The organism is Bacillus sp. FSL K6-2865 (genome assembly GCF_040311405.1).
Taxonomy (GTDB): domain Bacteria; phylum Bacillota; class Bacilli; order Bacillales; family Bacillaceae; genus Bacillus; species Bacillus velezensis.
On record NZ_CP152036.1, the window covers coordinates 1638026 to 1753368 of the forward strand.

The 115343-nt window shown below is 45.8% G+C and carries 112 protein-coding genes and 1 pseudogene (2 of these 113 running past the window's edge); 111 read left to right on the top strand and 2 right to left on the bottom strand.

Annotated elements, in window-relative coordinates; genetic code table 11:
* From sucC to NYE42_RS08660, 102 genes and pseudogenes are all read left to right on the top strand, one after another.
* Positions 1-193 carry the 3' end of an ADP-forming succinate--CoA ligase subunit beta gene (gene sucC, locus NYE42_RS08155; protein WP_003154283.1) on the top strand. Its footprint begins 965 nt before the window's first position, so only the last 193 of its 1158 coding nucleotides appear in the window; its start codon lies beyond the left edge, outside the window; it ends in the stop codon at positions 191-193.
* Between the two features lie 28 nt (positions 194-221).
* A complete protein-coding gene (gene sucD / locus NYE42_RS08160; protein ID WP_003154281.1) occupies positions 222-1124 on the top strand; it encodes a succinate--CoA ligase subunit alpha in 903 nt (300 codons plus the stop codon).
* A 65-nt stretch (positions 1125-1189) separates the two neighbouring features.
* Entirely contained in the window at positions 1190-2089 is a 900-nt protein-coding gene (gene dprA / locus NYE42_RS08165; protein WP_352426890.1) for a DNA-processing protein DprA, read from the top strand.
* 181 nt (positions 2090-2270) lie between these two features.
* Positions 2271-4346: a type I DNA topoisomerase gene (topA, locus tag NYE42_RS08170; RefSeq protein WP_007409771.1), complete on the top strand. Its 2076-nt coding sequence runs from the start codon at positions 2271-2273 to the stop codon at positions 4344-4346.
* 64 nt (positions 4347-4410) lie between these two features.
* Positions 4411-5718: an FADH(2)-oxidizing methylenetetrahydrofolate--tRNA-(uracil(54)-C(5))-methyltransferase TrmFO gene (gene trmFO, locus NYE42_RS08175; protein WP_012117550.1), complete on the top strand. Its 1308-nt coding sequence runs from the start codon at positions 4411-4413 to the stop codon at positions 5716-5718.
* Positions 5719-5787: 69 nt separating this feature from the next.
* On the top strand, positions 5788-6705 hold the full coding sequence (gene xerC / locus NYE42_RS08180) for a tyrosine recombinase XerC (RefSeq protein WP_007409774.1): 918 nt from the start codon (positions 5788-5790) through the stop codon (positions 6703-6705).
* A gap of 15 nt (positions 6706-6720) precedes the next feature.
* A complete protein-coding gene (hslV, locus tag NYE42_RS08185; protein WP_003154267.1) occupies positions 6721-7266 on the top strand; it encodes an ATP-dependent protease subunit HslV in 546 nt (181 codons plus the stop codon).
* Positions 7267-7273: 7 nt separating this feature from the next.
* Positions 7274-8686, top strand: coding sequence for an HslU--HslV peptidase ATPase subunit (gene hslU / locus NYE42_RS08190; RefSeq protein WP_257008574.1), 1413 nt, complete (start codon positions 7274-7276; stop codon positions 8684-8686).
* Between the two features lie 37 nt (positions 8687-8723).
* Positions 8724-9503 (top strand): GTP-sensing pleiotropic transcriptional regulator CodY, encoded by a 780-nt coding sequence (codY, locus tag NYE42_RS08195; RefSeq protein WP_003154263.1) that lies wholly within the window; start codon positions 8724-8726, stop codon positions 9501-9503.
* 353 nt (positions 9504-9856) lie between these two features.
* Entirely contained in the window at positions 9857-10246 is a 390-nt protein-coding gene (gene flgB, locus NYE42_RS08200) for a flagellar basal body rod protein FlgB (protein WP_003154260.1), read from the top strand.
* Positions 10246-10698, top strand: coding sequence for a flagellar basal body rod protein FlgC (flgC, locus tag NYE42_RS08205; protein WP_007409776.1), 453 nt, complete (start codon positions 10246-10248; stop codon positions 10696-10698). The genes flgB and flgC overlap by 1 nt, the downstream gene beginning before the upstream one ends.
* A 10-nt stretch (positions 10699-10708) precedes the next feature.
* The gene (gene fliE / locus NYE42_RS08210; protein WP_007409777.1) at positions 10709-11029 is read left to right on the top strand and encodes a flagellar hook-basal body complex protein FliE; all 321 of its coding nucleotides are present in this window, start codon (positions 10709-10711) and stop codon (positions 11027-11029) included.
* A 42-nt stretch (positions 11030-11071) separates the two neighbouring features.
* Positions 11072-12682, top strand: a complete 1611-nt coding sequence (fliF, locus tag NYE42_RS08215; protein ID WP_012117551.1) for a flagellar basal-body MS-ring/collar protein FliF — start codon at positions 11072-11074, stop codon at positions 12680-12682.
* A 12-nt stretch (positions 12683-12694) separates the two neighbouring features.
* Positions 12695-13711, top strand: coding sequence for a flagellar motor switch protein FliG (fliG, locus tag NYE42_RS08220; RefSeq protein ID WP_003154256.1), 1017 nt, complete (start codon positions 12695-12697; stop codon positions 13709-13711).
* Entirely contained in the window at positions 13704-14459 is a 756-nt protein-coding gene (fliH, locus tag NYE42_RS08225; protein ID WP_060675466.1) for a flagellar assembly protein FliH, read from the top strand. Before fliG ends, fliH begins: the two co-directional genes overlap by 8 nt.
* Positions 14456-15772 carry a flagellar protein export ATPase FliI gene (fliI, locus tag NYE42_RS08230; protein ID WP_061890601.1) on the top strand — a complete coding sequence of 439 codons (1317 nt, stop codon included), beginning with the start codon at positions 14456-14458 and terminating at the stop codon, positions 15770-15772. The genes fliH and fliI overlap by 4 nt, the downstream gene beginning before the upstream one ends.
* A gap of 5 nt (positions 15773-15777) precedes the next feature.
* Positions 15778-16221 (top strand): flagellar export protein FliJ, encoded by a 444-nt coding sequence (gene fliJ / locus NYE42_RS08235; RefSeq protein ID WP_003154253.1) that lies wholly within the window; start codon positions 15778-15780, stop codon positions 16219-16221.
* A gap of 11 nt (positions 16222-16232) precedes the next feature.
* Positions 16233-16847 carry a MotE family protein gene (locus NYE42_RS08240; protein ID WP_352426891.1) on the top strand — a complete coding sequence of 205 codons (615 nt, stop codon included), beginning with the start codon at positions 16233-16235 and terminating at the stop codon, positions 16845-16847.
* A gap of 6 nt (positions 16848-16853) precedes the next feature.
* The gene (locus tag NYE42_RS08245) at positions 16854-18197 is read left to right on the top strand and encodes a flagellar hook-length control protein FliK (RefSeq protein ID WP_020955821.1); all 1344 of its coding nucleotides are present in this window, start codon (positions 16854-16856) and stop codon (positions 18195-18197) included.
* Entirely contained in the window at positions 18198-18638 is a 441-nt protein-coding gene (flgD, locus tag NYE42_RS08250) for a flagellar hook assembly protein FlgD (RefSeq protein WP_007409782.1), read from the top strand.
* 24 nt (positions 18639-18662) lie between these two features.
* Positions 18663-19439, top strand: a complete 777-nt coding sequence (gene flgG, locus NYE42_RS08255; RefSeq protein ID WP_007409783.1) for a flagellar basal body rod protein FlgG — start codon at positions 18663-18665, stop codon at positions 19437-19439.
* Positions 19440-19478: 39 nt separating this feature from the next.
* Complete coding sequence (locus NYE42_RS08260; RefSeq protein WP_003154243.1) at positions 19479-19694, top strand: flagellar FlbD family protein; 216 nt, start codon at positions 19479-19481, stop codon at positions 19692-19694.
* On the top strand, positions 19691-20110 hold the full coding sequence (fliL, locus tag NYE42_RS08265; protein ID WP_014417773.1) for a flagellar basal body-associated protein FliL: 420 nt from the start codon (positions 19691-19693) through the stop codon (positions 20108-20110). Before NYE42_RS08260 ends, fliL begins: the two co-directional genes overlap by 4 nt.
* A gap of 33 nt (positions 20111-20143) precedes the next feature.
* On the top strand, positions 20144-21142 hold the full coding sequence (gene fliM, locus NYE42_RS08270; RefSeq protein WP_003154240.1) for a flagellar motor switch protein FliM: 999 nt from the start codon (positions 20144-20146) through the stop codon (positions 21140-21142).
* Positions 21132-22268 (top strand): flagellar motor switch phosphatase FliY, encoded by a 1137-nt coding sequence (gene fliY / locus NYE42_RS08275; RefSeq protein ID WP_025284727.1) that lies wholly within the window; start codon positions 21132-21134, stop codon positions 22266-22268. The genes fliM and fliY overlap by 11 nt, the downstream gene beginning before the upstream one ends.
* A gap of 26 nt (positions 22269-22294) precedes the next feature.
* Entirely contained in the window at positions 22295-22657 is a 363-nt protein-coding gene (cheY, locus tag NYE42_RS08280) for a chemotaxis protein CheY (protein WP_003154238.1), read from the top strand.
* Positions 22658-22671: 14 nt separating this feature from the next.
* On the top strand, positions 22672-23325 hold the full coding sequence (fliZ, locus tag NYE42_RS08285; RefSeq protein WP_020955822.1) for a flagella biosynthesis regulatory protein FliZ: 654 nt from the start codon (positions 22672-22674) through the stop codon (positions 23323-23325).
* Positions 23318-23983 (top strand): flagellar type III secretion system pore protein FliP, encoded by a 666-nt coding sequence (gene fliP / locus NYE42_RS08290; protein WP_352426892.1) that lies wholly within the window; start codon positions 23318-23320, stop codon positions 23981-23983. The genes fliZ and fliP overlap by 8 nt, the downstream gene beginning before the upstream one ends.
* A gap of 14 nt (positions 23984-23997) precedes the next feature.
* Positions 23998-24267, top strand: a complete 270-nt coding sequence (gene fliQ, locus NYE42_RS08295) for a flagellar biosynthesis protein FliQ (protein WP_003154234.1) — start codon at positions 23998-24000, stop codon at positions 24265-24267.
* Between the two features lie 6 nt (positions 24268-24273).
* Positions 24274-25053 (top strand): flagellar biosynthetic protein FliR, encoded by a 780-nt coding sequence (gene fliR, locus NYE42_RS08300; RefSeq protein WP_012117557.1) that lies wholly within the window; start codon positions 24274-24276, stop codon positions 25051-25053.
* Entirely contained in the window at positions 25053-26132 is a 1080-nt protein-coding gene (gene flhB, locus NYE42_RS08305) for a flagellar biosynthesis protein FlhB (protein ID WP_032871486.1), read from the top strand. Before fliR ends, flhB begins: the two co-directional genes overlap by 1 nt.
* A 33-nt stretch (positions 26133-26165) precedes the next feature.
* Complete coding sequence (flhA, locus tag NYE42_RS08310) at positions 26166-28199, top strand: flagellar biosynthesis protein FlhA (protein WP_007409788.1); 2034 nt, start codon at positions 26166-26168, stop codon at positions 28197-28199.
* Positions 28199-29290 carry a flagellar biosynthesis protein FlhF gene (gene flhF, locus NYE42_RS08315; RefSeq protein ID WP_015417475.1) on the top strand — a complete coding sequence of 364 codons (1092 nt, stop codon included), beginning with the start codon at positions 28199-28201 and terminating at the stop codon, positions 29288-29290. Before flhA ends, flhF begins: the two co-directional genes overlap by 1 nt.
* Complete coding sequence (locus NYE42_RS08320; protein WP_060675468.1) at positions 29287-30180, top strand: MinD/ParA family protein; 894 nt, start codon at positions 29287-29289, stop codon at positions 30178-30180. The genes flhF and NYE42_RS08320 overlap by 4 nt, the downstream gene beginning before the upstream one ends.
* A complete protein-coding gene (locus tag NYE42_RS08325; RefSeq protein WP_047935716.1) occupies positions 30177-31244 on the top strand; it encodes a chemotaxis response regulator protein-glutamate methylesterase in 1068 nt (355 codons plus the stop codon). Before NYE42_RS08320 ends, NYE42_RS08325 begins: the two co-directional genes overlap by 4 nt.
* Positions 31245-31249: 5 nt before the next feature.
* A complete protein-coding gene (gene cheA, locus NYE42_RS08330; protein ID WP_007409792.1) occupies positions 31250-33268 on the top strand; it encodes a chemotaxis protein CheA in 2019 nt (672 codons plus the stop codon).
* Between the two features lie 22 nt (positions 33269-33290).
* A complete protein-coding gene (gene cheW / locus NYE42_RS08335; protein ID WP_003154225.1) occupies positions 33291-33764 on the top strand; it encodes a chemotaxis protein CheW in 474 nt (157 codons plus the stop codon).
* A 15-nt stretch (positions 33765-33779) separates the two neighbouring features.
* Positions 33780-34409, top strand: coding sequence for a CheY-P phosphatase CheC (gene cheC, locus NYE42_RS08340; protein ID WP_003154222.1), 630 nt, complete (start codon positions 33780-33782; stop codon positions 34407-34409).
* Positions 34406-34906 (top strand): chemoreceptor glutamine deamidase CheD, encoded by a 501-nt coding sequence (gene cheD / locus NYE42_RS08345; RefSeq protein ID WP_003154219.1) that lies wholly within the window; start codon positions 34406-34408, stop codon positions 34904-34906. Before cheC ends, cheD begins: the two co-directional genes overlap by 4 nt.
* 26 nt (positions 34907-34932) lie before the next feature.
* Positions 34933-35697, top strand: coding sequence for an RNA polymerase sigma-28 factor SigD (sigD, locus tag NYE42_RS08350; RefSeq protein WP_003154217.1), 765 nt, complete (start codon positions 34933-34935; stop codon positions 35695-35697).
* A gap of 27 nt (positions 35698-35724) precedes the next feature.
* Positions 35725-36192 carry a hypothetical protein gene (locus NYE42_RS08355; RefSeq protein WP_040238143.1) on the top strand — a complete coding sequence of 156 codons (468 nt, stop codon included), beginning with the start codon at positions 35725-35727 and terminating at the stop codon, positions 36190-36192.
* A 143-nt stretch (positions 36193-36335) separates the two neighbouring features.
* Positions 36336-37076 (top strand): 30S ribosomal protein S2, encoded by a 741-nt coding sequence (gene rpsB / locus NYE42_RS08360; protein ID WP_003154215.1) that lies wholly within the window; start codon positions 36336-36338, stop codon positions 37074-37076.
* 99 nt (positions 37077-37175) lie between these two features.
* Entirely contained in the window at positions 37176-38057 is an 882-nt protein-coding gene (gene tsf / locus NYE42_RS08365) for a translation elongation factor Ts (protein WP_327954177.1), read from the top strand.
* Positions 38058-38202: 145 nt separating this feature from the next.
* Positions 38203-38925, top strand: coding sequence for a UMP kinase (pyrH, locus tag NYE42_RS08370; RefSeq protein WP_003154213.1), 723 nt, complete (start codon positions 38203-38205; stop codon positions 38923-38925).
* Between the two features lie 2 nt (positions 38926-38927).
* On the top strand, positions 38928-39485 hold the full coding sequence (gene frr / locus NYE42_RS08375) for a ribosome recycling factor (RefSeq protein ID WP_003154212.1): 558 nt from the start codon (positions 38928-38930) through the stop codon (positions 39483-39485).
* 125 nt (positions 39486-39610) lie between these two features.
* The gene (locus NYE42_RS08380) at positions 39611-40393 is read left to right on the top strand and encodes an isoprenyl transferase (RefSeq protein ID WP_007611457.1); all 783 of its coding nucleotides are present in this window, start codon (positions 39611-39613) and stop codon (positions 40391-40393) included.
* 3 nt (positions 40394-40396) lie between these two features.
* On the top strand, positions 40397-41194 hold the full coding sequence (locus NYE42_RS08385; protein WP_007409796.1) for a phosphatidate cytidylyltransferase: 798 nt from the start codon (positions 40397-40399) through the stop codon (positions 41192-41194).
* Positions 41195-41249: 55 nt separating this feature from the next.
* The gene (gene dxr / locus NYE42_RS08390) at positions 41250-42401 is read left to right on the top strand and encodes a 1-deoxy-D-xylulose-5-phosphate reductoisomerase (protein WP_144464355.1); all 1152 of its coding nucleotides are present in this window, start codon (positions 41250-41252) and stop codon (positions 42399-42401) included.
* A gap of 6 nt (positions 42402-42407) precedes the next feature.
* Complete coding sequence (gene rseP, locus NYE42_RS08395) at positions 42408-43676, top strand: RIP metalloprotease RseP (RefSeq protein WP_007611459.1); 1269 nt, start codon at positions 42408-42410, stop codon at positions 43674-43676.
* A 31-nt stretch (positions 43677-43707) separates the two neighbouring features.
* The gene (locus NYE42_RS08400; RefSeq protein WP_144464353.1) at positions 43708-45402 is read left to right on the top strand and encodes a proline--tRNA ligase; all 1695 of its coding nucleotides are present in this window, start codon (positions 43708-43710) and stop codon (positions 45400-45402) included.
* A gap of 111 nt (positions 45403-45513) precedes the next feature.
* Positions 45514-49827, top strand: a complete 4314-nt coding sequence (locus tag NYE42_RS08405) for a PolC-type DNA polymerase III (protein ID WP_144464351.1) — start codon at positions 45514-45516, stop codon at positions 49825-49827.
* Between the two features lie 239 nt (positions 49828-50066).
* Positions 50067-50537 (top strand): ribosome maturation factor RimP, encoded by a 471-nt coding sequence (gene rimP / locus NYE42_RS08410; RefSeq protein ID WP_007409801.1) that lies wholly within the window; start codon positions 50067-50069, stop codon positions 50535-50537.
* Positions 50538-50576: 39 nt separating this feature from the next.
* Positions 50577-51698, top strand: coding sequence for a transcription termination factor NusA (gene nusA, locus NYE42_RS08415; protein ID WP_003154195.1), 1122 nt, complete (start codon positions 50577-50579; stop codon positions 51696-51698).
* A 13-nt stretch (positions 51699-51711) separates the two neighbouring features.
* Positions 51712-51987 carry a glucose-induced regulator RulR gene (gene rulR / locus NYE42_RS08420; protein ID WP_003154193.1) on the top strand — a complete coding sequence of 92 codons (276 nt, stop codon included), beginning with the start codon at positions 51712-51714 and terminating at the stop codon, positions 51985-51987.
* A 1-nt stretch (position 51988) separates the two neighbouring features.
* The gene (locus tag NYE42_RS08425; protein ID WP_003154192.1) at positions 51989-52291 is read left to right on the top strand and encodes a YlxQ family RNA-binding protein; all 303 of its coding nucleotides are present in this window, start codon (positions 51989-51991) and stop codon (positions 52289-52291) included.
* A 19-nt stretch (positions 52292-52310) separates the two neighbouring features.
* Positions 52311-54461, top strand: coding sequence for a translation initiation factor IF-2 (infB, locus tag NYE42_RS08430; RefSeq protein WP_015417484.1), 2151 nt, complete (start codon positions 52311-52313; stop codon positions 54459-54461).
* Entirely contained in the window at positions 54458-54736 is a 279-nt protein-coding gene (locus tag NYE42_RS08435; protein ID WP_003154188.1) for a DUF503 domain-containing protein, read from the top strand. The genes infB and NYE42_RS08435 overlap by 4 nt, the downstream gene beginning before the upstream one ends.
* Before the next feature lie 16 nt (positions 54737-54752).
* Positions 54753-55106 (top strand): 30S ribosome-binding factor RbfA, encoded by a 354-nt coding sequence (rbfA, locus tag NYE42_RS08440; protein WP_003154185.1) that lies wholly within the window; start codon positions 54753-54755, stop codon positions 55104-55106.
* 84 nt (positions 55107-55190) lie between these two features.
* Positions 55191-56120, top strand: coding sequence for a tRNA pseudouridine(55) synthase TruB (gene truB / locus NYE42_RS08445; protein WP_042635200.1), 930 nt, complete (start codon positions 55191-55193; stop codon positions 56118-56120).
* Positions 56121-56139: 19 nt separating this feature from the next.
* On the top strand, positions 56140-57081 hold the full coding sequence (gene ribF, locus NYE42_RS08450) for a bifunctional riboflavin kinase/FAD synthetase (protein ID WP_352426893.1): 942 nt from the start codon (positions 56140-56142) through the stop codon (positions 57079-57081).
* 165 nt (positions 57082-57246) lie between these two features.
* A complete protein-coding gene (gene rpsO, locus NYE42_RS08455) occupies positions 57247-57516 on the top strand; it encodes a 30S ribosomal protein S15 (RefSeq protein ID WP_003154182.1) in 270 nt (89 codons plus the stop codon).
* A 174-nt stretch (positions 57517-57690) separates the two neighbouring features.
* Positions 57691-59814: a polyribonucleotide nucleotidyltransferase gene (pnp, locus tag NYE42_RS08460; RefSeq protein WP_007611468.1), complete on the top strand. Its 2124-nt coding sequence runs from the start codon at positions 57691-57693 to the stop codon at positions 59812-59814.
* Between the two features lie 112 nt (positions 59815-59926).
* Positions 59927-60886 (top strand): polysaccharide deacetylase family protein, encoded by a 960-nt coding sequence (locus tag NYE42_RS08465; RefSeq protein WP_015417486.1) that lies wholly within the window; start codon positions 59927-59929, stop codon positions 60884-60886.
* Between the two features lie 39 nt (positions 60887-60925).
* Positions 60926-62161: a pitrilysin family protein gene (locus tag NYE42_RS08470; RefSeq protein ID WP_095352144.1), complete on the top strand. Its 1236-nt coding sequence runs from the start codon at positions 60926-60928 to the stop codon at positions 62159-62161.
* 78 nt (positions 62162-62239) lie between these two features.
* Entirely contained in the window at positions 62240-62497 is a 258-nt protein-coding gene (locus NYE42_RS08475; RefSeq protein WP_003154176.1) for a YlmC/YmxH family sporulation protein, read from the top strand.
* A gap of 156 nt (positions 62498-62653) precedes the next feature.
* A complete protein-coding gene (gene dpaA / locus NYE42_RS08480; RefSeq protein ID WP_007409808.1) occupies positions 62654-63544 on the top strand; it encodes a dipicolinic acid synthetase subunit A in 891 nt (296 codons plus the stop codon).
* A 2-nt stretch (positions 63545-63546) separates the two neighbouring features.
* On the top strand, positions 63547-64137 hold the full coding sequence (dpaB, locus tag NYE42_RS08485; protein WP_007409809.1) for a dipicolinate synthase subunit B: 591 nt from the start codon (positions 63547-63549) through the stop codon (positions 64135-64137).
* A 134-nt stretch (positions 64138-64271) separates the two neighbouring features.
* Complete coding sequence (gene asd, locus NYE42_RS08490) at positions 64272-65312, top strand: aspartate-semialdehyde dehydrogenase (RefSeq protein ID WP_012117572.1); 1041 nt, start codon at positions 64272-64274, stop codon at positions 65310-65312.
* 88 nt (positions 65313-65400) lie between these two features.
* On the top strand, positions 65401-66615 hold the full coding sequence (gene dapG, locus NYE42_RS08495; RefSeq protein WP_003154168.1) for an aspartate kinase: 1215 nt from the start codon (positions 65401-65403) through the stop codon (positions 66613-66615).
* A 30-nt stretch (positions 66616-66645) separates the two neighbouring features.
* Positions 66646-67515 (top strand): 4-hydroxy-tetrahydrodipicolinate synthase, encoded by an 870-nt coding sequence (dapA, locus tag NYE42_RS08500; protein WP_003154166.1) that lies wholly within the window; start codon positions 66646-66648, stop codon positions 67513-67515.
* Between the two features lie 178 nt (positions 67516-67693).
* On the top strand, positions 67694-69361 hold the full coding sequence (gene rnjB, locus NYE42_RS08505) for a ribonuclease J2 (RefSeq protein ID WP_007409811.1): 1668 nt from the start codon (positions 67694-67696) through the stop codon (positions 69359-69361).
* 115 nt (positions 69362-69476) lie between these two features.
* Entirely contained in the window at positions 69477-70214 is a 738-nt protein-coding gene (locus NYE42_RS08510) for a ClpP family protease (RefSeq protein WP_040238970.1), read from the top strand.
* Positions 70211-70420, top strand: coding sequence for a YlzJ-like family protein (locus tag NYE42_RS08515; RefSeq protein ID WP_003154161.1), 210 nt, complete (start codon positions 70211-70213; stop codon positions 70418-70420). The genes NYE42_RS08510 and NYE42_RS08515 overlap by 4 nt, the downstream gene beginning before the upstream one ends.
* A 134-nt stretch (positions 70421-70554) precedes the next feature.
* Positions 70555-72915 carry a DNA translocase FtsK gene (locus NYE42_RS08520; RefSeq protein ID WP_029973456.1) on the top strand — a complete coding sequence of 787 codons (2361 nt, stop codon included), beginning with the start codon at positions 70555-70557 and terminating at the stop codon, positions 72913-72915.
* A 124-nt stretch (positions 72916-73039) separates the two neighbouring features.
* Positions 73040-73765 (top strand): GntR family transcriptional regulator, encoded by a 726-nt coding sequence (locus NYE42_RS08525; protein ID WP_007409813.1) that lies wholly within the window; start codon positions 73040-73042, stop codon positions 73763-73765.
* Positions 73766-73876: 111 nt separating this feature from the next.
* Positions 73877-75106, top strand: coding sequence for an MFS transporter (locus tag NYE42_RS08530; protein WP_007409814.1), 1230 nt, complete (start codon positions 73877-73879; stop codon positions 75104-75106).
* 106 nt (positions 75107-75212) lie between these two features.
* Positions 75213-75668 carry a MarR family transcriptional regulator gene (locus NYE42_RS08535; protein ID WP_003154157.1) on the top strand — a complete coding sequence of 152 codons (456 nt, stop codon included), beginning with the start codon at positions 75213-75215 and terminating at the stop codon, positions 75666-75668.
* Complete coding sequence (locus tag NYE42_RS08540) at positions 75668-78787, top strand: MMPL family transporter (protein ID WP_352426894.1); 3120 nt, start codon at positions 75668-75670, stop codon at positions 78785-78787. The genes NYE42_RS08535 and NYE42_RS08540 overlap by 1 nt, the downstream gene beginning before the upstream one ends.
* A gap of 151 nt (positions 78788-78938) precedes the next feature.
* Positions 78939-80219: a pitrilysin family protein gene (locus NYE42_RS08545; protein ID WP_015417495.1), complete on the top strand. Its 1281-nt coding sequence runs from the start codon at positions 78939-78941 to the stop codon at positions 80217-80219.
* On the top strand, positions 80216-81502 hold the full coding sequence (locus NYE42_RS08550; RefSeq protein ID WP_144664691.1) for a pitrilysin family protein: 1287 nt from the start codon (positions 80216-80218) through the stop codon (positions 81500-81502). The genes NYE42_RS08545 and NYE42_RS08550 overlap by 4 nt, the downstream gene beginning before the upstream one ends.
* Positions 81503-81561: 59 nt before the next feature.
* Positions 81562-82290 (top strand): SDR family oxidoreductase, encoded by a 729-nt coding sequence (locus tag NYE42_RS08555; protein WP_342497364.1) that lies wholly within the window; start codon positions 81562-81564, stop codon positions 82288-82290.
* Between the two features lie 75 nt (positions 82291-82365).
* Positions 82366-82623 (top strand): DUF3243 domain-containing protein, encoded by a 258-nt coding sequence (locus NYE42_RS08560; protein WP_144664689.1) that lies wholly within the window; start codon positions 82366-82368, stop codon positions 82621-82623.
* 127 nt (positions 82624-82750) lie between these two features.
* A complete protein-coding gene (locus NYE42_RS08565) occupies positions 82751-83542 on the top strand; it encodes a YmfK family protein (protein ID WP_003154149.1) in 792 nt (263 codons plus the stop codon).
* An 18-nt stretch (positions 83543-83560) separates the two neighbouring features.
* Entirely contained in the window at positions 83561-84460 is a 900-nt protein-coding gene (locus tag NYE42_RS08570; protein WP_144664688.1) for a RodZ domain-containing protein, read from the top strand.
* 73 nt (positions 84461-84533) lie between these two features.
* Positions 84534-85115 (top strand): CDP-diacylglycerol--glycerol-3-phosphate 3-phosphatidyltransferase, encoded by a 582-nt coding sequence (gene pgsA / locus NYE42_RS08575; RefSeq protein ID WP_352426895.1) that lies wholly within the window; start codon positions 84534-84536, stop codon positions 85113-85115.
* Between the two features lie 17 nt (positions 85116-85132).
* Positions 85133-86383 carry a competence/damage-inducible protein A gene (locus NYE42_RS08580; RefSeq protein WP_015417497.1) on the top strand — a complete coding sequence of 417 codons (1251 nt, stop codon included), beginning with the start codon at positions 85133-85135 and terminating at the stop codon, positions 86381-86383.
* A 170-nt stretch (positions 86384-86553) separates the two neighbouring features.
* On the top strand, positions 86554-87597 hold the full coding sequence (recA, locus tag NYE42_RS08585) for a recombinase RecA (protein ID WP_060675476.1): 1044 nt from the start codon (positions 86554-86556) through the stop codon (positions 87595-87597).
* A gap of 166 nt (positions 87598-87763) precedes the next feature.
* Entirely contained in the window at positions 87764-88945 is a 1182-nt protein-coding gene (locus tag NYE42_RS08590) for a serine hydrolase domain-containing protein (RefSeq protein WP_352426896.1), read from the top strand.
* A 292-nt stretch (positions 88946-89237) separates the two neighbouring features.
* Positions 89238-90797 (top strand): ribonuclease Y, encoded by a 1560-nt coding sequence (rny, locus tag NYE42_RS08595; RefSeq protein ID WP_003154140.1) that lies wholly within the window; start codon positions 89238-89240, stop codon positions 90795-90797.
* A gap of 60 nt (positions 90798-90857) precedes the next feature.
* Complete coding sequence (locus NYE42_RS08600; RefSeq protein WP_003154137.1) at positions 90858-91652, top strand: TIGR00282 family metallophosphoesterase; 795 nt, start codon at positions 90858-90860, stop codon at positions 91650-91652.
* Between the two features lie 199 nt (positions 91653-91851).
* A complete protein-coding gene (spoVS, locus tag NYE42_RS08605; protein WP_003154135.1) occupies positions 91852-92112 on the top strand; it encodes a stage V sporulation protein SpoVS in 261 nt (86 codons plus the stop codon).
* 257 nt (positions 92113-92369) lie between these two features.
* Positions 92370-93416: an L-threonine 3-dehydrogenase gene (gene tdh / locus NYE42_RS08610; RefSeq protein WP_352426897.1), complete on the top strand. Its 1047-nt coding sequence runs from the start codon at positions 92370-92372 to the stop codon at positions 93414-93416.
* A 12-nt stretch (positions 93417-93428) separates the two neighbouring features.
* Entirely contained in the window at positions 93429-94607 is a 1179-nt protein-coding gene (locus NYE42_RS08615) for a glycine C-acetyltransferase (protein WP_352427009.1), read from the top strand.
* Between the two features lie 142 nt (positions 94608-94749).
* Entirely contained in the window at positions 94750-96279 is a 1530-nt protein-coding gene (gene miaB / locus NYE42_RS08620; RefSeq protein ID WP_012117585.1) for a tRNA (N6-isopentenyl adenosine(37)-C2)-methylthiotransferase MiaB, read from the top strand.
* Positions 96280-96281: 2 nt separating this feature from the next.
* A complete protein-coding gene (locus NYE42_RS08625; protein WP_003154113.1) occupies positions 96282-96713 on the top strand; it encodes a RicAFT regulatory complex protein RicA family protein in 432 nt (143 codons plus the stop codon).
* A 252-nt stretch (positions 96714-96965) separates the two neighbouring features.
* Positions 96966-97511, top strand: a complete 546-nt coding sequence (gene cotE, locus NYE42_RS08630) for an outer spore coat protein CotE (RefSeq protein ID WP_003154111.1) — start codon at positions 96966-96968, stop codon at positions 97509-97511.
* 118 nt (positions 97512-97629) lie between these two features.
* Positions 97630-100215 carry a DNA mismatch repair protein MutS gene (gene mutS / locus NYE42_RS08635; RefSeq protein ID WP_342497480.1) on the top strand — a complete coding sequence of 862 codons (2586 nt, stop codon included), beginning with the start codon at positions 97630-97632 and terminating at the stop codon, positions 100213-100215.
* Between the two features lie 15 nt (positions 100216-100230).
* Positions 100231-102105, top strand: coding sequence for a DNA mismatch repair endonuclease MutL (gene mutL / locus NYE42_RS08640; protein WP_342497367.1), 1875 nt, complete (start codon positions 100231-100233; stop codon positions 102103-102105).
* A gap of 87 nt (positions 102106-102192) precedes the next feature.
* A pseudogene (locus NYE42_RS08645) lies at positions 102193-102462 on the top strand (tyrosine-type recombinase/integrase); the annotation flags it as partial.
* A gap of 460 nt (positions 102463-102922) precedes the next feature.
* The gene (locus tag NYE42_RS08650; RefSeq protein ID WP_352426898.1) at positions 102923-103300 is read left to right on the top strand and encodes a hypothetical protein; all 378 of its coding nucleotides are present in this window, start codon (positions 102923-102925) and stop codon (positions 103298-103300) included.
* A 31-nt stretch (positions 103301-103331) separates the two neighbouring features.
* Complete coding sequence (locus tag NYE42_RS08655; protein WP_352426899.1) at positions 103332-103544, top strand: hypothetical protein; 213 nt, start codon at positions 103332-103334, stop codon at positions 103542-103544.
* 75 nt (positions 103545-103619) lie between these two features.
* On the top strand, positions 103620-103985 hold the full coding sequence (locus NYE42_RS08660) for an HNH endonuclease (protein WP_094032445.1): 366 nt from the start codon (positions 103620-103622) through the stop codon (positions 103983-103985).
* A gap of 217 nt (positions 103986-104202) precedes the next feature.
* On the opposite strand, the gene NYE42_RS08665 is transcribed toward NYE42_RS08660, so the two are convergent.
* Both NYE42_RS08665 and NYE42_RS08670 read right to left on the bottom strand, forming a co-directional pair.
* The gene (locus tag NYE42_RS08665) at positions 104203-105018 is read right to left on the bottom strand and encodes a hypothetical protein (RefSeq protein WP_094032446.1); all 816 of its coding nucleotides are present in this window, start codon (positions 105016-105018) and stop codon (positions 104203-104205) included.
* A 293-nt stretch (positions 105019-105311) separates the two neighbouring features.
* On the bottom strand, positions 105312-105521 hold the full coding sequence (locus NYE42_RS08670) for a hypothetical protein (protein ID WP_352426900.1): 210 nt from the start codon (positions 105519-105521) through the stop codon (positions 105312-105314).
* 740 nt (positions 105522-106261) lie between these two features.
* On the opposite strand from NYE42_RS08670, the gene NYE42_RS08675 reads away from it, so the two are divergent.
* The 9 genes from NYE42_RS08675 to NYE42_RS08715 form a co-directional block, all read left to right on the top strand.
* Positions 106262-106939: an MBL fold metallo-hydrolase gene (locus NYE42_RS08675; RefSeq protein WP_003154103.1), complete on the top strand. Its 678-nt coding sequence runs from the start codon at positions 106262-106264 to the stop codon at positions 106937-106939.
* Between the two features lie 314 nt (positions 106940-107253).
* A complete protein-coding gene (gene fabD / locus NYE42_RS08680) occupies positions 107254-108123 on the top strand; it encodes an ACP S-malonyltransferase (RefSeq protein ID WP_020955843.1) in 870 nt (289 codons plus the stop codon).
* A gap of 136 nt (positions 108124-108259) precedes the next feature.
* Entirely contained in the window at positions 108260-109234 is a 975-nt protein-coding gene (locus tag NYE42_RS08685; RefSeq protein ID WP_352426901.1) for an acyltransferase domain-containing protein, read from the top strand.
* Between the two features lies 1 nt (position 109235).
* On the top strand, positions 109236-111476 hold the full coding sequence (gene fabD / locus NYE42_RS08690; RefSeq protein WP_352426902.1) for an ACP S-malonyltransferase: 2241 nt from the start codon (positions 109236-109238) through the stop codon (positions 111474-111476).
* A 65-nt stretch (positions 111477-111541) separates the two neighbouring features.
* Positions 111542-111790, top strand: a complete 249-nt coding sequence (locus NYE42_RS08695) for an acyl carrier protein (RefSeq protein ID WP_014417817.1) — start codon at positions 111542-111544, stop codon at positions 111788-111790.
* A 51-nt stretch (positions 111791-111841) separates the two neighbouring features.
* Positions 111842-113104 carry a hydroxymethylglutaryl-CoA synthase family protein gene (locus NYE42_RS08700; protein ID WP_014417818.1) on the top strand — a complete coding sequence of 421 codons (1263 nt, stop codon included), beginning with the start codon at positions 111842-111844 and terminating at the stop codon, positions 113102-113104.
* Entirely contained in the window at positions 113101-113874 is a 774-nt protein-coding gene (locus tag NYE42_RS08705; RefSeq protein WP_119001766.1) for an enoyl-CoA hydratase/isomerase, read from the top strand. The genes NYE42_RS08700 and NYE42_RS08705 overlap by 4 nt, the downstream gene beginning before the upstream one ends.
* Before the next feature lie 9 nt (positions 113875-113883).
* Positions 113884-114633, top strand: a complete 750-nt coding sequence (locus tag NYE42_RS08710) for a polyketide synthase (RefSeq protein ID WP_003154094.1) — start codon at positions 113884-113886, stop codon at positions 114631-114633.
* Between the two features lie 39 nt (positions 114634-114672).
* On the top strand, positions 114673-115343 hold the start of the coding sequence (locus tag NYE42_RS08715; protein WP_352426903.1) for an amino acid adenylation domain-containing protein. It continues 14281 nt past the right edge of the window; only the first 671 of its 14952 coding nucleotides appear in the window; its start codon is at positions 114673-114675; the stop codon falls past the right edge of the window.

Here is a 115343-nt window from a genome sequence, read left to right on the forward strand (position 1 = left end):
CATGAAGTGTGATGTCATCGCCGAGGGCGTTGTTGAAGCGACGAGACAAGTCGGATTGACATTGCCGCTGGTCGTGCGCCTTGAAGGGACAAACGTAGATTTAGGAAAGAAAATCCTGAATGAATCAGGCTTAAACATCACATCTGCGGAATCAATGGCAGACGGCGCACAGAAAATCGTATCCTTAGTTTAGGAAAGAATGAAAGGCAGGGGACCAGATAATGAGTGTTTTTATCAATAAAGATACAAGAGTTATTGTACAGGGGATTACAGGTTCTACCGCTTTATTTCATACAAAGCAGATGCTGGAATACGGCACGAATATCGTTGGCGGTGTAACACCTGGAAAAGGCGGAACGGAAGCGGAAGGCGTACCGGTATTCAATACGGTCGCAGAAGCGGTTCATACAACGGGCGCAGATGCGTCAGTTATTTACGTGCCGGCTCCGTTTGCGGCGGACGCAATTATGGAAGCGGTTGACGCGGAAATTGATCTTGTCATTTGTATCACTGAGCACATTCCGGTTTTGGACATGGTGAAAGTGAAGCGTTTTATGGAAGGCAAGAAAACGAGATTAATAGGGCCGAACTGCCCTGGTGTTATTACACCTGAAGAATGCAAGATCGGCATTATGCCGGGATACATTCATAAAAAGGGTCATGTAGGCGTTGTGTCCCGTTCAGGAACATTGACATACGAGGCCGTCCATCAGCTTTCAGAAGCCGGCGTAGGCCAATCTACCGCTGTAGGGATCGGCGGCGATCCGGTCAACGGCACGAACTTTATTGACGTGTTAAAAGCGTTCAATGAAGATCCTGAAACACATGCTGTCATCATGATCGGAGAAATCGGCGGCACAGCTGAAGAAGAAGCGGCTGAGTGGGTGAAAGCGAACATGACGAAGCCTGTTGTCGGCTTTATCGGCGGTAAAACCGCGCCTCCGGGAAAACGCATGGGCCATGCGGGCGCCATCATCTCCGGAGGAAAAGGCACGGCAGAAGAAAAAGTCAAGACGATGAACGCCTGCGGAATTGAAGTCGCGGAAACCCCTTCTGTAATGGGTGAAACGCTGATTAAGGTGTTAAAAGAAAAAGGCTTATTTGAAACGTGCAAAACTCACTGATCGAAGCAGGGGCAGCCGTAACGGCTGTTCCTGTTTTTGCTGAAAAAAAGAGGAGGTTTCCAGATTTGGATCAAGCATCGCGCTGTTTAATGGTCTGCAGTATTAATCAAATCATTTCCCCGTCTCTTCTATTAAAATGGTGGAAAGCTGATCATTCTCTGTCTTTTTTACCGGATCCGCATCCATTAACTGTTTTATCAGAAGGGAAAACAGCCCCGGAAGCAATTTTTCGGGAAATAGAGCGCAAGGATCCGGAACTTGATGAAGTTCTGTCCGATTACCGCCGAGAAGGCATTACTGTCATTCCGATTTCATCAAGCCGCTATCCAACATGGCTTAAAGCGATTTATGATCCGCCGGCTGTCTTGTATGCAAAAGGGAACACGCTGCTTCTTGAAAAAGGCAGAAAAATCGGGATTGTAGGAACGCGGAAACCGACGGAAGACGGAATAAAAGCGGTTGGGCATCTTTCCGCCGAACTCTCAAAAAAAGGCTGGGTCATTGTAAGCGGGCTTGCATCCGGTATAGACGGATTGTCTCATAAGGCGAGCATCAGGGCAAAAGGGCTTACGATCGGCGTGATAGCCGGCGGATTCCATCACATCTATCCCCGGGAAAATCTCCTGTTAGCAGAATACATGGCTGAACACCATCTCCTACTCTCAGAACATCCTCCTGAAACAAAGCCGAAAAAATGGCACTTTCCGATGAGAAACCGCATAATCAGCGGACTAAGTGAAGGAATTGTGGTCGTGCAGGGAAAAGAAAAAAGCGGTTCATTAATCACAGCTTACCAGGCTCTCGATCAAGGCAGAGAGGTATTTGCCGTTCCGGGTTCCATATTTAATCCATATTCCGGAGGACCTATAAAACTCATTCAAGAAGGGGCGAAAGCTGTATTATGCGCAGAGGATATTGACGGAGAGCTGACCGCCCGATGCGTTCAGTATATGGAACCCTTTTGAAATATCGTTTGACAAACGGTATTGTAATATTTAATAATAGTGAGGATTTAAAGTTGCTCATTATTTTCATGTATAAAATGACGTTCATCATAAAGAATGAAATGTTGAAAGCCATAAAAAGGCAGCTCTAAAATGAATTGATACTTGAAAAGAGAGAGAACACCTCTTGAGGGGGATGAAAATGTCTGATTATCTAGTCATCGTGGAATCGCCGGCAAAGGCGAAAACGATTGAACGTTATTTAGGGAAGAAATATAAAGTCAAAGCTTCAATGGGACATGTCCGGGATCTTCCGAAAAGTCAAATGGGAGTTGACATCGAACAGAACTTTGAACCGAAATATATTACGATCCGCGGAAAAGGCCCTGTTTTAAAAGAATTAAAAACAGCGGCAAAGAAAGCAAAAAAAGTCTATCTCGCGGCCGACCCCGACAGAGAAGGGGAAGCGATTGCATGGCATCTCGCACACAGTCTTGATCTGGATCTCAGCTCGGACTGCCGGGTCGTCTTTAATGAAATAACGAAAGACGCCATTAAAGAATCATTTAAACATCCGCGCATGATTAATATGGATCTTGTCGATGCGCAACAGGCGCGCCGCATACTAGACAGACTCGTCGGATACAAAATCAGCCCGATTCTTTGGAAAAAAGTAAAAAAAGGCCTCAGTGCGGGCCGTGTGCAATCCGTTGCGCTCCGGCTGATCATCGACCGGGAAAAGGAAATCAACGACTTTAAACCTGAAGAGTACTGGACGATTACCGGCTCATTTTTAAAAGGAAAAGAGACGTTTGAAGCCGGATTTTTCGGGAAAAACGGCAAAAAGCTTCCTTTAAAAAGCGAAGAAGACGTAAAAGCCATCCTTGCTCAGCTGAAAGGCAATAAGTATACAGTTGACAAGGTTACGAAAAAAGAGCGCAAACGAAATCCCGCTCTGCCGTTTACAACATCCACTCTGCAGCAGGAGGCTGCAAGAAAGCTGAATTTCAGAGCGAAGAAAACGATGATGATCGCGCAGCAATTATATGAAGGAATTGATCTCGGCAAAGAAGGGACAGTCGGGCTCATCACGTATATGAGAACGGACTCAACGCGGATTTCCAATACAGCCGTTGAAGAAGCGTCAGCTTTTATTGATCAGGCGTACGGCAAAGAGTACTTAGCGGGAAAACGGAAACCGGCAAAGAAAAATGAAAACGCACAAGATGCTCACGAAGCGATCCGCCCGACTTCGGTGCTCAGAAAACCTGCCGACTTAAAAGCGGTGCTTGGAAGAGACCAGCTCAGATTATACAAGCTGATTTGGGAGCGCTTTGTTGCAAGCCAGATGGCCCCTGCCGTCCTTGATACGATGAGCGTCGATCTCAGCAATAACGGATTGACATTCCGGGCAAACGGAAGTAAAGTCAAATTCGCCGGCTTCATGAAAGTCTATGTAGAGGGTAAAGACGATCAGCTGGAAGAAAAAGACCGCATGCTTCCGGACCTTAAAGAGGGAGACACGGTTTTATCGAAAGATATTGAGCCTGAGCAGCACTTTACTCAGCCGCCTCCGCGTTATACAGAGGCGCGCCTGGTTAAAACGCTTGAAGAACTGGGGATCGGCCGTCCTTCGACATATGCGCCGACTCTTGACACCATCCAGCGCCGCGGTTACGTGGGATTAGACAATAAACGGTTTGTGCCGACTGAGCTTGGGCAGATCGTGCTGGATCTTATCATGGAGTTTTTCCCGGAAATCATTAACGTTGAATTCACGGCTAAAATGGAAAGAGACCTTGATCATGTTGAAGATGGCCAGACAGAATGGGTTCAAATCATTGACAGCTTCTATACTGATTTCGAAAAACGCGTGAAAAAAGCGGAAGCCGAAATGAAAGAAGTGGAAATTGAACCTGAATACGCCGATGAAGATTGTGAGTTATGCGGCTCCCGGATGGTTTATAAAATGGGCCGATACGGCAAATTTATGGCGTGCTCCAATTTCCCTGACTGCCGGAATACAAAACCGATTGTCAAACAAATCGGCGTAAAATGTCCTAAGTGTCATGAAGGAAACATTGTCGAACGAAAATCAAAAAAGAAACGCATCTTTTACGGCTGTGACCGTTATCCTGAATGCGACTTCGTATCTTGGGACAAACCGATTGAACGAAAATGCCCGAAATGTGAAAATATGCTCGTAGAGAAAAAGCTTAAAAAAGGCATACAAGTCCAATGCGTCGAATGCGATTATAAGGAAGAACCACAGAAGTAGCGGTGAGCAGAGCCTTGCTCACCTTCTTTGTGTGGAAGGGACAAACAACAGGAGATGAAAAGAAATGAACCAGCAAACAGTTAATGTAATCGGAGCAGGCCTTGCCGGAAGTGAAGCGGCATGGCAGCTTGCAAAACGAGGAATTCAAGTGAAACTATATGAAATGCGGCCCGTCAGGCAGACGGCAGCCCATCATACTGATAAATTCGCCGAACTGGTATGTAGCAACTCCCTCCGTTCAAATACACTCGCCAATGCGGTAGGCGTATTAAAAGAAGAAATGCGGGCGCTTGACTCGGCAATCATTCAATCTGCTGATAAATGCTCGGTTCCGGCCGGGGGAGCGCTTGCCGTTGACCGTCATGAATTTGCGCAAAGCGTGACGGATCTCGTGAAAAACCATCCGAACGTAACGGTTCTTACTGAGGAAGTAACAGAGATTCCGGAAGGCCCGACTGTTATCGCGACCGGACCGCTTACGTCAGAATCGCTTTCACAGCAGCTGAAAGAGCTCACGGGAGAAGAGTATCTGTATTTTTATGACGCGGCGGCGCCGATTGTCGAAAAAGACAGCCTCGATATGGAGAAAGTGTACTTAAAATCCCGTTATGACAAGGGAGAAGCGGCATACTTAAACTGCCCGATGACAGAGGAAGAGTTTGACCGTTTCTATGAAGCATTGACGACGGCTGAGACGGTTCCTTTAAAAGAATTCGAGAAAGAAATCTTCTTTGAAGGCTGCATGCCGATTGAAGTCATGGCGAAAAGAGGCAAGAAAACAATGCTGTTCGGACCGATGAAACCGGTCGGACTGGAAGATCCGAAAACAGGCAAGCGCCCTTATGCAGTCGTTCAGCTCAGACAGGATGATGCGGCGGGAACGCTTTATAATATTGTAGGTTTTCAGACACATTTAAAATGGGGAGACCAAAAAGAAGTGCTTAAACTGATCCCCGGCCTTGAAAATGTTGATATCGTCAGATACGGCGTCATGCACAGAAACACATTTATCAACTCGCCGAGCCTTTTGAACCCGACATATCAATTTAAACAGCGGAACGATCTGTTTTTCGCGGGCCAAATGACCGGTGTAGAGGGTTATGTTGAATCTGCCGCTTCAGGTCTTGTAGCGGGAATCAATGCCGCCAAACTTGTGCTCGGTCAGGATCTTGTGACATTCCCGCAGGAGACGGCGATCGGAAGCATGGCTCACTACATTACGACGACAAATCAGAAGAACTTCCAGCCGATGAATGCAAACTTCGGCCTCTTAAAAGAATTACCTGTAAAAATTAAAAACAAAAAAGAACGAAATGAAGAATACGCTAAACGCGCAATTGAGACTATTCAAACTATTTCGAAAACGATATAGCTTTTCATTGCAACTTCGATGCATTATATGATACCATTTAAAAGCCCTTCGGAGAGGGAGGTCTTCATAATGACTGAGAATGTTAACTTTTTTTTAAAGTTATTCGTTGAATATTTACAAATTGAAAAAAATTATTCACAATATACTATTGTGAATTATGTTAATTCGATTGAAGAATTTGGGATGTTTCTGCATGCTCAAAATATAAATGGAATGAAAGAAGCTGCATATCATGATGTGAGAATATTTTTGACGGAGGCTTATGAAAAAGGCCTGTCAAGAAAAACAATCAGCAAGAAAATTTCAGCTTTGAGAAGCTTCTATAAATTTTTAATGAGGGAAAAGCTTGTTGAAGAGAATCCGTTTCAGCTTGTTCATCTGCCGAAACAAGAGAAACGGATTCCGAAGTTTCTTTATGAAAAAGAACTTGAGGAACTATTCGCTGTTTCAGACAGAAGTCAGCCGTCAGGGATGCGCGATCAGGCCCTGCTTGAGCTTCTTTATGCGACCGGAATGAGGGTCAGTGAGTGTTGTACGCTCACTGTCGGCGATCTTGACCTGTTCATGGATACGGTGCTCGTTCACGGGAAAGGCAAGAAGCAGCGCTATATCCCGTTCGGCTCATATGCCCGTGATGCGCTGGAGCTGTATATCAACAGCGGAAGGCAGTGCCTGCTTGAAAAAGCAAAAGAGCCTCATGATGTGCTGTTTGTCAATCAAAGAGGCGGCCCGCTGACCGCCAGAGGAATCCGGTATATTTTAAGCGGGCTTGTAAAAAAAGCATCCGGCACTTTACATATACACCCGCATATGCTTCGGCACACGTTTGCGACTCATCTGCTGAATGAAGGGGCTGATTTAAGAAGCGTCCAGGAGCTTTTGGGCCATTCCAATCTGTCTTCTACGCAGATATACACACATGTATCGAAGGAAATGCTGAGAAACACATATATGTCCCACCACCCGAGAGCTTTTAAAGAAAATTAAAAGGAGGCCCTTCTCATGTCATCTTTTCATGCGACAACGATTTTTGCCGTCCAGCATAACGGGAAAAGCGCTATGTCAGGAGACGGCCAGGTCACATTCGGTCAGGCTGTAGTCATGAAACATACCGCGAGAAAAGTGAGAAAGCTGTTTAACGGAAAGGTTCTGGCCGGATTTGCGGGATCTGTTGCAGACGCTTTCACACTTTTTGAAATGTTTGAGGCGAAGCTTGAAGAATACAACGGCAATTTAAAACGTGCGTCGGTTGAGCTTGCGAAAGAATGGCGCAGCGATAAAGTGCTGCGCAAGCTGGAAGCCATGCTGATTGTCATGAACCAGGATACCTTGCTTCTCGTATCGGGAACAGGTGAAGTGATTGAGCCGGATGACGGCATTTTGGCAATCGGCTCCGGCGGAAACTACGCCCTGTCAGCAGGAAGAGCGCTGAAAACCTATGCCGGAGAGAATCTGTCCGCCAAAGATATTGCAAAAGCCGCTTTGAAAATCGCGGGCGAGATTTGTGTGTACACAAACGATCAGATCATTTTGGAAGAACTTGAATAGAAAGGACTTGAGGCGCATGGAAAACAAACCGTTAACACCGAGACAAATCGTAGATCGGTTGGATCAATACATTGTAGGACAGCAGGATGCGAAAAAAGCTGTCGCCGTGGCATTAAGAAACCGCTATCGCAGAAGTCTTCTTGATGAAAAACTGAGAGACGAGATCGTTCCCAAAAACATCCTGATGATGGGCCCGACCGGGGTGGGGAAAACAGAGATCGCCAGACGGATCGCCAAGCTTACCGGTGCGCCATTTATAAAAATTGAAGCGACAAAATTTACAGAAGTCGGCTATGTAGGCAGAGATGTCGAATCAATGGTCAGAGACCTCGTTGAGACATCCGTGCGGCTCATTAAAGAAGAAAAAATCAGCGAAGTGAAAGAACAGGCTGAAGAAAATGCAAACAAACGTATAGTGCGGCTTCTCGTTCCGGGAAAGAAAAAACAAGCAGGTGTGAAAAATCCGTTTGAAATGCTTTTCGGAGGAAGCCAGCCGGCAAATGATGATGAAGCCGACCAGCAGGAAGAAGCAAGCCTTGAAGAAAAAAGAAAACGCATGGCGCATCAGCTCGCATTGGGAGAGCTCGAAGACCATTACGTCTCCGTAGAGGTGGAAGAGCAGCAGCCGTCGATGTTTGACATGCTGCAAGGCTCCGGGATGGAGCAAATGGGCATGAATATGCAGGATGCGCTGAGCAATCTGGTGCCAAAAAAGAAAAAACGCCGCAAAATGACGGTCAGAGAAGCAAGGAAGGTTCTGACCAATGAAGAGGCAGGCAAATTAATCGATATGGATGAAGTCGGCCAGGAGGCCGTGTTAAGAGCTGAAGAGGGCGGCATTATCTTTATTGACGAAATAGATAAAATCGCAAAAAACGGAGGGGCTTCTTCCTCAGCAGATGTATCGAGAGAAGGCGTTCAAAGAGATATCCTTCCGATTGTCGAAGGATCTACCGTCGTCACGAAATACGGCTCCGTCAAAACAGATCACGTGCTGTTTATCGCAGCCGGGGCATTCCATATGGCCAAACCGTCTGATCTGATTCCGGAGCTGCAGGGCCGCTTTCCGATTCGTGTAGAATTGAGCAAGCTGACGGTAGATGATTTTGTGAAGATTCTCGTCGAACCCGATAACGCGCTGTTAAAACAATATCAGGCTTTATTGCAGACAGAAGGTATATCTCTTGAATTTTCTGACGAAGCTATTCGTAAGATCGCCGAAGTGGCTTATCATGTGAATCAGGATACGGACAACATCGGAGCGAGAAGGCTTCACACGATATTGGAACGTCTCTTGGAAGACCTGTCGTTTGAAGCGCCGGACGTGACGATGGAAAAAGTCGCCATCACGCCGCAATACGTTGAAGAAAAGCTCGGAACGATTGCAAACAACAAAGATCTAAGTCAATTTATATTGTGAAAATTTAATAAGAGGAATTCTAGGAGGATTATTTATCATGGCTTTACTACAAAAAACACGAATTATTAACAGCATGCTGCAGGCTGCGGCAGGCAAACCCGTAAACTTTAAAGAAATGGCTGAAACGCTTCGTGACGTCATTGATTCTAATATTTTCGTCGTCAGCCGCAGAGGAAAGCTTTTGGGCTACTCTATTAATCAGCAGATTGAAAATGACCGAATGAAAAAAATGCTTGAAGACCGCCAGTTCCCGGAAGAGTACACGAGAAATCTGTTCAATGTTCCGGAGACGTCTTCAAACCTTGATATCAACAGCGAATACACGGCGTTTCCTGTGGAAAACAGAGACCTGTTCCAAGCGGGCTTAACAACGATCGTGCCGATCATCGGCGGAGGAGAGAGACTGGGCACGCTGATTCTGTCCCGTCTGCAGGATCAATTTGAAGATGATGATCTCATTCTTGCTGAATACGGAGCAACCGTTGTAGGAATGGAGATTTTAAGAGAAAAAGCGGAAGAAATCGAAGAAGAGGCGCGAAGCAAAGCAGTTGTTCAAATGGCGATCAGTTCTCTGTCTTACAGTGAACTTGAAGCGATTGAGCATATCTTTGAAGAGCTTGACGGAAACGAAGGCTTGCTTGTGGCAAGTAAGATTGCGGACCGTGTCGGCATTACGCGTTCAGTAATCGTTAACGCGCTGAGAAAGCTGGAAAGCGCAGGCGTCATTGAATCCAGATCACTGGGAATGAAGGGGACGTACATTAAAGTTCTGAACAACAAATTCCTTATTGAATTGGAAAACCTTAAATCTCATTAAGACAAAAGCAGGATCCCTGAAAATGGGAGTCCTGCTTTTTTTATGGACAATAGGTGAAAAGTTGCAGTTTAAAGTTGCTTATTGGAATCTGATCTGAGATAATCCATCTTGCTGTGTGAAAAAAGGAGGAAGAAACAGAAATTCTGCTATTTTCAGTCTTATATTAAACAAATCCTTGTAGTACAAATATTCTAGGACTTAATACCTACATGCAAAATAGATATAATTGAGCACTTTTTTTTAGCCTAACTTCATAGACTTTAAGCCTGTTATTTCTTACAATAAGCATATGGTTTTACAATTCTCGACAAGGATTTTTAGGAGAAAAATATCTGAAATGGAGGTAAGTGGATTTGGACTTATTTTCTGGAACTATACAAAATCTTGAGAATGCCTTGGGGAGAGCGGACATTAAGCAAAAAGTCTTAACTAATAATATCGCCAATATAGATACACCGAACTATAAGGCAAAAAAAGTCTCTTTCCGAAATTTGTTAGATCAGGAAACATCCAATCTTGAGGCTGTAAAAACCGACTATCGGCACGTTGACTTTACGGGTTCGGGGGACGATTATTCTATCGTGTCCAGCAGTGATACATCGTACCAGCAAAACGGAAACAATGTCGATATCGACAAAGAAATGACAGATTTAGCCGAAAACCAAATTAATTATCAGGCTTTGGTTGAAAGAATGAGCGGCAAATTCAATTCTCTGAAAACCGTCTTGACAGGAGGAAAATAATGAGTGGCTTTCAAAGCTTAAATATTTCGGGTTCCGCTTTAACTGCACAGCGTGTCCGGATGGACGTCGTATCGTCCAACCTGGCCAATATGGATACAACGAGAGCGAAGCAGGTAAATGGCGAATGGGTGCCTTACAGAAGAAAGCTGGTATCTCTCCAATCCGGAGGCGAATCATTTTCGTCCCTTTTACATTCCAAGATGAACGGAACAGGAAGCGCGGGAAGTGGCGTAAAGGTATCTGGTGTTACGGAAGACCCGTCCGCTTTTAATCTCGTTTATGATCCGGAGAATCCTGATGCGAATAAAGACGGTTATGTACAAAAACCAAATGTAGATCCATTAAAGGAAATGGTGGATCTTGTCAGCAGCTCGAGATCATATGAAGCAAACGTAACTGCATTAAACGCCTCCAAAGGCATGCTTTTGAAGGCGTTAGAAATCGGAAAGTAAGGTGATGTAAGTGGTTAACGCTATTACTCCTTTTCAGCTTCAACAAACCCAAAATACTCAAAACGTAACGAATCAATTAAACCAAACTCAAAAAACTGATTCTTCAAACCAAACAAGCTTTTCGGAGCTTTTAAAAAACTCTATTGATTCGTTAAATGAGTCACAAGTGAAATCTGACCAAATAACGAACGAACTGGCTGCAGGAAAGGATGTAAACCTTGACGAGGTCATGATCGCTGCCCAAAAAGCAAATATTTCTCTGACGGCCGCTACCGAATTCCGCAATAAAGCCGTGGAAGCCTATCAGGAAATCATGAGAATGCAGATGTAGTGGTCAGATTGAAGAGAATGACTGGAATGACCGGGGGTTAACATGAATCGTACTCTAATGCAAATGAAAACCAAAACGGCAGCGTTTTGGAACAACAGATCAAAAACACAGAAGATACTCATGGTAAGCGGCTTGGCCGCATTCATTATTTTACTCATCGTCGTTATTATTTTTACTTCGTCTGAAAAGATGGTGCCTCTTTATAAAGATTTGTCCGCGGAAGAAGCGGGGAAGATTAAAGAAGAGCTCGATACGAAAAAGGTGTCTTCTGAACTTGCTGACGGCGGCACGGTCATTAAGGTTCCTGAGAGCCAAGTGGATTCGCTTAAAGTCCAGCTTGCCGCGGAAGGCCTGCCGAAAACGGGATCAATTGATTATTCGTTTTTCGGACAAAATGCGGGCTTCGGCCTGACGGATAATGAGTTTGACGTTTTAAAGGTTGAGGCGACTCAGACCGAATTGTCAAACCTGATAAATGAAATGGACGGTATTAAAAGCTCGAAGGTCATGATCAATATGCCGAAAGAAGCCGTGTTCGTCGGTGAAGATCAGCCGGCAGCGTCCGCATCAATCGTTTTGCAGATGAAACCGGGCTACTCGCTTGATCAAAACCAGATCAACGGGCTGTACCACCTCGTTTCTAAAAGTGTTCCGAACTTAAAAGAAGATAATATCGTCATAATGGATCAAAATTCTACATATTATGACAAAAGTGACAGCGGTGCAGGGTCCGTTTCTGACAGTTATGCTTCTCAGCAAGGTATTAAGTCGCAGGTCGAAAAGGACATTCAAAAACATGTTCAGTCACTGCTCGGCACAATGATGGGGCAGGATAAGGTCGTTGTTTCCGTGACGGCGGATGTTGACTTCACGAAGGAAAAACGCACTGAAGACACTGTCGAACCTGTCGATAAAGATAACATGGAAGGCATAGCGGTAAGCGCCGAAAAAGTTGCGGAAACGTATAAAGGCGACGGCGCGGCCAACGGCGGCACGGCCGGAACGGGAAGCAATGACACCGCGAACTATGCCGAGACAAACGGCGGTTCCAACAGCGGGGACTACGAAAAAAGCAGCAATAAAATCAACTATGAAGTCAACCGCATTCATAAAGAAATCGCTGAAAGCCCGTATAAAGTGCGTGATTTAGGCATTCAGGTCATGGTGGAGCCGCCTAATCCGAAAAATGCCGCTTCCTTATCAGCACAGAGACAGGCTGATATACAGAAGATTTTAGGAACGGTCGTCAGAACGTCTCTTGATAAAAACGAAACGCAAAATCAAAACCTGACAGACAATGATATCAACAATAAAATCGTTGTATCCGTTCAGCCGTTTGACGGAAAAACAAGCCTGAACACAGATTCGGCACAATCTTCAGGTCTTCCGATCTGGGTATACATTACAGGCGGCGTACTGCTTGCGGCCATTATTCTGCTTATTATTCTCCTCATCAGAAAGAAACGCTCACAAGAGGATGAATACGAAGAATATGAATATGAAACACCGCCCGAGCCGGTTCGATTGCCTGATATCAACGAAGAGAAAATTGAAACGGAAGAAACAGTCAGACGAAAACAGCTTGAAAAAATGGCTAAAGAAAAACCGGAAGACTTTGCTAAATTGCTTCGAAGCTGGCTGGACGAGGATTAGGGGGAATGGAAAATGGCGAAACGTGATCAGAACAAGCTTACAGGAAAACAAAAAGCAGCCATCCTCATGATTTCCTTAGGCCTTGATGTATCAGCTTCTGTGTACAAGCATTTGTCTGAAGAAGAAATTGAAAGATTGACACTCGAGATTTCGGGAGTCAGAAGCGTCGATCATCAAAGAAAAGATGAAATCATTGAAGAATTTCATAATATCGCAATCGCTCAGGACTATATTTCACAAGGCGGTTTAAATTACGCCCGCCAAGTGCTTGAAAAAGCGCTCGGAGAAGACAAAGCGGTAAGCATTTTAAACAGGCTCACCTCTTCTTTGCAGGTAAAGCCGTTTGATTTCGCGAGAAAAGCGGAGCCCGAACAGATTTTAAATTTCATTCAGCAGGAACATCCGCAAACGATGGCGCTGATTTTATCCTACCTTGACCCGGTGCAGGCCGGACAGATTTTGTCTGAGCTGAACCCGGACGTTCAGGCTGAGGTGGCAAGAAGGATTGCGGTTATGGACAGAACGTCTCCTGAAATCATAAATGAAGTGGAGCGGGTCCTTGAACAAAAGCTGTCCTCCTCCTTTACGCAGGATTATACGCAGACCGGCGGCATAGAAGCCGTTGTTGAAGTGTTAAACGGCGTAGACAGAGGAACGGAAAAAACGATCCTTGATTCATTAGAAATCCAAGATCCTGAGTTGGCGGATGAAATCAAAAAACGGATGTTTGTCTTTGAAGATATTGTCACCCTTGATAACCGTGCGATTCAGCGCGTGATCAGAGACGTTGAAAACGACGACCTCCTGCTTTCATTGAAGGTTGCGAGCGAGGAAGTCAAAGAAATCGTCTTCAGCAATATGTCACAGCGTATGGTTGAAACGTTTAAAGAGGAAATGGAAATTATGGGGCCTGTGCGTTTGCGTGATGTGGAAGAGGCGCAATCAAGAATCGTGGGCGTCGTCCGCAAGCTGGAAGAAGCCGGAGAAATTGTAATCGCGCGAGGCGGAGGAGACGATATTATTGTCTAATATCATTAAACAGCAATCATCATTTTCTCCTGAACAAAAACGGCGCAAGCTTTCCTTGCAGGAAGTCAGGAAAACACATTCCCATCCAGACCGGGAGGAACCCGAAAATCCGGAGGCTCTCATGGCTTTTGCCAAAGCAGAAGCCGACAGGGTGTCTGAAGAAGCGAAAAATCAATTAGAGCACACTCTTCTGCAGATTGAAGAAGCGAAAAACCGCTGGGCGGAAGAAAAACAAAGATTGATAGAAGAAGCAAAGGCAGAAGGATATGAAGAAGGCATGGCATTGGGAAAAGCCGAGGCTCAAGCTGAATACGCCAATCTCATCAGCCGGGCCAATGCCGTTATGGAAATGGCGAGACAGTCAGTCGAGGAAAAACTGGAAAGCGCTGAGGAAGAAATCATTGAGCTTTCCGTTGCGCTCGCTAAAAAAGTATGGCGGCAAAAAAGTGATGATAAAGAGGCTTTCCTTCTGCTGGTCAAACAGGTAGTAGCCGAAGTGAAAGATTATGATGACATCTCCATCTATGTGGACCCTGAATATTATGAGACGGTTCATCAGCATATGGACGAAATTCAGCAGCTGTTATACAAAGAATGCAGATTAAGCTTATATGCCGATGAAAAAGCCGCGAAGGGAACGTGCTCGATAGAAACTCCGTTCGGACGTGTTGATGCAGGCATAGACACCCAGCTGATGCAATTAAAGCAAAAGCTTTTAACGGCGCTTGAGGCGGGAGCGGAGCAATGAAGATACAGTATTTAATAGACTCAATTGAAACAGCGGATCCGTACAAACGCTACGGCAAGGTTAAACGGGTCATCGGGCTGATGATTGAATCAAAAGGGCCCGAAAGCTCAATCGGAGATGTTTGTCTCATTTATCCGAAAGGCCATGCGAAAAAAGCGATTAAAGCTGAGGTTGTAGGCTTCCAGGATGAAAACATTCTGCTAATGCCTTATCTGGAAGCGGCCAGCATCGCGCCGGGCAGCATTGTGGAGGCCACTGGCGAGTCGCTCCGCATCAAAGTAGGCGCGGGTTTAATCGGACAAGTTGTCGACGCGTTCGGCGAACCTCTTGACGGCCGGGCGCTTCCGAAAGGTTTGTCCCCCGTTTCGACGGAACAGCCGCCGCCAAACCCGATGAAACGCCCGCCGATACGGGAAAAGATGGGTGTCGGCGTCAGATCGATTGACAGTCTGCTGACGGTAGGAAAAGGGCAGAGAATCGGGATTTTTGCCGGAAGCGGAGTCGGAAAAAGCACCCTGATGGGAATGATCGCGAAGCAGACTGAAGCTGATTTAAACATTATCGCACTCGTCGGTGAACGGGGGCGCGAGGTGCGTGAATTCATCGAGAAGGATTTAGGCGAAGAAGGCCTGAAACGCTCGATAGTCGTAGTCGCGACCTCTGATCAGCCTGCCTTAATGCGTTTGAAAGCGGCGTATACGGCCACCGCCATTGCGGAGTACTTCCGCGATAAAGGCCGGAATGTGATGTTCATGATGGACTCCGTCACGAGGGTCGCGATGGCTCAGCGGGAAATCGGCCTGGCAGCGGGAGAACCGCCGACAACAAAAGGATATACACCTTCTGTGTTCGCTATTTTGCCCCGTTTGCTGGAAAGAACGGGCGCGAATGAACAAGGAACGATAACCGCTTTTTATACGGTTCTCGTTGACGGAGATGACATGAACGAACCGATTGCCGATACGGTGCGCGGAATATTAGACGGCCATATCGTTCTCGATCGGGCGCTTGCCAACAAAGGGCAGTTCCCGGCCGTGAACATCCTGAAAAGCATCAGCAGGGTCATGTCTAATATTTCAGATACAGCGCACAAAGAGGCGGCCAACAAATTCCGCGATCTTCTGTCAACTTATCAAAACTCTGAAGATCTCATTAATATCGGAGCTTACAAAAGAGGATCATCAAGAGAAATTGATGAAGCGATTCAGTTTTATCCGCAGCTTATTCAATTTTTAAAACAAGGAACGGAAGAACCTGCTCAATTGGAAGACAGCATTGCGGCATTGACGAGTCTGACAGGAAAAGAGGAATAAACATCGTGGCATACCAATTCAGATTTCAAAAGCTGCTGGAATTAAAAGAAAATGAAAAAGACCAAACATTGACTGAATACAGACAATCGGTTTCTGAATTTGAGACAGTGGCTGAAAAACTATATGAAAATATGAGCAAAAAAGAATTGCTCGAAAAAGACAAAGAATCAAAGCTGAAATGCGGGATGAGCGTTCAGGAAATGAGACATTATCAGCAATTCGTTTCCAATCTTGAGAACACCATCTATCATTATCAAAAGCTTGTCATCATGAAACGAAATGAAATGAATGAGAAGCAGGAACAGCTCACCGAAAAAAACATTGAAGTAAAGAAATTTGAAAAAATGCGGGAAAAACAATTTAATATGTTCGCACTTGAAGACAAAGCTGCAGAGATGAGGGAAATGGACGACATTTCAATCAAGCAGTTTATGATTCAGGGGCATTAGGAGCGAATGAAATGGCCGATAAAGAAAAGAGATCTGGAAAGTTCGGTTCAATCCTGCTTTTTATCATGATCCCGTTGATTTTTCTGATCATCGTCGCAAGCATCATCCTTTGGGCTGCCGGCGTTGATGTGATGAAGCCGATTCAGGAAACAGCCGCTAAAACGCCTGTTTTAAAAGAATTGGTTCCCGAAACGAAAGAAATGAAAAGCGCGGCGGAAAAGCAGAAGGAAGACAGAACGGCTTCTCTTGAAAAGACCATAAAGGAACAAAAAAGTGAAATTAACATTTTGAATAAAGATTTAGACACAAGCAAGTCCGAAATCGATAATCTGAATCAGAAAATCCGTTCACTGAAACAGGAAGCTGAACAGCAGCAGAAAACGAAGACGGATGAAACGAAAAAAGACGCTGCGGATTCAGCCGGAAAAGATAAAATGATCAACATCTATAAAAGTATGGACGGCGGTAAAGCGGCAAGCATTATCGTAAAGCTGAAAGAAAAAGAAGCCCTCGATATTTTAAACGGATTAAGTAAAAAGCAGCTTGCTGAAATCTTGACGAAAATGACTCCTGAACAAGCGGCTAAATATACAGAAAAACTATCCGCTGACGGAAATAAGGAGTGATGTAAGTTGAAGCTGCTTGAATTAACGGGTAATCGTACGCAGACTGTGCAAAACAGCAATGTGAAGATGAATGTAAACAGCTTAGGTCTATTTCAGAACTGGCTCCTGTCGGAAATCACTTCTCCCCGGCAGCCCGGAGATGAAACCAAAACAAGTGACGCTGAGCTGAATGATGCCCTATCGAAAATCGGTGATTGGCTGAAAGCCGGCCCGGAAGATAAAGAGTTGCAGCTAAAACAGCTGCTTGAGGCGGTAAAAGCTCTTGAAGGAAAGCAGACGGCTGAAACAGCTCTTCCTTTATTGAAACAGCTTGCCGAATCTGTTGAAGACATGTTAGCGGGCAAACAGCATGGGGCGAAGCCTGAAACGGATGAGCCGGATTCTTCCGCAAAAGACGGGGATTCCGTCAAGGATGCGCTTGAGAAGGGCCTGCTTTTCATTCAAGAAGCCGTATCCCAGCTCTTCACATCTCAGCAGGAACTGCCGGACAGCGCGCAGGCAAAGGCGGTTTACCAGGAAGGCGCCCGTTTATTAGAGGCATTGAAAAAACAAGGTGTCCCAGACCGCGTGATTCAAGACCTGCGGCAGACATTTTTTCCGAAAAACGAATCTGCATCTAAACTTTACTCCATGACAGCCGCTGAGCTGAAGAGCTTTCAAAGCGTCGCGGAGCAGCTTGCGGGCCTTTCTCAAAAGGGAACAAAGGAATGGGATATGGCTGAAACTGAGCTGAAAGCTTTTGTGTTATCTCAATCATCTGAATCATCCCAAGAGTCAGCCGGGAAAACAGAACAGCAAAACGGCGGCACGGTTACTCACGCAAAGGCGCCTGACAGCAAATTGTCTGCACATATACTGTTTTCGGGAACGAGAAGCCTTGCCGGCATTCAGCAAACGTCCGCAGGAGCTGAACAGCAGCCGGCAGAAAATAAACCGTTAACGGATCAGGTCATAAGCGGCTGGAAACAGATGAAATACACGCCTTTCGGGAAAACAACCGGAAGCTTTACGATTCGTCTTAATCCCGAGAACCTCGGATTTGTCACAATTAAGGTGACAAACGAAAACGGGATGTTTCAAAGCAAAATAATCGCATCCAGCCAGTCCGCGAAAGAGCTGCTGGAACAGCATCTTCCTCAGCTGAAACAGTCGCTTCCGAATATGGCGGTCCAAGTCGACCGTTTTACAGTCCCCCTTCAAAGCGGGGATCAGCAGCCTGTTTACGGGCAGACGGCCGATCACAATAAACAGCAGCATCAGGGACAGAGAGAGCAGAAGAACCAGCAGCAGTCAGGTGATTTCGGAGATATGCTGGAGGAGCTTTCTCTCAATGAAATGGAGGAAGAATAGTTGACATCAGTAAACTCGGATTATGCCGCGGCGGGCGCTTCAACCACTTCAAGCGCGAAGAGCACCTCCGCAGTAAACAGCAGCACGAATTTAGGGAAAGACGAATTTCTGAAGATCTTAATGACACAGGTTCAAAACCAGGACCCGCTCAATCCGGTTGATGACAAAGAATTCATCAGCCAGATGGCGACATTTTCTTCATTGGAGCAAATGATGAATATGAATACGACGATGACTAAATTTGTAGAAAATCAAGATCCGTTTACGATGTATGTGAACTGGATCGGCAAAAATGTCACATTCAGCGACAGCGACGGGAAGGATCAGACAAGCCCAGTCAATTCAGTCAAGCATTCAAACGGCAATTACGTGCTCGTGCTTGAAAATGGCAAAGAGGTCAGTCCGTGGAATGTCACGGCCGTCAGCGAAACATCTAAATAAAAAGAAACCCAGGGGGAATTTAACATGTTACGTTCATTATATTCCGGTATCAGCGGCATGAAAAACTTTCAGACAAAACTAGATGTAATCGGCAATAACATCGCCAACGTCAACACAGTGGGATTTAAGAAAAGCCGCGTTACATTTAAAGATATGATCAGCCAGACAGTCGCCGGCGGTTCAAACGTGACCAATTCAAAACAAATCGGCTTAGGTGCCGCGACTTCTTCCATTGATGTCGTTCATTCAACCGGCGCCCCGCAGGCTACACAGAATAAAACCGACCTAGCCATTGACGGAGACGGCTACTTTCAGATTAATACAGGTGCGGGAATTGTTTACACACGTGCGGGGAATTTCGGAAAGGACAATCAAGGGAACCTTGTTACGACTGACGGGTACTATCTTGAAAAAATCGGCGGCGGCAAAATCAATATTCCGACTGATGCGAAAGATTACAGCATCGGTGCAGACGGAACCGTTACATACACTGATGCAGGGGATGAGGTTCATGATGCCGGACAAATCGGTCTGGTCACGTTCCCTAACAGCGCCGGTCTGGAAAAAATCGGAGGAAACCTTTACAGAGAATCATTAAGTTCAGGAGCTGCAAGCGCAGTCACCACTCCGGGCGAAAACGGAACGGGTAAGCTTTTGGCAGGCTATCTTGAAATGTCAAACGTAGATCTGACAGATGAATTTACCGAAATGATCGTTGCTCAGCGGGGTTTCCAATCAAACTCAAAAATCATTACGACTTCAGATGAAATCCTTCAGGAGCTGGTTAATCTGAAACGGTAAGGAGGGAGGAGAGGCGGTTAGGCCGCTTCTCCGGATTGCATGATTCAAGTCACCCGTTTAAACGGCCAGCCTTTTACGCTGAACGCGCTGTTTATCGAACAGATTGAGTGCTTCCCCGACACGACGATTACACTGTCCAACGGCAAAAAGTTCGTAGTGAAAGAACCGGAAGAAGCAGTTCTCAAAAAAGTCATATCGTTTTACCATAGCATACAAATATTTTCACTGGATCAGGGAATAGAGGAAGAAGAATGAAGAAAAAATTAGTCATCATTTTGCTGATTATTTTAATTGTCATCGCCGGCCTCGGAACGGCAGCATATTTTGTCGTCAGCGGAAATTCCGGCAAAGATAAAAAGCCGACAATTGACGAAGTCGTTGCAGCCACTGTGTCTGTCGACGATATTACGACAAACTTAAAGTCTGACAGCATCATCCGTATCGGCATCAAGCTTGAAACCGACTCGGCTAAAGCGAAGGAAGAACTTGAAAAACGCGATTTTCAGGTGAAAGACAACATCATTTCCATTTTAGCTGACACAAGCGCCGGAGAGATTGAGGGAGATAAAGGAAGAGAAGCGTTTAAACAATCATTAAAAGAGAAAGTAAACAGCTATCTCCAAGAAGGAAAAGTTCAGAAAGTGTACATTACCTCCTTTAATCTGCAATAAAAACAAATTTGACAGAATACGGAGGTGAAGAAAATGTCAGGAGAAGTTCTCTCCCAAAATGAAATAGACGCACTGCTTTCCGCCATTTCCACGGGTGAGGCGGATGCGGAAGAGCTGAAAAAGGAAGTTAAAGAGAAAAAAGTAAAGGTATATGATTTTAAACGGGCTCTCAGATTCTCGAAAGATCAGATACGCAGTTTAACCCGGATACATGATAACTTTGCGAGGCTTCTCACAACACACTTTTCCGCCAAGCTCAGAACGTATATTCATATATCCGTCAGCTCAGTTGACCAGGTGCCGTATGAAGAATTTATCCGTTCCATACCGAACATGACGATTTTAAATTTATTCGATGTTCATCCGATGGAAGGCAGAATCATGATGGAGGTTAATCCCACCATCGCATACGCAATGCTTGACCGCGTCATGGGAGGCATCGGCATCACTCATAACAAAGCTGACAGCCTTACGGAAATTGAAACGAATATTATTTCTAACTTATTTGAAAATGCACTGGGCAACTACAAAGAAGCGTGGCAATCGATTGCTGATATTGACCCTGAAATGACTGAATTTGAAGTGAATCCTCAGTTTGTGCAGATGGTTTCCCCAAATGAAACAGTCGTTGTCATTTCTCTCAATACGCAGATAGGTGAAATCAGCGGTGTCATTAATCTTTGTATTCCCCATGTCGTACTTGAGCCGATTATCCCTAAGCTTTCCGTACATTATTGGATGCAATCAGACCGGAATGAAGCGAAGCCCGAAGAAACGAAGTTGCTTGAAAAGCGCATCATGACGGCTCAAATTCCCGTTGTGGCTCTCTTGGGCGCTTCTGAACTGACAATAGAAGAATTTTTAAGTTTGGAAGTCGGGGACTGTATAACTCTGGACAAATCAGTGACTGATCCTCTTACTGTATTGGTCGGAAACAAACCGAAGTTTTTAGGGCAGGCCGGCCGGGTGAATCGAAGACAGGCAGTGCAAATTTTAGATCACGACATAAGAGGTGAACAAGATGAACAATAGATTATCTCAAGATGAAATCGATGCTCTTCTTAACGGCACAAGCAGTCAGTCAGAGGATACAGAACAGCCTCAAGGGGCGAACTTGTCTGAACTTGAGCGCGATGCGATCGGAGAAATCGGGAATATTTCGTTCGGCAGCTCGGCTACGGCGCTGTCCACTCTTTTAAATCAAAAAGTGGATATTACGACGCCGAGTGTGACCGTCATTTCAAAAAGCAAAATCAGTGATGAATTTCCTCATCCGTATGTTGCCATTGAAGTGAACTACACAGAAGGCTTTGACGGCAGCAATTTGCTCGTCGTCGAACAAAGCGACGCGGCTATCATCGCGGATTTGATGATCGGCGGAGACGGCCGGGGCGCCGATCCGTCACTCGGTGAAATCCACCTGAGCGCCGTGCAGGAAGCAATGAATCAAATGATGGGCTCGGCTGCTACGTCAATGTCGACCGTGTTCAGTAAAAAGATTGACATTTCTCCGCCAAGGGTTGAACTTCTGGATGTGACGGAAGAAAAAGGGACCGACAGAATACCTGAGGATGACCTGCTCGTAAAAGTGTCATTCCGTCTGAAAGTCGGCGAATTAATCGATTCGAGCATCATGCAGCTTTATCCGATTACGTTTGCGAAAGATCTGATCGCAGACCTGATGACTGCAGACCAGCATGAGTCAGAGGCCGCAGAAACCGTATCAGAACCACAGGAAACATACGAAACGCCGCAGCCGGAACCTGCCATGCAGCCGGAGCCGCAGGCAAAACCCGAGCTTCCGAAGAGACAGGGAACCGCAAAAAAAGCTGCTCCTGTTCAAGTCGCTCCGGTAGAATTCCAGGCATTTGATCATAACGAAGCGGCGCAAGGATCAAGGAATAACCTTGATATGCTGATGGATATTCCGCTTTCCGTTACGGTTGAGCTCGGCAGAACGAAGAGAAGCGTCAAAGAAATCCTTGAACTTTCTGCGGGAAGCATTATTGAGCTTGACAAGCTGGCTGGTGAACCTGTTGACATTCTGGTCAACCAGCGGATCGTGGCAAAGGGCGAGGTCGTTGTCATAGAAGAAAACTTCGGCGTGAGAGTCACTGATATTTTAAGTCAGGCAGACCGCCTTAACAATTTAAAATAAGCGAACATAGAGGAGAGAAACAGATTATGGCACACAGAATTTTAATTGTAGACGATGCAGCATTTATGAGAATGATGATCAAAGATATTTTAGTGAAGAACGGTTTTGACGTTGTAGCTGAAGCTTCAGACGGAGCGCAGGCAGTCGAAAAATTCAAAGAGCATTCCCCCGACCTTGTGACAATGGATATTACAATGCCTGAAATGGACGGGATTACAGCTTTAAAGGAAATTAAACAAATCGATCCGCAGGCGAAAATCATCATGTGTTCGGCTATGGGCCAGCAGTCAATGGTTATTGACGCGATTCAAGCCGGCGCAAAAGACTTTATCGTGAAACCGTTCCAAGCGGACCGCGTGCTTGAAGCTATTAATAAAACATTAAGCTAAAGGGTGTACGACTGTTGAAAAAGAGTCATGGTTTACTAGCTTTGATTTGTTGTTTCGTTTTACTCAATGTACATCCGTTCCCTGCTTTTGCGGCGGAGTCTGACAATTCCACCGTCAACGAATGGTTTGACAAACAATCAACAAACAAAACAGAGAAAAAAAGCGATACATCGAAACAAACGGCTGATCAAGAGATAGGGGATGCTTCTGCATCTTCTGTCTCCGCTTTTGATTTTGTAAAGATGATTGGGGCGTTATTATTCGTCATTCTGCTGATCTATGGATTTGTCAAACTGATGAATAGAAGAAACCGTCTGCTGAAGCCGTTTCAATATGTAGAAAATATCGGCGGAACGTCAGTCGGCCAAAACCGTTCCGTGCAGCTGATTAAAGTGGGAAACAGTGTTCTCGTAGTCGGTGTGGGCGAAACGATACAGCTTTTAAAAGAAATTGAAGATGAAAAAGAGCGCGAGGCGATTCTGAGCCAATACGAAGAGTCGATGTCTTCAAAAGTGGAATGGACCAAGCTCGTAAATCGGCGTAAGGATGGAGAAAAAAAGCCGCAAACGATGCTTCCGTCGTTTTCAAAAGCGCTGAAAGAACAGCTGAACGAGCTGAAACAAAGCCGTTCTGAAGGAAAGAAGAAAGGCCCTTATCATCATGAATGAATTTATTAATCTTTTTAATTCAAGCAGTCCGACCGAAGTCAGCTCCACTGTTAAATTACTGCTGCTTTTGACTGTCTTTTCAGTAGCGCCGGGGATTCTGATTTTGATGACCTGCTTTACGAGAATCGTCATCGTCCTGTCTTTTGTAAGAACCTCACTGGCGACGCAGAACATACCTCCCAACCAGGTTTTAATCGGCCTTGCGCTGTTTTTGACGTTTTTTATTATGGCGCCGACTTTTTCAGAGATTAATAAGGAAGCCTTAACGCCGCTGATGGACAATAAAATCAGTCTCGATGAAGCATATACAAAAGCCGAGAAGCCGATTAAAGAGTATATGAGCAAGCATACAAGGCAGAAGGATCTGGCGCTGTTTATGAACTATGCCAAAATGAAAAAACCTGAATCGATTCAGGATATTCCTTTGACGACGATGGTGCCCGCTTATGCGATATCAGAACTCAAAACCGCTTTTCAAATGGGCTTTATGATTTTTATTCCGTTTTTAATTATCGATATGGTCGTGGCGAGCGTCTTAATGTCAATGGGAATGATGATGCTACCGCCGGTTATGATCTCTCTGCCCTTTAAAATATTGCTTTTCGTTTTGGTCGATGGATGGTATTTAATCGTGAAATCTTTGCTTGACAGCTTTTAGGGTAGGTGCTAATTGTGAGTTCAGAATTTGTAATTTCCATGGCGGAAAAAGCCGTATATGTAACACTAATGATCAGCGGGCCGCTGCTTGCGATCGCGCTGATTGTCGGTTTGCTCGTCAGTATCTTTCAAGCGACAACTCAAATCCAGGAACAGACGCTTGCGTTCATTCCGAAAATCGTGGCGGTGATGCTTGGACTGATCTTTTTCGGTCCTTGGATGCTGTCGACGATTCTTTCGTTCACAACTGATCTGTTTTCTCATCTGAACCGATTTGCAGGGTAGAATCAAATGAATTCCATCATTGATTTATTTCCCGCTTTTTTATTGGTCTTTATCAGAATCTCTGCTTTTTTTGTAACGGTGCCGGTGTTCGGACATCGGAATCTGCCGGCGGTTCACCGAATCGGCTTTGCTTTTTTTCTTTCGGTGATCTGCTTCAGCACGCTGAAACATGCGCCGGAAATAGAAATAGGGGAACAGTATATGCTGCTTGTCATAAAAGAGGCCGTTGTGGGCTTGAGCCTCGGGCTGATCGCTTTCATGATGATGACAGCCATTCAGATAGCAGGTTCCTTTATTGATTTTCAGATGGGCTTTTCCATCGCCAATGTCATTGATCCGCAATCAGGAACGCAAAGCCCGCTGATCGGACAATTCGTTTATACGCTGGCGCTGTTATTTATGCTCAGCATAAACGCCCATTATCTTTTATTGGACGGGATTTATTACAGCTTTCAGTATATCCCGCTTGATCAGGCATTTCCGTCGTTTGGAAATGATCACTTTGGACTTTTTATCGCAAAAAGCTTCAATGCCATGTTTATTATCGCTTTTCAAATGTCTGCGCCGGTTGTGGCCAGTCTGTTTTTAGTTGATTTGGCGCTCGGTATCGTGGCGAGAACGGTGCCGCAGCTGAATGTTTTCGTTGTCGGGCTTCCTCTGAAAATAGCCGTGAGCTTTATTATGCTGATCGTTTGTATGGCGGTGATGTTTGTCGTTGTCCGCAACATCTTCAGCCTTACCGTTGAAACCATGCGGAATCTATTGGCATTGGTCGGTGTGACATGATGAGGCTCAGACTGAATCTGCAATTCTTTGCCGGTGAAAAAACGGAGAAAGCCACGCCGAAAAAACGGAAGGATACAAGAAAGAAAGGACAGGTCGCGAAAAGTACGGATGTGAATACAGCCGTTTCTTTACTGATTATCTTTCTTTCGCTGATCGCGCTCGGTCCTTATATGCGGGACAGGCTGCTGTCCTTTATTAAAACGTTTTATACGAAATCGATATCATTACATCTGTCTGCATCTGCCGTGCATGAACTGTTCGTGGATACGGTGAAAGATATCAGCCTCATCCTCGCGCCGATTATGCTGGTCGCGCTTGTGGCAGGTGTCGTGAGCAATTACATGCAGGTGGGTTTTCTGTTTTCTGCGGAAGTCCTCAAGCCTGACTTGAATAAGCTCAGCCCGCTGAAAGGATTTAAGCGGATTTACAGCATGAGGGCGATTGTTGAACTGGTCAAATCCATTTTGAAGATTACTGTGGTCGGTTTTGCCGCCTTTATGGTGCTCTGGCTGCATTATGGCGATATTCTCCGCCTTCCGCTTTTGACTCCTGCGGAAGTGCTCACTTTCGTTTCCAAGCTCACTCTTTGGATGGGGCTTGCGGGATCAGGGGCTTTAATGGTGCTGGCCGGGCTTGATTACTTATATCAGCGTTTTGATTATGAGAAAAATATCAGAATGTCAAAGCAGGATATAAAAGATGAATACAAAAAATCGGAGGGTGATCCGATAATCAAGTCCAAAATTAAGCAGAAGCAGCGGGAAATGGCGATGAGGCGGATGATGCAGGAAGTGCCGAAAGCGGATGTCATCATTACCAACCCGACCCATTATGCGATAGCTTTAAAATATGATGAAAAGAAAATGGACGCCCCTTACATTGTTGCCAAAGGGGTGGACCATCTCGCATTAAAAATCAGGCAGATCGCCAAAGAACACGATGTCATGACGATTGAAAACAGGCCGCTCGCGCGTGCGTTATATGATCAGGTTGACATTGACCAGGCCGTGCCGGAAGAGTTTTTCAAAGTCATTGCGGAAATTTTGGCTTATGTATATAAAACGAAACAAAAAGTATAGTGAATTTCAGATTCAAAAGGAGAGAAAAACAGCATGTCAACAAGAGATTTATCGGTTTTAATAAGTGTTGTCCTCATTGTGGCAATGCTGGTGATTCCATTCCCTCCATGGTTGTTAAGTATTTTGATCATCATTAATATCTCTCTTGCGTTGATCGTGCTTCTCACCACAATGAATATGCAAGAACCGCTGCAATTCTCGATATTCCCGTCATTGCTGCTGTTATTGACGCTGTTTCGGCTTTCGCTCAATGTGTCGACGACACGTTCGATTCTTTCTCACGGAGAAGGGGGAAAGGTTGTTGAGACATTCGGGAATTTCGTTGTCGGCGGAAATGTGCTGGTAGGGCTTGTTGTCTTCATTATCTTGATTATTATTCAGTTTATCGTCATTACAAAAGGCGCCGAGCGGGTATCGGAAGTGGCGGCGAGATTTACGCTCGATGCGATGCCCGGAAAGCAAATGAGTATTGACGCGGATTTAAATGCCGGCATGATTACGGAGCAGGATGCAAAGCACAGACGTGAAAAAGTCGCCCGGGAAGCGGATTTTTACGGCGCCATGGACGGTGCGAGCAAATTCGTCAAAGGGGATGCCATCGCGGGTATCATCATCGTGATGATCAATATTATTTTCGGAATCGTAATCGGCATGCTGCAGCAGGGGATGAGCATACAAGAAGCTGCGTCTCACTTTACAATGCTGACGGTCGGTGACGGTATCGTTTCTCAAATGCCGGCCTTACTCATTTCAACGGCTACGGGGATTGTCGTAACGAGAGCGGCATCTGAAGGAAACCTCGGTCATGATATTACAGGCCAGCTGTTTGCTTATCCGAAGCTCTTGTATGTAGCCGCGGGAACTGTACTCTTGCTCGGTCTTCTTACACCGATCGGCATTCTGCTGACGGGGCCGATCGCCGGTCTGCTTGCATTCGGCGCTTACATGCTGTCCAAAGCGGATAAGCCGAGCGAAGAAGAGGAAGAAATTCTTGAAGAAGAGGCTCAGGCGGATGAACTGAAAAGCCCGGAAAGCGTTGTGCAGCTTTTACATATTGATCCGATTGAATTTGAGTTCGGATACGGACTCGTGCCGCTTGCAGACGCGGGGCAGGGCGGTGATCTTCTTGACCGCATCGTCATGATCAGACGTCAGCTTGCGCTTGAATTGGGACTTGTTATTCCGGTTGTGCGCATCAGGGATAACATCGCGCTCCAGCCGAATGAATACAGATTGAAAATTAAAGGCAATGAAGTCGCTAAAGGAGAGCTCCTGCTGGATCATTACTTAGCGATGTCACCGACGCCTGAAGATGACGTCATTGAAGGAATTGAAACGATAGAGCCGTCGTTCGGACTTCCCGCAAAATGGATCAGCGAAGCTGCAAAAGATGAAGCGGACATGCTGGGGTATACAGTTGTTGATCCGGCGTCAGTCGTATCTACGCATATTACAGAAAAAATTAAGCAGCATGCCCATGAACTGGTCGGCAGACAGGAAACCAAGCAGCTGATCGATCATCTGAAGGAAAATTATCCTGTGCTTGTTGAGGAAGTCACGCCAAACCCTCTTTCTGTCGGCGATATTCAAAAGGTGCTTGCCAAATTGCTGAGAGAAAAAGTTTCAATCAGGAACTTGGTGACCATTTTTGAAACTCTTGCCGATTACGGAAGATTAACGACAGATTCAGATCTTTTGACAGAATACGCGAGACAGTCGCTTGCCAAACAAATCACGGCACAATATGCGAGAGAGCATGAAACGCTGAAGGTCATCACATGCTCAGGCCGGGTGGAAAAAGCGATTGCAGACGGGGTACAGCAGACTGAACAGGGCAATTACCTGTCACTCGACCCTGAGGTTTCAGACAGCATCATCCGTTCTGTCGCTAAAGAGGCCGAGCAGCTTTCCATCCGCCAGGAGTCGGCGATTCTTCTTTGCTCGCCTGCTGTCAGAATGTATGTAAAACAGCTGTTAGAACGGTATTTCCCTGATCTTCCGGTTCTTTCTTATAATGAGCTGGAAGCAAATGTTGAAGTACAGAGCATTGGAGTGGTGGATATTTAATGAAAATAAAAAAATTTACAGCCGCTTCAATGCAGGATGCCGCGAAGCAAATCAAAAAGGAACTCGGCAATGATGCCGTTATTTTACATTCCAAACAAGTAAAGAAACGAAAATGGCTGGGGCTGCGGTCGCAGCAGGCCGTCGAAGTGATAGCGGTTTTAGATCGTGACGTCAGGGAAGCGAGAAAAACGCCGCCGGCTGCCGCTGAAGAAATGAAAAAGACCAAAACGGCGGAGAAAGCTGAGCCTGTTCAGCCGCCGCGTCTTCCGGATCAAAGTATTTCCGGCGAACTGGCGCATTTTAAAGAAGTGCTCCCTGAACCATTAAAAAAAGCCGAGAGACTATTGAAGCAAGCCGGGCTTCCTGATCATACGCAAAACGCCGTACTCAGTGAATTGCTCCGTTCTTCAATTGTTTCCGGAGATTTAACTGAAGATAATGTCAGCTCAAAACTGCAGGATTTGTTAGTGAAAAAGCTCCCTTCGGCAGACAGGTGGCAGGAAGGGATTCAATCAAAATACGTCGTGCTTTTCGGTTCAACCGGGGCCGGCAAAACGACTACACTTGCGAAACTCGCGGCCTCATCAATGCTGACAGAGCATAAAAAAATTGCCTTTATGACGACGGATACTTACCGGATTGCCGCGGTCGAGCAGCTGAAGACATATGCGGAGCTGCTTCAGGCTCCTCTTGAAGTATGCTATTCAAAGGAAGAATGTCTGAAGGCACTGGAAAAATTCGCTGAATATGACCATGTTTTCATTGATACAGCCGGTAGAAACTTTAAAGAAGAGCAGTATATTACGGAATTACAAGAGATGATTCCGTTTGAATCAGGCTTACAATCCTTTCTCGTATTATCCGCATCTGCAAAATATGAAGATATGAAACAGGTGCTGAAACAGTTTTCAGGTGTGCCGGTCAATCAATTCATTTTCACGAAAACGGATGAAACCGCCTCACTCGGCTCCGTGTTTCAAGTGCTGTCGGAATCAAGAATCGGCGCCGCCTATTTGACAAATGGACAGGATGTGCCTGAAGACATCCTATCGGCTTCACCAAAAGAGTTTGTAAGGATGCTTTTGACATGAAACCCGATCAGGCAGAGTCATTAAGAAGGAAAATGAGAGAGCGGCAAATGATCAAGCCGGAGCTTTATGAGAAAAAAGCGAAGACATTAGCCGTCATCAGCGGTAAAGGCGGCGTCGGAAAATCTAATTTAACATTAAACATGGCAGTTGCCCTGCAGGAAAAAGGAAAAAAAGCACTCATCATTGATCTTGACATCGGAATGGGCAACATTGATGTGCTGATCGGCGCTGCTTCTTCCCGCACCATTATTGATGTGATGGAGAATCGGCACGCGTTGGCGCAATCACTGTCCTCCGGTCCGAAAGGCCTTCGCTACATATCCGGAGGAACGGGGCTTGAGGCGATCTATCAAGCAGACGGAGAGAAGTGGGAGGCTTTTATGAATGGTCTTTCCGCTGTATTAAGCGATTTTGATTACGTTCTGTTTGATATGGGAGCGGGACTTTCAAAAGAACAGCTGCCGTTTATTTTATCGGCGGAAGACATTCTCGCCGTGACAACGCCTGAGCCGACGGCCATTATGGATGCCTACAGCGCGATCAAACATCTCTTGCTCGCGGATGAACGGCTGACCGTAAACATTGCCGTCAATCGCGCCCGCGCCCAAAAACAGGCGCTGGACACGTACAACCGCCTTTCTCATGCGATTCACACGTTTTTAGGCGCGGAGGTGCGTTTCGCCGGCTCCATACCCGATGACCCGTTAGTAAGTCAAGCCGTCATTGACCAGGTGCCTTTTTTAATAAAAAGTCCTCAAGCAAAAGCCAGCAGGTCCGTCCGTCTTCTGACGGATGTCTTGTTTCAAACGGAAGAAAACAAACCAAGAGAAGAGAAACCGGCATTTATTGAGAGATTATCTTCTTTTTTATTGAGGAGGACTTTACAGTGATTCGTGTGCTTGTCGTTGATGACTCAGCTTTTATGAGAAAGATGATTACCGATTTTCTGGCTGCGGAAGTGCAGATAGAAGTCATCGGGACAGCCAGAAACGGGGAAGAGGCGCTGAAGAAAATAGAGCTTCTCAAACCGGATGTTGTCACGCTTGATATTGAAATGCCGGTCATGAACGGAACGGATACATTGCGGAAGATCATCAGCATATATAAACTTCCCGTAATCATGGTATCGAGCCAGACACAGCAAGGGAAGGACCGAACGATCAACTGCCTGGAAATGGGCGCTTTTGATTTTATCACCAAGCCTTCCGGAGCAATTTCACTTGATCTTTATAAAATTAAAGAGCAGCTGATTGAGAGGGTGATTGCAGCCGGGCTGTCCCGCGCACAAAAACCTGAGGCGGCAGTGAAAGAGTCTTCTATCCCGGAACGTCCGGCTTTGGCGGGATTTGAAAGACCGAAAGTAAGATCCGCCAAGCAGGCCGTATTCATCGCGACCTCTACAGGCGGACCGCGGGCTCTGCAAAAGGTGATTCCGAAACTGCCGAAGGATTTAAAGGCGCCTGTATTTGTCGTTCAGCACATGCCTGAAGGCTTCACCGCTTCACTTGCAGACAGACTCAACCATTTGTCAGATATTCAGGTCAAAGAAGCGGAAAACGGTGAAGAAGCGAAGGACGGATGGGTGTACATCGCGCCCGGCGGAAAAAATATGACGGTTGCGGAGGAAGGCGGAAGGCTCCGCATCATTCTTGACGTTCATGATACGGAAAGCCGGCATAAACCGTCAGCCGATTATTTGTTTCGGTCGGCAAGCCGCTTATCCGATTACGAAAAGGTAGCCGTCATTATGACAGGCATGGGCAGCGACGGAACCGAGGGCGTAAAAGAAATGCTTAGAACAGGCAGCGTTAAAACGATTGCGGAATCGGACGAATCCTGTGTTGTGTTCGGAATGCCGAAGTCAGCGATAAAGGCGGGCCTCATTCATGAGATTAAACATGTGGAAGATATCGCGGCATCCATCACCGGATGTGTGAAAAAAGAGAGGGTGTGAATCAATTGGATATGAATCAATATTTAGATGTCTTTATTGATGAAAGTAAAGAGCACTTACAGACATGTAACGAAAAGCTGCTGCTGTTGGAAAAAGATCCGGCAGACCTTCAGCTTGTGCATGACATCTTCAGAGCTGCCCATACGCTGAAAGGCATGAGCGCAACGATGGGATATACAGATCTGGCGCATTTAACCCACCTGATGGAAAATGTGCTGGACGCCATCCGCAACGGAGAAATGCCCGTTACATCAGATTGGCTGGATGTGCTGTTTGAAGCGCTTGATCATCTTGAAGAGATGGTGCAGTCCATTATTGACGGAGGAGACGGCAAACGTGATATTTCTGAAGTGAGTGCGAAGCTCGACGTAAATGCGGTGCATGAGACTGCGGCTTCAGCCGAAACAGCAGAACCGCCGGCTTCAAAACAACAGGCTTCAACTGAATGGAATTATGACGAGTTCGAACGGACTGTTATTGAAGAGGCGGAAGAGCAAGGATTCAGCCGCTATGAAATAACGGTTTCCCTGAATGAAAGCTGCATGCTCAAAGCCGTGCGCGTGTACATGATATTTGAAAAGCTGAATGAAGCCGGGGAAGTCGCAAAAACAATACCCGCCGCGGAAGTGCTAGAGACGGAAGATTTCGGAACGGATTTTCAGGTGTGTTTCTTAACAAAGCAGCCTGCTGAAGAAATTAAAGAACTCATCAGCGGCATTTCAGAAGTGGAGAATGTCGAAATTTCTGCCGGTGCGCCGTTAAAAACGGCCGAAAAACCGCAAGCGGCTGAACCGGTGAAGGAAGCTCCGGTTAAAAAGGCTGAGAAACAGCCTAAGCCGCAAGCGAAAACGGAAGAACAGCCGAAGCATCACAGCGGCTCGAAAACGATTCGCGTCAACATTGAAAGACTGGATTCTTCAATGAACCTTTTTGAAGAACTTGTCATTGACCGCGGACGTCTTGAGCAGATCGCCAAAGAGCTTGACCACAATGAGCTGACTGAAACCGTTGAACGCCTGACCAGAATCTCGGGCGACCTTCAGTCTATTATTCTTAATATGCGGATGGTGCCGGTAGAAACCGTCTTTAACCGTTTCCCGAGAATGATCCGCCAGCTTCAAAAGGAATTAAACAAGAAAATCGAATTGTCCATCATCGGAGCTGAAACGGAGCTGGACCGCACGGTGATTGATGAAATCGGCGATCCGCTTGTTCATTTAATCAGAAACAGCATCGATCACGGCATTGAATCGCCTGAAGTGCGGGTGAATAAAGGAAAACCGGAATCAGGTCATGTCGTGCTTAAGGCATATCACAGCGGCAACCACGTCTTTATTGAGGTTGAAGATGACGGGGCCGGCCTGAACAGAAAGAAAATTCTTGAAAAAGCGCTCGAGCGGAGTGTAATCACCGAACGTGATGCTGAAACGCTTGAAGATAATGAGATTTACGAGCTTATTTTTGCTCCGGGCTTCTCGACTGCCGATCAAATTTCTGACATTTCAGGGCGGGGCGTCGGCCTGGATGTCGTAAAAAATAAACTCGAATCACTCGGCGGCTCTGTCAGTGTCAAATCCGCGGAAGGTCAAGGTTCTCTTTTCAGTATCCAGCTTCCGCTGACACTTTCAATTATATCCGTTCTTCTCATTAAACTGGAAGAAGAGACGTTTGCGATACCGATTTCTTCTATTATAGAGACGGCTGTTATTGATAAGAAAGATATCCTGCAGACGCATGACAGAGAAGTGATTGATTTCAGAGGCCAAATCGTTCCGATCGTCTATCTGAAAAAAGAATTCGGCATTACGGATTCAAAACAGGATGCCGATCAGTTCCATGTAATCGTCGTGAAAAAGGGCGATAAATCCACTGCTTTTGTCGTGGATTCTTTTATCGGACAGCAGGAAGTCGTACTGAAATCACTCGGCGACTATTTGACGAACGTCTTTGCGATTTCCGGCGCTACGATTCTCGGAAACGGAGAAGTGGCGCTGATTATTGATTGCAATGCGCTGATCTACTAAAACGACACGAGGAGGTGCCCGAATGACTGCTGAAATCAAAACAGGTGAAAAAATGATTGTGTTTATGATAAACGGGAAAGAATACGCTATCTCAGTTTCCCAGGTGAAATCAATTGAAAAGTGGCAAAAACCGACGAGGGTCCCGGGTGTGGAATCTTATATCCGCGGCGTTATCAATCTGCGCGGAGTGATTACCCCGGTTCTTGATTTAAGAAAACGTCTGAATCAGCCTGAACAGGACATCACAGAAGAGACTCGGATTATCATCATTTCTTATCGTGACGCCGATGTCGGATGGGTCGTGGATGAGGCCAATGACGTCATCACCGTGCATGAAAATGAAATCGAATCCGCGCCTGAAAGCCAGACAAAGGAAACGGATGTGTGGATTAAACAGATCGTCAAGCAAGATAACAGGCTCCTCAATATTATCGATGCGCATGCGGTACTGGATAAAGGTGCTTCGGCATCTGCGTCCGGAGAGCCTAATGCTTAAAGGGGAAAAGACAACATGAGTAAGTTTGAAGCGATCAAAGAAGAGCAGATGGATATTTTGCGGGAAGTCGGAAATATCGGGGCGGGTCACTCGGCTTCTGCAATGGCTCAGCTGCTGAACAGAAAGATAGACATGGAAGTGCCGTTTGCGACTTTATTGACATTTGATGAGCTCGCTGATTTTTTCGGCGGGGCTGAAACGCCGGTCGCCAGTATCTTTTTAAGAATGGAAGGCGACATGACCGGCTCTATCTTTCTCATCATGCCTTTCCATCAGGCGGAACAGTTTATCAGAGAGCTGATCGGAAATCCGGATTTTGATATTGACCAGTTGGGTGAAGATCATTTGAGTTCTTCTGCTTTACATGAGTTCGGCAATATTTTAGCAGGTTCCTATTTAACGGCATTGGCTGATTTGACAAAGCTTGAGATTTACCCGAGCGTGCCGGAAATCTCACTTGATATGTTCGGCGCGGTTATCAGTGAAGGGCTGATGGAACTCAGCCAAGTCGGAGAGCATGCCATTGTCGTGGATACTTCTATTTTTGACCAGGGCAGCCGGCAGGAGCTCAAAGCCCACATGTTTATGCTCCCGGACTATGATTCTTTTGAAAAGCTCTTCGTCTCATTGGGTGCGGCTTTATGAGCCGTGCGGAAGCCGCAGTCGTTAAAGTGGGGATTGCGGATGTTCAAGTCGCGCGTTACCCGGATAAAATCCGGACCTCGGGACTCGGTTCATGCGTAGGGCTGGTTTTATACGATAAAGACAAACAAACGGCAGGACTCGTTCACGTCATGCTGCCGGACTCCGGTTTATCAAAAACGGCGGAGCTCAACCGTGCAAAATACGCGGACACCGCCGTTAAGATGACGATTGATATGCTTTTGAAAGCCGGCTGCCGCAAGTTTGCCCTGAAGGCAAAACTCGCCGGGGGAGCGGAGATGTTTAAGTTTAAAATGACAAACGACCTGATGAAAATCGGTCCGAGGAATGTAGCGGCCATCAAAGAGCAGCTTTCATTGTATAACATTCCGGTCATCAGTGAAGATACGGGCGGCTCAAGCGGCCGGACGATTGAATTTGAGCCAAAGTCCTGCATGCTGCACATTCGAACTGTTAAACAAGGTGAAACAACGATTTAATAAAGGTATGAGGTAGGGGGATAACAATGCAATCCTTGAATTATGAAGATCAGGTGCTTTGGTCGCGCTGGAAAGAGTGGAAAGATCCTAAAGCCGGTGATGATTTAATGCGCCGTTACATGCCGCTGGTCACATATCATGTCGGCAGAATTTCCGTCGGACTGCCGAAATCGGTGCATAAAGACGATCTAATGAGCCTTGGTATGCTTGGTTTATATGATGCCCTGGAAAAATTTGACCCCGGCCGGGATTTAAAATTTGATACCTATGCCTCGTTTAGAATTCGCGGTGCAATCATCGACGGGCTGCGTAAAGAAGATTGGCTGCCCAGAACTTCACGGGAGAAGACAAAAAAAGTCGAAGCGGCGATCGAAAAACTTGAACAGCGCTACCTTCGGAATGTGACTCCTTCAGAGATCGCAGAAGAGCTGGGGATGACGGAGCAGGACGTAGTATCAACGATGAATGAAGGGTTTTTTGCCAATCTCTTATCAATTGATGAAAAGCTTCACGACCAGGATGACGGTGAGAATATTCAAGTGATGATCAGAGATGACAAAAATGTGCCGCCGGAAGAAAAAATCATGAAGGACGAGCTGATCGCTCAGCTTGCGGGCAAAATTCACGAGCTCTCTGAAAAAGAGCAGCTTGTCGTCAGTTTATTCTATAAAGAAGAACTGACTTTGACCGAGATCGGACAAGTCCTGAACCTTTCGACGTCGCGGATTTCACAGATTCATTCAAAGGCGCTGTTTAAATTAAAGCATCTGCTTGAAAAAGTAATTCAATAATGAACTCATGGTTAGCGAGTGAAAAACATGTCAACACTATTATGGCTTTTAAGCTTTGTGCTTCACGGCGTACTGCTTTATGCCGTCATTATTCTGTACACGAGGTTTTCAGCCCTCAAGGAGACGGAGCGCCAGCAGAAGAAGATTCTTGAAGAGACGGAAAACACCCTTGCAGCGTTTCTGCTTGAGCTGAAAGAAGAAAATGAAAGACTCGAAGACGCAAAAAGCCGTCAAGCGCCGGACGCAGAAGATGCCGAACCCCGGCCGGAACCGAAAGAAGAGCCTGATATTCCGGACCACATGGAAAAGCTCATCAGTGCAACGGAACGGGCTGAAAGTGATGAAAACAACGGTGCGCATTCGTTTGAAAAACGTGTTTCAGAATTATATGAACAAGGGCTCACCCCCGCGGAAATCGCCAAACGGATGCAGAGCGGAAAGACAGAAATCGAGCTGTTTTTAAAATTTCGCGGCAAAGCTGTAAAGGATTCTTGATTGTCGCATAAAGCTGTGTTATATTATGTCTTGGTGTTAAATACACACGCTTAACGATTTATGCAGAGGGTGCTGCAAACGGCAGTTCTGCACAAAAATGACCTAAGCGGAGGAAAAAAACCATTTTATTAGGAGGAAATCACATGTCAGTTATTTCTATGAAACAATTGCTTGAAGCTGGTGTTCACTTCGGCCACCAAACACGCCGCTGGAACCCAAAAATGAAGCGTTACATTTTCACGGAGCGTAACGGAATCTACATCATTGACCTTCAAAAAACAGTGAAAAAAGTAGAGGAAGCTTACAACTTCACGAAAAACCTTGCTGCTGAAGGCGGAAAAATCCTTTTCGTCGGCACAAAAAAACAAGCTCAGGATTCTGTTAAAGAAGAAGCTGTACGCTCTGGCATGTACTATGTCAACCAACGCTGGTTGGGCGGTACACTGACAAACTTCGAAACAATCCAAAAACGCATTAAGCGTCTGAAAGACATCGAGAAAATGCAAGAAAACGGTACATTTGAAGTACTTCCGAAAAAAGAAGTTGTTCAATTGAAAAAAGAATTAGAGCGTCTTGAAAAATTCCTCGGCGGAATTAAAGACATGAAGGATCTTCCTGATGCATTATTCATCATCGATCCTCGCAAAGAGCGCATCGCTGTTGCGGAAGCTCGCAAATTGAACATTCCTATCATCGGAATCGTAGATACAAACTGTGATCCTGATGAAATTGATGTCGTAATCCCTGCAAACGATGACGCAATCCGCGCTGTCAAACTTCTTACTTCTAAAATGGCAGATGCTATCTTAGAAGCGAAGCAAGGCGAAGAAGAAGCGGAAGCTGCTGAAGAGACTGCACCTGAAACAGAAACGACAACTGCGTAACCTAATCAAAAGGTGATAAGAGGGACTGCCTTTTATCACCTTTTTTCAAGAAAAATGTATCTATACATATCTTGTTTACACATATAAGGAGGAATTCAAATGGCTATTACTGCACAGCAGGTAAAAGAACTGCGTCAAAAAACAGGCGCTGGTATGATGGACTGTAAAAAAGCATTGACTGAAACTGACGGAGATATGGACAAAGCAATCGACCTTCTGAGAGAAAAAGGAATTGCGAAAGCGGCTAAAAAAGCTGACCGTATCGCTGCTGAAGGTTCTACTCTTATTAAAACTGACGGCAACAAAGGCGTTATCTTAGAAGTAAACTCTGAAACTGATTTCGTTGCGAAAAACGAAGGCTTCAAAGAGCTTCTGAACACGCTTGCTGACCACCTTCTTGCAAACGCTCCTGCTGATCTTGAAGAAGCAATGGGTCAAAAGATGGAAAACGGTTCTACTGTTGAAGAATACATCACAAGCAACGTTGCTAAAATCGGAGAGAAAATCACTCTTCGCCGTTTTGCTGTTATTTCAAAAGAAGACAGCGAAGCGTTCGGTGCTTACCTTCACATGGGAGGCCGCATCGGCGTATTATCCGTTCTTAGCGGAACAACTGACGAAGATCTTGCAAAAGACATCGCGATGCATGTTGCAGCGGTAAATCCTCGTTACATTTCCCGCGAACAAGTGTCTGAAGAAGAAGCAAACCATGAGCGTCAGATTCTGACTCAGCAAGCTCTTCAAGAAGGCAAACCGGAAAACATCGTAGCTAAAATGGTTGAAGGCCGTCTGAACAAATTCTTCGAAGAAATTTGCTTATTAGACCAAGCTTTCGTTAAAAACCCAGACGAAAAAGTGAAACAAGTTGTGGCTGCGAAAAACGCATCTGTTAAAACTTACGTCCGCTACGAAGTTGGAGAAGGTATTGAAAAACGCCAAGAAAACTTTGCTGAAGAAGTTATGAACCAAGTGAAAAAATAATGGCGGAAAGCCTTGGCGAATCTTTCGCGGCTTTTCAGGCAGTATAGGGGACACTACTTGTGTTCCCTATTTTTAAAACTATATTTACAAACCTTTTTTTCTCTTGCATAATAGGAAACGGCAATGTTTACACTTGGAGGTTATTATGGAAAAACCAAAATACAATCGTATCGTTTTAAAGCTTAGCGGAGAAGCATTGGCAGGAGAGCAGGGAAACGGCATTAATCCGACTGTCATCCAATCCATCGCTAAACAGGTAAAAGAAATCGCTGAGCTTGACGTCGAAGTGGCCGTAGTCGTAGGCGGCGGCAACTTATGGCGCGGAAAAACGGGCAGTGACTTAGGAATGGACCGTGCGACGGCCGATTATATGGGCATGCTTGCTACTGTCATGAACTCACTTGCCCTGCAGGACAGCCTGGAAACGCTCGGAATTCAGTCCAGAGTGCAGACATCAATTGAAATGCGTCAGGTCGCTGAGCCTTACATCAGAAGAAAAGCCATCCGCCACCTGGAGAAAAAACGCGTTGTTATTTTTGCCGCGGGAACAGGAAACCCTTATTTCTCTACGGACACAACCGCAGCGCTGCGTGCCGCTGAAATCGAAGCGGACGTGATCTTAATGGCGAAAAATAATGTCGACGGTGTGTATAATGCTGATCCGAGAAAAGATGAGTCAGCCGTTAAATACGAAAAATTATCTTATCTCGATGTGTTAAAAGACGGGCTGGAAGTCATGGATTCTACGGCTTCTTCACTATGTATGGATAATGATATTCCGCTGATCGTCTTTTCTATTATGGAAGAAGGAAATATTAAGCGTGCCGTAATCGGCGAATCAATCGGAACGATCGTAAGGGGGAAATAACGTTGTCAAACGAAGTATTAACACAAACAAAAGAACGCATGGAAAAAGCGGTTGCCGCTTATTCACGTGAATTGGCGTCAGTCCGCGCAGGACGTGCCAACCCATCTCTATTGGATAAAGTGACAGTAGAATACTACGGTGCCCAAACACCTTTAAACCAGCTGTCTTCCATCAATGTGCCTGAAGCGCGTATGCTTGTTGTCACACCGTATGACAAAACGGCAATCGGTGATATTGAAAAAGCGATTCTGAAAGCTGATCTTGGCGTAACGCCGACAAGTGACGGCACAATTATCCGCATCGCGATCCCGGCTCTGACGGAAGAAAGACGTAAAGAACTTGTCAAAGTCGTGAAAAAATACGCGGAAGAAGCGAAAGTAGCAGTCCGTAATGTCCGCCGTGACAGCAACGATGACCTCAAAAAACTTGAGAAAAACGGAGACATCACAGAAGACGAGCTTCGTGCTTCCAGTGAAGACGTTCAAAAGCTGACAGATGAATATGTGTCAAAAATTGACAGCGTCACGAAGGACAAAGAAAAAGAAATCATGGAAGTTTAATGAAAAACTATGTACAATAGATAATGTGAAAAGACCCTCTCATGTTTACAGGGGGTTTTTTTGTTAATACTGTTGATTACATTGATCATCAGCAACGCAACCTTTTTGGGTGACGGAGGAATCTCATGCTCAACATACTCAAAAATTGGAAGAATCAGCAGAATGCGGCTTCCAACTTAGAACGGTATACAAAAGAAGACATACTGAAGGGTGAAATTCCCGCACACATTGCCATTATTATGGACGGAAACGGACGCTGGGCGAAGAAGCGTTCACTCCCTCGGATTGCAGGACATCATGAAGGAATGAAAGTGGTAAAAAGGGTGACAAAGCTCGCAAGTCAGCTCGGCGTTAAAGTTCTGACTCTTTATGCGTTTTCAACGGAGAACTGGAAGCGCCCGAAGATGGAAGTCGACTTTTTGATGAAGCTTCCGGAAGAGTTCCTGAATACGTATCTTCCTGAATTAATAGAGGAAAATGTACAGGTGAAAATTATCGGAGATGAATCCGCGCTCCCTTCTCATACGTACAGGGCGATTGAGAAGGCCGTAAAAGATACAGAACAAAATGACGGGCTGATTCTCAATTTCGCTTTGAACTACGGCGGACGCACGGAAATCGTCAATGCGGCAAAAGCACTGGCTGAACAGGTGAAAAGCGGCACGCTGAATATCGAAGACATTGATGAAGCGCTCTTTTCCGGGCATTTAATGACAGAATCAATCCAGGACCCGGAGCTGCTCATCAGAACGAGCGGAGAAATCAGATTGAGCAACTTTATGCTTTGGCAGGTGGCTTACAGTGAATTTGTTTTTACAGATGTCCTGTGGCCCGATTTTAAAGAAGATCACTTTCTGCAGGCAGTGGGAGAATTTCAGCAGCGGGGCCGGAGGTTTGGCGGAATTTAGAGGATGGTGGAAATGAAACAAAGATTGTTAACAGGTGTTCTGGCAGCGGCATTATTTTTATTTTTGGTTATTTTCGGAGGATTGCCGTTCACCGTATTTGTTTACGTGATGGGAAGTATAGCGCTTTTTGAGCTTTTGCGGATGAAAAAGCTCAGATTTTTTTCTTTTCCGGGTCTGATCAGCCTCTTGTTGTTATGGCTGTATATGATGCCGGACAAGTATCATTTTTTCGATGCGAAAATGGAAGTAACGATTTTCGCTGTATTGATTCTGCTCAGCTATACGGTGCTCGTGAAAAACACCTTTACGTTTGACGAAGTCGGGTTTATCGTTCTCGCGACGGTATATATCGGACTGTGTTTTCATTATTTTATTGAAATCAGAAACATTGAAACAAACGGGCTTTTGTATATCTTTTATGCCTGCGTTGTCATATGGTCAACGGACTCAGGCGCATATTTCGTCGGAAAGTCGCTCGGGAAGCGGAAGCTGTGGCCCGAAATCAGCCCCAACAAAACAGTGGAAGGGTTTCTCGGCGGTATTGTCATCGCCCTTATTTTTACGGCTGTTTTTCAGCTGTTTGCGCACCTTCCGATTTCATACCCGGTTCTTTTGGTCATCACGCTTGTTCTGTCTGTATTCGGACAGATCGGGGATTTGGTTGAATCAGCGCTTAAGCGGCACTATGATGTGAAGGATTCGGGAAAAATCCTTCCCGGGCACGGCGGCATTTTAGATCGATTTGACAGCTTTTTGTTTGTCATGCCGTTCTTATACTTTCTGCTTGCGCTTTTTTCATGAGAAAGGCTAATATGAAAATAAGACCGATCTGGACGCATAGAATGGGAGTGGCATTTTGAAGAATATTTGTCTTTTAGGAGCAACAGGATCAATAGGGGAGCAGACGTTAGACGTATTGCGCATGCATCAAGATCAGTTCCGTCTCGTCTCGATGACTTTCGGTAAAAACGCCGAGAAAGCGATCCCGTTGATCAGAACGTTTCAGCCGAAATATGTAGCAGTCGGCGACATGGATACATACCAAAAAGTGAAAGAAGCGACTTTTTCTCATGAATGTCAAATCGGCATCGGAGAAGAAGGCCTGATTGAAGCGGCAGTCATGGACGAAGTCGATATCGTGGTCAATGCGCTGCTTGGAAGCGTCGGTTTAATCCCGACTTTGAAAGCGATTGAACAGAAAAAAACAATTGCGCTTGCAAATAAGGAAACTCTCGTCACTGCCGGGCATATAGTGAAAGGACACGCAAAACGATACGGTGTTCCTCTTCTTCCGGTCGACAGCGAACATTCCGCTATTTTTCAGGCGCTGCAGGGCGAACAGAGCAAAAATATCGAGCGCCTGGTCATTACGGCATCCGGCGGCAGTTTCAGAGATAAAACGCGGCAGGAGCTTGAGTCTGTAACGATTGCCGACGCCCTTAACCACCCGAACTGGTCGATGGGCGCAAAAATTACGATTGACTCGGCTACAATGATGAATAAAGGACTTGAAGTCATTGAGGCGCATTGGCTGTTTGACATTCCGTATGAACAGATTGACGTTGTATTACATAAGGAGAGCATCATTCATTCGATGGTTGAATTTCACGACAGAAGCGTCATCGCCCAGCTCGGAAATCCGGACATGAGGGTGCCGATTCAATATGCGCTGACATATCCGGACCGTCTGCCTCTGCCTGAAACAAAAAGGCTTGAATTATGGGAGATCGGAAGCCTCCATTTTGCGAAAGCTGACTTTGAAAGGTTCCGCTGCTTACAATTTGCCTTTGAATCAGGTAAAATAGGGGGAACGATGCCGACGGTTTTAAATGCGGCCAACGAAGAAGCCGTTGCCGCTTTTCTTGCCGGACGGATTTCATTCTTATCGATTGAGAACCTGATTGAACAAGCATTGGACCGCCACAGCGTAATTCAGGATCCGAGTCTTGCGGATATCCAAGAAGTGGACAAAGACACCCGGGGATACGTTAATTCAATACTCACATAAGGTGGTATGTTCGTGAATACAGTTATCGCGTTTATTATTATTTTCGGAACGCTCGTTTTTTTCCATGAGCTCGGGCATTTATTGCTCGCCCAAAGAGCGGGAATCCTTTGCCGTGAATTTGCGATCGGCTTCGGCCCTAAAATCTTTTCATTTAAAAAGAATGAAACCGTGTATACGATCAGACTCCTTCCGGTCGGCGGGTTCGTCCGCATGGCCGGTGAAGACCCGGAGATGATTGAAGTCAAACCCGGTTATACCGTCGGGCTTCTTTTTAATAAAGATGACGAAGTGGAAAAAGTCATCATTAATCAAAAGGAAAAATATCCCGACGCTTTAATTATCGAGGTGGAGACGGCTGATCTTGAGCACGAAATGAAGATTACCGGGTACGAGCAGGGGAAAGAAGATGAACTGGCGGGCTTTACTGTCAGTCAGACCTCTTTTTTTATCGTAGACGGAGAAGAAGTGCAGATTGCGCCTTACAATCGACAATTCGGGTCTAAACCCGTATGGAAGCGGATTAAGGCGATTGCTGCCGGTCCGATAATGAACTTCATCTTAGCGTATGTCATTCTCGTCATGCTTGGATTCATTCAAGGCGTGCCTTCGAATCAGCCTGAGCTCGGGAAGCTGACAGACAATGGACGCGCAGCGGCTGCCGGTTTAAAAGAAGGCGACTATATCCAGAGCATTAACGGTGAAAAAATGAGGTCATGGACCGACATCGTGACAGCGGTAAAAGAAAATCCCGGAAAAAAAATCGATGTCGCCGTCAAACGGGACGGCAAATCGTTTCATATCTCGGTTACACCTGAAGCTGTAAAAGATGAAAATAAAAAAACAATCGGCCGCTTCGGCTCTTATGCGCCGACTGAAAAAGGCGCGCTTGCAGCGATTGCCTACGGCGCGACATCTACCGTTGATGTCACAAAAGCGATCCTGACCAATCTGAGCAAACTTGTGACAGGCCAGTTTAAGCTTGATATGCTTTCGGGTCCTGTCGGCATTTATGATATGACGGATCAAGTTGCAAAAACCGGTATTATCAACCTATTCCAGTTTGCGGCGTTTTTAAGCATCAACCTGGGAATTGTCAACCTGCTGCCGATACCGGCGCTTGACGGCGGGCGGCTGCTGTTTTTATTCATTGAAGCAATCCGCGGCAAGCCGATAAACCGTGACAAGGAAGCATTTGTCGTATTTATCGGCGTAGCTTTCTTAATGCTTCTTATGCTGGTTGTCACATGGAACGATATCCAGCGTTTATTCTTATAATTGACTAGTAAAAAATCAGAGGTGCGAAGACATGAGACAAAGTTTGACGCTTATTCCGACCCTGAGAGAAGTGCCGGCTGATGCTGAAGCAAAAAGCCATAAGCTTCTGCTGAGAGCGGGATTTATCAGACAAAATACGAGCGGGGTTTACAGCTACATGCCCCTGGCTTACAGGGTCATTCAAAACATTCAGAAGATCGTGCGTGAAGAAATGGAAAAAATCAACGCGGTGGAAATGCTGATGCCGGCCCTTCAGCAGGCTGAAACATGGCAGGAATCAGGCAGGTGGTATACGTACGGGCCTGAATTAATGCGTCTGAAAGACCGCCACGGCCGTGAATTTGCTTTAGGCGCGACACATGAAGAAGTCATTACTTCTCTCGTGCGCGATGAGGTGAAATCTTATAAGCGTCTGCCACTCACTCTTTACCAGATCCAGTCTAAATTCAGAGATGAAAAACGCCCGCGTTTCGGGTTATTGCGCGGACGCGAATTCATCATGAAAGATGCGTATTCTTTCCATGCTTCTGAAGCAAGTCTTGAGGAAACATACCAAAACATGTACGGCGCATACAGCAGCATTTTCGCACGCTGTGAATTAAACGTCCGTCCCGTTATTGCCGACTCGGGCGCGATGGGCGGAAAAGACACGCATGAATTTATGGCTCTTTCTGAAATAGGGGAAGATACCATCGCTTATTCCGATGGATCCTCTTACGCAGCCAATACGGAAATGGCGGAAGTTGTCATGAACAGCGAGCCGTCAGATGAAACACCCGAGGCATTGGAGAAAATTGATACGCCGAATGTCAAAAGCATTGAAGAGCTCGCTTCGTTCTTGCAGATCGAGCCGAGCGCCTGCATCAAATCCATGCTGTTTAAAGCTGATGACCGATTTGTTCTCGTGTTAGTAAGAGGCGATCATGAGGTCAATGACGTGAAAGTGAAAAACCTTCTGAACACGGAAGTGGTTGAGCTTGCGTCTCATGAAGAAGTAGCAGAGAAACTTGGCACGGAGCCGGGATTTGCGGGGCCGATCGGCGCTGCCGGCGACATTGAGATTTATGCCGACCAAGCCGTGAAAGTAATGGTAAACGCCGTTAGCGGCGCGAATGAAAAAGACCGTCATTACCGAAACGTAAACATCGAACGTGACGCGTCAGTAAAAGCATATGCCGATCTTCGAATCATTCAGGAAGGCGATCCGTCACCTGACGGAAAAGGCACGATCCGTTTCGCTGAAGGGATTGAGGTCGGACAAGTCTTTAAACTCGGCACGCGTTACTCTGAAGCGATGAATGCGACATACCTTGATGAAAACGGGCGTGCGCAGCCGATGCTGATGGGATGTTACGGAATCGGCGTGTCCAGAACGCTTTCAGCCATCGCTGAACAGCATCACGACGAAAAAGGCTTGATCTGGCCGAAAAGCGTTGCTCCGTATGATCTTCATATTTTGGCACTGAATATGAAAAACGAAGCGCAAAAAGAGCTTGCTGAACAGCTTTACGGCAAATTCCAGGCGGAAGGTTATGAGGTATTATACGATGACCGTGCTGAACGCGCAGGCGTGAAGTTTGCTGATTCTGATCTGATCGGCCTTCCGATCCGCATCACTGTCGGAAAACGTGCCGACGAAGGCATCGTAGAAGTGAAAATCCGCAAAACCGGTGAATCTGCCGAAGTTTCAGTGGATGAGCTTTCTGAATTTATTAAGACGAAGTAATCACCATAACGAATCATACAAAATCATGTTAAAATAGAGAAAAAAGAAGGTACCTCATCACCTGCGGAGGTACCTTCACTTATGATGTTTTAAGGGAGGGATACTGTCTGAATGGAACAGTTATCAGTAAACAGAAGACAGTTTCAGATTCTTCTGCAGCAGCTTAATATGACAGATGATACCTTCATGACATACTTTGAAGACGGAGAGATTGATAAACTGACAATCCATAAAGCAGAAAAGGCCTGGCATTTCCAATTTCGCTTTAAGGCTCTTTTGCCGTATCAAATATATGATTCATTCATGATGAGGTTAACACAATCGTTTGCTCACATCGCCCGTGTCACATCGTCTGTTCAGGTCATCGACCCTACAGTGACAGAGGAGCTTGTACAGGATTATTGGACACGCTGTATTGAAGAGCTTGAAGGAACCTCGCCGCCGATGGTGGCTCTTTTGAATCAGCAGAAGCCGAAGCTCAAGGGAAACAAACTGATCGTGAAAACAAAAACAGATACAGAAGCATCTGCGCTCAAAAATAAATACAGCGCGCTGATTCAGCACAGCTACCGCCAATTCGGCTTTCCGGAACTGCAGCTGGATACCGAAATTTTCGTATCTGACCAAGAAGTCCAGAAATTCCGCGAGCAAAAGCTTGCAGAAGATCAGGAGCGGGCGATGCAGGCGCTTATCGAGATGGAGAAGAAGGAAAAAGAGGGCGATGAGGATCAGGCACCGTCCGGACCGCTTGTCATCGGCTATCAAATTAAAGAGAACGAAGAAATCCGGACGCTTGACAGCATCATGGATGAAGAAAGAAGAATTACGGTGCAGGGGTTTGTGTTTGATGCTGAAACACGCGAGCTGAAAAGCGGACGCACGCTCTGCATTTTCAAAATCACGGACTATACAAACAGCATTTTAGTAAAAATGTTCGCCAGAGAAAAAGAAGACGCCGCTTTGATGAAAACGCTGAAAAAAGGCATGTGGGTGAAGGCGCGGGGAAGCATTCAAAACGATACATTCGTCAGAGACCTCGTCATGATTGCAAATGACGTAAATGAAATAAAAGCCAAAACCCGTGAAGACACCGCTCCTGAAGGCGAAAAACGGGTTGAGCTTCATCTGCATTCTCCGATGAGCCAAATGGATGCTGTAACGGGCATCGGAAAGCTTGTCAAACAGGCGAAAAAATGGGGACATGAAGCGATTGCGTTAACTGATCATGCCGTTGTGCAGTCTTTCCCGGATGCCTATTCCGCCGCGAAAAAACACGGCATTAAAATGATTTACGGAATGGAAGCCAATATCGTAGATGACGGCGTTCCGATCGCATACAATCCAGCTCACCGTCTCCTGGAAGAAGACACATACGTCGTCTTTGACGTTGAAACGACAGGTTTGTCCGCAGTGTATGACACCATCATTGAGCTTGCCGCAGTCAAAATAAGAGGCGGAGAAATTATCGATAAATTCGAAGCATTCGCCAATCCGCACCATCCGCTGTCAGCAACGACGATAGAGCTTACCGGGATTACGGACGACATGGTCCGCGACGCTCCCGATGTCGTTGACGTCGTCCGGGATTTTAAAGAATGGATCGGCGATGACGTGCTTGTGGCTCATAACGCCAGCTTTGATATGGGATTTTTAAATGTGGCGTACAAGCGACTTTTGAAAACGGAAAAAGCGAAAAATCCGGTCATTGATACGCTGGAACTCGCGCGTTTCCTGTATCCTGAGTTTAAAAATCACCGCTTAAATACGTTATGTAAGAAGTTTGATATCGAATTAACCCAGCATCACCGAGCGGTTTTTGACGCTGAAGCAACGGGCTACCTGCTGTTGAAAATGCTCAAAGATGCCGCTGAAAGTGACATTTTTTATCATGATCAGCTGAATGAGAATATGGGACAATCCAATGCTTATCAGAGATCAAGGCCTTATCACGCTACATTGCTTGCCGTAAATGAGACCGGCCTTAAAAATCTGTTTAAGCTCGTGTCCATTTCTCATATTCAATATTTCTACAGAGTGCCGCGCATTCCGAGGTCGCAGCTTAATAAATACAGAGAAGGTCTGTTAATCGGCTCTGCCTGTGACAGGGGAGAGGTCTTTGAAGGCATGATGCAAAAATCACCTGAAGAGGTTGAAGATATCGCATCCTTCTATGATTATCTTGAAGTGCAGCCGCCGGAAGTATACAGACACCTTCTGCAGCTTGAGCTCGTCCGGGATGAAAAAGCGCTGAAAGAAATCATCGCCAACATTACGAAGCTCGGAGAAAAATTGAATAAGCCGGTCGTGGCTACGGGAAATGTCCACTATTTAAACGATGAGGATAAAATTTACCGGAAGATCTTAATATCTTCCCAAGGCGGCGCCAACCCGTTAAACAGACACGAACTGCCTAAAGTGCACTTCAGAACGACAGATGAAATGCTGGAGGCTTTCTCCTTCCTCGGTGCGGAAAAAGCGAAAGAAATCGTGGTTGACAATACGCAGAAAGTCGCTTCGATGATCGATGAGATCAAACCGATCAAAGACGATCTGTACACGCCGAAAATTGACGGGGCTGATGAAGAAATCCGTGAAATGAGCTATCAGCGCGCCAGAAGCATTTACGGTGAAGAGCTTCCCGAAATTGTAGAAGCGAGAATAGAAAAAGAATTAAAAAGTATCATCGGTCATGGGTTCGCCGTTATTTATCTCATCTCTCATAAGCTTGTAAAACGGTCTCTGGATGACGGTTATCTCGTCGGCTCCCGGGGGTCCGTCGGTTCATCGCTTGTGGCGACCTTAACGGAAATCACTGAAGTGAACCCGCTCGCTCCGCACTACGTGTGCCCGAGCTGCCGATATTCCGAATTCTTTAATGACGGATCAGTCGGTTCCGGTTTTGACCTTCCGGATAAAAGCTGCCCGTCTTGCGGCACACCTTTGAAAAAGGACGGACATGATATCCCGTTTGAAACGTTCTTAGGCTTTAAAGGTGACAAAGTACCCGATATCGACTTGAACTTCTCAGGTGAGTATCAGCCGCATGCCCATAACTACACGAAAGTATTGTTCGGTGAAGATAACGTGTATCGCGCTGGAACGATCGGCACCGTCGCGGAAAAGACGGCTTACGGATATGTGAAAGGCTATGCGGGCGATCACAACCTGCACATGCGCGGCGCGGAGATCGACCGTCTGGTGCAGGGCTGCACCGGCGTTAAGAGAACGACCGGCCAGCACCCGGGGGGGATTATCGTTGTCCCGGATTACATGGATATTTACGATTTTTCACCGATACAATTCCCGGCAGATGCGACGGGGTCTGAATGGAAAACGACTCATTTTGACTTCCACTCCATTCATGACAACCTGCTGAAGCTTGATATATTGGGGCACGATGATCCGACCGTCATCCGGATGCTTCAGGATTTAAGCGGAATTGATCCGAAGACGATTCCGACAGATGATCCGGAAGTTATGAAGATTTTCCAAGGCACAGAATCGCTCGGCGTCACTGAAGAGCAGATCGGCTGTAAAACGGGGACGCTCGGCATTCCTGAATTCGGGACGCGATTTGTGCGGCAGATGCTTGAGGATACGAAGCCGACGACGTTCTCCGAGCTTGTCCAGATTTCCGGGCTTTCTCACGGAACAGACGTATGGCTCGGCAATGCGCAGGAACTGATACACAACAATACGTGTGAACTGAGCGAAGTGATCGGCTGCCGTGATGACATTATGGTTTACTTGATCTATCAGGGCCTTGAGCCTTCACTGGCCTTTAAAATCATGGAATTCGTCCGTAAAGGCAAAGGCCTGACGCCGGAATGGGAAGAAGAAATGAAAAAGAACAATGTGCCGAACTGGTATATTGATTCATGCAAAAAAATCAAATACATGTTCCCGAAAGCCCACGCCGCCGCATACGTGCTGATGGCGGTGCGGATTGCCTATTTTAAAGTGCATCACGCGCTTTTATATTATGCTGCGTATTTTACCGTCCGCGCAGATGACTTTGACATTGATACAATGATTAAAGGCTCGACCGCCATCAGAGCGGTGATGGATGATATCAGCTCTAAAGGGCTTGATGCTTCGCCGAAGGAGAAAAACCTCCTTACCGTGTTAGAGCTTGCGCTTGAAATGTGTGAGCGCGGCTATTCTTTCCAGAAGGTCGATCTATACCGTTCGAGCGCTTCGGAATTTATCATTGACGGCAACAGTCTCATCCCGCCGTTCAACTCAATTCCGGGACTCGGAACCAACGCCGCTCTCAATATTGTGAAAGCGCGGAAAGAAGGGGAGTTCCTTTCAAAAGAGGATCTTCAAAAACGAGGAAAAGTGTCAAAAACCATTTTAGAGTATTTAGACCGTCACGGCTGTCTTGAGTCGCTTCCGGACCAAAATCAGCTGTCTCTGTTTTAAGCTTTGTGCACAGCCTCCGAGCGGAGTTTGATTTGCATTAAATATATGGTTATGGTATAGTTTTATTGGAAATGCTAACGATTACCGAGGCAAAGAGTGGGGAAACCCGCTCTTTTGTATTGAACAGGCAATTTTGCCTCGACATGTCCATCGTTTTCTCAATGCCCCTGCTCTTTTGAAGCAGGGTTTTTATGCAGAGGAACGGCTGATATGATATCGACAGCACAAGGAGGAAAAACATGAGCAAAAAAGTGACTGATACCGTTCAAGAAATGGCTCAGCCCATACTGGATGACCTTCAGCTTGAACTCGTAGACATTGAATTTGTCAAAGAGGGTCAAAACTGGTTCCTTCGCGTGTTTATTGATTCCGAGAACGGTGTTGATATTGAGGAGTGCGCCAAAGTCAGCGAAGCGTTAAGCGAAAAGCTGGATGAGGCCGATCCGATCACCCAGAACTACTTTCTTGAAGTATCTTCTCCTGGAGCCGAGCGTCCATTAAAGAAAAAAGCCGACTTCGAAAAATCACTGGGCAAAAATGTGTACATGAAAACGTACGAACCGATTGACGGTTTAAAAGTGTTTGAAGGCAAATTGGCTGAATTCGATGGACAAACTGTTACAATAGAGATGACGGTCAAAACAAGAAAGAAACGGGTCAATATTCCGTATGAAAAAATAGCTAACGCAAGATTAGCTGTAACATTTTAATGAATGAAGTATTAGTGTTTAAGGGGGGAGACCGCTAACATGAGCAGTGAACTATTAGATGCTCTCACTATTCTTGAAAAAGAAAAAGGCATCAGTAAAGACATTATCATCGAAGCAATTGAAGCTGCCTTAATTTCCGCGTATAAGCGAAATTTTAACCAGGCGCAAAACGTACGGGTCGATCTGAACCGTGAGACGGGCACGATCCGCGTGTTCGCAAGAAAGGATGTCGTAGACGAGGTATACGATTCAAGACTTGAAATCTCGCTTGACGACGCCCAGCACATCCATCCGAACTACCTTGTCGGAGATGTCGTTGAAATAGAAGTAACGCCGAAAGACTTCGGCCGCATTGCTGCGCAGACGGCGAAACAAGTGGTGACGCAGCGTGTCCGTGAAGCTGAGCGCGGCGTGATTTACTCAGAATTTATCGATCGTGAAGAAGACATCATGACGGGAATTGTACAGCGCTTAGACAGCAAGTTTATTTACGTGTCTCTCGGTAAGATTGAAGCGCTGCTGCCCGTCAATGAACAAATGCCGAATGAGAGCTATAAACCGCACGATCGGATTAAAGTATTTATCACAAAAGTCGAAAAAACGACAAAAGGGCCTCAGATCTATGTATCAAGAACGCATCCTGGTCTGTTGAAGCGTCTTTTTGAAATCGAAGTGCCGGAAATTTATGACGGAACGGTCGAACTGAAATCCGTTGCCAGAGAAGCGGGCGACCGCTCTAAAATCTCCGTCCGCACTGATGATCCTGACGTTGATCCGGTCGGTTCATGCGTCGGTCCTAAAGGCCAGCGCGTGCAGGCGATCGTCAATGAACTGAAAGGCGAAAAAATTGATATCGTCAACTGGTCTGATGATCCGGTTGAATTTGTTGCCAATGCGCTCAGCCCGTCTAAAGTGCTGGATGTCATCGTCAGCGAAGAAGAAAAAGCCACGACTGTCATCGTTCCTGATTACCAGCTTTCTCTGGCAATCGGAAAAAGAGGGCAAAACGCCCGCTTAGCTGCGAAACTGACAGGCTGGAAAATCGATATCAAAAGTGAAACGGATGCAAGAGACCTTGGCATCTATCCGAGAGAGCATGAAGAAGATGACGATTTAGAGCCGCTCTTTATGGAGCCTGAAACAGCCGAATCGGATGAATAAGAGGTGACTTTAGGTGAATAAGCGAAAAAAAATTCCTCTGCGCAAATGCGTGGTAACGGGGGAAATGAAGCCTAAAAAGGAACTGATCCGAATTGTCCGTTCTAAAGAAGGAGAGATTTCAGTCGATCCGACCGGAAAGAAGAACGGGCGGGGTGCCTATATCACCCTTGAGAAAGAATGCATCTTAGCTGCGAAAAAGAAAAACACATTGCAAAATCAATTTCAATCACAAATCGATGACCAGATTTTCGAAGAATTGCTGGAACTGGCGGAAAAGGTGAAAAAATAACATGTCTGGAATGGAATGGTTTCCCTTGCTGGGTCTGGCCAATCGAGCTCGTAAGGTCGTGTCGGGCGAGGACTTGGTTATAAAAGAAATTAGAAATGCGCGTGCAAAACTTGTTCTGCTGACAGAAGATGCATCTGCGAATACTGCAAAAAAAGTATCCGATAAATGCAATTATTATAAAGTGCCTTATAAAAAAGTCGAAAGCCGCGCTGATCTCGGCCGCTCTATCGGCAAGGAATCACGTGTCGTTGTCGCCGTCACTGACCAAGGTTTTGCGAATAAGCTGATCAGCTTGCTCGATTAATATTTTTGGGGGTGAACGAATGGCTAAAATGAGAGTTTACGAATATGCAAAAGCCATCAATGTTTCAAGCAAGGAAATTTTGACTGCGCTGAAAAACATGGATATAGTAGTAAATAACCATATGGCAATGCTTGAAGAAAAGACCATTAAGCAGCTTGATGCGAAATTTAAAAAAGGCGGCGCCGGCGTTACATCTCAGAAGCCTGCGGAAACGAACAAAAACAAGCCGCAAGGGATTAATCAGCAGCCTGCTGGGAATCAACCAAACAAAATTCGAGACGGAAAGAAGAATGACGTGCAGAATAATCAATTTAACAAAAACAAGAAGAATAACAACAACAACAAAAACAAAAACAAACGCAATCATAACAACAAAAATCAGTATCAGCAAAAACCGCTGAAGCCGAAAAAAGAGCTTCCTGAGAAAATTACGTTTTCCGGCTCTTTAACAGTCGGAGCTTTAGCCGAGGAACTGGGCAAAGAGCCGTCTGAACTCATTAAAAAACTGATGCTTCTGGGCGTAATGGCTACCATTAATCAGGAGCTTGACAAAGACACAATCGAACTGATCGCATCTGAATACGGTGTAGAAACAGAAGAAGTGATTGTGCTTGAAGAAACTGAGCTTGAAAAATATGAAGAGGCTGACAAAGAAGAAGATCTTCAAATCCGTCCGCCTGTCGTGACGATCATGGGCCACGTTGACCACGGGAAAACGACCCTCCTTGACAGCATCAGAAAAACAAAAGTTGTTGAAGGTGAAGCCGGCGGAATCACCCAGCATATCGGGGCTTACCAGATCGAAGAAAACGGCAAAAAAATCACGTTCTTAGATACTCCGGGACACGCGGCGTTCACAACAATGCGTGCGCGCGGTGCGGAAGTAACTGATATTACCATTTTAGTCGTAGCGGCTGATGACGGCGTTATGCCGCAGACAGTCGAAGCCATCAACCATGCGAAAGCGGCTGAGGTTCCGATTATCGTTGCCGTGAATAAAGTGGATAAAGAAAGCGCGAACCCTGACCGTGTCATGCAGGAGCTGACTGAATACGGACTCGTTCCTGAAGCATGGGGAGGAGAAACAATTTTCGTTCCTCTGTCCGCTCTTACAGGCAAGGGAATTGACGAGCTTGTCGAAATGATTCTGCTTGTCAGTGAAGTGGAAGAGCTGAAAGCCAATCCGAACCGTCAGGCAAAAGGAACGGTTATTGAAGCTGAGCTCGATAAAGGAAGAGGATCTGTCGCGACACTTCTCGTTCAAACGGGAACATTGAATGTCGGAGATCCGATCGTTGTCGGAAATACATTCGGCCGCGTGCGGGCCATGGTCAATGATCTCGGCCGCCGCGTGAAAACAGCCGGACCGTCCACACCTGTAGAAATCACGGGCTTAAACGACGTACCGCAGGCTGGCGATCAATTCCTCGTCTTTAAAGACGAAAAAACAGCCCGTTCTGTCGGTGAAGCACGCGCTTCCAAGCAACTGGAAGAACAGCGCAGCGACAAAGCGAAGCTGAGCCTCGATGATCTGTTTGAACAAATTAAACAAGGCGATGTCAAAGACATCAATTTAATCGTAAAAGCTGACGTTCAAGGTTCAGCCGAAGCGTTAACAGCCGCTCTTCAAAAAATTGAAGTAGAAGGCGTAAAAGTAAAAATCATTCACACAGGCGTCGGTGCGATTACGGAATCAGACATCATTCTCGCATCTGCTTCAAATGCAATCGTTATCGGGTTTAATGTGCGCCCAGACGGAAATGCTAAGAGCACGGCTGAAGCTGAAAATGTAGATATCCGTCTTCACCGTATCATTTACAAAGTCATCGAAGAAATTGAAGCGGCGATGAAAGGAATGCTTGATCCTGAATACGAAGAAAAAGTCATCGGCCAGGTTGAAGTGCGCCAAACATTCAAAGTGTCGAAAATCGGTACGATTGCCGGCGGATATGTAACAGACGGCCATATTACACGTGACAGCGGACTCCGCCTGATCCGTGACGGCGTGGTCATCTTCGAAGGGGAAGTAGACGTTCTGAAACGCTTCAAAGATGATGTGAAAGAAGTTTCACAAGGATATGAATGTGGTATTACAATTAAGAAATACAATGACATTCGCGAAGGCGACATCCTTGAAGCGTATGTCATGCAGGAAATCGAAAGAAAGTGATCGGATTTGCGGAATGTGAATGCATCATTTATGATGCGGGATCATTAAAGGAGAAACGAGCCGTTCTGAAGCGGATTATAACGAGGGTTCAGAATAAGTTCAACGTGTCGGCCGCAGAAATCGGCTATCAGGACACTTGGCAGCGGACCAGCTTCGGAATCGCCGTCGTCTCCTCCTCTCACGTTCAGGCGGAAAAGGAGATCCAGCGTGTACTCGCGTTTATTGACTCCTTTCCCGAAATAGAACGGACGATCACTAGAACAGAGTGGTTTTAACTTAGAGGTGATTGAATTGAGTATGAGAGCAAACCGTGTCGGCGAGCAGATGAAAAAAGAGCTCGGGGATATTATCAGCCGAAAGCTGAAAGACCCGAGAATCGGATTTCTCACTGTAACAGACGTACGTGTTTCAGGTGATTTACAAATAGCGAAGGTGTATATCTCCGTTCTCGGCGGAGAGAAAAAGAAAGAGGAGGCGCTGAAAGGGCTTGAGAAAGCGAAAGGATTTATCCGTTCCGAAATCGGCAGCCGAATCAGACTCCGCAAAACGCCTGAGCTTGAATTTGAATTTGATGAATCAATTGAGTACGGCAACCGTATTGAAACATTGATTCACGAACTGCATTCAGATAAACCGTCTGAATAACAAGGAAAGAGGATGGGCGAGTGTCGTCTGTCCTCTTTTCTGCGTTTTACGGGATACAATTGATAACAAAGGAGCGAAAGACATATGGTTAACGGAGTTCTCCTTTTACATAAACCGGTCGGCATGACTTCTCACGACTGTGTAATGAAAATAAGAAAACTGTTAAAAACAAAGAAAGTCGGACATACGGGAACGCTTGATCCGGAAGTGTCAGGCGTACTGCCGATCTGTGTCGGACGGGCCACAAAGATTGTTGAGTACGTCACCGACAAGTCAAAAACGTACGATGCTGAGATCACTCTCGGTTTCTCCACATCGACCGAAGACCAGACTGGAGAAACGGTCAGCGTAAAACCTGTCAAGGAGCCGCTGAAAGAAGCGGATATCAAAGCCGTTTTAGACGAACTGAAGGGACCGCAGGAGCAAGTGCCGCCGATGTATTCCGCTGTAAAGGTTAACGGGAAAAAGCTCTATGAATACGCCAGAGCCGGTATTGAAGTGGAGCGGCCGAAGCGGAATATCACGATTGAAGATATCGCGCTCACTTCCCCTGTCACTTATAAAGAAGACACAGCATCATTCCGCTTTACAGTCACGTGCTCAAAGGGCACTTACGTGAGAACATTGGCGGTGACAATCGGTGAAAAACTCGGCTATCCCGCGCATATGTCGCATCTCATCCGCACCGCTTCCGGCGATTTCAGCCTTGATGAGTGTTTCACATTTGAGGAACTTGAACAGCAGGTTTCAGACGGAACGGTTGCAGAGCATGCCGTGCCGATCGATAGAGCGCTCAATCATTTGCCGAAATGGGTCATAAGTGATACATTAGCTAAGAAAGCTGAAAACGGGTCAGTGTTTGACATCCCGGCGGAATTTTCTGCAATGACAGCTGACGCCCGTATAGCGGTCTGTACTGAAGACGGAGAATGTGTGGCCATTTATATGCCGCATCCTTCAAAAAAAGGACTGCTGAAACCGGCTAAAGTGCTCATGCAAAAAAGCGAACAATAAGAAAAAAGGTGACCGTTCTGTGAAGACGATACATATTTCTCATCCACATCATTTACAAAAAGAAGAGCAGTCGGCGTCTGTCATGGCGCTCGGCTACTTTGACGGCGTTCATTTGGGACACCGGAAAGTAATCGGAACAGCCAGACAAATTGCCGAAGAAAAAGGCCTGTCGCTGGCCGTTATGACGTTTCATCCCCACCCTTCCCATGTGTTGGGCAGGGACAAAGAGCCAAAGGATCTGATTACGCCGCTTGAAGATAAAATCAGCCAGATCGGGCGTTTAGGCGCTGATGTGCTGTATGTCGTAAAGTTTGATGAAGCGTTTGCGTCTCTGTCTCCAAAACAGTTTGCTGAGGAGTATATTTTAGGGTTAAACGCGCGGCACGCTGTGGGAGGCTTCGATTTTACGTACGGAAAATACGGAAAAGGCACGATGGAGACGCTGCCGGACGATTTAAACGGCAAGGCCGGATGCACGACTGTCGAGAAACAGACCGAGCAGGACAGAAAGATCAGCTCCACTTATATCCGGTCAGCGCTGCAGGATGGTGACGTTGAACTTGCGCACACTCTTCTCGGCCAGCCGTATTTTGTCCGGGGCACTGTGATTCACGGAGACAAAAGAGGCCGCACCATCGGTTTTCCGACCGCGAATGTCGGCCTGCACAACAGTTATATAGTGCCGCCGACAGGCGTGTATGCAGTGAAAGCCGAAATAAAAGGCGAGGTGTATGAAGGCGTCTGCAACATCGGCTACAAACCGACCTTTTATGAAAAGCGTCCCGATCAGCCGTCAATTGAAGTACATTTGTTTAATTTTCAGCAGGATGTATACGGAGAAGACGTTAAAATCGAGTGGTACAAACGAATCCGAAGCGAACGGAAATTTAACGGCATCGATGAACTGACGGCTCAGATCGGGAAAGACAAGCAAGAAGCGATCCGTTTTTTCAGCAAATAACGGAAAAAACATCAAAAGTACACAAATTTTCTTCTAAAAGATTTGCATATGGGCGCGATTTTTAGTATCATATGTTTCGTAGTCTTAAAACCATTGCTTGGCAATCCGAAGTCACCGACGGTTGCTAGGTAACTGGGGCTAATTATGATATGGAGGTGAAACAGGATGGCAATTACTCAAGAACGTAAAAATCAACTCATCAGCGAGTTCAAAACACACGAATCTGATACTGGATCTCCAGAAGTTCAGATCGCTATCCTAACAGACTCAATTAACAACTTGAACGAGCATTTGCGTACTCACAAGAAAGATCACCACTCACGTCGCGGTCTTCTTAAAATGGTAGGTAAACGTCGTAATCTTCTTACGTATCTGCGTAATAAAGACGTAACTCGTTACCGTGAGTTAATTAACAAACTAGGCTTACGTCGATAATCGTAAAAAGCGGGAGGATTCCCGCTTTTTTATCGTATTAAAGCGAAAAAAATAATAATAAAAAAACAATGAAATCCTTTTACATACTACTTTGACATTGATATGTTCAATTCATTTCGTTCATAATAGGAGTAATTGATTATTTCACACATTAAGAGAGGAGCTCGTAATCGAATGGGACAAGAGAAACATGTCTTTACCATAGATTGGGCCGGCAGACAGCTTACAGTAGAAGCCGGCCAGCTTGCCAAACAGGCAAACGGCGCTGTCATGGTCCGCTACGGCGATACTGCAGTGCTCAGCACAGCAACCGCATCAAAAGAACCGAAACCGCTAGATTTTTTCCCGCTTACCGTTAACTATGAAGAAAGATTATATGCAGTAGGTAAAATTCCGGGCGGTTTTATTAAAAGAGAAGGCCGTCCAAGTGAAAAGGCCGTTTTAGCCAGCCGTCTGATCGACCGTCCGATCCGCCCGCTTTTCGCAGACGGATTCCGTAACGAAGTACAGGTCATCAGCATTGTCATGAGTGTTGATCAGGACTGCTCATCTGAAATGGCTGCAATGTTCGGTTCATCACTCGCTCTTTGCGTTTCCGATATCCCGTTTGAAGGCCCGATCGCGGGTGTGACGGTAGGCCGCATTGACGGGAAATTCGTCATCAATCCGACGGTTGACCAGCTTGAAAAAAGTGATATCAACCTCATCGTTGCAGGCACAAAAGACGCCATCAACATGGTGGAAGCCGGAGCGGATGAAGTTCCTGAAGAAATCATGCTTGAGGCGATTATGTTCGGTCACGAAGAAATTAAGCGCCTGATCGCATTCCAAGAAGAAATCGTCGCAGCAGTCGGCAAAGAAAAAACAGAAATCGAACTGTATGAAATTGACGAAGAGCTCAGCGAAAAAGTAAAAAGCCTTGCGGAGCCGGATCTTCTCAGCGCCATTCAGGTTCACGAAAAACATGCTCGCGAAGACGCGATTAATGAAGTGAAAAATGCAGTTGTCGCGAAATTCGAAGAAGAAGAGCATGATGAAGATACGATTAAAAAAGTGAAACAGACACTGTCTAAACTTGTGAAAAACGAAGTGCGCCGTTTGATCACAGAAGAAAAAGTCCGTCCGGACGGCCGCGGCGTTGATCAAATCCGCCCGCTTTCTTCAGAAGTCGGCCTTCTGCCGAGAACGCACGGCTCCGGGCTGTTTACGCGAGGACAGACGCAGGCGCTCAGCGTTTGTACATTAGGCGCCCTTGGGGACGTTCAGATTCTTGACGGTTTAGGCGTGGAAGAATCAAAACGCTTTATGCATCATTATAACTTCCCGCAGTTCAGCGTAGGGGAGACAGGCCCGATGCGCGGACCGGGACGCCGTGAGATCGGTCACGGTGCTCTTGGAGAGCGTGCGCTTGAGCCGGTCATTCCGAATGAAAAAGACTTCCCGTATACGGTCCGCCTCGTATCCGAAGTGCTTGAATCAAACGGTTCCACTTCACAGGCCAGCATTTGCGCGAGCACGCTTGCCATGATGGACGCAGGTGTTCCGATTAAAGCCCCTGTTGCGGGTATCGCGATGGGACTTGTGAAATCAGGCGAGTACTATACGGTATTAACGGATATTCAAGGGATGGAAGACGCCCTCGGTGACATGGACTTTAAAGTAGCCGGCACGGAAAAAGGCGTGACAGCGCTGCAAATGGACATTAAAATCGAAGGTCTTTCAAGAGAAATTCTTGAAGAAGCGCTTCAGCAGGCGAAAAAAGGAAGAATGGAAATCTTGAACAGCATGCTCAGCACGCTTGGTGAATCAAGAAAAGAACTTTCTCAATATGCGCCGAAAATTTTAACGATGAACATTAATCCGGATAAAATCCGTGACGTTATCGGACCGAGCGGTAAACAAATCAACAAAATCATTGAAGATACCGGTGTTAAAATTGACATTGAACAAGACGGCACCATCTTTATTTCTTCTACTGATGAAAGCAGCAACCAAAAAGCGAAAAAAATCATCGAAGATCTTGTCAGAGAAGTCGAAGTCGGCCAGCTTTACCTCGGTAAAGTCAAACGGATTGAGAAATTCGGCGCTTTCGTTGAAATCTTCAGCGGAAAAGACGGTCTCGTTCACATCTCTGAACTAGCGCTCGAACGGGTCGGCAAGGTTGAGGATGTTGTGAAAATCGGTGACGAAATCCTTGTGAAGGTAACTGAAATTGACAAACAGGGACGAGTGAATCTGTCGCGTAAAGCAGTGCTGCGCGAAGAGAAAGAAAAAGAACAGGAACAACAACAATCTTAAATGAAAACCTAACAAGGAGCCTGGGAGACCCGGCTTCTTTATTTTGAGAAAGACAACAGACGGGTTCTACCTTGTCCTCCTCATACATAATGTGTGGTGAGGGGGGAAGGACATGTTGAAAAAATTCGTGCCGTTTGCCGTTTTTTTATTTCTTTTTTTTGTTTCGTTTGAAATGTTAAAAAATCCGTATACAGTTGATTACATAGACGCAATGAAAAAAGACGCTGTAACTGTGTCAGCATCAAAAGATCCGCTCTATGAAGAATTACTGCAAAAAGCGTCAGAGTATGAAGTGAAGCCGCAAGACGCGCGGATTGATAAAATATGGAAGAGTATACCGGGATATAACGGTTTAAAAGTCAATGTGGAAAAATCCTATAAACAAATGAAAAAGGACGGAGAATTTCACGAAGACGGCCTTGTCTATGAGCAGGTAAAACCGAAAGTCCATCTTGATTCTCTCGCGCCCGAACCCATTTATAAAGGAAATCCCGACAAACCGATGGTCGCTTTCCTGATAAATGTCGCCTGGGGAAATGAATACGTGGAGCAAATGCTGCCTATTCTGAAGCAGCACCAGGTCAAAGCAACTTTCTTTCTTGAAGGGAAATGGCTGAAAAACAATCAGGAACTGGGGAAAAAAATAGCGGCAGACGGACATGAAATCGGAAATCATTCATACAATCACCCTGATATGAGCAAACTGACTTCAGGAAGCATTTCCGAACAGCTTGACAAAACCAATGCACAAATCAGCGAGACGCTCGGCATGAAGCCGAAATGGTTTGCGCCGCCAAGCGGCAGCTTCAGAAAAGCCGTGGTCGACCTTGCGGCGGAAAAAGGAATGGGCACCATCATGTGGACCGTTGACACCATTGACTGGCAAAAACCGTCTCCCGCTGTTTTACAAACAAGGGTGTTGAGCAAAATACATAACGGAGCCATGATTTTAATGCATCCGACTGATCCGACTGCGAAAAGCCTGGATACACTGATTGCAAAAATCAAAGAAAAAGGCTACGCGCTCGGCTCAGTGTCTGACTTAATGGATGAAAACAGGCTGATGAAGTAGCAGGCGGCAGTTGCCTGTCTTTGAATAGGAGGAACAGACTTGATAAAACGCTATACATGCCAAAACGGTGTAAGAGTTGTGCTTGAAAATAATCCAACGGTGCGGTCTGTGGCAATCGGCGTCTGGATCGGGACGGGGTCACGTCATGAAACGCCGGATACAAACGGTATTTCGCACTTTCTTGAGCATATGTTTTTTAAAGGAACAAATACCAGGTCCGCACGTGAAATCGCAGAATCCTTCGATCGGATAGGCGGCCAAGTGAATGCCTTCACTTCAAAAGAATATACGTGCTATTACGCCAAAGTGCTGGATGAGCATGCAAACTACGCACTTGATGTGCTGGCTGATATGTTCTTTCATTCTGCTTTTGACGAAGGTGAGCTCAAAAAAGAAAAGAACGTCGTATATGAAGAAATTAAAATGTATGAAGACGCGCCGGATGACATTGTCCACGATCTGCTGAGCAAAGCGACATACGGCAATCATTCGCTCGGCTACCCGATTCTCGGGACGGAGGAAACGCTTTCGTCATTTAACGGTGATTCTCTCAGACAGCATATGGATGACTTTTACACGCCGGACCGCGTCGTCATTTCTGTCGCCGGAAATGTAACGGAACAATTCATTAAAGACGTGGAGAAATGGTTCGGTACATACGAAGCGAAGGGCAAAGCAAGCGGCATCAGCGAGCCTGAGTTTCATTATGAAAAGCTGACCAGAAAAAAAGACACCGAACAGGCGCATCTCTGTCTCGGTTTCAAAGGCCTGAAAGTCGGAGACCCGGACATTTACGATTTGATCGTCTTAAACAACGTGCTGGGCGGAAGCATGAGCAGCCGTCTTTTCCAGGATGTGCGCGAAGATAAAGGACTGGCCTATTCTGTATACAGCTATCACAGTTCCTATGAAGACAGCGGTATGCTGACGATTTACGGAGGCACCGGCGCGAATCAGCTCGGCCTTCTGTCTGAAACCATTCAGGAAACGTTATCGGTTCTAAAACGTGACGGTATCACCCCGAAAGAGCTGGAAAACAGCAAAGAGCAAATGAAGGGGAGCTTAATGCTCAGCTTAGAGAGCACAAACAGCAAAATGAGCCGGAACGGGAAAAACGAACTCCTGCTCGGAAAGCATAAGACCATGGATGAAATTATCACTGAATTAAATGCGGTCAGCCTGGAAAGCGTCAACGGCCTCAGCCGCCGCTTATTTACGGATGATTACGCACTATCGCTCATCAGCCCGACCGGCAATATGCCGGCTTCATCTTAAGCGGAAAAGCAGTCTGCCTCTATACGGGGCAGGCATTTTTTTTTGCTCCGGGTCATATAGTACAAGGGGGTGGCTATCATGAGGCTCAGTGAACTGTCAGGTAAAGAAATTGTGGACATTAAACGGGCAGAGCGGCTCGGCGTGCTCGGCCAGACCGATTTGGAAATTAATGAACAGGACGGACAAATTACCGCGCTGTTGATACCGACGGTAAAATGGTTCGGATTGCGAAAACAAGGCCACGACATCCGCGTCCCCTGGAACCATATCCAAAAAATCGGGTCAGACATGATCATTTTAGACGTTCCGGGGGAGATCACGCCTCCCGAAGAGTAGATCTTATTCATTTTTTGCAAGCACCGGCTCATACAGCCGGTGCTTTTTTCATGAAAAAGACGCTGTACATTCACCGCCCTTTCTCTTTGCACATACGATGAAGAGGAGGATGACACTTAAAAGATCCAGTAACTGTAAAGAAGGTGAACGTTTCAGATGTTAACCGGATTGACAATTGCGATCATTGGCGGTGACGCAAGACAGCTTGAGATTATAAGAAAGCTGACAGAACAGCATGCCGATATTTATCTTGCAGGGTTTGACCAATTGGATGACGGTTTTACAGGAACCGTCAAATGCAAAATTGATGAGATTCCCTTTCAAAAAATAGACAGTATCATCCTGCCCGTATCGGCAACGACCGGAGAAGGCGTTGTTTCCACGGTTTTTTCAAATGAAGAAGTGGTATTAAAGCAGAGCTATCTTGAGCGGACACCGGAGCATTGCGTCATTTATTCAGGCATCTCCAACGCGTATCTTGAGGGGATCGCCAGCGAAGCCGGCCGCAAACTTGTGAAATTATTTGAACGGGACGATATCGCGATATTCAACTCGATTCCCACTGTTGAAGGAACAATCATGATGGCGATTCAGCATACGGATTATACCATTCACGGATCAAATGTCGCCGTTCTCGGCATGGGGCGCACCGGTATGACGATCGCCCGGACGTTTGCGGCGTTAGGGGCGAAGGTAAAAGTGGGCGCGCGGAGTTCGGCTCATTTGGCCCGTATAACGGAAATGGGGCTTTCTCCTTTTCAACTTGAAGAGCTTACTGAACATGTAAATGATATTGATATCTGCATTAACACCGTACCGAGCTTGATTCTGAATCAAAGCGTTTTATCGCGCATGACGCCGAAGACCTTGATTTTGGATTTAGCATCCCGTCCGGGCGGAACGGATTTCAAATATGCTGAAAAACAAGGCATTAAAGCGCTGCTTGCTCCGGGTCTTCCGGGAATTGTGGCCCCGAAAACAGCCGGACAGATTATTGCGAACGTATTGAGCAAGCTTTTGGCAGACTTAAAGAAAGAGGGGAAATAACCATGTCTCTGAAAGGGAAAAGAATCGGATTCGGATTAACCGGCTCGCATTGCACATATGAGGAAGTTTTTCCGCAAATAGAGGCGCTTATCAGTCAAGGAGCTGAAGTCCGGCCGGTCGTGACATCAACCGTTCAATCGACCGATACCCGCTTTGGGGAGGGGGGAGATTGGGTCAGAAAAATTGAAGAAGCAACAGGCTTTGAGGCGATTGATTCCATCGTAAAAGCGGAGCCTCTCGGGCCGAAACTTCCGCTCGACTGCATGGTCATCGCCCCTTTAACCGGAAATTCAATGAGCAAACTCGCAAATGCGATGACTGACAGCCCCGTCCTTATGGCTGCGAAAGCCACGATCCGCAACGGCCGCCCGGTCGTGCTCGGAATTTCGACAAACGACGGACTCGGTTTAAACGGAACGAATTTAATGAGGCTGATGTCCGCAAAAAACATATATTTCATCCCGTTCGGCCAGGACGACCACGTGAAAAAACCGACATCGCTCGTCGCCAGAATGGATCTCCTTCCGATTACGGTAGAAAAAGCTCTTTTGCACCAGCAGGTTCAGCCGGTGCTCGTACACCATCATGAATAAAAAATCATGATGACAGAAAATCATTCCGGAATAAAAAAATTCGATCAATCCGTGACTATTCTATGGTAAAATAAAACGTAAAATGCAAAGTCAATTCAACAAATGATGCTTAATTGGCGGAAGGAGTTTTACAGATGGGAAGAGGATTACACGTAGCAGTTGTCGGAGCGACGGGAGCCGTAGGACAGCAAATGCTGAAAACACTGGAAGACAGAAACTTTGAAATCGAAACACTCACACTACTATCCTCAAAGCGTTCTGCTGGTACGAAAGTAACGTTTAAAGGCGAAGAATATACAGTGCAGGAAGCTGTTCCTGAAAGCTTCGAAGGCGTTCATATCGCGTTATTCAGCGCCGGCGGAAGCGTATCACAAAGCTTGGCGCCTGAGGCTGTAAAACGGGGAGCCATCGTGATTGACAATACCAGCGCATTCCGGATGGACGAAAATACACCGCTCGTGGTGCCTGAGGTGAACGAAGGTGATCTGCACAAACATAACGGCATTATCGCCAACCCTAACTGTTCAACGATTCAGATGGTGGCTGCGCTTGAACCGATCCGCAAAGCGTACGGTTTGAAAAAAGTCATTGTATCTACTTACCAAGCTGTGTCCGGGGCCGGCAATGAAGCGGCGAAGGAATTGTACAGCCAGACAAAGGCGATTTTAAACAATGAACCCGCAGAACCGTCCATTATGCCGGTTAAAGGCGACAAAAAGCATTATCAAATCGCATTTAACGCCATTCCGCAAATTGATAAATTCCAAGATAACGGCTATACGTTTGAGGAAATGAAAATGATTAATGAAACGAAAAAAATCATGCATATGCCGAATCTGGAAGTGGCTGCGACATGTGTCAGACTGCCGATTGAAACAGGGCACTCAGAATCTGTTTACATTGAGCTGGACCGTGATGACGCAACCGTTGAAGATATGAAACAGCTTTTAAAAGAAGCTCCGGGTGTCACGCTTCAGGATGATCCGGCGGAGCAGCTTTACCCGATGCCTGCTGATTGCGTCGGCAAACGCGATGTATTTGTAGGAAGAATCCGTAAAGATTTGGACAGAGCAAACGGTTTTCATTTGTGGGTTGTTTCTGATAACCTGTTAAAAGGCGCCGCTTGGAACTCAGTCCAAATCGCGGAGAGCCTGCAAAAACTGAACCTCGTATAAAACAAACGTATTTTCTATAGGCGAACAGAAGAGAGTAAGGCTCTGCCTGCTCTCTTCTGTTACGTCAGACTAATTTGGAGTGAAAATAGTGAAGATCATTGTTCAAAAATTCGGCGGAACATCCGTAAAAGATGACAAAGGCCGCAAGCTTGCGCTAGCACACATTAAAGATGCCATCAGTGAAGGTTATAAAGTTGTTGTTGTCGTATCGGCGATGGGAAGAAAAGGAGACCCGTACGCGACAGATTCTTTAATCGGGCTCCTTTACGGCAGCCAGTCCGACATTTCTCCGAGAGAGCAGGATATGCTTCTGTCTTGCGGAGAAACGATTTCGTCCGTTGTTTTTTCCAGCATGCTGAAGGAAAACGGCATAAAAGCCGCAGCTTTAACAGGAGCCCAGGCCGGCTTTTTAACCAATGCCCAGCATACTGACGCCAAAATTATAGAAATGAAAACAGAGCGGCTTTTCGCTGCACTTGCCAGCCATGACGCTGTCGTTGTCGCGGGATTTCAGGGAGCGACTGAAAAAGGCGACACGACGACGATCGGCAGAGGAGGAAGCGATACTTCAGCAGCGGCGCTCGGCGCGGCGGTAGATGCTGAGTTTATCGACATTTTTACGGACGTGGAAGGCGTTATGACAGCCGATCCGAGAATCGTGGAAAATGCTAAGCCGCTTCCGAACGTCACATATACGGAAATCTGCAACCTTGCCTATCAAGGCGCGAAAGTCATTCATCCGCGCGCGGTGGAAATCGCCATGCAGGCAAAGGTGCCGATCCGCGTGCGCTCCACTTATTCAAAAGACAAAGGCACTTTGGTGACGTCCCATCATTCGTCTAACATCGGCAGCGATGTATTCGAACGGCTGATCACGGGGATCGCCCATGTGAAAGATGTGACGCAATTTAAGGTTCCCGCCAAAATGGGGCAATACAACGTTCAGACTGAAGTCTTTAAAGCAATGGCAAATGCCGGAATCAGCGTAGATTTCTTTAACATTACGCCGAGTGAAATCGTATATACCGTAGCCGGCAGTAAAACGGAAGCCGCGCGCAGCATTTTGGCTGAATTAGGATATGAGCCGACAGTGACGGAGAGCTGTGCGAAAGTGTCAGCGGTCGGCGCCGGGATAATGGGTGTTCCGGGTGTCACGTCAAAAATCGTCTCCGCACTTTCTGATAAAGGCATTCCGATTCTGCAATCTGCCGACAGCCATACGACGATCTGGGTGCTCGTTCATGAAAAAGATATGGTAACGGCCGTAAATGCGCTGCATGAAGTGTTTGAACTTTCAAAGTAAATGTGATTGAATCATGATGAGGTGAAAAAAATGAATGTCGGAAATATATCTACAGCGATGATTACCCCCTTTGACAGTAAAGGGAATGTAGACTTTCAAAAACTGTCTACATTAATCGACTATTTGTTGAAAAACGGCACGGATTCTTTAGTCGTCGCAGGCACGACCGGCGAATCTCCGACACTTTCAACGGAAGAAAAAATTGCACTCTTTGAATTTACAGTCAAAGAAGTGAACGGACGCGTGCCTGTTATTGCGGGTACGGGAAGCAACAATACGAAAGACTCCATTAAACTGACAAAAAAAGCTGAAGAAGCCGGCGTCGATTGCGTTATGCTTGTCACGCCGTATTATAATAAGCCTTCCCAAGAGGGGATGTACCGTCATTTTAAAGCCATAGCTGAAGAAACGTCTCTTCCTGTGATGCTTTACAACGTGCCGGGCAGAACGGTCGCTTCGCTTGCGCCGGAAACGGCCATCAGACTTGCGGAGATTCCGAATATCTCTGCGATTAAAGAAGCGAGCGGCGATCTTGATGCCATTACGAAAATCATTGCCGAAACACCGGAAGATTTTTACGTCTATTCAGGTGATGACGGGTTAACGCTTCCTATTCTCGCAGTCGGCGGAAGAGGAGTCGTGTCAGTGGCCAGCCATATCGTAGGTTCTGACATGCAGCAGATGATTAAAAACTATACGAACGGGCAGACGGCAACCGCGGCACTGATTCATCAGAAGCTTCTGCCGATCATGAAGGAGCTCTTTAAAGCGCCTAATCCGGCTCCGGTCAAAACGGCGTTACAGCTGAAAGGCCTTGATGTCGGATCTGTGCGTCTTCCTCTTATCCCGCTGAATGAAGATGAACGTCTGAGCCTGAGCAGCGTCATCAGCGAACTGTAAGAAAAAATTTATACAGTTAAAATACGCGGTCATTCTCATTTTTATCGTGAGTTTGACCGTTTTGTATACATATTGGTTTTCCCTAAACCTTCCGCTTCTTCTTGTTTTCTAAAATTGATATCAGTTATAATAGGAACAAGTGATGATGGACGGGTATGAGACTAGGAGGATACAGATTTTGAAAAAGAAAAATACAGAAAACGTCAGAATTATCGCCCTTGGCGGCGTCGGAGAAATTGGGAAGAACCTATATGTCATTGAAATTGACTCAGACATATTTGTAGTGGATGCAGGGCTGATGCACCCTGAAAATGAAATGCTCGGTATTGATGTCGTCATTCCGGATATTTCCTACTTAGTAGAACGAGCTGACCGCGTGAAGGCCATCTTTCTGACACACGGGCACGATGAAAACATCGGGGGCGTCTTTTATTTATTGAACAAGCTGTCGGTGCCGGTATACGGAACGAAGCTTACGCTTGCATTACTGAGAGAAAAACTCAAGCAGTACGGGCATAATCGAAAAGCTGATTTGCGTGAAGTTCACTCTAAATCAGTCATTACATTTGAATCAACGAAAGTATCGTTCTTTAAAACGATTCACAGTATTCCGGATTCAGTGGGAGTCAGCTTCAAAACATCACTTGGCTCTATTGTATGCACGGGAGACTTTAAATTTGACCAGACGCCTGCTTATCACCAATCATGTGACATTGGCGAAATTGCCAAAATCGGAAACAGCGGCGTGCTCGCCCTGCTTTCTGACAGCGCCAATGCGGAGCGCCCGGGGTATACTCCGTCAGAAGCATATGTAAGCGGTGAAATTTCCGATGCGATGAACAATTCAGAAAACCGTGTCATCATTGCTGTATTCGCGTCTAATATCAACCGGATCCAGCAAGTGATACAGGCTGCCGTCCAGAACGGCCGCAAACTTGCAATCGCCGGAAAAAATCTGCAAAACGTGCTTCAGCTTGGGCGCAAGCTCGGCTATATTGAAGCCGAAGATGAAATGTTTATTCCTGTGCAGGATGTGAAAAAATATCCGAAGCGGGAAGTGGCAATTGTTACAGCCGGAAGCCATGGTGAGCCGCTAGCCGCTCTTACGCGGATGGCCAAGCAGGCGCACAAGCAGCTTAACATTGAAGAAGGAGACACCGTTGTCATTGCATCAACACCGATTCCGGGGCATGAATTGATATATTCCAAAACCGTCAACCTGCTTGCCCGCGCCGGCGCTCAAGTCATTTTCGCCCAAAAGCGCGTGCATGTGTCCGGTCACGGTTCGCAGGAAGAATTGAAACTCATGCTTAATTTGCTGAAACCGAAATATTTAATTCCGGTTAACGGTGAATTCAGAATGCAAAAAGCGCATTCCAAAATCGCAGAAGAGATCGGCATGAAACGCAGCGACATTTTCTTGATTGAAAAAGGTGACGTCGTTGAATTCCGCGGCCAGAATGTGAAAATCGGGGATAAAGTCACGTACGGAAACGTTCTGATTGACGGCCTCGGAGTCGGCGACATCGGCAACATCGTGCTGAGAGACCGCCGCTTATTGTCACAAGACGGCATTCTCATCGTCGTGATTTCACTCGATAAGCAGAAAAAGAACCTCGTATCAGGTCCTGAGATCATTACGCGCGGTTTCGTGTATGTCAGAGAATCAGAAGGTCTAATTGTACAAGCTACTGAGCTCGTCCGCTCTATCGTGACTGAAGCGACGGAAACATCTGCCGTAGAATGGTCCACGCTGAAACAAGCAATGCGTGATGCGCTGAATCAATTCCTTTATGAAAAAACAAAACGCAAGCCGATGATCATTCCGATCATTATGGAAGTATAATGTATACAAAGCCGGAGCGCATGATGCTCCGGCTTTGTTTTTGTTCATGTCCCGGATGGAAATCATCATCTTTGTTCATAATACAAAGAGACATTCGGAAAGGGTGAAAGATAAAATGGATCATCGTATGGAAAACACCGAAGAACAGCAGCCCGAAAAATCAGATGCGAAAGACAGCATTATGAGCAAAATTCAGCAGCTGGGAGAGACATCTCTGCCGCAAATGTCCCAAGATAGCAATATTCACTGCCTGACGATCATCGGCCAAATTGAGGGGCACGTCCAGCTCCCGCCGCAAAATAAAACAACCAAATATGAACACGTCATTCCGCAAATCGTCGCCATTGAGCAAAATCCGAAAATCGAAGGACTTCTGATCATCTTAAACACCGTCGGAGGCGATGTGGAAGCGGGGCTTGCGATTGCGGAAATGCTCGCATCCTTATCAAAACCGACCGTCTCAATCGTACTCGGCGGGGGACACTCGATAGGTGTGCCGATCGCCGTGTCATGTGATCATAGTTTTATCGCGGAAACAGCGACTATGACCATTCACCCCGTTCGGCTTACAGGTCTGGTTATCGGGGTTCCGCAAACATTTGAATACTTGGACAAAATGCAGGAGCGGGTCGTCAATTTTGTGACCCATCATTCAAATATTTCCGAAGAAAAATTCAAAGAGCTGATGTTTTCAAAAGGAAACTTAACCAGGGACATCGGGACGAACGTAGTCGGGAAAGATGCGGCTGATTACGGATTAATTGATGCCGTGGGCGGCGTCGGACAGGCGATAAAAAAGCTGAATCAGCTGATTGAGGAACGAAAGGGCGAGGAAGGAAGGATGATTCAATGATCCTTTATACCGTCATGCCCCAAGAAGTCGTTTACGGTCAGGATATAGAGCAAAGCGTGCATGAACAGGTAGATTACGCCGGCGTGCCGCTGCTAGTTGAGATGAAGGGAAATGAAGCTGAAGTCGTACAGATTTTAAGTACGAACCCGATGGATTTCTTGAATCCGGACATCGCTCCTGGACAAAAAATCAAGCTGAAAATCTAACCGGCATTCAGTCCGTTTCTCGGGGGCAAAATATGCTATAATAGGGGAATCCTACAGAAAAATGCAGCCGGCAAAAGGCTGCTTTTCTTCATGATGTATGATTTTACATTTTTTAACGCAGTAAGGTGATGAGTGTGGCAAAGAAAAAACGGAAATCTAAAAAGAAACAAGAGAGTAAGCTCAATCTAAAATACGAACTAAGCGGACTGCTCTGTGTTGCAATCTCAATTATTGCTGTTTTGCAGCTCGGCGTTGTGGGACAGACATTTGTGTACTTGTTCCGTTTTTTTGCCGGAGAGTGGTTTATTTTATGCTTAATTGCGCTCTTCCTTCTCGGAATTTCGCTGTTTTGGAAAAAGAAGAGTCCAAGCCTTTTAACGAGAAGAAAGGCAGGGCTGTACTGTATTATCGCCAGTATATTGCTGCTGTCTCACGTGCAGCTCTTTAAAAATCTGTCTCATCACGGGTCGATTCGGTCGGCAAGTGTCATCGGCAACACGTGGGAGCTGTTTATGATTGACATGAAACAGCAGGCTGCTTCCCCTGATTTGGGCGGCGGCATGATCGGCGCGGTACTGTTTGCAGCTTCCCACTTTTTATTTGCATCAACGGGTTCACAGATCATGGCGATCGTGCTGATCTTAATGGGGCTGATTCTTGTAACGGGCCGTTCACTGCAGGAAACGCTCAAAAAGTGGACGAGCCCCGTCGGCCGGTTTATCCGCGGTCAATGGCAGGCATTTCTTGAGGATATGAAGACGGTCAGAACGAATATGTCTTCGCCGAAAACAAAAACAAAATCGGGCAAAAAACAAAAACGGGTTCAAAAGAAAAAAGAAGAGCCTGAACCGGAGGAAGAGGATGAGGAAATCATTTCGCCGATCATCCATTCAGAGCCGATTATTTCAAGCTTTTCAGACCGTCAGGAAGAGCCCGCCGAACCGCTGATTCCGGAAAAAACGCAGGAGGCTGCACAAGCGGTAAAAGATGAGCCTTCCGGCGGCGCTCAAGACAGTGGCGAAACGGCTGCGGCTCCGCCGATGACGTTTACAGAGCTTGAAAATAAAGATTATCAAATGCCTTCATTGGACATACTGGCTGACCCGAAACATACCGGCCAGCAGACCGATAAGAAAAACATTTACGAGAATGCAAGAAAACTCGAACGGACTTTTCAAAGCTTTGGCGTAAAGGCGAAAGTGACGCAGGTTCATCTCGGTCCGGCGGTCACAAAATATGAGGTGTATCCGGACGTCGGGGTCAAAGTCAGTAAAATCGTGAATCTGAGCGATGACCTCGCGCTCGCGCTTGCCGCGAAGGATATCCGGATCGAAGCGCCGATTCCGGGTAAATCGGCAATCGGCATCGAGGTGCCCAATGCTGAAGTTGCGATGGTTTCGTTAAAAGAAGTGCTTGAATCCAAGCTCAATGACAAGCCGGACGCGAAGCTTCTGATCGGCTTGGGACGAAATATTTCCGGGGAAGCCGTGCTTGCCGAACTGAACAAAATGCCCCACCTGCTCGTAGCGGGGGCAACGGGAAGCGGAAAAAGCGTCTGTGTCAACGGTATTATTACGAGCATTCTGATGAGGGCCAAACCGCATGAAGTGAAGATGATGATGATTGACCCGAAAATGGTTGAGCTGAATGTGTATAACGGCATTCCTCATCTGCTTGCGCCGGTCGTGACAGATCCGAAAAAGGCCTCGCAGGCTTTGAAAAAGGTCGTCAATGAGATGGAGCGCCGCTATGAGCTGTTCTCCCATACGGGTACGAGAAATATAGAAGGCTATAACGATCATATTAAGCGGTCAAATGCCGAAGAAGAAGTCAAGCAGCCTGAGCTGCCGTACATCGTCGTCATCGTTGACGAGCTTGCCGATCTGATGATGGTCGCTTCTTCCGACGTGGAAGATTCAATTACGAGACTTTCACAGATGGCGCGGGCGGCGGGAATTCATTTGATTATCGCGACACAGCGGCCTTCAGTCGACGTTATTACCGGTGTTATTAAAGCCAACATCCCGTCAAGAATCGCCTTCAGTGTCTCATCTCAGACCGATTCACGGACAATTTTAGACATGGGCGGCGCTGAAAAGCTTCTGGGGCGCGGAGACATGCTGTTTCTGCCTGTAGGCGCAAATAAGCCGGTGCGTGTGCAAGGGGCATTCTTATCCGATGAAGAGGTTGAGCATGTCGTTGATCATGTCATTACGCAGCAAAAAGCGCAGTATCAAGAAGAGATGATTCCGGAAGAAGTTTCGGAAACACACAGTGAAGTAACGGATGATCTCTATGACGAAGCGGTCGATTTGATTATCGGCATGCAGACGGCATCAGTCTCCATGCTTCAAAGGCGGTTCAGAATCGGATATACGAGAGCTGCCCGTCTGATTGACGCAATGGAGGAACGGGGCGTCGTCGGGCCGTATGAAGGAAGCAAACCGAGGGAAGTACTATTATCTAAGGAACAATATGATGAGCTCTCTTCTTAAAAAGGAGAGAGTTTTCACTGAAAATGATATCACCAAAATCATTCCTATTTATTTTTTTATCAAAACATGATATAGTTGTCCCAATTGTTCAATAATTTATGAAAGTGGTTTACGGAGGGGAAACATGTCTACAAAAGCTGACAATCGTCACTTGTATCTAAAAGTGATTGAGCGAATCAAAGAGGATATACAAAACGGAATTTACACCGAAAAGGAAAAGCTTCCTTCTGAATTTGAGCTTTCAAAATCAATGGGTGTCAGCCGGGCAACTCTGCGTGAAGCTTTGCGTATCCTTGAAGAGGAGCATGTGATTATCAGAAGGCACGGTGTGGGCACTTTCGTCCATACAAAACCGCTGTTTCTTTCAGGTATTGAACAGCTCAACAGCGTGACGAAAACGATTCAGCAGGCGAACATGGTGCCGGGTACGATTTTTTTGTCGTCTCAGGTCATCACGCCGTCTGATGAAGATATCGCTAGATTCCGGCTTGAGCCTGAGCAGGAGCTTTTTTATTTGGAACGCGTGAGAACGGCAAGCGGCACTCCGGTCGTTTACTGTTTAGATACGATTCCGATGCACATTCTGCCGAATTCTTTCTGTCATGAACAGGAGTCTATTTTTGATCTTTTGGAAAAAAACTCCGGATCTGTGATCAGCTATGCCGTTGCTGATATCGAACCGATCGGATATCACGATACGATTTCACCGGTTTTGGAATGCGAGCCGGAGACGGCGCTTTTATTGCTGAAGCAAACCCACTATAATCAGAATGATGAACCTGTGCTGTATTCATTAAATTATTTCCGGGCTGATAAGTTCAGTTTTCATGTTGTAAGAAAACGTTTTTAAGACAGACGCGTCATGTGTCTGTTTTTTTATTTGCCGTTTCAGTACATACTTTGTTTTCTGCAAGGCACAATAAAACAGGAAACAACCAAGTATAGTGAATGGGTGAATAAGTTGAGTAAGAAGAAAAATGGAACGAAAAATATCATTGCTCTGGCTTCTGTACCGCTCGTGATGACACTCGGGAATTCCATGCTGATTCCTGTGCTTCCGATGATTGAAAAGAAGCTGTCCATATCGTCTTTTCAAGTATCGTTAATTATAACGGTCTATTCGATTGTGGCGATTATTTGTATTCCGATTGCCGGATATCTGTCCGATAAATTCGGAAGAAAAAAGGTTCTTCTGCCTTGTCTTCTCATAGCCGGTGCGGGCGGAGCGCTTGCCGCGATAGCTTCCACCGCGTTCAAGCATCCTTATCCCATTATCTTGGCGGGGCGGGTGCTGCAGGGAATCGGTTCGGCAGGAGCGGCTCCTGTAGTGATGCCGTTTATCGGTGATTTATTCAAAGGGGATGATGAGCGGATTACCGCGGGGCTCGGCGATATTGAGACGTCTAACACTGCCGGGAAAGTAATAAGCCCGATTCTCGGTTCGCTCTTGGCTGCATGGTTTTGGTTTATGCCATTTTGGTTCATTCCGTTTTTTTCGCTCATCAGTTTTTTTCTCGTATTGTTTTTGGTGGCAAAGCCGGAGGAACAAAAAGAAGCGCCTTCTATTTCCGAATTTGTGAAAAATGTCGGCCGCATATTTAAGCGTGACGGACGCTGGCTCTTTACGGTTTTTATCATCGGCTGCGTGATTATGTTTTTGCTGTTCGGGGTTCTTTTTTATTTATCAGACTCACTGGAGAAGAAATACGGCATTGACGGTGTGGCTAAAGGAGCGCTTTTGGCAATCCCGCTTTTATTTCTATCCGTCAGTTCATATATAGCAGGCAGGAAAATCGGAAAAGACCAAGGCAAAATGAAATTTTGCATCGTTTTCGGAATGAGTGCCGTGACACTGTCGTTTATCGGCCTATGGTGGAATCACAGTTTTTATTTATTATTTATCTTTTTGTGTGTCAGCGGTATCGGTATCGGAATGGCATTGCCGGCTTTAGACGCTGTCATCACAGAAGGCGTAGACAACGAGGAATCGGGAACCATCACCTCATTTTATAACAGCATGCGGTTTATCGGAGTAGCGGCGGGACCGCCGATCTTTGCTGCCCTGATGTCAAATGCGGGCTGGCTGATTTTTATTTTATCCGCTTTTTGCGGCATTGTGTCTGTATTTTTAGCGCTGTTAAATATCTCATCACAAGCAAAAGAAAAAAAGGAATCATTAAAGACGGTGTAATCTGCACTGTCTTTTTTTATTTTATTTTGAAGATTGACATGATACCGTCAAGTCGTTATCCTTTTTAATAGTTAAACATATTAACTATCGGAAGGAGGGGGAAAAGGTGCATGAAGAAAAAGTAAAGCAGCTGATTCAGCGTTATTCCGATGTATACCTGCACGTCTTAAAAAAAATTGACAGCATTATCGCTGAAAAAGTGAACAAAGAACTGACATTGGATCAATATTACATCCTCCGCTATATTATGCTCAATCCCGATTGCAAATCAATTGAACTGGCCGCGGTGTGCCACGTCAATAAAAGCGCCATTACATCTATGACGAACCGCCTGTATGAAAAAGGCTACATCAATAGAGAACGCAGCCAAAGCGACCGCCGGAGCATACTTTTAAATGTCACGGAAAAGGGGACGGAAGTATTTCATCGTGTTGAGCGGCGGATTGAGGAACTCGTCCGTTCATATATTATGTATTTTGATGAAGACGAGGCGGAGATGTTCGTGAATACATATGAAAAATTATATCGATTGATGATGACTGAGGAGGATCAGCAGACATAATGAAAAACATTATCCGAGCCCGCTGGATCATCGCCGCGGTGTGGGTCGCCGCAACGGTGATATTTATGCTTACAGCGCCTGATATGGCTGAATTGACACGGGAGAAAGGGCAGATTTCCGTACCGGACGGATATTCCTCTTCTTACGCCCATGAATTGCTTGATGAAATGTCTGATTCAGATGCACCGTCTTCTTCTTCCGTCATCGTATTTCACGAAAAAGGCTTAATGACAGACAAAAAAGATCGTCTGGAAGAAGCCGTCAGCACTTTGTCTGAACATAAAAAAGCGCTTCAGATAAAAACGGTGACTTCATACTTCGGGGAGAAAAATGACGACATTAAAAAACAGCTGCTGTCAAAAGACAGACAAACGATGCTCGTTCAGCTGCAGCTTGATACATCCAAAAACGATATCATCGAAATAAAAAATAAAATTGATAAAGAGCTGAAACCGTACGGCGTATCATACGGCATTACAGGCCAATCGCTGATCGACGAAGATGTGTTAAAAAGCTCACAGGACGGCTTGAAAAAGACTGAATATATAACGGTCGCTTTTATCCTGATCGTGCTGATCCTTGTATTTCGGTCAGTGGTCGCTCCGTTCGTGCCGCTTTTATCAGTATTGATATCTTATTTAGTCAGCCAGTCGATTGTCGCATTTTTAGTCGATCAGCTGAATTTTCCGCTCTCAACTTTTACTCAGATTTTTATGGTTGCGATTATGTTCGGGATCGGCACAGACTACTGCATTCTGCTTCTCAGCAGATTTAAAGAAGAACTGTCGCATGGCGCTGATATAAGAGAAGCGATCGTCGTGACTTACAAAACGGCCGGAAAGACGGTTTTGTACAGCGGCGGTGCGGTGCTGATCGGATTTGCCTGCATCGGATTTGCGACATTTAAGCTGTATCAGTCGGCAGCGGCCGTTGCGGTCGGTGTCGCGGTGCTGCTGCTTGCGCTCATGACGATCGTGCCGTTTTTTATGGCTGTTTTAGGAAAAAGCCTGTTTTGGCCTGTTAAGGGCGATATTTCCCATCCTCAAAGCAAAGCATGGGAAACGTCAGGGCGGTTTTCATTTAAAAGGCCGCTCATCAGTCTTGCAATCGTTGCGGTATTCACCGTCCCGCCTATCCTTCTTTACAAAGGGTCGCTGTCTTACAACAGTCTTGACGAAATCGGGGATAAATATGAATCCGTCCGCGCGTTTCATACGATTTCAGACGCATTCGGCCCGGGAGAACTTCTTCCGGCCACAGTCGTCATCAAAAATGATGAGACATTAAATACCGAAAAACACCTGATTGATATCGAAAAAATCAGCAGAGAACTTGAAAAAACAGAGGGTGTAAAAACGGTCAGAAGCGCCACGCGCCCCGCTGGAAACGGATTGAATCAATTATTTGTCACAAATCAGGCAAAGCAGCTTCAAGAAGGGCTTGATAAAGGCAATACAGGACTTGAAAAAATCACGGGCGGATTAGGGCATGCCGCAAAGTCGTTAGCTGATTCACAGCCGCAGATCGAAGAGTCGGGCAAAAGCGTCAATCAGCTTATTGACGGAACATTGTCTCTGAAATCCGGGCTTTCTGATATAGGAGAAAACCTGAATAAACTGCAGGCTGGCGTGAACGAGAATAAAGCCGGCGTCGCCCAGATGAGAAAGCGGATTGAAGAGCAAAAACAAATGCTGACTTCACAGCTCAAACAAAACAGCGGTCTCGCTTCAAAAACGCAAAACGCTTTAAAATTGGTAAAAACCGTCCTGCCGATGAAAGATGAAGCCAGCAGACAGCTTGCCGATTTGAACAAGCAGCTTGCCCGGCTGCCGTTTGCAAAATTGGAAGCGTCAATACCGTCAGTCAAAACCGATCCCTCTTACCAAGAAATCAAATCGGCCTTTACGGGTGTACAGTCAGCCGTTTCCGAGGCAAACGCGGATGCAGAAGCTTTTTCTAAACAGGTCGACAGTCAAAAGGCTCATCTGCAGCAAGCGGAAAAACAATTTGCCCGACTGGCAGCCGCTCAGAAGAAGATTGACACTCAAATTAACGCAATGATCAACGGTCTGACCAGTATTGAAAACGGTCTGCAGCAAGTGTCAGACGGACAGGGAGCTCTCGCAGGACAAATGCCGCGCCTTGAATCGGCGGCAGGACAGCTCGCGGAGGGCCAGAAAAAAATGAAGAGCGGTCTCGGTGATTTTTCTTCCCGGCTCAGCGAACTTTCTTCCGGCCTTAACGACAGTGTAAAAGGGCTTAAGAAAGTATCAAGCGGCATGATGGGGGCGAATGATTACCTGGGTGAGCTTCACAAGGCGTCAGACAAAGAAATGACAGGCTGGTTTGTGCCGAAAGACGCGTTGACAAACAGTGATTTCACAAGCGTGTTTAATACGTACATGTCAGATGACAGAAAAACGACAGAATTGACCGTCGTTCTTGATAACAATCCTTACTCAAATACGGCCATTCAAGATATTCAAGCGATCAAAGCGAGCGTAAAAAGGGCCATTCCGAACACGGATCTGAAGAATGCTTCCTTCGGCGTTTCGGGAGTCTCCAGCATGAATGCCGATCTGAAGGAAGTATCGGATTCAGACTTCAAACGGACGGCCATGTTTATGCTGGCGGGAATTTTTCTGATTCTCATCGTGATGCTGCGCTCCCTCATTATGCCTGTTTATTTAGTGGCGTCGCTCGTACTGACGTATTTCGCATCCATCGGCGTGACGGAATACATCTTTACACACTTCTTCGGGTATCCGGGCGTAAACTGGGCCGTGCCGTTCTTCGGCTTTGTCATTTTGATGGCTCTAGGCGTGGATTATTCCATCTTTTTAATGGACCGCTTTAATGAGCTTAAAAAAGAAGGAACGGAACCCGCAATGATCAGCAGTATGAAAAATATGGGTTCCGTCATCATTTCTGCAGCCATTATTTTAGCGGGAACCTTTGCGGCCATGCTGCCGTCAGGCGTTCTTTCCTTATTACAGATTGCAACCGTGGTATTAACAGGCCTTCTCATGTACGCAATTGTCGTCCTTCCGTTTTTTGTACCGGTCATGGTGAAAATATTCGGAAGAGCCAACTGGTGGCCTTTCAATTTGAAAAAATAACGCTCAATGCCTCTGCCTGTTTTCGGGCAGAGGTTTTTTGTTTCCTTATAAATCCTCCAGTTGATATAATTACATCTGCGCACTCTTTTTTGCGAATGCTGAAATTTGGTCATAATACATACTATGAAAGAATGAACGAAGGAGGTTTCACATGACTTACGTAAATGAAATGAAGTCAAAGCACGGCGGGATCACCGCCCACATCGTAAAGACCGAGAAATTTAAAACCGTTTCGCTGACGTTTAAAATGCTGGCTCCTTTAACGAAAGAGCTCGTAACAAAAAGGGCGCTGTTTCCGCATGTGCTTCTGCGCGGAACAGAAAGCCGCCCGAAAACCGCTGATCTGCGGTCTTATTTTGATGAACTGTACGGCACATCCGTTTCAGCTGATCTGACAAAAAAGGGAGAACGTCATGTCATTACGTTCAGACTTGAGATTCCTAATGAAAAGTATCTGAAGGACCGCACACCGTTATTGGAAAAAGGCCTTCAGCTTTTATCAGAGCTTGTCTTTTCGCCCGCTTTGGAAAACGGCGCCTTCCTGCCCCTTTATGTCACGCAGGAAAAACGGACGCTGAAACAGCGGATTCAAGCCGTATATGATGATAAGATGAGATATTCTAATCTGCGTCTCGTTCAGGAAATGTGCAAAAGCGAACCGTATGCCCTTCACGTCAACGGCGAGTTCGATGATGTTGAACACATTACACCGCAAGATTTGTATGAAGCCTATCAAAAAGCCATACGCGAAGATCAGCTGGACCTGTACGTCATCGGCGATGTTGATACTGATCAGGTGAAAACGGCCGTTGATACGTATTTTAAAACGGAAGAACGGGAGCTGCAGCCTTTTGAAAGAAGCGCGGCGAATGAACAGCCCGATCCGAAGGAAGTCATTGATGAAGAGGACGTCAAGCAGGGCAAGCTGAATATCGGATTCCGGACCAATACGACATATACAGATCCGGATTATCCGGCATTGCAGGTGTTTAACGGGCTGTTCGGGGGTTTCTCTCATTCAAAGCTGTTTATAAATGTCCGTGAAAAAGCGAGCCTCGCCTATTATGCAGCCTCAAGGGTGGAAAGCTTCAAAGGGCTTTTGATGGTCATGTCGGGCATTGAGGTGAAAAATTACAAGCAGGCCGTCACCATCATTGAAGAACAGTTTCAGGCTATGCAAAACGGTGACTTTTCAGAAGATGATATCGCCCAAACGAAAGCCGTTATTAAAAATCAAGTATTAGAAACCATTGATACGGCATACGGCTTAGCGGAATTTCTGTATCAGCAGGCCTCAGCCCAAGTAGAGATACCGATCGAAAAATTCCTTGACAATATCGAGAAAGTGACAAAAGAGGACATTATCAATGTCGGAAAGAACATTAAGCTGGATACGACTTATTTCTTAAAAGGGACGGGGGGAGCATCTTGACTAAACCGATAAACTTCGAACAGCTTCAGGAAACGCTGTATCATGAAAAAATGGCAAACGGCCTTGATGTCTATGTGCTGCCGAAACAGGGCTTTAATAAAACATACGCTGTGTTTACGACAAAGTACGGTTCCATTGACAATCAATTCGTTCCTTTAAATAAGGAAGAAATGGTACACGTTCCTGACGGAATCGCGCATTTTCTGGAGCATAAACTGTTTGAAAAGGCGGACGGCGACGTGTTTCAGGACTTCAGTAAGCAGGGGGCGTCGGCAAATGCCTTTACATCATTTACACGAACCGCTTATCTGTTCTCCAGCACTTCTAATGTGGAGAAAAACCTGGAAACACTCGTGGATTTTGTTCAGGACCCGTATTTCACGGAAAAATCAGTTGAGAAAGAAAAAGGCATCATCGGCCAGGAAATCAATATGTATGATGATAATCCGGATTGGCGGCTGTTTTTCGGCCTTATCGAAAATATGTATAAAGACCACCCCGTGAAAATTGACATTGCCGGAACGGTGGAGAGCATCTCACATATTACGAAAGATCTGCTGTATGAGTGCTACGAAACGTTTTATCACCCGAGCAATATGCTGCTCTTTATCGTCGGTCCCGCAGATCCTGAAGCGGTCATCAGCCAGGTGCGGGAAAACCAGGAGAAAAAGCCGTTTACAGACCAGCCTGAAATCAAACGTGAAGAAGTTCAGGAGCAGGAAGCGGTTTTCCGCCGGGAGCAGGAATTAAAAATGAACGTGCAAGGCTCAAAATGTCTTGTCGGTTTAAAGGCGAAAGACCCTTATAAAACGGGGCAGGAGCTGTTGAAGCATGAGCTCAGCATGAACCTCATGCTTGAATGTCTCTTCGGAAAAAGCTCACCGCATTACGGTGACTTGTACGACAAAGGCTACATTGATGAAACTTTCAGCTTTGATTACACGGCTGAATACGGATTCGGTTTTGCCTCTGTCGGAGGAGATACACCGGAGCCGGATAAGCTCGCTGACGAATTAAAACACATGCTGCTTGATGCAGAATCAGCCGTGACTGCGGAAAAACTTGATCTTGCGAGAAAAAAGAAGATCGGGTCATTCTTAAAAGCGCTCAATTCGCCTGAATATATCGCCAACCAATTCACACGCTACGCCTTTTTAGATATGAGTCTGTTTGATGTCGTAACCGTACTGGAGCAGATTACGCTGGAAGACGTAAAGCGGGTCATTAAAGAAGAAATATCAGAAGACAGGCTGACAGTCTGCAAAGTCGTGCCAAAATCATAACAAAAACATCCCTCACGCCCTGAGGGATGTTTTTCTGGGGAAAGAAGGAGTATTGATTGATGAAACAGACAGCGCTCGTAACCGGAGCAAGCGGCGGAATCGGACAAAGTATAAGTGAAGTCCTCGCAAAAAACGGATATGACGTCCTTTTGCATTATCATTCTAATAAGGAAGCCGCACACAAGCTTGCGGAAAGGCTGAGCGCATCATTCGGCGTAAAAACCTCCGTTATTCAGGCGGATCTGTCCTCACCGGATGGCGCGGAGACACTCAGCCGTTCCGTTAAGCAGCCTGTGGACGCTCTGATATTAAACAGCGGCAAAAGTCATTTCGGCCTGATTACGGACGTTATGGATGACACGGCGCGGGAGATGGTGCAGCTGCATGTGACGAGTCCGTTTCTTTTGGCGCGTAATCTGGTGCCCGGCATGATCCGGAAAAAAAGCGGGGGCATCGTCGCGATCGGTTCCGTCTGGGGAGAAACAGGCGCATCGTGCGAGGTATTATACAGCATGGTCAAAGGAGCGCAGCATTCGTTCGTCAAAGCGCTTGCCAAAGAGCTCGCTCCGAGCGGCGTCCGCGTGAATGCAGTCTCGCCGGGTGCCGTTGATACAAATATGCTTGATCAGTTCACGTCTGATGAAAAAGAAGCGTTGACAGAGGAAATTCCCGCGGGCCGGCTGGCAAAGCCGGAGGAAATCGCCGAAGCGGCGGCCTTTTTATTATCGGACAAGGCTTCCTATATTACGGGGCATATATTATCCGTAAACGGCGGCTGGCACTGCTGAAAAAAATGTGTGTATAGTTTGCATCTGTACGGACAAAATAATTTTGTAACAACAGATGAAATGGAGGAACCCAACATGTCAGTATTAGAAAACTGGGATAATTGGAAGAATTTCCTTGGCGACAGATTGAACTATGCGCAGGAAAAAGGGATGAGTGATGATACGATCACTGACCTCGCTACAGAAATCGGCGGCTACCTTGCGAACGAAGTCGACTCGAAAAACCATCAGGAAAAAGTGCTTGCTGATCTTTGGAGTGTTGCTTCTGAAGATGAACAGCGCGCCATCGCAAATATGATGGTGAAGCTTGTTGAAAATAACAGCACTCATTAAGAGGGGGGATTTCTCCTCTCTTTTTTTATGTTTTCCTCTATAGAGCAACATTCTTCTTTCTAATTAGAGAAAAATGTTTTATGATAAAGGAAGGTAAAAATTTGCCACAATGGAGGGGGTATATCATTTGGCAAAGCTCGAATGGTATTTTGAATATGAAATTCAAGTGAACCGCCCCGGCCTGCTCGGGGATATTTCATCTCTTCTCGGGATGCTGTCAATTAATATTGTCACAATTAACGGTGTCGACCTTTCCAGAAGGGGAATGCTGCTCAGATGCCGGCATATAGATCAAATTAAACGATTGGAATCAATTTTAAAAACAATGGAGACCATTAAAGTAACGAAGCTGAGAGAACCGAGGCTTCGCGACCGTCTCGCAGTCCGCCACGGAAGATACATTCAGCGTGATGCCGATGACAAAAAAACCTTCCGTTTTGAAAGGGACGAGCTCGGTCTTCTGGTTGACTTTATGGCCGAGCTGTTTAAAAAAGAAGGGCACAAACTGATCGGAATCCGGGGAATGCCGAGGGTCGGGAAAACGGAGTCCATCGTTGCGTCAAGCGTTTGTGCCAGCAAAAGATGGCTTTTCGTATCATCAACGCTGCTAAAACAAACGATCCGGAGCCAACTGGTTGCCGATGAATACAGCACGGAAAACGTGTTTATCCTCGACGGCATCGTTTCGACAAGACGGGGATCTGAGCGCCATCTTCAGCTCGTCAGTGAAATTATGCGGCTTCCGGCGACAAAGGTCGTGGAGCACCCTGATATTTTTGTTCAAAATTCGGAGTATACGCTCGATGATTTCGATTATATTATCGAACTCAGAAATGATCCTGACGAAGTCATTACATATGAACATGCAGAAGAACCGCAAATGTTTGATCAGACCGGTTTTTCAAGCTTTGATTTTTAATATTGGAAGGTGTTTGTTGTGACAGAATTAGCAATCCGGCTTAAAGAAGCCAGAGAGGAAAAAGGGATGTCGTTGGATGAACTCCAGGCGGCGACGAAAATTCAGAAAAGATACTTAACCGCTCTGGAAGAAGGCAATTATGACGTCATTCCCGGCAATTTTTATGTGCGGGCGTTTATCAAGCAATACGCTGAAGCTGTCGGGCTTGATTCAGATCAGTTATTTGAAGAATATAAAAAAGACATCCCTAACACGTACCATGACGATGTGTCGGAAAAAATCTCCGGTCTCGCCATGCAAAGGGAGCTTCCTAAGTCCGCTTCAAAGGCGGCGGAATGGCTTCCGACCGTCCTTGTCGTCATCGGTGTCATTATCGTCATCGCGATCATTTATGCGATTATTCAGCTCGGAATGAGCAAATCCGGGCAGACAGACGGAGATAAAGCCGTCACCCAAAGTGAGAGCAAGTATGAGATTCCTAAGGATTCTGCGCTGAAAAACGACGGCAATACAAATGACGAAGCGCAATCTGACAGCAAGAAAGACAAAAAGGACACAAAAGCGTCAGAGCAGAAAAAGAAAGAAAAAAGCAGTGAAAAGACAGAGATCAAAGCGGCCGGAACGGAAGGCTCGGCTTCTTCATACAACGTCTCCGGGACAGATAAGTATAAGCTTGAACTGATTGCTTCTGACAGCGCATGGATCCGCGTCCGTGATGACAGCGGCGGTTCTTTAAAAGAAGGAACGCTGCAAAAAGGCGAAACCTTTAAAAAAGACGTCACGGATCAAAAGCAGATTGAAATCCGCACGGGCTATGCCCCTAACCTGAAAATTAAAATCAACGGAGAGGTTCTGTCCTATGAACTCAATCCGCATGATGTGATGGCGCAGACCATCACAATCAAGATGAAAAAATAAAAGGGGAAAAAGTCATCTGAACGATTAAGATGACTTTTTCTTCACGTCCGAGTACATATATTGGAGGGGCTTTATGTTTAACTTACCGAATAAAATCACACTGGCAAGAATCGCTTTAATTCCTGTATTTATGATTATCATGCTTGTTCCTTTTCAGTGGGGCAGTGTTCATATAGGGGATGAATCGATTCCGGTCGCGCATCTTACGGGAGCTGTTTTGTTCATTATCGCATCAACGACTGACTGGGTGGATGGCTACTACGCCAGAAAACTGAACCTCGTGACAAACTTCGGGAAATTTTTAGATCCGCTGGCTGACAAACTGCTGGTGTCCGCGGCATTAATTACGCTTGTGCAGTTTGATCTTGCGCCGGCGTGGATGGTCATCATCATCATCAGCCGCGAATTTGCCGTAACGGGATTAAGACTTGTGCTGGCGGGAACGGGGGAAGTTGTAGCCGCCAATATGCTGGGGAAAATTAAAACATGGGCTCAGATCATCGCTGTTGCCGCGCTTTTGCTGCATAATCTTCCGTTTGAGCTCGTTTCTTTCCCGTTCGGCGATATCGCTTTATGGGTGGCCGTGCTCTTCACAGTCATTTCCGGCTGGGATTATTTTGCGAAGAACTGGGTTGCGTTAAAAACATCTAACTAAGAAAGAAGGACTTAAAGATGGAAATAGCAAAAAAAGCAGAAATCATTGCAGTCGGCTCGGAGCTTCTGCTCGGCCAGATCGCCAATACGAACGCGCAGTTTATCAGTAAAGAGCTGGCGGAAATCGGTGTAAACGTGTTTTATCATACCGCTGTCGGTGACAATCCGGAGCGGCTTAAGCAAGTCATCCGCATTGCCGAAGAGCGCTCAGACCTGATTATTTTTTCAGGCGGCCTCGGACCGACCAAGGACGATTTGACGAAAGAAACCATTGCAAACACACTGGGGCGTCCGCTCGTTCTGAATGACGAAGCATTCCGGTCGATCGAAGAATATTTCGCGAAAACAAAACGGACCATGTCGCCGAATAACCGCAAACAGGCGCTCGTCATTGAGGGCTCAGACGTTTTGGCGAATCATTTCGGCATGGCGCCTGGAATGCTTGCAGAGCACGGCTCAAGGCTTTATATGCTGCTTCCCGGGCCGCCGAGCGAGCTGCGTCCGATGTTTGAAAATGAAGCGAAGCCGCTGCTTCTTAAAAGGCTCGGTTCTAATGAGAAAATCGTTTCAACCGTGCTGCGGTTTTTCGGAATCGGTGAATCCCAGCTTGAAGCTGATTTAGAAGATATTATTGATGCGCAGACGAACCCGACGATTGCGCCGCTCGCTGCTGACGGAGAGGTCACGCTGCGTTTAACGGCGAAACATGCGGACGAAAAAGAAACAGAACGGCTTTTAAAAGAAACGGAAGCCGCCATTTTAGAACGTGTCGGTGAATTTTTCTACGGATATGATGATACGTCTCTGGTGAAGGAGCTTTCAAAAGCATGCAGACAAAACGGAATTACGATTTCTTCTGCCGAAAGCTTTACAGGCGGCCTGTTTTCAGAGTGGGTGACTGATTTAAGCGGTGCGTCTCAACTATTTGCAGGGGGCGTTGTCTGTTATTCCGACAGCGTGAAACAGCATGTGCTCGGCGTGAAAGCTGAGACGCTCGCAGAAAGCGGAGCGGTCAGCAAAGAGTGTGCGAAAGAGCTTGCAGCCGGTGTGAGAAAGCTGACCGGAAGCGATATCGGCATCAGCTTTACCGGGGTGGCGGGTCCCGACCCGCAGGAAGGGCATGCGCCGGGCCGCGTCTTCATCGGCATTGCGGCGGAAGGAAAAGAAGAGGTGCACGAATTTAACTTTGCCGGCTCAAGAACCGGAATCAGAAAGCGCGCCGCTAAATACGGCTGCCATCTCATTTTGAAAATGCTGGATCAAAAATAAAGTTTTAAAGAGGCGTTTTCTCTGATTTTTAAGTTTTACAAGGGAAATTATGCTCTTTTGCAGAAAAGCGAACGCGGAAAAAATCCGAATATGCGTTCGCTTTTTTCTTGGCAAATGCCAGTAAACAAGGTATAGTATATGTAGTGGCAAGATAAAGGAGGAAAAAATAAATGAGTGATCGTCAGGCAGCCTTAGATATGGCTCTTAAGCAAATAGAAAAACAATTCGGCAAAGGTTCCATCATGAAGCTCGGAGAAAAAACGGATACAAGAATTTCAACGGTGCCAAGCGGTTCCCTTGCACTTGATACCGCTCTCGGAATAGGCGGATACCCGCGCGGACGGATTATTGAAGTATACGGACCTGAAAGCTCAGGTAAAACGACTGTAGCGCTTCACGCAATCGCTGAGGTTCAGGAAAAAGGCGGACAGGCAGCATTTATTGATGCTGAGCATGCTCTTGATCCTGTTTACGCGCAAAAGCTCGGTGTCAATATCGAAGAGCTTCTGCTTTCTCAGCCGGATACGGGAGAGCAGGCGCTAGAGATTGCTGAAGCGCTGGTGCGAAGCGGAGCTGTTGATATCGTAGTCGTTGACTCTGTTGCGGCGCTTGTTCCAAAAGCTGAAATTGAAGGTGACATGGGTGATTCACACGTCGGTTTACAGGCGCGTCTCATGTCTCAGGCGCTCCGTAAGCTTTCCGGCGCCATCAATAAATCTAAAACAATCGCAATCTTTATTAACCAGATTCGTGAAAAAGTCGGCGTTATGTTCGGAAATCCGGAGACGACACCGGGCGGCCGCGCGCTGAAATTCTATTCTTCCGTGCGCCTTGAAGTGCGCCGTGCCGAGCAATTAAAGCAGGGCAACGACGTGATGGGGAATAAAACGAGAATTAAAGTCGTAAAAAACAAAGTCGCTCCTCCGTTCCGTACGGCTGAAGTGGACATTATGTACGGTGAAGGAATCTCCAAAGAAGGGGAAATCATCGACCTTGGAACTGAACTGGATATCGTGCAAAAAAGCGGTTCGTGGTATTCTTATGAAGAAGAACGCCTCGGTCAGGGCCGTGAAAACGCCAAGCAGTTCTTAAAAGAAAATAAAGACATCATGCTGATGATTCAGGAACAAATCCGTGAACATTACGGTTTAGACAATAACGGTGTAACGGACAAAGCGGAAGAAGTTCAGGAAGAGATGGAATTAGAAGAATAAAAGCACGATCAAAAGGGCGGAATAAGCAATTTCCGCTCTTTTTTTGTGTGTTTAAAAAAACACTGGCTGTTTCGGAAAATTTTATCTGAAATGTTACAACTTTTTTCACCCTTCACTCGTCTAACATCATGGCGAAAGTTGAAATTATATCTGAGGAGGAAAAAAGATGACGAGCCCCCGCCGCACAAGAATTAACAAAAAAAGAAAGAAGAAGCTGATGAAAACGGGAGGGCTGTTTCTTTTTCTGCTGCTTGTCACTGTTTTTATTATGATCTGGACCGTCACGGCGCATCACCGGGAGAAGGAATCCGTTAAAAACGCTCCCGCCGCTCAATCTGATACTTCAAAAGACCAGACTCAACAGAAAAAAGAAAAGACGCAAAAAGAGAAAACACCTAAATCAATCGATCACAATAAACAGATCAGCAATTACTTGCAACAGATCGGGTTCAGCGGCACGGCAATGATCGTAAAAGATGGAAAAGTTGTGCTGAAAAAAGGCTTTGGCTATGCGGACCGAAAACAAAAAATTAAAAACAATCCGGAGACATCATATTATATCGGTTCTTCACAAAAAGCGTTAATCGCGACGGCTGTCCTGCAGCTTGAAGAAAAAGGGCTGCTGCAGACGAGTGACCCCGTCAGTACATACTTGCCGAATTTTCCTAACGGCACGCGCATTACATTGAAAAACCTGCTCAATCATACGTCCGGCATAAACGGGCATATTGAGGGACAGGGACCGATTTCTCCAATTGATTTAATCAAGGATATAGAATACCGCGGAATTAAACGGCAGCCCGGGGTTTGGGATTACAGGGATTCCAACTATTCAGTGCTTGCTTATATCGTATCTCAGGTCAGCGGGGAGTCTTATGAACAATATATAAAAGAACACGTGTTCAAACCGGCCGGAATGAAGCATGCCGGATTTTACAAAACATTTGCCAAAGCCAAATATCCTGCCGTCGGCTACAAAGTCGATGAGAGCGGCAGTCTTGTAACGCCGCACCTTTTGGACTTATCGCAGCTGTACGGGGCGGGCGACATGTATATGAGCGCTGAAGATCTCTATAAATTTGATAAAGCGATCGTAAACGGCACGCTCCTTTCAAAAGAAGGTTTCACAAAAATGTTTACAGCAGGAAGCAGTGCCGCTTACGGCATGGGGTTTTACATTGATCCGGGAAGCTATTCCAATCACGGTGTTATGCCCGGTTACAACATTTTGAACAGCTTCAGCCATTCGGCAAGCAAATATGTCATATTACTGTCAAACATTCAGAATAACGCCAAATTAGGACAGGTAAACAATAGAATTTACCAATTGCTTAACCAGGCGGACTGACAGAGCCGTCATTCACGAAAAGCGGATGAAGGTATGGTATGATATATACATGGGCGACGATCCGAGCTGAAGGCGAATCGTTAAGCTGGCAAGCTTGACAAGTATTTCCGACACAATTACAATGAAGTTGTAACATTTGTTTTTTTAACATGATTGTTAAACCATTTAAACTTGACAAGGGCATGAGAGACTCATTCCCTGTGAAGGTTCTGTATGTTGAGAAAATCAGACAATGTACATGCCGGCACTTATTTAAGCAAAAACCAAGTTCATAGCAAGAGGAGGTGAAAGTATGACCCCAATGACGGTTCTCATCTCCATTTTGCTGACTCTGCTCGGTTTAGTTGTTGGCTACTATGTTCGTAAAACCATTGCCGAAGCAAAGATTGCGGGCGCACGCGGTGCTGCCGAGCAAATCCTTGAAGATGCAAAGCGTGATGCTGAAGCACTGAAAAAAGAAGCTCTGCTTGAAGCAAAGGACGAAATCCATACACTTCGAATAGATGCTGAACAGGAAGTTCGTGAAAGACGAAATGAGCTTCAAAAACAAGAAAACCGTTTACTTCAAAAAGAAGAAAATCTTGACCGTAAACATGAAGGAATTGATAAACGGGAAGCGATGTTGGAGAAGAAAGATCATTCTCTGAATGAACGACAACAACATATTGAAGAGATGGAAAGCAAAGTGGATGAGATGATTCGTATGCAGCAGTCAGAACTCGAACGCATTTCGAGCCTGACACGGGATGAAGCGAAACAAATCATTCTTGACCGGGTTGAAAATGAGCTTTCACATGACATCGCCATCATGACAAAAGAAACCGAAAACCGTGCGAAAGAAGAGGCAGATAAAAAGGCGAAAAACATTCTGTCGCTTGCTTTGCAGCGCTGTGCAGCAGATCATGTTGCCGAAACGACGGTATCGGTCGTCAATCTTCCGAATGATGAGATGAAAGGACGTATCATCGGGCGTGAAGGGCGTAACATTCGTACGCTTGAAACGCTTACAGGTATTGACCTGATTATTGATGACACACCTGAAGCAGTCATTCTTTCCGGATTTGATCCGATCAGACGGGAGACGGCAAGAATCGCTCTTGATAAACTCGTTCAGGATGGCCGTATTCACCCGGCGCGCATTGAAGAAATGGTTGAAAAATCCCGCCGTGAGGTAGATGACTATATCCGGGAAATGGGTGAGCAGACGACGTTTGAAGTCGGCGTTCACGGACTCCACCCGGATCTGATCAAGATCCTCGGCCGGTTGAAATTCCGTACAAGCTACGGGCAGAACGTACTGAAACATTCTATGGAAGTTGCGTTTTTAGCAGGTTTAATGGCTTCCGAGCTTGGAGAAGATGCAAAGCTTGCCAAGCGGGCCGGTCTTTTGCATGACATCGGAAAAGCAATTGACCATGAAGTGGAAGGAAGCCACGTGGAAATCGGAGTGGAGCTTGCGACCAAATATAAAGAGCATCCAGTCGTCATTAACAGTATTGCGTCACACCACGGAGACGAAGAGCCGACTTCCATTATCGCCGTTCTGGTCGCTGCCGCTGATGCACTGTCAGCCGCAAGACCGGGCGCGAGAAGTGAAACGCTCGAAAACTATATCCGCAGACTTGAAAAGCTTGAAGAAATCTCCGAGTCTTACGAAGGTGTTGAAAAATCATTTGCGATTCAGGCCGGCCGTGAAGTTCGCATCATGGTGAAGCCGGACTCCATTAATGATTTAGAAGCCCATCGTTTGGCACGTGATATCCGTAAACGAATTGAGGACGAGCTTGATTATCCGGGCCACATTAAAGTGACCGTAATCAGAGAAACTCGAGCCGTAGAGTATGCAAAATAAAGTGATGCTTAGCGCATCACTTTATTTTTTTGAGTCCCTGAAAAGGAAGGAATGGAATGTATGAGAATTTTATTTATCGGAGATGTTGTCGGTTCCCCGGGCCGCGACATGGTAAAAGAATATGTCCCGAAACTGAAAGCAAAACATAAACCGCATTTTACAATTATTAACGGAGAAAATGCAGCACACGGAAAAGGACTGACGGAAAAGATCTACCACAGCCTGATGGAAGCGGGAGCAGATGCCATTACAATGGGAAACCATACGTGGGATAAAAGAGAGATCTTCGACTTTATTGATGATGTGCCGCATCTTGTCCGGCCGGCGAATTTCCCGGAAGGTACGCCGGGCAAAGGCATTACTTATATTAAATCGAACGGAAAAGAGCTTGCCGTCATTAATTTACAGGGGCGGACGTTTCTTCCGCCGCTTGATGATCCGTTTGCTAAAGCGGATGAATTAATAGAAGAAGCGAAAAAGCGCACGCCGTACATTTTTATTGATTTTCACGCCGAAGCGACAAGCGAAAAAATTGCGATCGGCTGGTACACAGACGGAAGAGCCTCTGCCGTGGTAGGCACCCATACACACGTGCAAACGGCAGATAACCGCATTTTGCCGAAAGGAACGGCATATATTACTGATGTAGGCATGACGGGTCCGTACGACGGAATTCTCGGTATGGACAGAGAAACGGTCATCAAGCGGTTTAAAACCAATCTTCCCGTCCGGTTTACGGTGGCGGAAGGTAAAACTACGCTGAGCGGAGTGCTCATTGACATCGACGATCAAACGAAAAAGGCCGTAAATATCGAACGGATATTAATCAATGATGACCATATGTTCTTTGAATAGGTGATCATGTGTTTATTTTATAAAAATATTAAAAGGAAAAGCAGGAATATAGCAACTTCTTAGTGAATATAGTAGAAATGGAAGGTAGCCCGCTATTTTTGAAAAGCATTGTGGGGATGGCTTTTTGGATAGCAACATCTAATAATGATTGTTCTAATGAACACTCACTTATCCATTGTAAAACTAAGGGGGAGCAGAAATGGAAATCTTAAAAGTTTCAGCAAAATCAAGTCCAAATTCAGTAGCAGGCGCGCTTGCCGGTGTATTGAGGGAACGCGGAGCCGCCGAAATTCAAGCAATTGGGGCGGGCGCCTTAAACCAGGCTGTTAAAGCGGTTGCGATTGCCAGAGGCTTTGTCGCGCCAAGCGGCGTAGATTTGATTTGTATTCCGGCTTTTACAGATATACAGATTGACGGAGAAGAAAGAACGGCGATTAAGTTAATCGTCGAACCCCGTTAAAAACAAAAACATGACATTCTCAACCTGCTTGCGTAAGGCGAGCGGGTTGTTTTTATTGTTGTCATATTTTCTCACAATATTATATTGATAGTACGAAGAGATGATAAATGGCTTTATTCATATAATATTCAAAAAAAATCCCGCCCATTTTTCCGGACGGAAGCAGTTGTTTTCTCGGAGTGGACACTGGTATTTACCTCCTTTTTATATCATGTTACAATCCAGTTATTACAGTGTTTTTTCGAGGAGGAGTGTACGTGTTGGGAGGAAAGATGAAAGCTATCGTCAAAAATGAAAACGCTTTCGGAGCAACTCTGAAAGAAATTCCCATACCTTCCATTAATGGGAATGAAGTTCTCATTAAAGTACAGGCCGCATCTATATGCGGTACAGATGTGCATATTTATAATTGGGATCAATGGGCGCAGAAACGAATCAAAACACCTCAAGTATTCGGACATGAATTCAGCGGTATCATAGCGGAAACGGGCAAGCACGTCACAAATGTCAAAATAGGTGACTACGTTTCGGCTGAAACCCACTTCGTCTGCGGTACTTGTGTTCCTTGTTTAACAGGAAAACATCATGTGTGCACCCATACAAAGATCCTCGGCGTAGATACAGCCGGTTCCTTCGCTGAATATGTCAAAGTGCCGGCTCGAAATGTTTGGAAAAATCCCGCTGATATGGACCCCGCCGTCGCTTCTGTTCAAGAGCCGCTTGGCAACGCGGTGCATACGGTGCTGGAAAGCAGCCAGCTTGCGGGCGGTTCCGCTGCAATTATCGGCTGCGGACCGATCGGGCTGATGGCGGTGGCAGTGGCTAAAGCGGCCGGTGCATCCCGTATTGCGGCCATTGATAAAAATAATTACAGGCTGGCTCTTGCGAAGAAATTGGGAGCCACGATCACCATTTCAGCTGATAAGGAAGATCCGCTTGAGGTGATCGATACCTTAACAGGCGGAGAAGGGATCGACCTTGTCTGCGAAATGTCAGGCCACCCGGCAGCTATCGCACAAGGATTAAAGATGGCGGCCAACGGGGGAAGGTTCCATATGCTGAGTCTGCCGGAACGTCCGGTGACGGTTGACCTGACAAATGACGTGGTGTTTAAAGGACTTACCGTCCAAGGCATCACAGGCAGAAAAATGTTTGAAACATGGCGGCAGGTATCGCACCTGCTTGAATCCGGCCTTGTTGATCTGACGCCGGTGATCACGCATCAGTTTCCGCTTGAAGACTTTGAAAAAGGGTTTGACCTGATGAGAAAGGGCCAGTGCGGCAAAGTCATTTTGATTCCATAAGGGGAGGGTTCTATAATGAAAGAATTTGAATTTCTAAAAGCAGAGCTTGATAAAATGAAAGAAAATAAAACGTGGCAGCAAATGAAACAAATTGAAACGAAGCAGGGTTCGTCGGTGGAAGTCAAAGGGGAAAACGTGATACAGCTTTCATCGAACAATTATCTCGGTATGACGTCGCATCCAAGGCTTGTCGAAGCGGCCAAACGCGCCGCGGAAGAATTCGGAGCGGGTACGGGGTCCGTCCGGACAATCGCCGGAACATTCACAATGCACAATGAGCTGGAGAAAAAATTGGCAAACTTTAAAAAAACAGAAGCGGCACTTGTTTTTCAATCGGGGTTCACAACGAATCAGGGCGTCTTATCAAGCATTCTTACAAAAGAAGATATCGTGATCTCTGACGAACTGAACCATGCTTCCATTATTGACGGGATCAGGCTGACGAAAGCAGATAAAAAGGTGTACCGCCATGTTGATATGGACGATTTGGAAAGGGTGCTGAAAAAATCAATGAATTACCGCATGCGCCTGATCGTCACCGACGGCGTATTCTCAATGGACGGCAACATCGCTCCTTTGCCTGACATCGTCAAACTTGCAGAGGCGTACGATGCCTTTGTGATGGTCGACGACGCGCATGCTTCCGGCGTACTCGGAAAAAACGGAAGGGGAACGGTTAATCACTTCGGGCTTGACGGAAGAGTCCACATACAGGTGGGCACATTAAGCAAAGCCATCGGAGTGCTTGGCGGTTATGCCGCAGGGTCGCAGGTTCTGATCGATTACCTGCGCCATAAAGGGCGTCCTTTCTTATTCAGCACTTCTCATCCGCCTGCGGTAACGGCCGCATGTATAGAAGCCATTGACGTCCTGCTGGAAGAGCCGGAGCATATGGAAAAGCTATGGGAGAACACGGCGTATTTCAAAGACAAACTGGTTCAAATGGGGCTGACCCTCACAAAAAGCGAAACACCGATCGTGCCGATATTAATAGGGGAGGAAGAAAAAGCCCAGGCATTATCAGACCTTTTATTGACCCGCGGCGTCTTTGCACAAAGCATCGTGTATCCGACGGTCGCCCAAGGAAAAGCGAGAATCCGCACCATTATTACGGCGGAGCATACAAAAGAGGAGCTTGACCGGGCCCTGGAAGTAATCCGTTCAGCCGCAAAAGAGCTGCAGCTTGTGTAAGGGGGAAATGATTCCCTCTTTTTTATTTCTTATTGATTCTTATTCTCAATAAGGTGTACAATAATAGGCTGGCGGTTGTGTCATACGCTTTTAACCAGTATACTTGAGGGTGGAAGTTTCGGTTGAAAGGAGACATTCGAACATGAATGAAAAGCAAAAGCAGGAAAGCGGACAAGTGAATCCGGCGGACAAAACATCCGAAAAGGATTACAGCAAGTATTTTGAAGCCGTATATATTCCGCCTTCTTTAAAAGATGCGAAAAAACGGGGCAAAGAATCCGTTCAATATCATAACGATTTTAAAATCTCAGAAGAATTTAAAGGCCTCGGTGAAGGCAGGAAATTTTATATCCGCACGTACGGATGCCAAATGAACGAGCATGATACGGAAGTCATGGCGGGTATTTTTATGGCGCTCGGTTATGAAGCGACAAATTCGGTTGATGACGCGAACGTTATTTTATTAAACACTTGCGCTATCCGGGAAAATGCTGAAAACAAAGTGTTCGGCGAGCTCGGCCATTTAAAGGCGCTCAAAAAAAATAACCCGGACTTGATTCTCGGCGTCTGCGGCTGCATGTCACAGGAAGAATCAGTCGTAAACCGCATCCTTAAGAAGCACCCGTTTGTCGATATGATTTTCGGCACGCACAACATTCACCGTCTGCCGGAACTGTTATCAGAGGCATATTTATCAAAAGAGATGGTCATTGAAGTGTGGTCGAAGGAAGGGGATGTCATTGAAAACCTTCCGAAAGTCCGCAACGGAAAAATTAAAGGCTGGGTCAACATTATGTACGGCTGTGACAAGTTCTGCACATACTGCATCGTACCGTATACCCGCGGAAAAGAACGAAGCCGCCGTCCTGAGGAAATTATCCAGGAAGTCAGAAGACTTGCAAGCGAAGGCTATAAAGAAATCACACTGCTCGGTCAAAACGTGAATGCGTACGGAAAAGATTTTGAGGATATGACGTACGGTCTCGGTGATTTAATGGACGAACTGCGTAAAATTGATATTCCGAGAATCCGATTCACGACGAGTCATCCGCGTGACTTTGATGATCATCTGATCGAAGTGCTCGCCAAAGGCGGCAACCTTCTTGACCATATCCATCTTCCGGTTCAATCAGGAAGCTCAGCGATGTTAAAAATGATGGCGCGCAAATATGACAGAGAACGCTATCTGGAGCTTGTCGGAAAAATTAAAGCGGCGATGCCGAACGCTTCACTGACGACCGATATTATTGTCGGTTTTCCGAATGAAACCGATGAACAATTTGAAGAAACGCTTTCGTTATATCGCGAAGTGGAATTTGACAGCGCATATACGTTTATTTACTCTCCTCGTGAAGGCACGCCGGCAGCGAAGATGAAAGACAATGTTCCGATGAGGGTCAAGAAAGAACGTCTTCAGCGCCTCAATGATTTGGTGAAAGAAATTTCAGCCAAAAAAATGAAGGAATATGAAGGCAGGACTGTCGAAGTATTAGTTGAGGGAGAAAGCAAAAATAACCCTGACATTCTTGCCGGCTATACGGAAAAAAGCAAGCTCGTCAACTTCAAAGGGCCGAAAGACGCCATCGGCAAGATTGTACGCGTCAAAATCGAACAGGCGAAAACATGGTCGCTTGACGGTGTGATGGCAGGAGAAGCAATCGAGGTGAAATAATAATGACGCTTTACTCAAAGAAAGACATTGTACAGCAGGCTAGGAACCTTGCGAAAATGATTTCTGAAACAGAAGAAGTTGATTTTTTCAAACGCGCCGAGGCGCAGATTAACGAAAATGAAAAAGTCTCTGCGATTATTAATCAGATTAAAACCCTGCAAAAGCAAGCCGTTAACCTGAAGCACTACGAAAAGCTTGAAGCGCTGAAACAAGTGGAAAGTAAAATTGACGCCCTGCAGGAAGAACTTGAAGGGATTCCGATCATTCAGGAATTCAGAGATTCCCAGATTGAGGTCAATGACCTTCTTCAGCTTGTCGCACATACGATCTCAAATCAGGTGACAAACGAAATCATTACATCTACCGGAGGCAACCTGCTGACGGGAGAAACCGGTTCAAAAGTAAAACATTCGAATAACAGCTGTTCTATTTAAACACGGGGCCTTCATCGGCCCGTGTTTTTTTGCTGGTTGAGAACTAATTGTAATATGTACTAAAGTTTCATTGACTCACCGTTTTGTCCCATTTTACTGGAAAGTTTTATCATACTTAAAGGTAAAGTTTCTGGGCAGGGCTGCATACAATGAAACAGAAACTTTGTATTTTTATATTTTTATTATAAAAATGCACATGAGACAAATGCCCAGCATAAGATAACACGAAGAAGAACAAGGAGGCCTGCCGGAATGTCTGAATACAGGGAAATTATTACGAAAGCGGTAGTTGCGAAAGGAAGAAAATTCACCCAATGCACCAACACGATCTCACCTGGAGAAAAACCGTCAAGTATATTGGGCGGCTGGATTATCAACCACAAGTACGATGCCGAAAAGATCGGGAAGACTGTAGAAATTGAAGGGTATTATGATATAAACGTCTGGTACTCTTACGCCGATAATACAAAAACGGAAGTTGTAACCGAGAGAGTAAAGTATGTCGATGTGATTAAACTCAGATACAGAGACACAAATTACTTAGATGACGAACACGAAGTCATTGCCAAAGTGCTGCAGCAGCCGAATTGTCTTGAAGTCACCATTTCTCCTAACGGAAATAAAATCGTGGTTCAGGCAGAGAGAGAATTTTTAGCAGAAGTGGTCGGTGAAACGAAAGTCGTCGTCGAAGTCAATCCTGACTGGGAAGAAGACGATGATGATGATTGGGAAGACGATCTTGATGAAGAATTAGAGGACATTAACCCTGAATTTTTAGTCGGAGATCCTGAAGAATAAGTTGAGGCTAGGGGAGTTTAACACCCCAAGTCTCTTTTTTATATATAAAGATATCACTCTTTTGTTTATGTTATAATGGGATTCGGATAAGAGAAGATACATAGTGAGGGATTAAATGATGGCTAGTTACACGCCTATGATACAGCAATACTTGAAGATAAAGGCAGAGCACCAAGATGCCTTTTTATTTTTTCGGCTTGGTGACTTTTATGAAATGTTTTTTGAAGATGCAAAAAAAGCGTCACAAGAGCTTGAAATTACACTGACAAGCAGAGACGGAGGTTCGGCTGATAAAATTCCGATGTGCGGCGTGCCGTATCATTCCGCGGCGGCTTATATTGAACAGCTGATTAAAAAGGGTTATAAAGTGGCGATCTGTGAGCAGACGGAAGATCCGAAGGCGGCTAAAGGCGTTGTGAAAAGAGAAGTCGTCCAGCTGATCACACCGGGAACCGTGATGGATGGAAAAGGCATTCATGAATCGGAAAACAACTTTATCGCTTCCGTTTCCGAATTCCGTGACGGATACGGTCTCGCTTTATCGGACTTAACGACCGGAGAAAACCTGGCCGTATTTATTGAGCGGATTGAAGATGTCATGTCAGAAATTTACTCAGTCGGCGCAAAGGAAATTGTCGTATCGAGCAAGTTTAACGAACATACAGCTGCTCAGCTGAAAGAACGGTGCGGCGCCACGATTTCCATCGAAGACGGGGAAATAACAGAACGCATTGAAATCGCAAAGCACTTGCCGGGCGAAGAGCTGACAGAGACGTTTATGCGTTTATATACGTATTTGCAGAAAACGCAAAAACGGAGCCTGGATCATCTGCAGCCGGTTCATGTATATGAATTGGAAGAAGCGATGAAAATTGACCTGTATTCAAAACGGAATCTTGAGCTGACGGAAACGATCCGTTCGAAAAGCAAAAAAGGGTCATTGCTTTGGCTTTTAGACGAGACGAAAACAGCGATGGGCGGCCGGCTTCTCAAACAATGGATTGACCGCCCGCTGATCAGGGCATCCCAAATCGAAGAACGCCAGGAAATGGTCGAGACGCTGATCAATCATCTGTTTGAGCGTGAAGATCTGCGAGAGCGCCTGAAAGAAGTATACGATTTAGAACGTCTGGCGGGCCGGGTCGCATTCGGAAACGTCAACGCAAGGGATTTAATCCAGCTGAAAGAATCTTTAAAACAAGTGCCGAGCATCAAAGAGCTTGTAGGGTCTCTTAACCATAAAAAAGCAAAAGAACGCGCCGGCTTGATTGATCCGTGCGGAGATTTGCTTGACCTGTTAGAAGAAGCCCTTCATGAAAACCCGCCGTTATCGTTAAAAGAAGGCAATTTAATTAAAGACGGCTATCATCAGAAGCTCGATGAGTACCGTGACGCCAGCAAAAACGGTAAAGACTGGATTGCCAGACTGGAGCAGCAGGAACGCGCTTATACGGGCATCCGTTCATTAAAGGTCGGTTTCAATAAAGTGTTCGGCTATTATATTGAAGTCACAAAAGCAAACCTTCATCTGCTTGAAGACGGACGGTATGAGCGGAAGCAGACCCTCACAAACGCCGAACGGTACATTACGCCGGAATTGAAGGAAAAAGAAGCGCTTATTTTAGAAGCGGAAAACAACATCTGCGAGCTGGAATATGAGCTTTTTGCCGGACTGCGTGAAAAGGTGAAACAATTTATTCCGCGCTTGCAGCGTCTTGCCAAACAAATGAGTGAGCTTGACGCACTGCAATGCTTTGCTACGATCAGTGAAAACAGGCATTACACAAAGCCCGTCTTTTCTGATAATGAAGTAAAAGTCATTGAAGGGAGACACCCCGTCGTTGAAAAGGTGATGGACAGTCAAGAATACGTGCCGAACAACTGCCTGATGGGCGATTCGCGGGAAATGCTCCTGATTACGGGTCCGAATATGTCAGGTAAAAGCACGTACATGAGACAGATCGCACTTTTATCGATCATGGCCCAGATCGGCTGTTTTGTGCCTGCAAAAGAAGCGGTTCTGCCGATTTTTGATCAAATCTTCACGAGAATCGGGGCAGCGGATGATTTGATTTCCGGACAAAGCACCTTTATGGTGGAAATGCTGGAAGCGAAAAACGCGATTGTGAACGCCACAAAAGACAGCCTGATCCTGTTTGATGAAATCGGCCGCGGGACATCAACGTACGACGGAATGGCGCTGGCACAGGCGATTATTGAGTATGTCCATGATCATATCGGCGCTAAAACACTGTTCAGCACGCATTATCATGAGCTGACGGTGCTTGAAGATAAGCTTCCTCAGCTGAAAAACGTTCATGTGCGCGCAGAGGAATATAACGGAACGGTCGTGTTTCTCCATCAAATCAAAGAAGGAGCCGCAGATAAAAGTTACGGCATTCATGTCGCCCAGCTTGCCGAGCTCCCGGACGATCTGATCAGCCGCGCGCAGGAGATTTTGAAACAGCTTGAGCAGACGGGAGATAAACCGGAGCTTCCGGCGGTATCTGAGAAAAAGTCCGCCGTCAGAGAAGAACCGGCACAGCTGTCCTTTTTTGCTGACGGTGAAAAAGAACAGAAGGCACCGGCTGTTTCTAATAAAGAAAAACAAGTGCTTGAAGCTTTTAAGTCAATCAATATTCTCGATATGACGCCGCTTGAGGCGATGAATGAAATGTACAAGCTGCAAAAAAAATTAAAATAGAAAGAGGTGACGGACTTGGCAAAAGTCATCCAGCTCTCAGATGAACTCTCAAATAAAATAGCGGCCGGCGAGGTGGTCGAACGGCCTGCCTCAGTCGTTAAAGAATTGGTGGAAAACGCCATCGACGCAAACAGCACAGTCATTGAAATCGACATAGAGGAAGCGGGGCTTTCGTCGATTCGGGTGCTCGATAACGGCGAAGGGATGGAAACCGATGATTGCAAGCGGGCTTTCCGCCGCCACGCGACCAGTAAAATCAAAGATGAAAACGACCTGTTCCGGGTGAGAACACTCGGTTTCCGCGGAGAAGCTTTGCCAAGTATCGCGTCTGTTTCTCATCTGGAAATCAAAACGAGTATCGGCGAGGGAGCGGGAGCCCATCTCATTCTTCAGGGCGGGAATATCATTTCTGAGCAGAAATCCTCCAGCAGAAAAGGAACGGAAATTATCGTTACCAACCTGTTTTTCAATACACCCGCCAGATTGAAATATATGAAAACCGTGCATACGGAGCTCGGCAATATTACGGATGTTGTCAACCGGATCGCTCTTGCGCATCCGGAAGTATCGATCCGTCTCCGCCATCAGGGGAAAAATCTGCTGCAGACAAACGGTAACGGGGATGTGCGCCATGTGCTGGCCGCAATTTACGGGACGGCGGTTGCGAAAAAAATGATACCGCTCCATGTCAGCTCGCTTGATTTTGAAGTCAAGGGCTACATTGCGCTTCCGGAAATCACGCGTGCATCCAGAAACTACATGTCATCTGTCATTAACGGAAGATACATTAAGAATTTCCCGCTTGTAAAAGCGGTGCATGAGGGCTATCACACACTACTGCCGATCGGCCGCCATCCGATTACGTTTATCGAAATTACGATGGACCCGATTTTGGTCGATGTCAATGTCCATCCCTCGAAGCTTGAAGTCCGCCTCAGCAAAGAGACGGAGCTGCATGAGCTGATCCGTGACGGGATAAAGGAAGTGTTTCAAAAGCAGCGGCTTATTCCGAGCGCCCAGCTCCCGAAAAAATCCGCGCCGGCACCGGCCAAAAACGAACAGCAATTTATGACATTCGAGGAAAGCGCGCCTGAGCGGAAACTTCCTGAAAAAACGCCGGAGCCGTCTTACTCACCAATGAAGCTGAGTTCGGTCGTAAAAGAGCCTGAGCCGGTAATAATAGAAGAAGAGATCCTCCCGAATGAAGCGGATCACGATGTGCCGCCGGAGATCGGCATGCCCGAAACGGAAGCGCCTGTTTCCGATACTCCGGAACCGGAAGCTGTCTCTGAAGAAATACGTGAAGAAAGAGTTCCGGTGATGTATCCGATCGGCCAAATGCACGGGACATATATTTTAGCCCAAAACGAAAACGGCTTGTATATCATTGACCAGCATGCGGCCCAAGAACGGATTAAATACGAATATTTCCGGGAGAAAGTCGGGCAGGTCGAGCCTGAAGTGCAGGATATGATCGTGCCGCTCACCTTTCATTATGCGGCAAATGAAGCGCTGATCATTGACCAGCATCAGCATGAGCTTGAAAGCGTCGGAGTATTTTTAGAAGCATTCGGCACGAACAGCTACATCGTTCGCTGCCATCCGGCCTGGTTTCCAAAAGGGGAAGAAGCTGAACTGATTGAAGAAATCATTCAGCAGGTGCTTGACGCCAAACAGATCGATATTAAAAAACTGCGGGAGGAAGCGGCCATTATGATGAGCTGCAAAGGCTCAATCAAAGCGAACCGCCATTTGCGAAACGATGAAATCAAAGCGCTCTTGGACGACCTGCGCCGAACGACAGACCCGTTCACATGCCCGCACGGCAGGCCGATTATAATTCACCACAGTACGTATGAGATGGAGAAGATGTTTAAGCGTGTGATGTAGCAGGGTTCTGTGTGGGTTGTACCCTTCGTGCCCACATTTTGCCCACGGATTTTAGCTGTTTAGGTATTCATCAAACCGGTTAATGCTGAATATCTTTTCGGCCGCAAAAGGATCAACAAGCCTATTTCCCGGTCGATGGCCTTTAAAATTTTAAGGGTTGCCGCTGAGCATGTCGGTTTGGATGATATAGGCACGCACATGCTGAGGAAAACATTCGGGTACCATTTTTACAAGCAAACAAAAGATGTTGCCATGCTGCAGGAGATTTTTAATCACTCGGACCAGCGGACAACCCTTCGATACATTGGAATCAATCAGGATGCCATGAACAACGCCATGAAGAAATTCAAGATATAAACAGGCTCATCTCATAACAAGATGAGTCTTTTTTCTGCATATTTTTATTGATTCCCTTCAAAAAGCAAACGTGGAATTCATTTTAGGGATATCGCTTGAAAACAAGGGTGGAAAGGGCTGACGGTACTTCGGGCAGTTGCACAGTATATAACATATGGGTAATTCGTGGATTTTGTGGATAAATGGAAAATTTGGGTGTTTTTTTGTGGTATCATCGTGTTACAGGAGGTGAGCGGCATGACTGTGGCAGAGCAAAAAGGAATGTACTAAAAAGATTTTGGCAGAAAGATGGCACGATAACTGCACACCATTTTGTTTTAGATAAGGTATTATGGTAATAGGTAATAAACAGATAGGGCCATTCCTACAATTCCAAACAAGAATGTCTGTGAAGTAAGAGCTATTGAAATGAATAAGAATAAAAAATACTCTGCGTGGTATAGAGGTGGATACATAATTTATGGATTCAAAAGAAAAACAATTATTTTATTACTATTACGAAAAGTTTAGGAATTCCACATTTGAAGAATATGATGTTTATGCTTTTTTAATTTTAATAAGGCGACATTGCCCTGATAATAGAAGTATAAACGAACTTGCAGATTTTATAGCTCATAGAGATAAAAGTAGAGGATATATAAAAGAGTATTTGGAAGAATTAAAAGATAAATTTAATAAAATATATAATAATTCCGTTGAAAAACAGATGAAAATTAAAGTTGAAGAAGTGTTTACTTTCAAAGAAATAAAAAATGGTTTGAATTCTGTTTTTAAAAAATTCAATTTAGAGGAATTAAACATAGATATTATTAATGACTTTTTGCTATGCAGACATTAAAATTTATCACAAGAAAAAAGAAATAGGTAAGTTGAGTTTAGGTATTACTAGTAAGAAAATAGTATTAGTAGGTTCGGTTAAAGTTTCGAAAGAACAAAAAGAAATTATTGATGTGGTATTCCCTGTCCTTAGCTGTAAAAATAATTATAAAAGAATAAAAAAGTTGGATAAATTTGATAGTCCTTATACATTTCCAAAAATAATATGTGTTAAAAGAATAAATGGAAAGCTTGAAATTGAGTAACTATAGGATATATTGTTATGCGCCTTTTTAAAAGGGCGTTTTTATTTTGTGAATTATGAACGGAGGTGAAATAGCTTGACGCCAAAGCCACTAAAGGAATGCGCTTCCGTGGTTGCCGTGCTCTTTAACCGGGATAGGTACTGTGAAGCACACAAGACACAACAACAAGAAGAAACAAAACATTACAACAAAAATTCAAGAAACAAAACAACAACAAGTTTTTACAAATCAACTGCATGGAAAAGAACAAGACAACTTGCTTTGATAAGAGGCAATTATCTCTGTCAGCATTGTTTGAAAGATCACTGCTTCACTCCGGCTGATATGGTGCATCATATTGTGGAAGTAAAGCAAGATTGGTCAAAACGATTAGACATAAAGAACCTTGAAAGCTTGTGTAACGCCTGTCACAACAAGGCTCACGGCAGCAAGGGCAAGTGACCCTCCCGCTAACAAATCTTTGAAAGGGAAACGAACGGAGAACGGCGCTCCCCCTTCTGCAAACAAACACCGCTTTTCAAAGTTCCGGAAACAGCAGAAAGCCCCCTCAGCAAATTTGCCGAGAGGGCTTGGTACGACTGGTTTTGTTGTTGATTTCATCGTAACACGAAGGAATGAAATCCTCCCTTAATGAGAGGGCTTTTTTCATTTAAATTGATTAATAACTTAAAGGTTGAGAATAGTTTCTCGCACTGACCTTCATCTTTTCACCGGATCTTTTGTAAGAGACTTTTGCTAGGGTTTCGTTTTCGTCTATGTATGGAGCTTTCCAAAATACAGAGATTTCACTAACGCTTTTGTCTTCTATTGCTGTGCGAGCAGCTAAATCATCACTATATAATTCAATCATTTTCTTAGTTCTTGCTAATGAATTTTTTAAATCAAAGGACAAGTGAACCAGTGCAATGTTTTGACCGTTTTCTTTAGTTCCAAGATCCTGATTGACTTCAATATCTTCGACAGAAACGTTATGTAGGTGTTCATTTACTAATTCTTTAATTTTATTTTCGGGGTTTTCCGTTACATCCACATACGGTGAGTCATCTAATTCTGATTGATCACTTTTAGTAATTAACCCATATTCACTTTTAACACTTAACTTATCATCAACAAAATGAAGAGATACCGTTGCATCATTTTCCAAGCCGTCCTCTCCATCAAAATCATAATCTGGTGATGAATATTTATTAATTTTATATTCAGATTTCGCTTTCCCGCCAACAATTTTTTTGACTTCATCATAAGTCATATCTTCTCTTATTTTTTTATATTCGCCTGGCGTAATGGTCGCAATAGGTTCATCTTCATATTTAAGAAAATGCTTATTAATGAACCCTATTGAAAGTAATATAACGATACATGTAAGAGACAGCCGAAGTCCAGTTCTTCTTGTTTTTCCCGGAACCAGCAATATTACCCCAATAAATGCCCCTATAACCATGAAACCACCAAACAATGCAATAAATAAAGCCATAATGATCTCCTCTCCTATCTGCGAACATAAACATTTTAAAACAAAAGAGGAAGGATTTCCATACTTGCAAGAGTTTGCTGTCACTGAAGATGAACCTGGAAGCACAATAAAAAAAGCAAGGGGTCTTTTTGTATGGTCCCGAATTTTTCATTGAATATTACTTGTGAAAAATCTCTTAAAGAGCAAGATGATTCTCATGGGAAGAGATGGGGGAAGAATTTGAATAAAAATTGGAATTTGGAGAGTTGACAATGTGCAAGTCAAAGGGGACTAGTAATTAGCCCCCCTTACATTTAGTTCTTCCTGCGTTTTTTTCTGTTTTTGATTAAACTGAAAACCACTAAGAGAACCACACCGACAGTAACAATATAAAATGAAATTTCTGCTGCTGCGGTATTAATATTCTTAAGAACAAGGATAAGCCCTATTAAAACTATAGGAATGATGTAAGTTAGAATTCTTATAGCTTTTGGGCTCGGTTCAGCGTTTCTTTTATTTTCCATAATTACCTCCCGTCTAAGCTTAACACAGGTTAAATTTGATAATCACCAACAATAGTCCCGTTTAAAGGGAAAACATAAGGGGTTAAGTAATCCGCCAAGCGGCGTACGTGCCGTTTGGTCCAGAAGATGCTTTATCTCTAGCATAAAAGAATACTCAGGAGAGAATGCTCCGGCTGTTCCAAGTTTTGGACTGTATTCTGGCAAAAGAAAGTGAAGAAACAACATCTTTTGTGTGAATTACGTCGTATTTTTTCTAATTCGAATTGTGTGTTAGTGCCAACTCATAAGCATAACATTGTTATTCGGTGTAAGGAGCTAAGGTATTCTGATATATTTTGGGGAAGCCGCCGTATGGTTTTAGTTTAGCTTGAAGAAAAGAATTGAAATAAGAATCAAGATTGAGAGTCATTTAAAGACTGAGTATCCTCTCAGGCTACTTCGACAATTCTTTTCAAAATAAAAACTCGATTTGTTTTTCTTTCTTTTTATTCGAAAATTATACCTTCTTCATTTTCTGAATAAAATCTCCTAAAGTATTCATGTAAATGAATATTCTTATTTCCTTATATATTACGATAACAAATTTTAAAAACTTCGGCTGGTTCTTTTGGTTGATTTGAACAGTTTTTTATCTTTACCGGAAAATCCATGGAAAAACGTGGTGTCATCTGGTAAAGTGGTTACAGTCGGCTGGGCGGCGGCAGCAGTCTGCCCGGATCTTTTAAATGGGAATGGTGACAATGGATCATACATATGAAGTGCATCAAATCAAAACTTATCACCAGATGTGGTCCAACTATTGCTATATTATCGCAGACCGCTCAAAAAAATCTGCGATAGCGGTGGACCCGTCCTGGGAAATCGATAAAATAACCGATAAACTGCATGAATTGGATGTTGATTTATCAGCTATTTTATTAACACATTCGCATTATGACCATGTAAACTTGGCGGAGCCGCTTCAGCAAATCTATCATTCTGATATATACATGTCGTCGGCGGAAATCGATTTCTATCAATTCCGGTGCAGAAACTTAATAGCGCTTGAAGACGGCCAAACCTTTGCGGCCGGAGGGTTTATCATCAGAAGTATACTGACCCCGGGACATACGGCCGGGGGAATGTGCTATTTGCTATCTGATCATCTTTTTACCGGTGACACCGTGTTTACAGAAGGGTGTGGTATATGTGAGGACAGGGGCAGCTCAGCTGAAGATATGTTTCACAGTATACAGAGGATCAAAGCCTCCATTCCGCCGCATGTGCGTGTGTATCCGGGGCACTCCTTCGGGGAGAAGCCGGGTCAAAAAATGGAGAGTCTTTTGAAAAACAATATTTACTTTCAGATTGAAAAAAAAGAACATTTTGTGAATTTCCGCAACAGAAAAAATCAAAAAGGGCTGTTTCATTTTAAGTAATGTGTGATTTAGTTCTTTCTAACTAGCTTTTCTTTTGAGGCAAAGAAGTTCTGAAATGGAATGGTAGTTATTACTAGATTTCTGGTGATGAATGGCTGAGTAACGGGAGTTTGCGGAAGAGAACGCCGGGCAGGCCGGATGGGACATTCTGCTTACGCCTGTTCCGAAAGCCCTGAGCCCGCCTTTCGACAGGGAAAAATAGGCATTATTCAGGAGTTCGCATAGGATAAATTAACTTGACATGGTATTTTTGTGAAGTTACTATCAACTTGAACATGCTTCTTATCTGAATCCGAGAAAGGATGGCTGAGAAAATGATCACATACTTATTCCCCGGACAAGGTTCTCAAAAGCAGGGAATGGGGAGCTCATTGTTTGATGAATTTAAAGACTTAACGGAGCAGGCTGATGAAACACTCGGATATTCCATGAAACGGCTTTGTCTTGAGAATCCGTATTCCAACCTTCACAAGACGCAGTTCACCCAGCCTGCTTTATATGTTGTAAACGCGTTAAGCTATTTGAAAAAAATCCAAGACAATGACATAAAGCCGGATTATGTGGCCGGCCACAGTTTGGGAGAATATAATGCGCTGTTTGCAGCAGGTGCGTTTGATTTTATTACCGGCCTGCAGCTTGTCCGTAAAAGAGGCGAATTAATGAGTATGGCCACTGACGGAAAAATGGCCGCTGTTATGGGGTTAACTGCAGCTCAAGTGTCAGACGCCCTTCAAACGCACGGATTACATACGATTGATATTGCTAATATGAATTCTCCTCACCAAGTTGTCATATCCGGACGCAAAGAAGACATTGAAAGAGCCAAAACCGTATTCGAAGGATTAAAAGACGTTACGATGTTTCATCCGTTAAACGTAAGCGGCGCTTTTCACTCGAGGTATATGAGTGAAGCAAAACAAGAGTTCGAAAAATTTTTACAGTCATTTCATTTTTCTGCTATATCAATTCCTGTCATTTCTAATGTGCATGCCAGACCTTATGAGCAAGACGGAATCCACTCCGTTCTGGCCGATCAGATCGACCATTCAGTGCGATGGAACGACAGCATCCGCTATCTGCTGGACAAAGGGCGGATGGAATTTGAAGAAGTCGGACCGGGCCATGTGCTGACAGGACTTATTCACCGCATCAAAAAAGAAACTGAAGCTTCACCCGCCATGTAGCGGAACGCAAGTCAAAATTCTTATCTCACACAATAGTGCCAGCCATACAACATCACGACCACTTCACCTGCACACGACATCACGAAAAACTCACAAATCAATATTTTGAAAAAATAAAGAGCAAAAAGGAGAACAAATGAACCAGCCAATTGTTTTCATGTTTTCTGGACAGGGTTCCCAATACTATCAAATGGGGAAAGAGCTGTTTGCACATAACGCCGCTTTTCGGCAGAAAATGCTTGACTTGGACGATTTTGCAGTCAGCCGTTTCGGTTACTCTGTCCTTAAAGAGATGTATCATACAGGCAATCGTCTGTCTGATCCATTTGACCGCCTTCTTTTCAGCCATCCTGCCATTTTTATGGCTGAGTACGCACTTGCATATGCTTTGGAGCAAAGAGGCATACGTCCCGATTATGTGATCGGAGCAAGCCTCGGAGAGTATGCAGCGGCCGCTGTGTCGGGCGTGCTGAGCGCCGAGGATGCTTTAGATTGCGTGCTGGAACAGGCCCGAATCGTTACGGAAACTTGCCGTAACGGCAGCATGCTTGCGATACTGGGTGATCCGGCTTTATATCAAGATGATCCGCTGCTCGGCGAACATAGTGAATTGGCATCTGTAAACTATCATTCTCACTTTGTCATCTCGGGAGAGCGGGAACATATCAAAAAGATCATGGACGATCTGAGAGAAAAGCAGATTCCTCATCAGCTATTGCCGGTATCTTACGGGTTTCACTCAGCGCTGGTTGATCAGGCGGAACAGCCGTACAAGCGCTTTTTAGCTCAGAAATCAATCCGGACTCCGTTTATACCGTACATCTCCAGTGCGACCGGAGAGGCTGAGACCGATATACAAGCGGACTTTTTCTGGGATATCGTAAGAAAGCCGATTCGATTCCGCGAAGCGCTTCAATTCACAGACAGCCGCCAAAAAGGATTCTATATTGATGCCGGGCCTTCCGGAACATTGGCCGCATTTGCCAAACAGATTCTTCCTGCAGGATCGGCTGAACGCATCCGTGCCATTATGACGCCGTTTCATAAAGAACAAACCCATTTGCAGCAAATAGAAGATAGCATTTTATCACCGCCCGGAAGGAGACTGTAAGATGATCAGCTTTGTTTTTCCAGGCCAAGGCTCGCAAAGAATAGGGATGGGGGAGGACCTGTTCGGCCGCTATCCTGAATTAACCGCAAAGGCCGATCACATTCTCGGATATTCCATTCAGGAGCTGTGCCGGGACGGAGAACGTCTCAATCAGACTCAATTCACTCAGCCGGCGCTCTATGTCGTCAATGCCCTCAGTTATTTGAAAAAAACAGAAGAAACCGGCTTGAAACCGGATTTTACCGCCGGACACAGTTTGGGCGAATATAACGCGTTATACGCTTCGGGCGCCTTTGATTTTGAAGAAGGCTTACAGTTGGTCAAAAAAAGGGGCGAACTGATGAGCCGCGCAAAAGGAGGCGGCATGGCAGCGGTGATCGGCCTGACTCATGAGCAGGTGACGGATGTTTTAAGAGAAAATCACTTGGATATGATTGATATCGCCAACATGAACACACCGCAGCAAATTGTCATTTCCGGATATAAAGAAGATATTGAAAAAGCAGCATCCGTTTTTGAAGCCGTAAACGGCGTAAAAATGGTTCACCGCTTAAATGTCAGCGGCGCCTTTCATTCCAGATACATGCTGGAAGCGAAGGAAGAGTTTTCACGGTTTATTGAATCTTTCCATTTTAAGCCGCTGTCCATCCCGGTCATTTCAAATGTGACGGCAAGACCCTATGAGCAAAGAGAGCTGAAAGAGACACTCACCGGACAAATAACGGGATCGGTGAACTGGACAGACAGCATCCGTTTCTTAATGGGAAGAAAGAACATGAGCTTTGAGGAAATCGGCCCCGGAAAAGTGCTGACGGGGCTGATACAAAGAATTACGGCTGAAGCGGAGCCGATAACAGATGAAATCAAAGTCCCGGCTGAGTCTGGAAAAAGCTCAATTACGGCAGCGTCTTTAGGAAATGAAGAGTTTAAGCGCGATTATCAATTGAAATACGCCTACTTGGCCGGCGGCATGTACCGCGGAATTTCTTCGAAGGAAATGGTTGTCAAACTGGCTGAAAAAGGAATGATGGGCTTTTTCGGAACGGGCGGTTTGAACATCGCGCACGTTGAGGACGCCATTTTGTCAATTCAGCATGAGCTTCGTGACGGCGGTTCCTTCGGCATAAATGTTGTACATAACATGAAGCATACAGATTCAGAAGAAAAAATGATTGATCTTTTACTGAAGCATGGGATTCAGAACTTGGAAGCATCAGCGTTTTTAACGGTTACTCCCGCTTTAGTAAGGTTTCGCGCTAAGGGGTTAAAACGCGGTGCCGGCGGACAAATAATAGCGCGTCAGCGGATTATCGCCAAGCTGTCCCGTCCGGAAGTAGCGGAAGCGTTTCTCAGCCCGGCGCCTGATCACATTCTGCAGAAACTTGCAGCCGAAAACAAAATTACCGCTGAAGAAGCAAGTCTGATGAGAGAAATACCCGTTGCGCATGACATCTGCGTAGAGGCTGATTCAGGCGGCCACACTGACGGCGGAGTTGCTTACAGTCTCATGCCGGCGATCATCCGTTTACGAGATGACATGATGAAAAAATACCGATACGGCAAAACCGTCCGCGTCGGAGCCGCAGGGGGAATCGGAACGCCCGAGGCTGCCATGGCCGCATTTATGCTCGGCGCTGATTTTATTGTGACCGGATCTATTAACCAATGCACCGTTGAGGCAGCGACGAGCGGCCTCGTAAAGGACCTCCTGCAGCAGATGAATGTACAGGACACGGCCTACGCGCCGGCCGGCGATATGTTTGAATCAGGCAGCAAGGTGCAGGTATTAAAGAAAGGGCTGTTCTTTCCGACCCGCGCCTCTAAGCTGCATGAACTGTATCAGCGTCACCGCTCAATTGAAGAAATTGATGAAAAGACACTCAGACAAATAGAAGAGAAGTATTTTAAGGCAAGTGTAAGCAGTATTTATGACAAAGTGAAGGCTCATTATTCGAATGAAGACATTTCAAAAGCCGAACGGAATCCGAAACAGAAAATGGCGCTCATATTCAAATGGTATTTCAGGCAAAGCTCTGCTTCGGCGATTAAAGGAGACCCGGATGCCAAGGTAGACTTCCAGATTCATTGCGGCCCGGCATTAGGCGCCTTTAATCAATGGGTGAAAGGTACGGAGCTGGAGTCCTGGAAAAACCGCCATGCCGATGGTATCGGCCTGCGGCTTATGGAAGAGACGGCCTCGCTTTTGAATCAGAAGTTAGGTTCATTTTTGCAAACGTGTTGACAAGACGAAATGATAGATTGAAAACATGGAATATTCATAAAAGATGAAACAGGGAGGAACTGACAATGAGTAAAGAAAAAATCTTTGAATTGCTGCAGAACACAATCTACGAGGTTTTGCCTGATTTAGAAGGCGAACAGCTTTCACAGGAAGACCGGTTAGTTGATCTGGGGGCGGATTCAGTGGACCGCGCCGAAATTATCACGATGATGCTTGAAGAATTATCACTGCAGATCCCGCGTGTTGAGCTGACGGGAGTGTCAAACATCGGCGAATTGGCGGCAAAGCTTTATGAAAAGGTACAGGCTGTCTGATAAAACGGTGAAATAATCGGAAACTCAAAATTCATATTGGAGGCGAAGTTCATGGCGGCTGCCGGAATAGAAGCGATAAATGTGTTTGGCGGGACAGCATACCTTGATGTCATGCAGCTGGCGGAGTACAGAAACTTAGACCCTGCCAGATTTGAGAATTTACTGATGAAAGAAAAAGCGGTGGCGCTTCCGTACGAAGACCCCGTTACATTCGGCGTTAACGCGGCAAAGCCGATTATCGACCGATTGACAGAGGCTGAAAAAGACAGAATCGAGCTGCTGATTACCTGCTCGGAGTCCGGCATCGACTTCGGAAAATCACTCAGTACATATATTCATGATTACTTAGGCCTCAACCGGAACTGCCGTTTATTTGAACTGAAACAAGCCTGTTATTCAGGAACGGCGGGTTTGCAGATGGCGCTTAACTTTATTTTGTCGCAGACATCCCCCGGAGCGAAGGCGCTTGTCGTCGCGACGGATATTTCCCGGTTTTTAATTGCCGAAGGCGGTGATGCGTTAAGCGAGGATTGGTCTTACGCAGAACCGAGCGCCGGAGCGGGTGCCGTCGCCTTATTGATCGGTGAAAATCCAATCGTATTTCAGGCGGATGCGGGCGCCAACGGCTACTACGGCTATGAGGTGATGGATACATGCCGTCCGATCCCGGACAGTGAAGCCGGTGACGCCGATTTGTCATTGATGTCTTACCTCGATTGCTGTGAACAGACATTTCGCGAGTACAAAAACCGTGTGCCGGGCGCTGACTACAAAGAGACGTTTCACTATCTTGCCTTCCATACACCGTTTGGCGGCATGGTCAAAGGGGCCCACCGGACGATGATGCGCAAGCTTGCAAAAGCGAAAAACGCTGAAATCGAACAGGATTTTCAAACCAGAGTAGAGCCGGGGCTCCGCTACTGCCAAAGAGTCGGAAACATTATGGGAGCAGCCTCTTTACTGGCTCTTGCAAGCACGATTGACCAAGGGGCATTCGACACTTCTAAGCGGATCGGCTGTTTTTCGTACGGCTCCGGGTGCTGTTCAGAATTTTACAGCGGCGTTGTGACGCCTGAAGGACAAACGCGGCAGCATTCTTTCAAAATAGAAGAGCATCTGAACAACAGATACAGGCTGTCCATGGAAGAGTATGAAGAACTGTTTAAAGGCAGCGGTCTGGTGAAGTTCGGAACCCGGAATGTCAAATTGGATATGAATATGATTCCGAACATTTTAGACCATCATGCCGGGAGCCCTCGTTTATATTTGGAAGAAATCACGGAATTTCATCGGAAATACAGGTGGATATCGTGACCTATGAAACGATAAACGTCCGTTTTCAGCAAAATGTCTGCTTCATCACCTTTGATCGGCCTGAAGCCAACAATACGATTAATGAGCGTTTAGTGGAGGAATGCCTGCATGTTCTTTCTGAATGTGAAGACTCCGTGACCTCCGTAGTGCTTGAAGGGCAGCCGGAGGTATTTTGTTTCGGGGCGGATTTTGATGAGATGTACCGGAGAATGAGGCAGGGAATGCAGCATGCGGAATCGCAGGAGCCGCTTTACCGTTTGTGGCTGGCATTAAAATCCGGGCCGTACATCACAATCGCCCGCGTCCGCGGACAAGTAAATGCGGGAGGTGTCGGTTTTGCCGCCGCGTGCGATATCGTCATAGCAGAGGAGAATGCTTCGTTCAGTTTATCTGAACTGTTATTCGGACTTTATCCGGCCTGCGTTCTGCCGTTTTTAATTCAAAGAATCGGATTTCAAAAGGCGCATTATATGACGATCATGACAAAGCCCGTGCCGGCACGCCAGGCGCTTGAATGGGGACTTTGTGACGTATGCGTCCCGGACTCAGCAACAGAGCTGAGAAAGCATTTGCTGCGCCTCCGCCCGCTGTCGAAAAAAGCAGTCATCCGCTATAAACAATACATGGATTCCTTAAACGACCTTGTTCATCGTTCGAAATCCATTGCTCTAGCCGAAAATCAAGCGATGTTTTCAGATCCGGATAACCAATCAGCCATCACCCGTTATGCAGAAACGGGGCGGCTTCCTTGGGAAACGGAGAACAGTTAGGAGGATATCATGCCGAACGCCGCAGTTGAACTGCTCGAAATTGAACCGGATATTATCCAAGTGACAATGCAGGATAAAGCCCATAAAAACGCCTTCTCCAAAGAACTGACGGATGGATTGATGGAAGCATTCACCCGTATAAAAAAATCGTCAGTCTATAAAGCTGTGATTTTAACAGGATACGGCCATTACTTTGCTTCCGGAGGCACACAGGAAGGCCTGCTCAGGATTCAGCAGGGCATCACGAAGTTTACGGAAGACCGCATGTACTCTTTGGCGCTGGAATGTGATATCCCCGTCATTTCCGCCATGCAGGGACACGGAATCGGAGGCGGGTTTGTCATGGGGCTTTTCAGTGATTTTGTCATTTTAAGCAAAGAAAGCGTGTATACCGCAAACTTTATGAAATACGGTTTCACCCCCGGAATGGGCGCTACCTTTATCGTTCCGGAGAAGCTTGGGGCAAGCCTCGGCCATGAAATGCTGTTAAACGGCGGCCACTACCGCGGCGGTGACCTGGAGAAAAGAGGGGTGCCTTTTCCGGTGCTTCCTCGGCAGGAAGTACTAGACTATGCGCAGGAATTGGCCCGTGAGCTTGCGGAAAAACCGAGAAACTCTTTAATTACATTGAAAAGGCACTTGGTGACGCCGTTTCGCGAGCAGCTTCCGGCCGTCATTGAGAAGGAGTTAATCATGCACGATGAGACGTTTCATGATGATGAAGTGAAAAAACGAATCACGACGATGTACGGAGTATAAGACATACATCTTACATACAGATGAAATGGAGGCAGCTCTATGAAATGTGATATGAAGGCAAGCGGGTTACTCAAGCCATCTGTCAGCTATGGAAAATCATTGCGGCTTTCAGCGGATCAGCCGATGACGATTCCTGAAGTCCTGCACAAAACCGCCGCGGCAGCGGGAGATCAAAAGGGCATCACATATATACAGCCTGACGGCACCAAAGTGTACCAGACTTACAGCGGCCTGAAAAAGATCGCTCTTTCGATTGTGAAAGGGCTCCGCCAATCAGGAGTGAAGGCTCAGGATGAAGTCATATTACAGCTCAGTGACAATTCCCAGTTGATTCCTGCTTTTTGGGGCTGTGTTTTTTTAGGAGCGATCCCGGTTCCGCTTGCGGCCGCTCCGGCTTATACAGAAATGAACAGCGGGACGCAAAAACTGAAAGACGCCTGGACGCTTTTGAATCAGCCGTATGTCATCACAAGCCGTGACGTGCTGCCGGAGATGACTGAATGGGCGGAGGAGCAGGAGCTTTCCGGGTTTTGCGCTTTGGCGGCAGAAGATCTCAGTGCGCATGAAATGGATACGGACTGTCATCATCCCCGTCCGGAAGATTTGGCGATGCTGCTTTTGACCTCGGGAAGCACAGGCACGCCGAAAGCCGTGATGCTCAGCCATGAAAACATCGTCTGCATGGTCAAAGGAAATATTCAGATGCAGGG

Coding starts and splice junctions, on each gene's coding strand:
- NYE42_RS08580 (WP_015417497.1), top strand. CDS start 85,133: ATGGAAATAGCAAAAAAAGCAGAAATCATTGCAGTCGGCTCGGAGCTT.
- fliM (WP_003154240.1), top strand. CDS start 20,144: ATGTCAGGAGAAGTTCTCTCCCAAAATGAAATAGACGCACTGCTTTCC.
- cheD (WP_003154219.1), top strand. CDS start 34,406: ATGAGCCGTGCGGAAGCCGCAGTCGTTAAAGTGGGGATTGCGGATGTT.
- NYE42_RS08355 (WP_040238143.1), top strand. CDS start 35,725: ATGTCAACACTATTATGGCTTTTAAGCTTTGTGCTTCACGGCGTACTG.
- fliY (WP_025284727.1), top strand. CDS start 21,132: ATGAACAATAGATTATCTCAAGATGAAATCGATGCTCTTCTTAACGGC.
- pgsA (WP_352426895.1), top strand. CDS start 84,534: ATGTTTAACTTACCGAATAAAATCACACTGGCAAGAATCGCTTTAATT.
- rny (WP_003154140.1), top strand. CDS start 89,238: ATGACCCCAATGACGGTTCTCATCTCCATTTTGCTGACTCTGCTCGGT.
- fliP (WP_352426892.1), top strand. CDS start 23,318: ATGAATGAATTTATTAATCTTTTTAATTCAAGCAGTCCGACCGAAGTC.
- pyrH (WP_003154213.1), top strand. CDS start 38,203: ATGGAAAAACCAAAATACAATCGTATCGTTTTAAAGCTTAGCGGAGAA.
- rpsB (WP_003154215.1), top strand. CDS start 36,336: ATGTCAGTTATTTCTATGAAACAATTGCTTGAAGCTGGTGTTCACTTC.
- mutS (WP_342497480.1), top strand. CDS start 97,630: ATGGCTAGTTACACGCCTATGATACAGCAATACTTGAAGATAAAGGCA.
- flgC (WP_007409776.1), top strand. CDS start 10,246: ATGAGTGGCTTTCAAAGCTTAAATATTTCGGGTTCCGCTTTAACTGCA.
- NYE42_RS08560 (WP_144664689.1), top strand. CDS start 82,366: ATGTCAGTATTAGAAAACTGGGATAATTGGAAGAATTTCCTTGGCGAC.
- NYE42_RS08465 (WP_015417486.1), top strand. CDS start 59,927: ATGTTGAAAAAATTCGTGCCGTTTGCCGTTTTTTTATTTCTTTTTTTT.
- miaB (WP_012117585.1), top strand. CDS start 94,750: ATGAATGAAAAGCAAAAGCAGGAAAGCGGACAAGTGAATCCGGCGGAC.
- NYE42_RS08525 (WP_007409813.1), top strand. CDS start 73,040: ATGTCTACAAAAGCTGACAATCGTCACTTGTATCTAAAAGTGATTGAG.
- NYE42_RS08590 (WP_352426896.1), top strand. CDS start 87,764: ATGACGAGCCCCCGCCGCACAAGAATTAACAAAAAAAGAAAGAAGAAG.
- NYE42_RS08695 (WP_014417817.1), top strand. CDS start 111,542: ATGAGTAAAGAAAAAATCTTTGAATTGCTGCAGAACACAATCTACGAG.
- NYE42_RS08710 (WP_003154094.1), top strand. CDS start 113,884: ATGCCGAACGCCGCAGTTGAACTGCTCGAAATTGAACCGGATATTATC.
- dpaB (WP_007409809.1), top strand. CDS start 63,547: ATGTCTCTGAAAGGGAAAAGAATCGGATTCGGATTAACCGGCTCGCAT.
- NYE42_RS08510 (WP_040238970.1), top strand. CDS start 69,477: ATGGATCATCGTATGGAAAACACCGAAGAACAGCAGCCCGAAAAATCA.
- NYE42_RS08240 (WP_352426891.1), top strand. CDS start 16,233: ATGGCCGATAAAGAAAAGAGATCTGGAAAGTTCGGTTCAATCCTGCTT.
- NYE42_RS08670 (WP_352426900.1), bottom strand. CDS start 105,521: ATGGAAAATAAAAGAAACGCTGAACCGAGCCCAAAAGCTATAAGAATT.
- fliI (WP_061890601.1), top strand. CDS start 14,456: ATGAAGATACAGTATTTAATAGACTCAATTGAAACAGCGGATCCGTAC.
- fliG (WP_003154256.1), top strand. CDS start 12,695: ATGGCGAAACGTGATCAGAACAAGCTTACAGGAAAACAAAAAGCAGCC.
- NYE42_RS08545 (WP_015417495.1), top strand. CDS start 78,939: ATGACTTACGTAAATGAAATGAAGTCAAAGCACGGCGGGATCACCGCC.
- spoVS (WP_003154135.1), top strand. CDS start 91,852: ATGGAAATCTTAAAAGTTTCAGCAAAATCAAGTCCAAATTCAGTAGCA.
- topA (WP_007409771.1), top strand. CDS start 2,271: ATGTCTGATTATCTAGTCATCGTGGAATCGCCGGCAAAGGCGAAAACG.
- NYE42_RS08540 (WP_352426894.1), top strand. CDS start 75,668: ATGAAAAACATTATCCGAGCCCGCTGGATCATCGCCGCGGTGTGGGTC.
- fliF (WP_012117551.1), top strand. CDS start 11,072: ATGAATCGTACTCTAATGCAAATGAAAACCAAAACGGCAGCGTTTTGG.
- trmFO (WP_012117550.1), top strand. CDS start 4,411: ATGAACCAGCAAACAGTTAATGTAATCGGAGCAGGCCTTGCCGGAAGT.
- xerC (WP_007409774.1), top strand. CDS start 5,788: ATGACTGAGAATGTTAACTTTTTTTTAAAGTTATTCGTTGAATATTTA.
- sigD (WP_003154217.1), top strand. CDS start 34,933: ATGCAATCCTTGAATTATGAAGATCAGGTGCTTTGGTCGCGCTGGAAA.
- NYE42_RS08650 (WP_352426898.1), top strand. CDS start 102,923: ATGGATTCAAAAGAAAAACAATTATTTTATTACTATTACGAAAAGTTT.
- NYE42_RS08475 (WP_003154176.1), top strand. CDS start 62,240: ATGAGGCTCAGTGAACTGTCAGGTAAAGAAATTGTGGACATTAAACGG.
- cheY (WP_003154238.1), top strand. CDS start 22,295: ATGGCACACAGAATTTTAATTGTAGACGATGCAGCATTTATGAGAATG.
- dpaA (WP_007409808.1), top strand. CDS start 62,654: ATGTTAACCGGATTGACAATTGCGATCATTGGCGGTGACGCAAGACAG.
- rseP (WP_007611459.1), top strand. CDS start 42,408: ATGTTCGTGAATACAGTTATCGCGTTTATTATTATTTTCGGAACGCTC.
- flhF (WP_015417475.1), top strand. CDS start 28,199: ATGAAAATAAAAAAATTTACAGCCGCTTCAATGCAGGATGCCGCGAAG.
- NYE42_RS08685 (WP_352426901.1), top strand. CDS start 108,260: ATGAACCAGCCAATTGTTTTCATGTTTTCTGGACAGGGTTCCCAATAC.
- NYE42_RS08700 (WP_014417818.1), top strand. CDS start 111,842: ATGGCGGCTGCCGGAATAGAAGCGATAAATGTGTTTGGCGGGACAGCA.
- NYE42_RS08405 (WP_144464351.1), top strand. CDS start 45,514: ATGGAACAGTTATCAGTAAACAGAAGACAGTTTCAGATTCTTCTGCAG.
- nusA (WP_003154195.1), top strand. CDS start 50,577: ATGAGCAGTGAACTATTAGATGCTCTCACTATTCTTGAAAAAGAAAAA.
- asd (WP_012117572.1), top strand. CDS start 64,272: ATGGGAAGAGGATTACACGTAGCAGTTGTCGGAGCGACGGGAGCCGTA.
- rpsO (WP_003154182.1), top strand. CDS start 57,247: ATGGCAATTACTCAAGAACGTAAAAATCAACTCATCAGCGAGTTCAAA.
- sucD (WP_003154281.1), top strand. CDS start 222: ATGAGTGTTTTTATCAATAAAGATACAAGAGTTATTGTACAGGGGATT.
- cheC (WP_003154222.1), top strand. CDS start 33,780: ATGAGTAAGTTTGAAGCGATCAAAGAAGAGCAGATGGATATTTTGCGG.
- NYE42_RS08380 (WP_007611457.1), top strand. CDS start 39,611: ATGCTCAACATACTCAAAAATTGGAAGAATCAGCAGAATGCGGCTTCC.
- fliR (WP_012117557.1), top strand. CDS start 24,274: ATGAATTCCATCATTGATTTATTTCCCGCTTTTTTATTGGTCTTTATC.
- infB (WP_015417484.1), top strand. CDS start 52,311: ATGGCTAAAATGAGAGTTTACGAATATGCAAAAGCCATCAATGTTTCA.
- NYE42_RS08260 (WP_003154243.1), top strand. CDS start 19,479: ATGATTCAAGTCACCCGTTTAAACGGCCAGCCTTTTACGCTGAACGCG.
- NYE42_RS08425 (WP_003154192.1), top strand. CDS start 51,989: ATGTCTGGAATGGAATGGTTTCCCTTGCTGGGTCTGGCCAATCGAGCT.
- NYE42_RS08665 (WP_094032446.1), bottom strand. CDS start 105,018: ATGGCTTTATTTATTGCATTGTTTGGTGGTTTCATGGTTATAGGGGCA.
- cheW (WP_003154225.1), top strand. CDS start 33,291: ATGACTGCTGAAATCAAAACAGGTGAAAAAATGATTGTGTTTATGATA.
- NYE42_RS08400 (WP_144464353.1), top strand. CDS start 43,708: ATGAGACAAAGTTTGACGCTTATTCCGACCCTGAGAGAAGTGCCGGCT.
- NYE42_RS08625 (WP_003154113.1), top strand. CDS start 96,282: ATGACGCTTTACTCAAAGAAAGACATTGTACAGCAGGCTAGGAACCTT.
- fabD (WP_020955843.1), top strand. CDS start 107,254: ATGATCACATACTTATTCCCCGGACAAGGTTCTCAAAAGCAGGGAATG.
- NYE42_RS08385 (WP_007409796.1), top strand. CDS start 40,397: ATGGTGGAAATGAAACAAAGATTGTTAACAGGTGTTCTGGCAGCGGCA.
- NYE42_RS08675 (WP_003154103.1), top strand. CDS start 106,262: ATGGATCATACATATGAAGTGCATCAAATCAAAACTTATCACCAGATG.
- flhB (WP_032871486.1), top strand. CDS start 25,053: ATGAGGCTCAGACTGAATCTGCAATTCTTTGCCGGTGAAAAAACGGAG.
- flgG (WP_007409783.1), top strand. CDS start 18,663: ATGTTACGTTCATTATATTCCGGTATCAGCGGCATGAAAAACTTTCAG.
- cotE (WP_003154111.1), top strand. CDS start 96,966: ATGTCTGAATACAGGGAAATTATTACGAAAGCGGTAGTTGCGAAAGGA.
- codY (WP_003154263.1), top strand. CDS start 8,724: ATGGCTTTACTACAAAAAACACGAATTATTAACAGCATGCTGCAGGCT.
- flhA (WP_007409788.1), top strand. CDS start 26,166: ATGTCAACAAGAGATTTATCGGTTTTAATAAGTGTTGTCCTCATTGTG.
- NYE42_RS08555 (WP_342497364.1), top strand. CDS start 81,562: ATGAAACAGACAGCGCTCGTAACCGGAGCAAGCGGCGGAATCGGACAA.
- rimP (WP_007409801.1), top strand. CDS start 50,067: ATGAGCAAAAAAGTGACTGATACCGTTCAAGAAATGGCTCAGCCCATA.
- dapA (WP_003154166.1), top strand. CDS start 66,646: ATGAATGTCGGAAATATATCTACAGCGATGATTACCCCCTTTGACAGT.
- NYE42_RS08600 (WP_003154137.1), top strand. CDS start 90,858: ATGAGAATTTTATTTATCGGAGATGTTGTCGGTTCCCCGGGCCGCGAC.
- tsf (WP_327954177.1), top strand. CDS start 37,176: ATGGCTATTACTGCACAGCAGGTAAAAGAACTGCGTCAAAAAACAGGC.
- NYE42_RS08320 (WP_060675468.1), top strand. CDS start 29,287: ATGAAACCCGATCAGGCAGAGTCATTAAGAAGGAAAATGAGAGAGCGG.
- truB (WP_042635200.1), top strand. CDS start 55,191: ATGGTTAACGGAGTTCTCCTTTTACATAAACCGGTCGGCATGACTTCT.
- fabD (WP_352426902.1), top strand. CDS start 109,236: ATGATCAGCTTTGTTTTTCCAGGCCAAGGCTCGCAAAGAATAGGGATG.
- hslV (WP_003154267.1), top strand. CDS start 6,721: ATGTCATCTTTTCATGCGACAACGATTTTTGCCGTCCAGCATAACGGG.
- recA (WP_060675476.1), top strand. CDS start 86,554: ATGAGTGATCGTCAGGCAGCCTTAGATATGGCTCTTAAGCAAATAGAA.
- pnp (WP_007611468.1), top strand. CDS start 57,691: ATGGGACAAGAGAAACATGTCTTTACCATAGATTGGGCCGGCAGACAG.
- fliL (WP_014417773.1), top strand. CDS start 19,691: ATGAAGAAAAAATTAGTCATCATTTTGCTGATTATTTTAATTGTCATC.
- NYE42_RS08515 (WP_003154161.1), top strand. CDS start 70,211: ATGATCCTTTATACCGTCATGCCCCAAGAAGTCGTTTACGGTCAGGAT.